The 111,680-nt window shown below is 61.3% G+C and carries 110 protein-coding genes and 3 pseudogenes (2 of these 113 running past the window's edge); 60 read left to right on the top strand and 53 right to left on the bottom strand.

Translation table 11 applies throughout. From position 1 onward, the window contains the following. From PSH66_RS29275 to PSH66_RS29255, 5 genes are all read left to right on the top strand, one after another. A protein-coding gene (locus PSH66_RS29275; protein WP_078826588.1) for an ABC transporter ATP-binding protein crosses the window boundary here: on the top strand, positions 1–505 show its 3' portion. The gene continues 200 nt to the left of window position 1, outside the view; the window shows 505 of its 705 coding nt (coding positions 201–705); the start codon falls outside the window, past its left edge; its stop codon occupies positions 503–505. Then, positions 505–1,689 (top strand): FtsX-like permease family protein, encoded by a 1,185-nt coding sequence (locus tag PSH66_RS29270; protein WP_141062854.1) that lies wholly within the window; start codon positions 505–507, stop codon positions 1,687–1,689. Before PSH66_RS29275 ends, PSH66_RS29270 begins: the two co-directional genes overlap by 1 nt. Further along, a complete protein-coding gene (locus tag PSH66_RS29265) occupies positions 1,682–3,394 on the top strand; it encodes an SUMF1/EgtB/PvdO family nonheme iron enzyme (RefSeq protein ID WP_003176934.1) in 1,713 nt (570 codons plus the stop codon). Before PSH66_RS29270 ends, PSH66_RS29265 begins: the two co-directional genes overlap by 8 nt. Before the next feature lie 82 nt (positions 3,395–3,476). Continuing rightward, on the top strand, positions 3,477–4,406 hold the full coding sequence (gene tagQ, locus PSH66_RS29260; protein WP_003176933.1) for a type VI secretion system-associated lipoprotein TagQ: 930 nt from the start codon (positions 3,477–3,479) through the stop codon (positions 4,404–4,406). A 124-nt stretch (positions 4,407–4,530) separates the two neighbouring features. After that, positions 4,531–4,911, top strand: a complete 381-nt coding sequence (locus tag PSH66_RS29255; protein WP_042945972.1) for a hypothetical protein — start codon at positions 4,531–4,533, stop codon at positions 4,909–4,911. Positions 4,912–5,087: 176 nt separating this feature from the next. Here PSH66_RS29255 and PSH66_RS29250 read toward each other — a convergent pair whose 3' ends face one another. The 6 genes from PSH66_RS29250 to exbB form a co-directional block, all read right to left on the bottom strand. Beyond that, positions 5,088–6,488 carry an aminoacyl-tRNA deacylase and HDOD domain-containing protein gene (locus PSH66_RS29250; RefSeq protein ID WP_003176931.1) on the bottom strand — a complete coding sequence of 467 codons (1,401 nt, stop codon included), beginning with the start codon at positions 6,486–6,488 and terminating at the stop codon, positions 5,088–5,090. Positions 6,489–6,565: 77 nt separating this feature from the next. Continuing rightward, a complete protein-coding gene (gene recG, locus PSH66_RS29245; RefSeq protein ID WP_003176930.1) occupies positions 6,566–8,641 on the bottom strand; it encodes an ATP-dependent DNA helicase RecG in 2,076 nt (691 codons plus the stop codon). An 8-nt stretch (positions 8,642–8,649) separates the two neighbouring features. Beyond that, entirely contained in the window at positions 8,650–9,573 is a 924-nt protein-coding gene (locus tag PSH66_RS29240) for a hydrogen peroxide-inducible genes activator (protein ID WP_003176928.1), read from the bottom strand. Positions 9,574–9,720: 147 nt separating this feature from the next. After that, a complete protein-coding gene (locus tag PSH66_RS29235) occupies positions 9,721–10,470 on the bottom strand; it encodes an energy transducer TonB (protein WP_078826583.1) in 750 nt (249 codons plus the stop codon). Beyond that, positions 10,467–10,892 carry a TonB system transport protein ExbD gene (gene exbD, locus PSH66_RS29230; protein ID WP_003176926.1) on the bottom strand — a complete coding sequence of 142 codons (426 nt, stop codon included), beginning with the start codon at positions 10,890–10,892 and terminating at the stop codon, positions 10,467–10,469. The genes PSH66_RS29235 and exbD overlap by 4 nt, the downstream gene beginning before the upstream one ends. Before the next feature lie 6 nt (positions 10,893–10,898). Next, entirely contained in the window at positions 10,899–11,870 is a 972-nt protein-coding gene (exbB, locus tag PSH66_RS29225) for a tonB-system energizer ExbB (RefSeq protein WP_305428097.1), read from the bottom strand. A 189-nt stretch (positions 11,871–12,059) separates the two neighbouring features. Here exbB and PSH66_RS29220 point away from each other — a divergent pair, with 189 nt between their 5' ends. Further along, positions 12,060–12,911 carry an SDR family oxidoreductase gene (locus PSH66_RS29220; RefSeq protein ID WP_003176924.1) on the top strand — a complete coding sequence of 284 codons (852 nt, stop codon included), beginning with the start codon at positions 12,060–12,062 and terminating at the stop codon, positions 12,909–12,911. 78 nt (positions 12,912–12,989) lie between these two features. Here the strand turns inward: PSH66_RS29220 and PSH66_RS29215 are convergent, their stop codons facing one another. The 6 genes from PSH66_RS29215 to PSH66_RS29190 all read right to left on the bottom strand — a co-directional run bounded on the left by PSH66_RS29215 (position 12,990) and on the right by PSH66_RS29190 (position 18,302). Then, on the bottom strand, positions 12,990–13,733 hold the full coding sequence (locus PSH66_RS29215; protein WP_003176923.1) for a hypothetical protein: 744 nt from the start codon (positions 13,731–13,733) through the stop codon (positions 12,990–12,992). A gap of 56 nt (positions 13,734–13,789) precedes the next feature. Beyond that, a complete protein-coding gene (locus PSH66_RS29210; RefSeq protein ID WP_003176922.1) occupies positions 13,790–14,170 on the bottom strand; it encodes a RidA family protein in 381 nt (126 codons plus the stop codon). A gap of 40 nt (positions 14,171–14,210) precedes the next feature. Continuing rightward, entirely contained in the window at positions 14,211–16,316 is a 2,106-nt protein-coding gene (gene spoT / locus PSH66_RS29205; protein ID WP_003176921.1) for a bifunctional GTP diphosphokinase/guanosine-3',5'-bis pyrophosphate 3'-pyrophosphohydrolase, read from the bottom strand. A 60-nt stretch (positions 16,317–16,376) separates the two neighbouring features. Next, a complete protein-coding gene (rpoZ, locus tag PSH66_RS29200) occupies positions 16,377–16,640 on the bottom strand; it encodes a DNA-directed RNA polymerase subunit omega (RefSeq protein ID WP_003176920.1) in 264 nt (87 codons plus the stop codon). A 167-nt stretch (positions 16,641–16,807) separates the two neighbouring features. Further along, positions 16,808–17,428, bottom strand: a complete 621-nt coding sequence (gene gmk, locus PSH66_RS29195; RefSeq protein WP_003176919.1) for a guanylate kinase — start codon at positions 17,426–17,428, stop codon at positions 16,808–16,810. A 10-nt stretch (positions 17,429–17,438) separates the two neighbouring features. Continuing rightward, the gene (locus PSH66_RS29190) at positions 17,439–18,302 is read right to left on the bottom strand and encodes a YicC/YloC family endoribonuclease (RefSeq protein WP_305428096.1); all 864 of its coding nucleotides are present in this window, start codon (positions 18,300–18,302) and stop codon (positions 17,439–17,441) included. Between the two features lie 197 nt (positions 18,303–18,499). On the opposite strand from PSH66_RS29190, the gene rph reads away from it, so the two are divergent. Both rph and PSH66_RS29180 read left to right on the top strand, forming a co-directional pair. Beyond that, positions 18,500–19,222 carry a ribonuclease PH gene (gene rph, locus PSH66_RS29185; RefSeq protein ID WP_003176917.1) on the top strand — a complete coding sequence of 241 codons (723 nt, stop codon included), beginning with the start codon at positions 18,500–18,502 and terminating at the stop codon, positions 19,220–19,222. Between the two features lie 22 nt (positions 19,223–19,244). Next, positions 19,245–19,613: a DUF4870 domain-containing protein gene (locus PSH66_RS29180; RefSeq protein ID WP_003176916.1), complete on the top strand. Its 369-nt coding sequence runs from the start codon at positions 19,245–19,247 to the stop codon at positions 19,611–19,613. Between the two features lie 58 nt (positions 19,614–19,671). Here the strand turns inward: PSH66_RS29180 and PSH66_RS29175 are convergent, their stop codons facing one another. Beyond that, positions 19,672–20,451 carry an exodeoxyribonuclease III gene (locus PSH66_RS29175; RefSeq protein ID WP_003176915.1) on the bottom strand — a complete coding sequence of 260 codons (780 nt, stop codon included), beginning with the start codon at positions 20,449–20,451 and terminating at the stop codon, positions 19,672–19,674. 82 nt (positions 20,452–20,533) lie between these two features. On the opposite strand from PSH66_RS29175, the gene pyrE reads away from it, so the two are divergent. Further along, entirely contained in the window at positions 20,534–21,178 is a 645-nt protein-coding gene (gene pyrE / locus PSH66_RS29170; protein WP_021492595.1) for an orotate phosphoribosyltransferase, read from the top strand. A gap of 148 nt (positions 21,179–21,326) precedes the next feature. On the opposite strand, the gene argB is transcribed toward pyrE, so the two are convergent. The 5 genes and pseudogenes from argB to coaBC form a co-directional block, all read right to left on the bottom strand. Beyond that, positions 21,327–22,232: an acetylglutamate kinase gene (argB, locus tag PSH66_RS29165; RefSeq protein ID WP_003176913.1), complete on the bottom strand. Its 906-nt coding sequence runs from the start codon at positions 22,230–22,232 to the stop codon at positions 21,327–21,329. Between the two features lie 18 nt (positions 22,233–22,250). After that, positions 22,251–23,654 (bottom strand): annotated as a pseudogene (locus tag PSH66_RS29160) (phosphomannomutase/phosphoglucomutase); the annotation flags it as partial. Further along, the gene (locus PSH66_RS29155) at positions 23,645–23,845 is read right to left on the bottom strand and encodes a hypothetical protein (RefSeq protein WP_042945475.1); all 201 of its coding nucleotides are present in this window, start codon (positions 23,843–23,845) and stop codon (positions 23,645–23,647) included. The pseudogene PSH66_RS29160 and the gene PSH66_RS29155, both read right to left, overlap by 10 nt. A 66-nt stretch (positions 23,846–23,911) precedes the next feature. Further along, complete coding sequence (dut, locus tag PSH66_RS29150) at positions 23,912–24,367, bottom strand: dUTP diphosphatase (protein ID WP_003176911.1); 456 nt, start codon at positions 24,365–24,367, stop codon at positions 23,912–23,914. Between the two features lie 5 nt (positions 24,368–24,372). Then, positions 24,373–25,581: a bifunctional phosphopantothenoylcysteine decarboxylase/phosphopantothenate--cysteine ligase CoaBC gene (gene coaBC / locus PSH66_RS29145; protein WP_003176910.1), complete on the bottom strand. Its 1,209-nt coding sequence runs from the start codon at positions 25,579–25,581 to the stop codon at positions 24,373–24,375. A 143-nt stretch (positions 25,582–25,724) separates the two neighbouring features. Here coaBC and radC point away from each other — a divergent pair, with 143 nt between their 5' ends. After that, positions 25,725–26,399, top strand: coding sequence for a DNA repair protein RadC (radC, locus tag PSH66_RS29140; protein WP_078826577.1), 675 nt, complete (start codon positions 25,725–25,727; stop codon positions 26,397–26,399). A 28-nt stretch (positions 26,400–26,427) separates the two neighbouring features. Here radC and PSH66_RS29135 read toward each other — a convergent pair whose 3' ends face one another. Continuing rightward, positions 26,428–28,020, bottom strand: coding sequence for an ABC transporter substrate-binding protein (locus PSH66_RS29135; RefSeq protein ID WP_305428095.1), 1,593 nt, complete (start codon positions 28,018–28,020; stop codon positions 26,428–26,430). A gap of 458 nt (positions 28,021–28,478) precedes the next feature. Between PSH66_RS29135 and rpmB the strand changes: the two genes are divergently transcribed. Together rpmB and rpmG are read left to right on the top strand one after the other, a co-directional pair. Continuing rightward, a complete protein-coding gene (gene rpmB / locus PSH66_RS29130) occupies positions 28,479–28,712 on the top strand; it encodes a 50S ribosomal protein L28 (RefSeq protein WP_003176907.1) in 234 nt (77 codons plus the stop codon). Between the two features lie 11 nt (positions 28,713–28,723). Continuing rightward, positions 28,724–28,879, top strand: a complete 156-nt coding sequence (rpmG, locus tag PSH66_RS29125) for a 50S ribosomal protein L33 (RefSeq protein WP_003176906.1) — start codon at positions 28,724–28,726, stop codon at positions 28,877–28,879. Positions 28,880–28,948: 69 nt separating this feature from the next. Here rpmG and PSH66_RS29120 read toward each other — a convergent pair whose 3' ends face one another. Then, positions 28,949–29,311 carry a cupin domain-containing protein gene (locus PSH66_RS29120; protein WP_141062859.1) on the bottom strand — a complete coding sequence of 121 codons (363 nt, stop codon included), beginning with the start codon at positions 29,309–29,311 and terminating at the stop codon, positions 28,949–28,951. Positions 29,312–29,540: 229 nt separating this feature from the next. On the opposite strand from PSH66_RS29120, the gene PSH66_RS29115 reads away from it, so the two are divergent. Together PSH66_RS29115 and PSH66_RS29110 are read left to right on the top strand one after the other, a co-directional pair. Then, a complete protein-coding gene (locus PSH66_RS29115) occupies positions 29,541–31,034 on the top strand; it encodes an aldehyde dehydrogenase (RefSeq protein ID WP_003176903.1) in 1,494 nt (497 codons plus the stop codon). 85 nt (positions 31,035–31,119) lie between these two features. Continuing rightward, on the top strand, positions 31,120–32,262 hold the full coding sequence (locus PSH66_RS29110; protein WP_141062861.1) for an MFS transporter: 1,143 nt from the start codon (positions 31,120–31,122) through the stop codon (positions 32,260–32,262). Here PSH66_RS29110 and PSH66_RS29105 read toward each other — a convergent pair. Together PSH66_RS29105 and PSH66_RS29100 are read right to left on the bottom strand one after the other, a co-directional pair. Continuing rightward, positions 32,259–33,827, bottom strand: a complete 1,569-nt coding sequence (locus PSH66_RS29105; RefSeq protein ID WP_141062862.1) for a phospholipase D family protein — start codon at positions 33,825–33,827, stop codon at positions 32,259–32,261. The genes PSH66_RS29110 and PSH66_RS29105 overlap by 4 nt on opposite strands. A 62-nt stretch (positions 33,828–33,889) precedes the next feature. Beyond that, entirely contained in the window at positions 33,890–35,314 is a 1,425-nt protein-coding gene (locus PSH66_RS29100; protein ID WP_003176900.1) for a PLP-dependent aminotransferase family protein, read from the bottom strand. Between the two features lie 167 nt (positions 35,315–35,481). Here PSH66_RS29100 and PSH66_RS29095 point away from each other — a divergent pair, with 167 nt between their 5' ends. Beyond that, complete coding sequence (locus PSH66_RS29095) at positions 35,482–35,706, top strand: DUF1127 domain-containing protein (RefSeq protein ID WP_003176899.1); 225 nt, start codon at positions 35,482–35,484, stop codon at positions 35,704–35,706. Here PSH66_RS29095 and PSH66_RS29090 read toward each other — a convergent pair whose 3' ends face one another. Continuing rightward, a complete protein-coding gene (locus PSH66_RS29090; RefSeq protein ID WP_141062863.1) occupies positions 35,707–36,999 on the bottom strand; it encodes an FAD-binding oxidoreductase in 1,293 nt (430 codons plus the stop codon). It lies immediately after the preceding gene. Between the two features lie 115 nt (positions 37,000–37,114). Between PSH66_RS29090 and PSH66_RS29085 the strand changes: the two genes are divergently transcribed. Then, positions 37,115–37,468, top strand: a complete 354-nt coding sequence (locus PSH66_RS29085) for a YkgJ family cysteine cluster protein (protein WP_003176897.1) — start codon at positions 37,115–37,117, stop codon at positions 37,466–37,468. A gap of 41 nt (positions 37,469–37,509) precedes the next feature. On the opposite strand, the gene PSH66_RS29080 is transcribed toward PSH66_RS29085, so the two are convergent. Further along, positions 37,510–37,998, bottom strand: a complete 489-nt coding sequence (locus tag PSH66_RS29080) for an Lrp/AsnC ligand binding domain-containing protein (RefSeq protein ID WP_003176896.1) — start codon at positions 37,996–37,998, stop codon at positions 37,510–37,512. Between the two features lie 155 nt (positions 37,999–38,153). Between PSH66_RS29080 and dadA the strand changes: the two genes are divergently transcribed. From dadA to PSH66_RS29050, 6 genes are all read left to right on the top strand, one after another. Then, complete coding sequence (dadA, locus tag PSH66_RS29075) at positions 38,154–39,455, top strand: D-amino acid dehydrogenase (RefSeq protein WP_141062864.1); 1,302 nt, start codon at positions 38,154–38,156, stop codon at positions 39,453–39,455. Further along, the gene (locus PSH66_RS29070; RefSeq protein WP_042945471.1) at positions 39,427–39,780 is read left to right on the top strand and encodes a RidA family protein; all 354 of its coding nucleotides are present in this window, start codon (positions 39,427–39,429) and stop codon (positions 39,778–39,780) included. The genes dadA and PSH66_RS29070 overlap by 29 nt, the downstream gene beginning before the upstream one ends. A 75-nt stretch (positions 39,781–39,855) precedes the next feature. After that, positions 39,856–40,929 carry an alanine racemase gene (alr, locus tag PSH66_RS29065; protein WP_305428094.1) on the top strand — a complete coding sequence of 358 codons (1,074 nt, stop codon included), beginning with the start codon at positions 39,856–39,858 and terminating at the stop codon, positions 40,927–40,929. A 116-nt stretch (positions 40,930–41,045) separates the two neighbouring features. Next, the gene (locus PSH66_RS29060; RefSeq protein WP_003176893.1) at positions 41,046–41,594 is read left to right on the top strand and encodes a cupin domain-containing protein; all 549 of its coding nucleotides are present in this window, start codon (positions 41,046–41,048) and stop codon (positions 41,592–41,594) included. 182 nt (positions 41,595–41,776) lie between these two features. Then, positions 41,777–42,187, top strand: a complete 411-nt coding sequence (locus PSH66_RS29055; RefSeq protein WP_042945469.1) for a cytochrome c5 family protein — start codon at positions 41,777–41,779, stop codon at positions 42,185–42,187. A 137-nt stretch (positions 42,188–42,324) separates the two neighbouring features. Continuing rightward, positions 42,325–44,247, top strand: coding sequence for an acetyl-CoA hydrolase/transferase C-terminal domain-containing protein (locus PSH66_RS29050; RefSeq protein ID WP_305428093.1), 1,923 nt, complete (start codon positions 42,325–42,327; stop codon positions 44,245–44,247). A gap of 79 nt (positions 44,248–44,326) precedes the next feature. On the opposite strand, the gene PSH66_RS29045 is transcribed toward PSH66_RS29050, so the two are convergent. Together PSH66_RS29045 and rep are read right to left on the bottom strand one after the other, a co-directional pair. Beyond that, positions 44,327–44,896 (bottom strand): xanthine phosphoribosyltransferase, encoded by a 570-nt coding sequence (locus tag PSH66_RS29045; protein ID WP_003176890.1) that lies wholly within the window; start codon positions 44,894–44,896, stop codon positions 44,327–44,329. Positions 44,897–44,954: 58 nt separating this feature from the next. Then, on the bottom strand, positions 44,955–46,964 hold the full coding sequence (rep, locus tag PSH66_RS29040; protein WP_003176889.1) for a DNA helicase Rep: 2,010 nt from the start codon (positions 46,962–46,964) through the stop codon (positions 44,955–44,957). 255 nt (positions 46,965–47,219) lie between these two features. On the opposite strand from rep, the gene PSH66_RS29035 reads away from it, so the two are divergent. Continuing rightward, positions 47,220–48,884 carry a bifunctional diguanylate cyclase/phosphodiesterase gene (locus PSH66_RS29035; protein ID WP_078826564.1) on the top strand — a complete coding sequence of 555 codons (1,665 nt, stop codon included), beginning with the start codon at positions 47,220–47,222 and terminating at the stop codon, positions 48,882–48,884. Positions 48,885–48,952: 68 nt separating this feature from the next. On the opposite strand, the pseudogene PSH66_RS29030 reads toward PSH66_RS29035, so the two are convergent. Then, positions 48,953–50,357: pseudogene (locus PSH66_RS29030) on the bottom strand (NorM family multidrug efflux MATE transporter). A 152-nt stretch (positions 50,358–50,509) separates the two neighbouring features. Here PSH66_RS29030 and PSH66_RS29025 point away from each other — a divergent pair. Beyond that, the gene (locus PSH66_RS29025; RefSeq protein WP_003176886.1) at positions 50,510–51,430 is read left to right on the top strand and encodes a LysR substrate-binding domain-containing protein; all 921 of its coding nucleotides are present in this window, start codon (positions 50,510–50,512) and stop codon (positions 51,428–51,430) included. Between the two features lie 179 nt (positions 51,431–51,609). Further along, positions 51,610–53,586, top strand: coding sequence for a methyl-accepting chemotaxis protein (locus PSH66_RS29020; protein ID WP_003176885.1), 1,977 nt, complete (start codon positions 51,610–51,612; stop codon positions 53,584–53,586). A 73-nt stretch (positions 53,587–53,659) separates the two neighbouring features. Here the strand turns inward: PSH66_RS29020 and PSH66_RS29015 are convergent, their stop codons facing one another. Next, the gene (locus PSH66_RS29015) at positions 53,660–55,156 is read right to left on the bottom strand and encodes a YifB family Mg chelatase-like AAA ATPase (RefSeq protein ID WP_305428092.1); all 1,497 of its coding nucleotides are present in this window, start codon (positions 55,154–55,156) and stop codon (positions 53,660–53,662) included. 121 nt (positions 55,157–55,277) lie between these two features. Further along, entirely contained in the window at positions 55,278–55,538 is a 261-nt protein-coding gene (locus tag PSH66_RS29010) for an accessory factor UbiK family protein (RefSeq protein ID WP_141062866.1), read from the bottom strand. A gap of 421 nt (positions 55,539–55,959) precedes the next feature. Between PSH66_RS29010 and glnK the strand changes: the two genes are divergently transcribed. The 4 genes from glnK (at position 55,960) to sutA (ending at position 58,739) form a co-directional block, all read left to right on the top strand. Then, positions 55,960–56,298 (top strand): P-II family nitrogen regulator, encoded by a 339-nt coding sequence (glnK, locus tag PSH66_RS29005; protein ID WP_002555808.1) that lies wholly within the window; start codon positions 55,960–55,962, stop codon positions 56,296–56,298. A 34-nt stretch (positions 56,299–56,332) separates the two neighbouring features. Then, complete coding sequence (locus PSH66_RS29000; protein WP_003176880.1) at positions 56,333–57,670, top strand: ammonium transporter; 1,338 nt, start codon at positions 56,333–56,335, stop codon at positions 57,668–57,670. A 211-nt stretch (positions 57,671–57,881) separates the two neighbouring features. After that, positions 57,882–58,307 (top strand): secondary thiamine-phosphate synthase enzyme YjbQ, encoded by a 426-nt coding sequence (locus PSH66_RS28995; protein ID WP_003176879.1) that lies wholly within the window; start codon positions 57,882–57,884, stop codon positions 58,305–58,307. A 102-nt stretch (positions 58,308–58,409) separates the two neighbouring features. Further along, the gene (gene sutA / locus PSH66_RS28990) at positions 58,410–58,739 is read left to right on the top strand and encodes a transcriptional regulator SutA (protein WP_305428091.1); all 330 of its coding nucleotides are present in this window, start codon (positions 58,410–58,412) and stop codon (positions 58,737–58,739) included. A gap of 89 nt (positions 58,740–58,828) precedes the next feature. Here the strand turns inward: sutA and PSH66_RS28985 are convergent, their stop codons facing one another. From PSH66_RS28985 to PSH66_RS28960, 6 genes are read right to left on the bottom strand one after another with little or no spacing between them, the layout of a single operon-like run. Continuing rightward, a complete protein-coding gene (locus tag PSH66_RS28985; RefSeq protein ID WP_003176876.1) occupies positions 58,829–59,524 on the bottom strand; it encodes an HAD family hydrolase in 696 nt (231 codons plus the stop codon). After that, positions 59,521–60,420 carry a tyrosine recombinase XerC gene (xerC, locus tag PSH66_RS28980; protein WP_305428090.1) on the bottom strand — a complete coding sequence of 300 codons (900 nt, stop codon included), beginning with the start codon at positions 60,418–60,420 and terminating at the stop codon, positions 59,521–59,523. The genes PSH66_RS28985 and xerC overlap by 4 nt, the downstream gene beginning before the upstream one ends. 2 nt (positions 60,421–60,422) lie before the next feature. After that, positions 60,423–61,139: a DUF484 family protein gene (locus PSH66_RS28975; protein WP_003176874.1), complete on the bottom strand. Its 717-nt coding sequence runs from the start codon at positions 61,137–61,139 to the stop codon at positions 60,423–60,425. 13 nt (positions 61,140–61,152) lie between these two features. Then, positions 61,153–61,983 carry a diaminopimelate epimerase gene (gene dapF, locus PSH66_RS28970; RefSeq protein WP_003176872.1) on the bottom strand — a complete coding sequence of 277 codons (831 nt, stop codon included), beginning with the start codon at positions 61,981–61,983 and terminating at the stop codon, positions 61,153–61,155. 3 nt (positions 61,984–61,986) lie between these two features. Then, a complete protein-coding gene (lysA, locus tag PSH66_RS28965; RefSeq protein WP_003176871.1) occupies positions 61,987–63,234 on the bottom strand; it encodes a diaminopimelate decarboxylase in 1,248 nt (415 codons plus the stop codon). A 9-nt stretch (positions 63,235–63,243) separates the two neighbouring features. After that, positions 63,244–63,414 (bottom strand): lipoprotein, encoded by a 171-nt coding sequence (locus PSH66_RS28960; RefSeq protein WP_003176870.1) that lies wholly within the window; start codon positions 63,412–63,414, stop codon positions 63,244–63,246. 238 nt (positions 63,415–63,652) lie between these two features. On the opposite strand from PSH66_RS28960, the gene cyaY reads away from it, so the two are divergent. From cyaY to rnk, 3 genes are all read left to right on the top strand, one after another. Beyond that, positions 63,653–63,985, top strand: coding sequence for an iron donor protein CyaY (cyaY, locus tag PSH66_RS28955; protein WP_141062868.1), 333 nt, complete (start codon positions 63,653–63,655; stop codon positions 63,983–63,985). 2 nt (positions 63,986–63,987) lie between these two features. Then, complete coding sequence (locus PSH66_RS28950) at positions 63,988–64,206, top strand: DUF1289 domain-containing protein (RefSeq protein WP_003176868.1); 219 nt, start codon at positions 63,988–63,990, stop codon at positions 64,204–64,206. Between the two features lie 131 nt (positions 64,207–64,337). Continuing rightward, the gene (gene rnk / locus PSH66_RS28945; protein WP_305428089.1) at positions 64,338–64,748 is read left to right on the top strand and encodes a nucleoside diphosphate kinase regulator; all 411 of its coding nucleotides are present in this window, start codon (positions 64,338–64,340) and stop codon (positions 64,746–64,748) included. On the opposite strand, the gene PSH66_RS28940 is transcribed toward rnk, so the two are convergent. The 3 genes from PSH66_RS28940 to PSH66_RS28930 all read right to left on the bottom strand — a co-directional run bounded on the left by PSH66_RS28940 (position 64,745) and on the right by PSH66_RS28930 (position 68,385). After that, the gene (locus tag PSH66_RS28940; protein WP_305428088.1) at positions 64,745–67,585 is read right to left on the bottom strand and encodes a class I adenylate cyclase; all 2,841 of its coding nucleotides are present in this window, start codon (positions 67,583–67,585) and stop codon (positions 64,745–64,747) included. The genes rnk and PSH66_RS28940 overlap by 4 nt on opposite strands. 168 nt (positions 67,586–67,753) lie before the next feature. Then, positions 67,754–68,005, bottom strand: a complete 252-nt coding sequence (locus PSH66_RS28935) for a TIGR02647 family protein (RefSeq protein WP_003176865.1) — start codon at positions 68,003–68,005, stop codon at positions 67,754–67,756. A 95-nt stretch (positions 68,006–68,100) separates the two neighbouring features. After that, positions 68,101–68,385, bottom strand: a complete 285-nt coding sequence (locus PSH66_RS28930) for a hypothetical protein (protein WP_003176864.1) — start codon at positions 68,383–68,385, stop codon at positions 68,101–68,103. Positions 68,386–68,510: 125 nt separating this feature from the next. Between PSH66_RS28930 and PSH66_RS28925 the strand changes: the two genes are divergently transcribed. Further along, positions 68,511–69,170 carry a glutathione S-transferase family protein gene (locus PSH66_RS28925; RefSeq protein WP_003176863.1) on the top strand — a complete coding sequence of 220 codons (660 nt, stop codon included), beginning with the start codon at positions 68,511–68,513 and terminating at the stop codon, positions 69,168–69,170. 52 nt (positions 69,171–69,222) lie between these two features. Here the strand turns inward: PSH66_RS28925 and argH are convergent, their stop codons facing one another. Beyond that, the gene (gene argH, locus PSH66_RS28920; protein WP_003176862.1) at positions 69,223–70,617 is read right to left on the bottom strand and encodes an argininosuccinate lyase; all 1,395 of its coding nucleotides are present in this window, start codon (positions 70,615–70,617) and stop codon (positions 69,223–69,225) included. A 390-nt stretch (positions 70,618–71,007) separates the two neighbouring features. On the opposite strand from argH, the pseudogene PSH66_RS30290 reads away from it, so the two are divergent. The 8 genes and pseudogenes from PSH66_RS30290 to PSH66_RS28885 form a co-directional block, all read left to right on the top strand. Next, positions 71,008–71,124, top strand: a pseudogene (locus tag PSH66_RS30290) (sensor histidine kinase); the annotation flags it as partial. Beyond that, positions 71,121–71,867: a LytTR family DNA-binding domain-containing protein gene (locus PSH66_RS28915; protein ID WP_003176861.1), complete on the top strand. Its 747-nt coding sequence runs from the start codon at positions 71,121–71,123 to the stop codon at positions 71,865–71,867. The pseudogene PSH66_RS30290 and the gene PSH66_RS28915, both read left to right, overlap by 4 nt. A gap of 138 nt (positions 71,868–72,005) precedes the next feature. Continuing rightward, positions 72,006–72,947 carry a hydroxymethylbilane synthase gene (gene hemC, locus PSH66_RS28910; RefSeq protein WP_305428087.1) on the top strand — a complete coding sequence of 314 codons (942 nt, stop codon included), beginning with the start codon at positions 72,006–72,008 and terminating at the stop codon, positions 72,945–72,947. Beyond that, positions 72,944–73,702, top strand: a complete 759-nt coding sequence (locus PSH66_RS28905; protein ID WP_141062871.1) for a uroporphyrinogen-III synthase — start codon at positions 72,944–72,946, stop codon at positions 73,700–73,702. The genes hemC and PSH66_RS28905 overlap by 4 nt, the downstream gene beginning before the upstream one ends. A gap of 18 nt (positions 73,703–73,720) precedes the next feature. Beyond that, a complete protein-coding gene (locus tag PSH66_RS28900) occupies positions 73,721–74,836 on the top strand; it encodes a uroporphyrinogen-III C-methyltransferase (protein WP_003176858.1) in 1,116 nt (371 codons plus the stop codon). Positions 74,837–74,841: 5 nt separating this feature from the next. Beyond that, positions 74,842–76,083 carry a heme biosynthesis protein HemY gene (locus PSH66_RS28895; protein WP_003176857.1) on the top strand — a complete coding sequence of 414 codons (1,242 nt, stop codon included), beginning with the start codon at positions 74,842–74,844 and terminating at the stop codon, positions 76,081–76,083. A gap of 235 nt (positions 76,084–76,318) precedes the next feature. Continuing rightward, positions 76,319–76,840, top strand: a complete 522-nt coding sequence (locus PSH66_RS28890; protein WP_305428085.1) for a disulfide bond formation protein B — start codon at positions 76,319–76,321, stop codon at positions 76,838–76,840. Between the two features lie 209 nt (positions 76,841–77,049). Continuing rightward, positions 77,050–77,508 carry an Rsd/AlgQ family anti-sigma factor gene (locus PSH66_RS28885; protein WP_003176855.1) on the top strand — a complete coding sequence of 153 codons (459 nt, stop codon included), beginning with the start codon at positions 77,050–77,052 and terminating at the stop codon, positions 77,506–77,508. A 53-nt stretch (positions 77,509–77,561) separates the two neighbouring features. Here PSH66_RS28885 and PSH66_RS28880 read toward each other — a convergent pair whose 3' ends face one another. Beyond that, on the bottom strand, positions 77,562–78,239 hold the full coding sequence (locus tag PSH66_RS28880) for an FKBP-type peptidyl-prolyl cis-trans isomerase (RefSeq protein WP_003176854.1): 678 nt from the start codon (positions 78,237–78,239) through the stop codon (positions 77,562–77,564). A 192-nt stretch (positions 78,240–78,431) separates the two neighbouring features. Here PSH66_RS28880 and PSH66_RS28875 point away from each other — a divergent pair, with 192 nt between their 5' ends. Further along, positions 78,432–79,517 (top strand): AlgP family protein, encoded by a 1,086-nt coding sequence (locus PSH66_RS28875; protein WP_141062872.1) that lies wholly within the window; start codon positions 78,432–78,434, stop codon positions 79,515–79,517. Here the strand turns inward: PSH66_RS28875 and PSH66_RS28870 are convergent. After that, entirely contained in the window at positions 79,514–79,975 is a 462-nt protein-coding gene (locus tag PSH66_RS28870) for a TIGR02444 family protein (protein ID WP_141062873.1), read from the bottom strand. The genes PSH66_RS28875 and PSH66_RS28870 overlap by 4 nt on opposite strands. Positions 79,976–80,025: 50 nt before the next feature. On the opposite strand from PSH66_RS28870, the gene PSH66_RS28865 reads away from it, so the two are divergent. The 3 genes from PSH66_RS28865 to PSH66_RS28855 all read left to right on the top strand — a co-directional run bounded on the left by PSH66_RS28865 (position 80,026) and on the right by PSH66_RS28855 (position 83,230). Further along, positions 80,026–81,936 carry an ATP-binding cassette domain-containing protein gene (locus PSH66_RS28865; RefSeq protein ID WP_305428084.1) on the top strand — a complete coding sequence of 637 codons (1,911 nt, stop codon included), beginning with the start codon at positions 80,026–80,028 and terminating at the stop codon, positions 81,934–81,936. Beyond that, complete coding sequence (locus PSH66_RS28860) at positions 81,936–82,508, top strand: mechanosensitive ion channel family protein (protein ID WP_003176850.1); 573 nt, start codon at positions 81,936–81,938, stop codon at positions 82,506–82,508. The genes PSH66_RS28865 and PSH66_RS28860 overlap by 1 nt, the downstream gene beginning before the upstream one ends. Positions 82,509–82,597: 89 nt before the next feature. Next, on the top strand, positions 82,598–83,230 hold the full coding sequence (locus PSH66_RS28855) for a LysE family transporter (RefSeq protein ID WP_003176849.1): 633 nt from the start codon (positions 82,598–82,600) through the stop codon (positions 83,228–83,230). A gap of 161 nt (positions 83,231–83,391) precedes the next feature. On the opposite strand, the gene PSH66_RS28850 is transcribed toward PSH66_RS28855, so the two are convergent. The 4 genes from PSH66_RS28850 to PSH66_RS28835 are packed head-to-tail and all read right to left on the bottom strand — an operon-like array spanning position 83,392 to position 86,538. After that, complete coding sequence (locus PSH66_RS28850) at positions 83,392–84,132, bottom strand: hypothetical protein (RefSeq protein WP_003176848.1); 741 nt, start codon at positions 84,130–84,132, stop codon at positions 83,392–83,394. Positions 84,133–84,135: 3 nt separating this feature from the next. Continuing rightward, a complete protein-coding gene (gene lpoB, locus PSH66_RS28845; RefSeq protein WP_003176847.1) occupies positions 84,136–84,723 on the bottom strand; it encodes a penicillin-binding protein activator LpoB in 588 nt (195 codons plus the stop codon). 35 nt (positions 84,724–84,758) lie between these two features. After that, positions 84,759–85,130 (bottom strand): YcfL family protein, encoded by a 372-nt coding sequence (locus tag PSH66_RS28840; protein ID WP_003176846.1) that lies wholly within the window; start codon positions 85,128–85,130, stop codon positions 84,759–84,761. Between the two features lie 10 nt (positions 85,131–85,140). Next, positions 85,141–86,538: a COG3014 family protein gene (locus PSH66_RS28835; protein WP_003176845.1), complete on the bottom strand. Its 1,398-nt coding sequence runs from the start codon at positions 86,536–86,538 to the stop codon at positions 85,141–85,143. Between the two features lie 267 nt (positions 86,539–86,805). On the opposite strand from PSH66_RS28835, the gene PSH66_RS28830 reads away from it, so the two are divergent. Continuing rightward, on the top strand, positions 86,806–88,701 hold the full coding sequence (locus PSH66_RS28830) for an FTR1 family protein (RefSeq protein WP_141062875.1): 1,896 nt from the start codon (positions 86,806–86,808) through the stop codon (positions 88,699–88,701). Position 88,702: 1 nt separating this feature from the next. Then, the gene (locus PSH66_RS28825) at positions 88,703–89,158 is read left to right on the top strand and encodes a YaiI/YqxD family protein (protein WP_003176843.1); all 456 of its coding nucleotides are present in this window, start codon (positions 88,703–88,705) and stop codon (positions 89,156–89,158) included. A gap of 133 nt (positions 89,159–89,291) precedes the next feature. Here the strand turns inward: PSH66_RS28825 and elbB are convergent, their stop codons facing one another. Beyond that, on the bottom strand, positions 89,292–89,957 hold the full coding sequence (elbB, locus tag PSH66_RS28820; protein ID WP_003176842.1) for an isoprenoid biosynthesis glyoxalase ElbB: 666 nt from the start codon (positions 89,955–89,957) through the stop codon (positions 89,292–89,294). A 116-nt stretch (positions 89,958–90,073) separates the two neighbouring features. Between elbB and PSH66_RS28815 the strand changes: the two genes are divergently transcribed. After that, a complete protein-coding gene (locus tag PSH66_RS28815) occupies positions 90,074–91,309 on the top strand; it encodes a sterol desaturase family protein (RefSeq protein ID WP_305428082.1) in 1,236 nt (411 codons plus the stop codon). On the opposite strand, the gene PSH66_RS28810 is transcribed toward PSH66_RS28815, so the two are convergent. Next, the gene (locus tag PSH66_RS28810; RefSeq protein ID WP_042945460.1) at positions 91,290–91,925 is read right to left on the bottom strand and encodes a DedA family protein; all 636 of its coding nucleotides are present in this window, start codon (positions 91,923–91,925) and stop codon (positions 91,290–91,292) included. The two genes, PSH66_RS28815 and PSH66_RS28810, sit on opposite strands and share 20 nt — an antisense overlap. Before the next feature lie 207 nt (positions 91,926–92,132). On the opposite strand from PSH66_RS28810, the gene hemB reads away from it, so the two are divergent. Next, complete coding sequence (gene hemB / locus PSH66_RS28805; protein WP_078735160.1) at positions 92,133–93,146, top strand: porphobilinogen synthase; 1,014 nt, start codon at positions 92,133–92,135, stop codon at positions 93,144–93,146. Positions 93,147–93,164: 18 nt separating this feature from the next. Continuing rightward, on the top strand, positions 93,165–95,387 hold the full coding sequence (gene ppk1, locus PSH66_RS28800) for a polyphosphate kinase 1 (RefSeq protein WP_305428081.1): 2,223 nt from the start codon (positions 93,165–93,167) through the stop codon (positions 95,385–95,387). A 226-nt stretch (positions 95,388–95,613) separates the two neighbouring features. On the opposite strand, the gene ppx is transcribed toward ppk1, so the two are convergent. Further along, positions 95,614–97,116, bottom strand: coding sequence for an exopolyphosphatase (ppx, locus tag PSH66_RS28795; RefSeq protein ID WP_003176836.1), 1,503 nt, complete (start codon positions 97,114–97,116; stop codon positions 95,614–95,616). 446 nt (positions 97,117–97,562) lie between these two features. Between ppx and PSH66_RS28790 the strand changes: the two genes are divergently transcribed. The 4 genes from PSH66_RS28790 (at position 97,563) to PSH66_RS28775 (ending at position 102,068) form a co-directional block, all read left to right on the top strand. After that, a complete protein-coding gene (locus tag PSH66_RS28790; protein ID WP_305428080.1) occupies positions 97,563–98,216 on the top strand; it encodes a DUF1120 domain-containing protein in 654 nt (217 codons plus the stop codon). A 130-nt stretch (positions 98,217–98,346) separates the two neighbouring features. Continuing rightward, a complete protein-coding gene (locus PSH66_RS28785) occupies positions 98,347–99,036 on the top strand; it encodes a fimbria/pilus chaperone family protein (RefSeq protein ID WP_318278503.1) in 690 nt (229 codons plus the stop codon). Positions 99,037–99,043: 7 nt separating this feature from the next. Beyond that, on the top strand, positions 99,044–101,545 hold the full coding sequence (locus tag PSH66_RS28780) for a fimbria/pilus outer membrane usher protein (protein ID WP_305428079.1): 2,502 nt from the start codon (positions 99,044–99,046) through the stop codon (positions 101,543–101,545). Beyond that, positions 101,535–102,068 carry a hypothetical protein gene (locus PSH66_RS28775; protein ID WP_141062876.1) on the top strand — a complete coding sequence of 178 codons (534 nt, stop codon included), beginning with the start codon at positions 101,535–101,537 and terminating at the stop codon, positions 102,066–102,068. The genes PSH66_RS28780 and PSH66_RS28775 overlap by 11 nt, the downstream gene beginning before the upstream one ends. Here the strand turns inward: PSH66_RS28775 and PSH66_RS28770 are convergent. The 4 genes from PSH66_RS28770 to PSH66_RS28755 are packed head-to-tail and all read right to left on the bottom strand — an operon-like array spanning position 102,040 to position 104,882. Further along, positions 102,040–102,777, bottom strand: coding sequence for an amino acid ABC transporter ATP-binding protein (locus PSH66_RS28770; protein WP_003176831.1), 738 nt, complete (start codon positions 102,775–102,777; stop codon positions 102,040–102,042). The two genes, PSH66_RS28775 and PSH66_RS28770, sit on opposite strands and share 29 nt — an antisense overlap. After that, positions 102,764–103,414 (bottom strand): amino acid ABC transporter permease, encoded by a 651-nt coding sequence (locus tag PSH66_RS28765; RefSeq protein ID WP_305428078.1) that lies wholly within the window; start codon positions 103,412–103,414, stop codon positions 102,764–102,766. The genes PSH66_RS28770 and PSH66_RS28765 overlap by 14 nt, the downstream gene beginning before the upstream one ends. Beyond that, a complete protein-coding gene (locus PSH66_RS28760; RefSeq protein WP_003176829.1) occupies positions 103,411–104,079 on the bottom strand; it encodes an amino acid ABC transporter permease in 669 nt (222 codons plus the stop codon). Before PSH66_RS28760 ends, PSH66_RS28765 begins: the two co-directional genes overlap by 4 nt. Before the next feature lie 17 nt (positions 104,080–104,096). Continuing rightward, the gene (locus tag PSH66_RS28755; RefSeq protein WP_003176828.1) at positions 104,097–104,882 is read right to left on the bottom strand and encodes a transporter substrate-binding domain-containing protein; all 786 of its coding nucleotides are present in this window, start codon (positions 104,880–104,882) and stop codon (positions 104,097–104,099) included. 255 nt (positions 104,883–105,137) lie between these two features. On the opposite strand from PSH66_RS28755, the gene PSH66_RS28750 reads away from it, so the two are divergent. The 5 genes from PSH66_RS28750 to PSH66_RS28730 all read left to right on the top strand — a co-directional run bounded on the left by PSH66_RS28750 (position 105,138) and on the right by PSH66_RS28730 (position 110,374). Beyond that, positions 105,138–105,833: a FadR/GntR family transcriptional regulator gene (locus PSH66_RS28750; protein ID WP_305428076.1), complete on the top strand. Its 696-nt coding sequence runs from the start codon at positions 105,138–105,140 to the stop codon at positions 105,831–105,833. Positions 105,834–105,954: 121 nt separating this feature from the next. Beyond that, positions 105,955–106,284 carry a thioredoxin TrxA gene (trxA, locus tag PSH66_RS28745; protein ID WP_015886460.1) on the top strand — a complete coding sequence of 110 codons (330 nt, stop codon included), beginning with the start codon at positions 105,955–105,957 and terminating at the stop codon, positions 106,282–106,284. 234 nt (positions 106,285–106,518) lie between these two features. Then, on the top strand, positions 106,519–107,778 hold the full coding sequence (gene rho, locus PSH66_RS28740; RefSeq protein ID WP_003176825.1) for a transcription termination factor Rho: 1,260 nt from the start codon (positions 106,519–106,521) through the stop codon (positions 107,776–107,778). 161 nt (positions 107,779–107,939) lie between these two features. Further along, positions 107,940–109,406, top strand: coding sequence for a 4-hydroxy-3-polyprenylbenzoate decarboxylase (gene ubiD, locus PSH66_RS28735; RefSeq protein WP_003176824.1), 1,467 nt, complete (start codon positions 107,940–107,942; stop codon positions 109,404–109,406). Further along, the gene (locus PSH66_RS28730) at positions 109,406–110,374 is read left to right on the top strand and encodes a CDP-6-deoxy-delta-3,4-glucoseen reductase (RefSeq protein WP_305428075.1); all 969 of its coding nucleotides are present in this window, start codon (positions 109,406–109,408) and stop codon (positions 110,372–110,374) included. Before ubiD ends, PSH66_RS28730 begins: the two co-directional genes overlap by 1 nt. A gap of 182 nt (positions 110,375–110,556) precedes the next feature. Here PSH66_RS28730 and PSH66_RS28725 read toward each other — a convergent pair whose 3' ends face one another. Next, entirely contained in the window at positions 110,557–111,039 is a 483-nt protein-coding gene (locus PSH66_RS28725; protein WP_003176822.1) for a hypothetical protein, read from the bottom strand. Positions 111,040–111,335: 296 nt separating this feature from the next. On the opposite strand from PSH66_RS28725, the gene PSH66_RS28720 reads away from it, so the two are divergent. Further along, positions 111,336–111,680, top strand: the 5' portion of a protein-coding gene (locus PSH66_RS28720) for a gamma-glutamylcyclotransferase (protein WP_003176821.1). The gene runs 309 nt beyond the window's last position; 345 of the gene's 654 nt are visible here — the first part of the coding sequence; the start codon lies at positions 111,336–111,338; the stop codon falls past the right edge of the window.

Raw genomic sequence — 111,680 nt, 5'->3', positions numbered from 1 at the left:
GGACATCGCTGGCTTGTGGCGCGCCGATCAGCAGTCCGTACTCGCCGCATTGCGCCGCCAACACCTGGGCTATGTCCTGCAAACCGGCGGGCTGCTGGGGTTTCTCGATGTGCGCGGCAATATCGCTTTGTCCCGCCAACTGCTGGGCTTGAAGGACGATGGCAGCGTGACGCGTCTGGCCGAACAGCTGGAAATCAGCGACCAGTTGGCCAAGAAACCCTCGGCACTGTCGGTGGGGCAACGCCAGCGCGTGAGCTGCGCGCGTGCCCTGGCCCACGCACCGCAACTGGTGCTGGCGGATGAGCCCACCGCGTCCCTCGACCCGCTGAATGCCGAACGTGTGATGCATGCACTGTTGGCCCAGGCCCGCGAATACCGCGCCGCCTGCGTGATCGCCACCCATGACGAACCCCTGGCCCGCGCCAGTGGCTTGCAGGTGCGGCGCATCAGTTGTCGCCGCGATGCCGACGGCGGCGTTACCGCAACCCTTGGGGAGGCGTGCTGATGCGTATCCCCTTGGTGGCGTCGTTGGCCTGGCAGGATTACCGCAACGATGCGTGGCTGTCGGCCTGTTCGGTGCTGGCGCTGGTGGCGGTGATCGCGCCGTTGCTGGTGTTATTCGGCCTGAAATTTGGACTGGTTAGCAGTTTGACCGAACGTTTGGAGACCGATCCGGCCACCCGTGAAATTATTCCGTTGGGCGGTGGTCGATTCAGCAGCGCATTGATCGAGCAACTGGGCCGGCGCCCTGATGTCGCGTTCGCCATACCGCGTACGCGGCAGATCGCGGCGACGGCGCAGGTCGGTACATTGGCCCTGGAGATGCTGCCGACGGCGCCGGGCGATCCGTTGTTGAGCGGCCTGCCGATGCCCAAGGGGTTGGATCAGATCGTGCTGAGCCACACCGCGGCCGAGAAGTTGGCGGCGCGGCCTGGGGATGTGTTGGACGCGCGGTTTGCCCGTCAGGTGTCGGGCCGTGTCGAAGAGCAGCGTACGCGAGTACGCGTGGTTGCGATCCTGCCGCTGGAAGCCTTTGCCCGGGACGGTCTGTTCGCAGGCCTCGGCCTGCTGGAGGCGGCGGAAGATTACCGCGATGGTCGCGCCGTACCGGCGCTGGGATGGCTGGGTGATGAGGTGGCGGTAGGCGAGCAGCGGGTGTATCCGGCGTTCCGCCTGTACGCGCGTAACCTTACCGATGTAGAAACGCTGCGTGTGTTTTTTGCCGGGCAAAACCTGTTGGTAGCGACCCAGGCGAACACCATCGCTCAGGTGCAGTCGTTAAGCCGCAACCTGTCGATCGTATTTTGGATCATCGCCGGGTTGGCGTTGGCGGGAGCGTTCGCGGCGATCTTCGCCGGAGCCCTGGCCGCCGTGGCGCGCAAGCGTCGAGAATTATCAGTGCTGCGCCTGTTGGGATTTTCCACCGGCGCGCTATTGTTGTTTGTGGTGCTGCAGGCCCTGTACAGCGCAGGGTTGGCCGCCGTGCTCAGCGGCGGGTTGTATGGCCTGGCCGAAGCAGCTTTGAATAAACTATTTGTGCAGGTGCCCGGCGAGCACGCCAGCCACCTGCTGGCGCATCACTACGGCCTGGCCCTGGTTGCAGTCCTCGGCGTCAGTGCCGTGGCGGCGGCCTGTGGTGGTTGGCGAGTGGCGCGTATCCAGGCTTCTGAAGGAATCAGGGATGTATAAGTTACTGGGCGCCTGTGTGGCGCTGAGCCTGGCCTCGTTGGCCTGGGCCGATGAAGCGAGCGATAAGCTGGACAACCCCAAGCCGTTGCCGGACGACGTCAGCCTGCCGCTGCCGTGCGACGGCAATATGGTGTTCCGCTACGCCTACGTATTGGCCCAGGGCACCCTCGATGACCGTGAGATCAGCCTCGGCTATCCCTTTGCCGAAGGCGAGGCGGGCTACCAGCAGTCGTTTATTTCCGGCTATCGCCGCGACTTCATCAACGGCCAATTCACCCTCAAGGACTTGCCGCAGGACTGGAGCAAGGTCATCGCGCCGCTGATGCCGAAGACCGACGCCAAGACCCCGCTCAAGCCTATGTTGTATTTCATCGGCAAGTACGAAGTGACCGCGCGCCAGTACGCTCAGGTGATGGCCCAGGCGCAGTCGCTGGCCAGCGGCGAACCGGCTCCGGCCTGCGAGGCGCCCACCGGCATGGCCGCGCGTTTGCCCAAGGTGAAGCTGTCGCGCTTTGAGGCCGAGCGCTTCTCGGCGGTGTACAGCGCCTGGCTGATGAAATACCACCGTGAGTTGCTGCCGGTGAGCGGGCGCGGGACGTCGGCCGAAGACGGCGGCCTGGGGTTTGTGCGCCTGCCTACCGAGGTGGAATGGGAGTTCGCCGCGCGCGGTGGCCAGGCGGTGAGCCGTCAGGATCTGGAAGGGCGGCTGTTCCCGCGCCGCGTCGAAGGCAGCGAAAGCGATGGCCCGCTGGGCGATTACGCGGTGTTCAACCAGGTCGCCGGCGGTACCGGCCAAGCGGCGCGCCTGATGCCCATCGGCACCAAATTGCCCAACCCGATCGGTCTGTTCGATGTGATCGGCAACGCGGCGGAAATGGTCCAGGAATCCTTCCAACTGGTACACGCCGGGCGTCGCCAGGGCACCTATGGCGGCTTCGTGGTCAAGGGCGGCAACTACCTGGAAGGCGAGGGCACGCTGTTTACCGGCATGCGCCGCGAATACCCGCTGTTCGCCGCCGACGGCACCGAGCAGAGCAACGAGACCACCGGTTTTCGCGTGGCGATTGGCGCGCTGTCGGCGCCGCGTTCGCGTTACAAGGAGCTGTTCGCGCAGTGGCAAAAGGAAGGGCGCCTGGCGTCGTTGACCGACGCCATCGACGACGCCCAGGACCCCACCAAGCGCCTGGACAGCATCATCGCCGCCAGCGTCGACCCCAAGCTGCAAGCCGAGCTGGGGCTGGTCAACGAAGAGCTCAAGCGCAACGTCTCGCTGATCGCCCAACAACGCGAAGAGGCGGCCGGCAACCTGATTCAGTCGGCCGCATTGGTGGCCGAGACCATTAGCAACTACAACATCCGCCTGACCAACCTGCAAAAGAGTCGTCAGCAGGCGGTGGACAATAAAGACGAGGCCAGTGCGGCGCTGTTTGCCACGGCCATCGACAACGGACGCAGCGCCCTCGACGGCGCGGTGGCGATTTACATCGACAACCTGGCCACCGGCACGCGCTACACCGATGCGGTGATCCAGGCACAGTTACAACGAATCAAGGAAGAGTTGGATCGCAAGCCTGTGCTCGGCAAGAGCCTGGTAACGCGCGCGACACTGTTCGTTCGCCATGTCGGCAGCTACCGCAAGCAACAGCGGGCCGACCCGGCGACGATCTTGAAGGAATTGCTCGCAGCGAGCGGTCAGCGGTCTTGACCGTTGGTTGCAGCGAGCTTGGAAGGGACTCAGGCGGCAGGGGCCGTGCTGGGCAAGTCAAACTTAGAAGAGAACACAACTTATGCTTTTTTCCCGTAAGGCGGTTTCCAAGCGTCACCTGCTGCTGATCGCAGCCGGTTTCAGCACCGTGCTGACCGGTTGCGCCACGTCGCCGGCCTCCAAGGTCGCGTCCAGCACCAAGGTCGAGTACTACCCCAACTGCTACGAGCCGGTGCAGCATCTGCGGGCTACCGATTCGAACATGACCAAGTCGGTTGTGACCGGCGCGGCCATCGGTGCTGCCGGCGGTGCCCTGCTGGGCGCCCTGACCGGCGACAAGGAAAAGCGCGGTCGCAACGCCGCGATCGGCGCAGCGGGCGGCGCCCTGGCCGGCGGCGCGGCGGGTTACTACACCGAGCGTCAGAAGCAGATTGCCGATGATAACCAGCGCATTGCCTCCTATGCCGCCGACGTGAACAAAAGCGTCTCCGACATCGACCGCAGCACCGCGTACGCCAAGGCATCGCAGCAGTGCTACCAGAGCGCGTTCACCAAGCTGGTCTCGGATCGCAAAGCCAAGACGGTCAACGACACCGAGGGCCGCAAGCGCCTGGCGGAAATCGTCGCGGGCCTGAAGGAATCCAACGACCTGATCGTTGCGGTCAACGGCAAAGCCGCCGAAGACCTGAACAACTACACCCAGGCCTACGAAAAAGACCTGCAACAAGTGGGTGTGCAACGTGCCGACGTGGTCACCGTGGCCCAGGCCGATGTAACGCCTGTCGTGCCGCCGGCCAATAAGAAGAAAGGCAACGGTACCAAGCCGCCGAAGAAGCCGCCGCTGCCAGCCGTACCGACCGAAGCGGTGTCCACCGAGAAAACCTTCCAGGCCGCCCAGACCAAGCAAGATGAAAGCAAAAAGGTCGCCAGCGCCGGCAAGGCACAGATCGAAGGCACCTGCCGCGATCCAAACCTGGCCGATTGGGCACCGGTACCTTGCCCTAACGTTTAAGTAACATGTTGCTATAAGCGTTAAACGCCAACCGATCTGCGCCTAAAGCGCGAGATCGGTGGCGTTCTGCCTGCAAATCGTTACACTGCTGCGGCCACTTAATAAATACACCGAGGCCGTGTGCATGAAATTTCGTCTTCTGCTGTGGGTGCTTGGCCTGATGATGGGCAAAGCCAGCCGCACCAATCCCGCCTTCCAGCAACAGTTGGGTGACAAAGACCTGGCGTTCCAGTTGCAGACCCTCGACGGCAAGGTTGCCCGTCACTTCATCGTCAAAGACCAGCGCATCACCAGCCGCTCAGGGGTGCACCCGGCGCCGGCGTTTGCCATTGCCTTTAAAGATGCCGCCTACGGCTTCGCCACCATGCAGGCGAAAAACAAGCAACTGGCGTTCATGACGGGGATTCAGGACAAATCGATCCAGATCAAGGGCAACCCGGCGCTGGTGATCTGGTTCCAGGGGTTGACCAAGTATTTGAAGCCGAAGAAAAAGAAGTCGGCCTGACAGAGCACCTGGCCCTGTAGTGAGCGGGCTTGCCCCGCGCTGGGCTGCGAAGCGGCCCCAAAACCAGGCGCTGCGGTGTGCCTGAAATATCCCGGTGGCTGTATTGGGCTGCTACGCGGCCCAGCGCGGGGCAAGCCCGCTCACCACAACAAGCCCCGTCATCCTTAGAGTGCGCGTCAGCCCTGGCTGAACTGCGACGCCAGCTCACGCAACAGCACCTCGGCATCCAACACCTTGCCGACCACTTCCTCAGCCTTTTCCCGGCTCAAACCCAAGCGCTCAAGCAGCTCGTCCGGAATGGTTTCATCCGGCCCGGAGCCGATCCCACGGCTGCGCAACAGGCGCACGGCCAGGCACACCAGGTTCGGGTATTCGGCGTATTGGCCGTCGTAAGTCGGGTCGTGCTGAAAGCGCAGGGCGGTGGACAGTTCGTCCGGCATGTCCCAGTAGCGCATCAGCCAGGCGCCGATCTGTTCGCGGCTGATGCCAAGCAGGTGTTGCTCGACATAGCTGTGGCACAGGTGCGGGTTGACCTCCAGGTGGCGGCAGATCAGCGAGAAGTGCGGCGGGAACACGTGGGCCAGCAGCAGGTAGCCGAAGTTGTGCAGCAGGCCGGCGAGGTAAGTCAGGCCGGCTTCCGGGCGCTGGGCGCGGGGCATGGCGCGGGTCAGGCCTTCGATCACGGCAGCGGTGTAGATCGACTGGTGCCAGTACGGCGTGGCCTGGTGCGGGTTGTCCTTGGGCAGGCTCAAGGTCTTGCCCAGGGCCAGGCCCAGCGCCAGGTTGATCACCAGGTCAAAGCCCAGTACCCGTACGATGGCGTCTTCCACCGAGCGGATCTTGCCTGGCGACGCGTAATACGGCGACGCCGCCCAGCTCACCACTTGGGCGGCCAGGGCCGGGTCGGTTTCGACCACGCCGGTAATGTCGTCGATGGTTGCATTCGGATCGACGCGCAGCTTGATGATCTTTTGCGCGGTATCGGCCAGCGGCGGAATCTCGATGGTCGCTTCCAGGCGCTGCTGGATACGGCGGGCGGTGAATGCCTGCATCGCCTGGGTGATTTCCTCGCGGTCATCATTGGGGCGGTCGAGGTTGGGGCGAATGTTGCTCACCGGCTCGCCGAATTGCGCGGCGCTGGCCTTGGTGAGCATGGTCTTGAAAGCGTCACTGGCGATTTCCAGCAGCAGGCCGGCTTCGCCCGAGTGCACCAGCAGGCTTGGCTCATTGAGCAGGCTGCCTTCGTACAGGCACGGCGAGCTGGTGAGTGCCGGCAGGCCTGGCAGCAGGTTCAGCTCATGCTTGTCCAGCATGCGCCTGACGCGCTCCGGCGGCACGGCGGTGAGGCGGCGGCCGGTGAGTTCGGTGAGGCGGTTGAGGTCGAGCAACTGGTTTTGCGGGAACAGCACCATCAGTGCGCCCACCGCATCTTCCAGCAGCACAGCCTGGACCTTTCGTGCTGGATTCAGGCCCGGATGTTCGGTGACTTCCGTGTAGGGGATGGCGAGTTTTGCGAGCAGAGCCCGAATGACCGGCGGGGCGGTCACTGTGGCTGTGACGAGGGCAACTTCTGACATGGCCTGATCCAAATTCGTACAGTCACCGAAGTATAACCAGCTTGATACACCTGTAGGTCGCTTAAGTGATTCAGTCGTCACACTTGGCCGTATTGCTGCCCGTGGCGCAGCCAGCGATCCAGCAGCGGGCTGACGTGATCCGGCCAGCGCTCCAGCAGGGCCTGCGCCGCATCGCGCACGGCAGGCAACAGGTCGGCGTCGCGCATCAGGTCGGCGACCTTGAATTGCAGCAGGCCGGTCTGGCGGGTGCCGAGCATTTCGCCGGGTCCGCGCAGTTCGAGGTCTTTTTCGGCGATGACAAAACCGTCGTTGGTCTCGCGCATGATGCCCAGGCGCTGGCGGCCGATCTGCGACAGCGGTGGGTGATACAGCAATACGCAGTGGCTGGCGGCGCTGCCCCGGCCTACGCGGCCGCGCAGTTGGTGCAATTGCGCCAGGCCCAGGCGCTCGGGGTTCTCGATGATCATCAGGCTGGCGTTGGGCACGTCCACGCCCACTTCGATGACCGTGGTGGCCACCAGCAGTTGCAGGTTGCCAGCCTTGAATTCAGCCATCACGGCGGCTTTTTCCGCAGGTTTCATGCGGCCGTGAATCAGCCCGACCTTGAGTTCGCCGAGGGCGCTGGTGAGGTCCTCGAAGGTGGTCTCGGCGGCCTGGCAGGTCAGCTCTTCGGACTCTTCGATCAGCGTACACACCCAATAGGCCTGGCGCCCTTCGGCACAGGCACCGCGCACGCGTTCGATCACTTCCACACGCCGAGTATCGGTGACCAGCACGGTGTTGACCGGGGTACGGCCGGGCGGCAGTTCGTCAAGGATCGAGGTGTCGAGGTCAGCGTAGGCGCTCATGGCCAGGGTGCGCGGGATCGGTGTGGCGGTCATGATCAACTGGTGCGGGTTCATGCGCCCGCCCACGCCTTTTTGGCGCAGGGCCAGGCGCTGTTGCACGCCGAAGCGGTGTTGTTCGTCGATGATCACCAGGGCCAGGTTCTTGAACTGCACTTCGTCCTGGAACAATGCGTGAGTGCCCACCACCATGGGCGCGCCGCCGGCGATCTGCTCCAGTGCGGCTGCGCGGGTCTTGCCCTTGAGCTTGCCGGCCAGCCATGCCACTTCCAGGCCCAATGGCTCGAGCCAGCGCTTGAAGGTGATGAAGTGCTGTTCGGCGAGGATTTCGGTAGGTGCCATCAACGCCACCTGGTAACCGGCTTCCAATGCCTGCAAGGCGGCAAGGGCGGCGACCACGGTCTTGCCCGCGCCCACGTCGCCCTGGATCAGCCGCAGCATGGGCTCTTGCTGGCTGAGGTCATAGGCGATTTCGTTGCCTACACGCTGTTGGGCACCGGTGGGCGCAAAGCCGAGGTTGGCCAGGTACTGCGCGGGCAGGCGCGTGGCCTTGGGCATCGCTGGGGCGCGCAGGGAACGCATGCTTTCACGCAGGCGTTGTTGCGACAGTTGATGGGTCAGCAGTTCTTCGAAGGCCAGGCGGTGCTGGGCCCAGTGATGACCCAGGGCCAGTTCGTCGACATCGGCGTCGGCCGGTGGGTTATGCAGGTAGCGAATCGCATCGTCCAGCGGCGCCAGTTGGTAGTCGCGGGCCAGTTCCAGCGGTAGCCAGTCGGGCAGGCTTTGCGGGCCGAGCATCGTCAGGGTCTGCAGGCACAACTGGCGCAGGCGTTGCTGAGTCAGGCCTTCGGTGAGCGGGTAGATCGGCGTGAGGGTGGTGTCTACCGGCGGTGGTTCGTCGCCGGTGATCGCGCGGTATTCGGGGTGGTAGATTTCCAGGCCGGACGCGCCGGGCCGCGCTTCGCCGTAACAACGCACGCGGGTGCCGCGCTTGAGGCTTTCCTTTTGTGCGTTGCTGAAATGGTAGAAGCGCAGGCTCAGGCCGCCGGTGCCGTCCTGCAGGCGCACCACTAGGCTGCGGCGCCTGCCCATTACCACATCGGCGCCGCTGACGGTGCCTTCGACCACCGCATCCTGCCCAGGGCGCAACTGGCCGATAGGCACCACGCGGGTGCGGTCCTGATAACGCAGGGGCAGGTGGAACAGCACGTCCTGTAGGTTTTCCAGGCCGACCTTGGCCAACTTCTCGGCCATGGCTTCACCGACACCCTTGAGTGCCGTCACCGGCACCTTCGACAGCTCAGTCATACGGCGGATCAGCTCGCGGCGGCGGGCGGCTTGGCCACCGAGCACAGGCGGATCGAGTCGGCGAGGATCTCAATGGCTTTTGGCCGCGGGAAGCTGGCACGCCAGGCAATCGCCACAGTGCGGAACGGCACCGGCGGCGTGAGTGGGCGAACTTCGATCACGCCGGGCGCGTAGTGATGGCTGTCCACCGCCGACAACGGCAGGATCGAGATGCCCAGGCCGGAGGCGACCATGTGACGGATGGTTTCCAGGGAGCTGGATTCCACGGTGGTGTGCTTGGCGCCGTCGTTGCCCTTGGTGAGGGTCGGGCAGGCTTCGAGCACCTGGTCGCGGAAGCAGTGGCCTTCGCCGAGCAGCAGCAGGCTCTTGTCGTTGAGCAGGCCGGCGTCGATGGTGGTTTTTTGCGTCCACGGGTGAGAGGCCGGCATCAGCACCTGGAAGGGCTCGTCGTAGAGCTGCAGGGTGAGTACGTCCGCCTCGTTGAACGGCAGGGCGATGATGATCGCGTCCAGCTCGCCGTTGCGCAGTTTGTCGCGCAATACGTGGGTGAAGTTTTCTTCGATATACAGCGGCATCTGCGGCGCGACGCGATGCAGTTGCGGGATCAGGTGCGGGAACAGGTACGGGCCGACGGTGTAGATCGCGCCGACTTTGAGCGGGGCGGTCAGCTGGTTCTTGCCGGCCTGGGCCAACTCGCGAATGCTTTGCGCTTGCTCCAGCACTTTTTGCGCCTGGGCCACAATGCCTTCGCCCACCGGGGTGAGGCGCACGGCGCTTTTGCTGCGCTCGAAAATCAGCACACCGAGTTCGTCTTCAAGCTTTTTCACGCCCACCGACAGTGTCGGCTGACTGACGTGGCAACGCTCCGCCGCGTGGCCGAAGTGTTGTTCTTGGGCGAGGGTCACGATGTAGCGTAATTCTGTAAGAGTCATAGCGAGCGTCCATGAGGTTGCGGGCCAAGCATACCGGCTGCAATCGATAGACGCACGTTATCAGAACTTTGCTGGGGATTGAGCGGGAAATAACTGAGATTTTAGCCGCGCGCAATCAGCGGTGGGAGGGGCAAGCCCCTCCCACACTCAGCGGCGACGCTTCTCGATGTTGTACACGAACGGTGCAACGATCTCGATACTGCCGCCTTTCAACATGTGCGCCGGTGGCTTGGGCAGCGGCTGGGCACGACGGATCATGTCCAGGGTTGCACGGTCCAGGTCGGCGTTGCCGGAACGGCCCACCAGTTCGTAGGACAGCACGTTGCCGTCGGCATCGACTATGAACTTCAGGCGGTTCAAGCCTTCCTTGCCACTCGCCTGAGCGCCTGGCGGGTACTTCTTGTATTTCTGCAAGTGCGCCAGCAGGGCGCCTTCCCAGGACGCTTTGGCCGCGATTTGCTGAGGCGACGGACCGGGAACCGGCTGCGCCGATTTTTCCGCGGGTGCCGGGGTGGGCGGAGCATCGCTCGGCGGCTCCTCGGAGGGTTTCTCCTTGGGCGGCTCGATCTTTTTCTCCACCGGCTTGGGCGGCTGAGGTTTGGGCTTGGGCTTGACCGGCTTGGGCACCTGGATTGTCGGCTTGGGCGCCTCGGCCAGTTTCGGCAAAGGCAACTCTTCTACCGGAGCAGGCGGTTGCGGCGGCGTGACCACTTTCGGCGGAGCCGGTGGCGGTGGTGCAGGCATCGGCGCCAGGTCAATGACCATGGCGGCCGGTGGCAACTGCACCGTGCGCGGCGCCGACCAGTGGAGCGCGATGGCGATCGCGACGGCATGCACGCCCAGCACGACGGCGAGGCTGGTGCCATAACGCGTCAGTTTGTGGCGCGTCGTGATCATTTCTTGGCTGCCGTCTCAAGTCCGACCAGGCCTACCTTGAGGTAGCCGGCTGCCCGCAGGGCATCCATCACGCTCATCAGGTCGCCGTAGTCCACGCCCTTGTCGGCCTGGAAGAAGATCGTCGTGTCTTTCTTGCCCTGGGTCTTGGCGTCGAGCACCGGGCCCAGGCTTTCGGTTTTGACTTCTTCTTCACCCAGGAACAGGCGTTGGTCCGCCTTGACGCTGAGGAAGATCGGCTTCTCCGGGCGCGGCGCAGGCTTGGCGCTGGACGCTGGCAGGTCGACCTTGATGTCCACGGTGGCCAGCGGTGCGGCAACCATGAAGATGATCAGCAGCACCAGCATCACGTCGATAAACGGCGTGACGTTGATTTCGTGGTTCTCGACGAGCTCGTCGTCGCCTTGATTCAAATGCAGGCCCATGGCCGATTACCCCACTTTCACCATGTGCGGTTGCGAGCTGCGCTCGGAAGGCTGGTGATCGAGGTCGCGGCTGACCAGCAGCAGGACTTCTGCCGACGCGTCGGATACCTGGGCCTTGTAGCCGGCAATCGAACGGGCGAAGACGTTGTAGATCACCACCGCAGGAATCGCGGCAACCAGGCCCAGGGCCGTGGCAAGCAGGGCTTCGGCGATGCCTGGGGCAACGACGGCGAGGTTGGTGGTCTGGGTTTTGGCGATGCCGATGAAGCTGTTCATGATGCCCCATACGGTACCGAACAGCCCGACGAACGGCGCGGTGGAACCGATGGTTGCCAGCACGCCGGTGCCGCTGCTCATGTTACGACCGCAGGCCGCAACCAGGCGCTCCAGGCGGAAGCTGACACGTTCCTTGATGCCTTCTTTTTCGCGGGTGTTGGCTGACAGGCGCATTTCTTCAAGTGCGTCGTGCACCAGCAGGTTGGCCAGGGTGCCCTTCTTGGTCGCGGTCTCGCTCGCTTCCTTGAGGGTGGTGGCCTTTTTCAGATGGACGATTTCAGTACGCAGACGACGCTTGGCGCCCAGCAGCTCGAAGCCCTTGGCGATCCAGATGGTCCAAGTGATGATCGAGGCGATGGCCAGGCCGATCATCACGGCTTTCACCACCACGTCAGCGTTCTGGTACATGCCCCATGGCGACAGGTCGTGAGCCATGCCCAGGGTGTTGTCTTCTTCCAGCACTACGCCGGTGTCGTCAGCGACGGCGGGCGCAGCAGGGGTGGCAGCGGCTGGCGCTGCGACGGGGGCGGCGGGCGTTGCGGCATTGTGCTCGGCGGCTGCCGGAGCGGCGGGTGCGGTGGCGTCGGCGAATGCGGCGGTCGGCGCCAGCAGTACGCTGAACAGCAGCGCAGCAATCGCGCGCCAGGCGCGGGACGGGCTGTGAAGCTTGGTTGGCGAAGCGGGGGTTGTATGACGTGTCATGCTGGCCGGACCTGAGAAGAAAAAATGAGTGATCGTCCTACCAGACCCTGAACGGCCGAGGACAAATGGGAGGTCATTATTGCAAGTAATTCTTGTTAACAGAAGTAATACAGTAACTTTATTTGTGCTTTTTCTGGCCGCCAGTCGGCTGTGAGGGCTAATCTAGACCTTTGAAAACGGAGTTTTGTGATGTCTGCGCCTTCTGTTGTGATTGCCGGATGCGGCGATGTGGGTAGTCGGCTGGCTAGCCAATTGCTAGCCTCGGAATGGGAGGTTCATGGCCTGCGCCGCGATATTTCGCGACTGCCCGAGGGCGTCATCGGTATCGCCGGCGACCTGTTCAACAAGGACTGTCCCGACACCTGGCCCATCGGCGGGGTGGATTACCTGGTGTATTGCGCCGCTGCGACGGACCACGATGAAGCCGGTTATCGCGCCGCTTACGTTCAAGGTTTGCAGCATGTGCTGGAGTGGCTGAAGGATTACGGCCAGGAGCCTAAACACCTGCTGTTTGTCTCCAGCAGCAGCGTCTACGGGCAGCAGAATGGGGAGTGGGTCGATGAAACCTCGCAAACCCAGGCCAAGGGCTATTCCGGACAAGTCATGCTCGAAGCCGAACAGGTGGCGCTCAACAGCGGCATACCTGCCAGTATCGTGCGCTTGACCGGCATCTACGGTCCGGGCCGCGAATGGCTGCTGACCCAGGTGCGCCAAGGTTATCGTGTGGCGGTGGACCCACCTTTGTATGGCAACCGCATACACGCCGATGACGCCGCGGGATTGCTGGCGTTTTTGTTGCGTCATGTGGAGCAGGGCGGTTCGCTGGACAAGGTCTATATCGGCGTCGATGACGCGCCAGCGCCGTTGGCTGAGGTGGTGGCGTGGTTGCGTGAGTATCTGGGGGTAACGGAGTGGTCCGAGGACGCCAGTGTGCGGCGTGCGGGCAGCAAGCAGTGCAGTAATGCGCGGAGCAAGGCATTGGGGTGGAAGCCGACCTATCCGACTTACCGGGAAGGCTATGCCGCGATTCTCAAAGGCTGAAACGCGGTCAAAAATGTGGGAAGGAGCAAGTCGAACCGTCGCACCGCCCCTCCCACATTGGGATTTGTGCAGGGCTGGTTATTGCTTTTCAAGCAGCCACTGGCGCGGGCCGGGAGTGAACTGAGGCACTTCATCCGTCTGCGCGGTATTGATCCCCTGGAATATCTCCAGTTGCTTGCCTTTACGCGCAAAGATCCACGGGTTGCCTACGCCGTTGAGCTGCAGCCAGATGCTGTCGTAGCCGCCGCTCATTGAGGCGCAGTCGCCGGCAAGGCATAACGAGTAGCGATCGACGCCCGGCAAGCCTGCGACTTTGCCGTCAGCCTGGAACTGCACGATGGCGCCGTTACCGAAACCGTCAGTGATCTTCCAGTCGCCACCCATGTAGGCGGCATACAAGGCGCGCTCGAAATTGGCGCCCAGTGGCGCGCCTTCCGGTGCCGGGTCCTTGGCGCGGGCAAACAGCTGTTCGGGCTCGTTATCGTTGGCAACCTGCAGCAGTTGTTTGCCTTTACGCTTGAGTTCGGTGGCGGAGCTGCCATAGAAATCCACGCTCCAGGCGCCGGATTTTTCACCGAGCAGCTTGCCTTCCGCGACTTCAAAACCGTTGTAGTAGCGTGCCTGGGAAGCCTTGGTATTCACCTCCCATTCGAGGTTCGGTCCGAAGCTTTGCAGCGCTTCACGCAAAGGGCCGCCCTTGGCTGCCGCATCGATGGCGACCTGGTTGATCCAGGTGCCGCTCACATCCAGGTCGGCAGGGTTGCTGGCGCAGCCGCCGAGCAGCAGGGCGAGCAACGAAGTGGCTACAAGCGCTTTGCGCATCATGAAATCCTTTTAAAACGAAGTCGGCGCAGCCTGTTTGGGCTGCGCCGGGTGTTTTACTCGATGACCAGAATTGCGTCCATCTCAACCTGTGCGCCCTTTGGCAGAGCGGCAACGCCGATGGCGGCGCGGGCTGGGTAAGGTTGTTCGAAGTACTTGCCCATGATCTCGTTGACCTTGGCGAAGTGGCTCAGGTCGGTAAGGAAGATGTTCAGCTTGACGATGTCCTTGAACGAACCGCCGGCGGCTTCGGCCACGGACTTGAGGTTCTCGAAGACCTGCACGGTCTGTGCTTCGAAGCCTTCCACCAGTTCCATGGTCTTCGGGTCCAGCGGGATCTGGCCGGACATGTAGACGGTGTTGCCCGCCTTGATCGCCTGGGAGTAGGTGCCGATGGCGGCCGGGGCCTTGTCGCTGGTGATTACTGTCTTGGTCATGAATGACTCCTTGTAATAAGCGATGACTTAATTTGAAGCGCTAGGCACGCATGCGGGTGATGCGGATCACACCGGTCAAGGCACGCAGTTTCTTGATCACGCGGGCCAGGTGCACACGGTCGTGGACGCTGACCACCAGCTGGACCACGCTGATGCGGCCATCGCGCTCGTCCATGCTGATTTTTTCGATATTGCCGTCGGCCGCGTTGACGCTGCTGGCCAGCAGGGCAATCAGGCCGCGTTGGTGTTCCAGCTCCACGCGCAACTCGACGTTGAATTCGCCGGTGACATCCTTGGCCCAGGAGAGCTGGATGCATTTTTCCGGGTTGTGGCGGATTTCGGTGATATTGCGGCAGTTGTCCAGGTGCACCACCATGCCCTTGCCCGCGGACAGGTGCCCGACGATCGGGTCGCCCGGGATCGGCGTGCAGCATTTGGCGTAGCTGAGCACCAGGCCCTCGGTGCCACGAATCGCCAGTGGGCCTTCCGGGCTTGGCAGCTGTTCGCCTTCGCCCAGCAGGCGGCGAGCGACCACATAGGCCATGCGGTTGCCAAGGCCGATATCTTCCAGCAGGTCTTCGATGGTTTCCTGGCGATACTCGTGAAGCATCGCTTGCACGCGCTCCTGGGGGATCTTGTCCAGCGCGCTGTCGAAGCCGTTGAGTACCTTGTTCAGCAAGCGTTCGCCGAGGCTGATGGACTCGGAGCGGCGCTGCAGTTTCAGTGCGTGGCGGATGTGCGTGCGCGCCTTGCCGGTGACCACGAAATTGAGCCACGCCGGGTTCGGCCGTGCGCCCGGTGCGCTGACGATCTCCACGGTGGAGCCGCTTTGCAGTGGTTCCGACAGCGGGGCCAGGCGCCGGTTGATGCGGCACGCAATGCAGCTGTTGCCGACATCCGTATGCACCGCGTAGGCGAAGTCGACCGCGGTGGAGCCTTTGGGCAGCTCCATGATCCGGCCTTTGGGCGTGAACACGTAGACCTCGTCCGGGAACAGGTCGATCTTCACGCTCTCGATGAATTCCAGGGAGTTGCCGGCACGTTGCTGCATTTCCAGCACGCCTTTGACCCACTGGCGCGCACGGGCATGGGTGCCCTTTGGCTGCTCGTCGCCGCTGGATTTGTACAGCCAATGGGCAGCGATGCCATTGTTGGCCATTTCTTCCATTTCGCGGGTGCGGATCTGGATCTCGATCGGCACGCCGTGCATGCCGAACAGCGTGGTATGCAGCGATTGGTAGCCGTTGGCCTTGGGAATGGCGATGTAGTCCTTGAAGCGGCCCGGCAGGGGTTTGTACAAATTATGTACAGCACCCAGCACGCGGTAGCAGGTATCGACCTTGTCGACGATGATCCGGAACGCATACACGTCCATGATTTCGTTGAAGGCCCGCCGTTTGCCGCGCATCTTCTTGTAGATGCCGTAGATGTGCTTCTGGCGCCCGCTGACCTCGCCCTCGATCTCGTCGATCGCCAGGCAATGGCTCAGCGACTCTTCGATCTTGTTGACGATTTCCTTGCGGTTGCCCCGGGCACGCTTGACCGCCTGGTAGATGCGCGCCGAGCGCATCGGGTGCATGGCCTTGAAACCGAGGTCTTCGAACTCGATTCGAATGGCGTGCATGCCCAACCGGTTGGCGATGGGCGCGTAGATTTCCAGGGTTTCCTTGGCGATGCGCCGGCGTTTCTCGCCCGACAGTACTTCCAGCGTGCGCATGTTGTGCAGCCGGTCGGCGAGCTTGACCAGAATCACCCGGATATCCCGGGCCATGGCCATGGCCATCTTCTGGAAGTTTTCCGCCTGGGCTTCGGCCTTGGTCTCGAAGTTCATCTGGGTCAACTTGCTGACCCCGTCGACCAGTTCGGCCACGGTTTCGCCAAATTGCGAACTGAGCGCTTCCTTGGCGATGCCGGTGTCTTCGATCACGTCATGCAGCATCGCGGCCATCAGGCTCTGATGGTCCATGTGCATGTCGGCCAGAATATTGGCCACCGCAAGAGGATGGGTGACGTACGCCTCACCGCTACGGCGGCGTTGGCCGTCGTGGGCTTGTTCGGCGTAGAAATACGCTCGGCGGACCAGGTTGACCTGGTCGGGGCCGAGGTAGGTCGATAAGCGATCGGCGAGGGCGTCTATGCTCGGCAAGATGTGAACTCCTGCCGAAGGCTGTGACTGCGCGCCGTGCTACGTCGACCAGGCATAGGCTTAGACGGCCTCGTTGGACTCGTCCTCGAACGCTGCGAACAGCGGTTCGTCTTCAACGATTTCAGCGTTGGCGATGAACTCGTAGCTCATCAGGCCTTCGGCGATTTCACGCAGGGCTACAACGGTAGGCTTGTCGTTTTCCCACTGGACCAGGGGCTCTTTGCCGCCGGTGGCCAGTTGACGGGCACGCTTGGTAGAGAGCATGACCAGCTCAAAGCGGTTATCCACGTGTTCTAGGCAGTCTTCAACGGTTACGCGGGCCATGGTATTCCTCGGAGCGAATGCAAGATGCGCGCTGCCCGGTTGGGCGAGCGGACTGAGCAGTTTAAAAAATCACCAGCGTTTAGGGAAGCGCTGATTTTTCGCAGGCCCTCGCCAAACCGCTACAAGCGCCAATGTAAAGCCCTCGCAGCCGTTTTGGGAAGTGCCAATCAACCCAGCAGTTCGGCGAGTAATTTGCCGAAACGCTGCTGTTGGCGCTTTTGCTGGAGCTGATTGGTGCGGAAAATTGCCTTCAGATCATCCAGTGCGTGGGAAAAATCGTCATTGATGATCAGGTAGTCGTAGTCGACGTAGTGGCTCATTTCGCTGACGGCTTCACGCATGCGGCCTTCGATGATCTCGTCACTGTCTTGGCCACGGTTGGTCAGGCGCTGGTGCAAGGCTTCGAGCGAAGGCGGCAGGATGAAGATCGAGCGCGCCTGGGGCATCAACTTGCGCACTTGCTCGGCGCCCTGCCAGTCGATTTCCAGGATCAGGTCGTGGCCTTCGTCCAGCGTCTGCTGCAGGTGGCTTTGCGAAGTGCCATAGAGGTTGCCGAACACTTCGGCGCGCTCCAGGAAGTCACCGTGTTCGATCATCTTGACGAACTCGGTGCGCTCGACGAAGTGATAGTGCACGCCGTTCACCTCACCCGGACGCATGGCGCGGGTGGTGTGGGAGACCGAAATGCGGATCTGGTCATTGGTGTCGGTCAGCGCCTTGACCAAGCTGCTTTTGCCCGCGCCCGAAGGGGCGGAAATGATGTAGAGGGTGCCGGTGCTATGGGTCATGGAGGGTGCCTTACTCAATATTCTGTACTTGTTCGCGCATCTGCTCGATCAACACTTTGAGGTTGACCGCAGCCGTGCTGCTGCGCGGGTCAAATGCCTTGGAGCCGAGTGTATTGGCTTCGCGGTTGAGTTCCTGCATCAGGAAGTCCAGGCGTCGACCGGCGGCGCCGCCGGACTTGAGCACGCGGCGCACTTCAAGAATATGGGTGCTCAAGCGGTCGAGTTCTTCGGCGACGTCGCTCTTCTGTGCCAGCAGGACCATTTCCTGTTCCAGGCGCACCGGGTCGAGGTCGGCCTTCATGTCAGTGAAGCGGTCGAGGACTTTCTGGCGCTGGGTGGCGAGCATCTGCGGCACCAGCTCACGCAGGGTGATCACGTCTTCTTCGATCGCGCTCAGGCGCTCGTTGATCAGGCGTGCCAGTTCGGCGCCTTCGCGCTCGCGGCCGGCCTTGAGTTCCTTCAAGCCCTGGTTGAACAGGGCGAGGGCGTCGGCGTTGAGGGCTTGCGGGTCGGCGGCGTCGGCCACCAGCACGCCGGGCCAGGCCAGCACTTCAAGGGGGTTCAGTGCGGCCGGCTGCTGGATCAGGCTGGCGATGGTTTCGGCGGCGGCGACCAGTTGCGCGGCGCGGTCGCGGTCGACCTGCAGCGGTTTGCCGGTGGTCTCTTCGGTAAAGCGCAGGGTGCACTCCAGCTTGCCGCGGGAGATGCCTTGGCGCAGCGCTTCACGCACGGCGCCCTCAAGGTCGCGGAACGATTCCGGCAGGCGCAGGTGCGGCTCCAGGTAACGGCTGTTGACCGAACGCAGTTCCCAGCTCAGGGTGCCTTGGGCGCCGGCGTTTTCGACGCGGGCGAAGGCGGTCATGCTGTGCACCATGGAGGTACCTCGCGTTGCAGTCCCGCAAACACGGGCTGATGATTAAGAAGGCGCAGGATTGTAGCGCAGTGGGGCGGGCGCGCCCAAGCAATGGGCAATAGTTGACCATTCGTAACGGAATTTTTTAGAAGTGCCCCGAATCGGCTCGCGGCTCTATAATGCTCGGCAGTTTTTCGTCCTCCGTACAGGTATCCCCTATGAAACGTCCAAGTGGTCGCGCTGCCGATCAGCTCCGCTCGATCCGCATCACCCGCAACTACACCAAACACGCCGAGGGATCCGTACTGGTCGAGTTTGGCGATACCAAGGTGATCTGCACCGTCAGCGTCGAAAACGGCGTGCCGCGTTTCCTCAAGGGCCAGGGCCAGGGTTGGTTGACCGCCGAGTACGGCATGCTGCCGCGTGCCACCGGCGAGCGTAACCAGCGAGAAGCCAGCCGTGGCAAGCAGGGCGGCCGTACCCTGGAAATCCAGCGTCTGATCGGTCGTTCCCTGCGCGCTGCCCTGGACATGTCCAAGCTGGGCGACGTGACCCTGTATGTCGACTGCGATGTGATCCAGGCCGACGGCGGCACCCGCACGGCATCGATCACTGGCGCCATGGTGGCCCTGGTCGACGCACTCAAAGTGATCAAGAAACGTGGCGGCCTGAAGGGCGGTGATCCGCTCAAGCAGATGATCGCCGCGGTATCGGTCGGCATGTATCAGGGTGAGCCCGTGCTGGACCTGGATTACCTGGAAGACTCGGCTGCCGAGACCGACCTGAACGTGGTGATGACCAGCACCGGTGGCTTCATCGAAGTGCAGGGCACCGCCGAAGGCGCGCCTTTCCAGCCGGCCGAGCTGAACGCCATGCTGGCCTTGGCCCAGAAAGGCATGACCGAGATCTTCGCCCTGCAGAACGCCGCGCTGGCTGACTGAACCGGCCTCAAGGAGAAACGCCATGAATGACAACCAGATGCCGGTACCCACGCCGTCCTATGAAGTCCGTCAGGGGGCCATGTTGTGTCATCTCGCGGCGTTCCTGGGGTTTGTGTTCCCCTTCGGCAGTGTCGTCGGCCCGCTGATCCTGTGGCAAATGAAAAAAGAAGTGGACCCGTTCATTGATGATCAGGGCAAGGAGGCCCTGAATTTCCAGCTCACCGTGGCCATCGCCTGGATCGTTTGCATCGTGCTGGCCTTCGCGGTAATCGGGTTCTTCCTGATGACTGCGTTGGCAATCGCGAGCGTGGTGCTGACGATCATTGGTGCGATCAAAGCCAACAAGGGGATTGCCTATCGCTATCCCTTGACCTGGCGTCTGGTCAAATAATGAGCGCCCACAAAAAAACCGACAGCGATGTCGGTTTTTTTGTGCCTGGAAAAAGACCTCAGATGGTCAGTGTCCAGTCGTAGTCCACGATCAGCGGCGCGTGCTGCGAGAAGCGCGGCTGGCGCGGCAAGCGTGCACTGCGAACAAACCGGCGCAGACCTGGGGTCAGCAACTGGTAGTCAAAACGCCAACCCAGGTTGAGCATCTCAGCCTGTTCGTTGTCCGGCCACCAGCTGTACTGGTCGCCTTCGCGGCTGACTTCGCGCAGGGCATCCACATAGCCCATGTTGCCGACAATCTCGTCCATCCAGGCCCGTTCCGGTGCCAGGAAGCCCGGAGATTGCTGGCTGTCGCGCCAGTTCTTGATATCCAGCTTCTGTTGCGCCACATACAGCGAGCCACAATAAATGTACTCGCGACGTTTGCGCCGCTGTTTATCCAGGTAACGGGCGAAGTCGTCCATTAGCTTGAACTTCTGGTTCAAATCCTCATCGCCGTTCTGCCCCGAAGGGAGCAGCAAGGTCGCGATGCTGACCTTATCGAAATCGGCTTGCAGGTAGCGCCCGTAGCGGTCGGCTGTCTCGAAGCCGAGGCCGCTGATGACCGCCTTGGGTTGCAACCGCGAATACAAAGCCACGCCACCTTGGGCAGGGACTTCGGCATCGCAGGCATAAAGGAAGTAGCCATCCAGTTGGAAGGCTGGGTCGTCCAGTTCAAAGGCGGAGGCGCGGGTATCCTGCAGGCAGATGACGTCGGCATTCTGGGCTTGCAGCCAACTGAGCAAACCACGCTCGACTGCAGCCTGAATACCATTAACGTTCACACTGATGATCCGCATAAATGGCCCCAAAAATCGCGTGCGTGTATGATACACGCCGTCTACCTAATTAGCTAAATCCGTGGTATCTGAGGCTTTTTTCATGCAGGCGTATCAACGCGATTTCATTCGTTTTGCCATCGATCGCGGCGTTTTGCGCTTCGGTGAGTTCACCCTCAAGTCCGGGCGCACCAGCCCGTACTTCTTCAATGCAGGCTTGTTCAACTCGGGCTCGGCCCTGGCTCAGCTGGGTCGTTTCTACGCGGCAGCCATCGTTGAAAGCGGTATTTCCTTCGACGTGCTGTTCGGCCCGGCCTACAAGGGCATTCCCCTGGCTGCCGCAACGGCCGTGGCCCTGGCGGAACATCATGGGCGGGATTTGCCTTGGTGCTTCAACCGCAAGGAGGCCAAGGCCCACGGTGAAGGCGGCAGCCTGGTCGGCGCCCCCCTGACTGGCGATGTGTTGATCATCGATGATGTCATCACCGCCGGTACTGCGATCCGTGAAGTGATGCAGATCATCGCCTCCCAGGACGGCGCCAAGGCAGCTGGCGTGTTGATCGCGCTGAATCGCCAGGAGCGTGGCAACGGTGAGTTGTCGGCGATCCAGGAAGTGGAGCGCGATTTCGGCATCCCGGTGGTGAGCATCGTGTCGTTGAACCAGGTGTTGCAGTTCCTGGAAGATGACCCGCAGCTCAAGCAGCATTTGCCGGCAGTACGGGCGTACCGCGAGCAGTTCGGCGTCTGACACAGAACCCATTGTGTGAGGGCTTGTGTGGGAGGGGGCAAGTCGAATCGTCGCACCGCCTTCCACATTTGATCTTCGGTGTTTTCAAGGCCTATGCAAAAAGCCCCCGTTCAATTGAATTGAACGGGGGCTTTTTAGTTTTCAGCGGTTAAGGACGCTTGCGGTTACTGATCAGCGTGCCCACACCGGTATCGGTGAAGATTTCCAGCAGAATCGCATTCGGCACCCGACCATCCAGGATCAGTGAGCTGCCAACGCCGCCTTGCACTGCTTCCAGCGCGCAGCGGATCTTGGGCAGCATGCCACCGTAGATGGTGCCATCGGCGATCAGGTCGTCCACTTGTTGGGTCGTCAAGCCGGTGAGTACCTTGCCTTGCTTGTCCATCAGGCCGGCAATGTTGGTCAGCAGCATCAGCTTTTCAGCCTTCAGTGCCTCGGCAACCTTACCCGCCACCAGGTCGGCGTTGATATTGTAGGACTCACCGTTGGCACCCACGCCGATCGGCGCGATCACCGGGATGAAATCGCCCTTGACCAGCAGGTTGAGCAGGTCGGTGTTGATGCCGATCACTTCGCCCACTTGGCCGATGTCGATGATTTCCGGTTGGGTCATCTCCGGTGTCTGACGGGTCACGGTCAGTTTTTTCGCGCGGATCAGCTCCGCATCCTTGCCGGTCAGGCCGATGGCGCTGCCGCCATGACGGTTGATCAGGTTGACGATGTCCTTGTTCACCTGGCCGCCGAGGACCATCTCCACCACGTCCATGGTCTGCGCGTCAGTAACGCGCATGCCATCGATGAAGTGACTCTCGATCGACAAGCGCTTGAGCAGGTCGCCGATTTGCGGGCCGCCACCGTGGACCACCACCGGGTTGATCCCCACGGCTTTCATCAGCACGATGTCGCGGGCAAAGCCGGTTTTCAGCTCGTCGCTTTCCATGGCATTGCCGCCGTACTTGATCACCAGCGTCTTGCCGACGTAGCGTCGAATATAAGGCAGCGCTTCGGACAGGACCTTGGCGGTGTTGGCAGCGGCTTCGCGTTCGAGGGTCATTCAGGGCTCCGGTAAAAATCAGAACGGTAATTGGAGATCAGGGGCAACACGTTTCAACTGGGCGTGGAACACGTCCTTGATGCGCTGCAACTCGGCCTCGGTATCCGCCTCGAAACGCAGGACCAGCACCGGTGTGGTGTTGGACGCGCGAACCAGGCCCCAGCCTTTGGCGTAATCGACTCGCACACCATCAATGGAGGTCAGGTTGGCGCCTTCACCCCATTGCGCATCGTGCAGTGCGTCAATGATGCTGAATTTGCTCTCCTCGGTCACATGGATATTGATCTCTGGCGTAGAAATATCGTTCGGGAAGGTCTGAAACAGCTCCTGCGCCGTGGATTTTTCCTTGCTGAGGATCTCCAGCAGACGAGCGGCGCTGTAAATGCCGTCGTCGAAACCGAACCAGCGCTCCTTGAAGAACACATGGCCGCTCATTTCGCCGGCCAACAGCGCGCCGGTTTCCTTCATTTTCTTTTTGATCAACGAGTGACCGGTCTTCCACATTAGTGGACGGCCGCCATATTCCTTGATCAGCGGCGTGAGACGGCGGGTGCACTTAACGTCGAAGATGATCTCGGCGTTGGCATTGCGCGCCACCACGTCGCGGGCGAACAGCATCAGCAGGCGGTCGGCGAACACGTTCTCGCCGGTATTCGTCACCACGCCCACGCGGTCGCCGTCACCGTCGAAGGCCAGGCCGACGTCGGCGCCGGTTTCCTTGACCTTGGCGATCAGGTCCACCAGGTTCTCAGGCTTGCCCGGATCTGGGTGGTGGTTGGGGAAGTTGCCGTCAACGTCGCAGAACAACGGGACCACTTCGCAATTGAGGGCTTCGAGCAGTTGCGGGGCGATCACCCCGGCCGCACCGTTGCCGCAGTCCACCACCACTTTCAAGCGGCGCGCGAGTTTGACGTCACGGGTGATTTCGTCAGAGTAGCGCTGCAGGATGTCAACTTTGGTGATGCTGCCTTTGCCGCTGGTCAGGTCATTGGTTTTCAGGCGGTTATGCAAGGCCTGGATCTGCTCGTTGGCGAGGGTGTCACCGGCGATGACGATCTTGAAGCCGTTGTAGTCCGACGGGTTATGGCTACCGGTGAGCATCACCCCGGATTTGCCGGCCAGGACGTTGGCGGCGTAGTACAGCGCAGGGGTTGGCACCAGGCCAACGTCGCTGACGTGGCAGCCGCTGTCGGCCAGACCCTGGATCAGTTGTTCCACCAACTCGGGACCGGAAAGGCGACCGTCACGACCCACTGAAACGTTGGGCTCGTCCTGGGCCAGGCTCTGGGCGCCGATGGCGCGGCCAATCCAGTAGGCGGTTTCGGCAGTCAGGGTTTTGGGCACCACGCCACGAATGTCGTAGGCGCGAAAGATGCTGTCGGGGAACGTCGGGGCTACTCGGGCTGCGGTACTCATTGCGGGGGGAACTCCATCTGAAAGGGGGCAAGGCTGGCCTTGATGGGGCTGGCCGGCAGGCTCAAACTGAAGGGTATGACGGTGTTTTCGGCAGAGAGTTCGTGGTGCAAAAATGCCATCGGAGTTTGGGCTTCGTATTTTTTTCTGCGTAACCCATTGATTCGTATTGGGAAATCATGCCGATAAATTCCGCGCATTCTTCTTCCTGAAAGCCGTGCGGTGGTGGCTGGCCGGACCAAAGGTGCCGGCCAGGGTCAGCTTGGTCAGTGACTGCCCGAATGCCCGAAGCCGCCAGCACCGCGTTGGGTCTCGTCGAATTCCTGCACCAGCTCGAAGTGGGCTTGTACGACGGGCACCAGTACCAGTTGGGCGATACGCTCGCCGACCGCGATGTTGAACGCGGTCTGGCCACGGTTCCAGCACGACACCATCAACTCGCCCTGGTAGTCCGAGTCGATCAGCCCCACCAGGTTGCCCAGCACGATGCCATGTTTATGGCCCAGGCCGGAACGCGGCAGGATCAGCGCCGCGAGGCCGGGGTCGCCGACGTAGATCGACAGGCCGGTGGGGATCAGCAGGGTCTGGCCCGGTTCAAGGACGGTGTCTTCCTTGAGCATGGCGCGCAGGTCCAGGCCGGCGGAGCCCGGGGTGGCGTAGGCGGGCAGCGGGAATTCGGTGCCGATGCGGGGGTCGAGGATCTTGGCTTGCAAAGCGTGCATGGAAATTAAACCTGGTTCAGCCGTTGGGCGATAAAAGAGATCAGTTGGCGGGCAATCTTGCCCTTGCTGGTCTGGGCGAAAAGCGTCGCGTGCAGCTCGCGATCGATCACGCTGCAGGCGTTTTCCTCGCTGTTGAAGCCGATGCTCGGATTGGCGACATCATTGGCAACGATCAGGTCGAGGTTTTTGTCTTTCAATTTGCGTGCGGCGTAATCCAGCAAGTGCTCGGTCTCGGCGGCGAAGCCGACACTGAACGGGCGGTCCGGACGCGTGGCGATGGTGGCCAGGATGTCCGGGTTGCGCACCATTTGCAGGAGCAGGCCGTCGCCGCTTGTAGGGTCTTTCTTGAGCTTTTGCGGCGCAACGACTTCCGGGCGGTAGTCCGCTACCGCTGCCGAGGCGATGAATAGATCGCACGGAATCGCCGCTTCGCAGGCCGCCAGCATGTCCCGGGCGCTGACTACGTCGATTCGCGTGACGCGATCGGGTGTCGGCAAATGCACCGGGCCGGTGATCAGGGTGACGCGTGCGCCTGCCTCGACCGCGGCTTCTGCCAAGGCAAAGCCCATTTTTCCTGAGCTATGGTTGGTGATGTAACGCACCGGGTCGATGTTTTCCTGGGTCGGGCCTGCCGTGATCAGCACGTGCTTGCCGGTCAGGGCCAGGTGCTGGAAGCACTCGGCGGCGCACAGCGCCAGGTCGGTGGCTTCGAGCATGCGGCCCAGGCCGACGTCGCCGCAGGCCTGGCTGCCGGAGGCCGGGCCAAATACTTTGAGGCCACGGCTTTGCAGTAATTGAGTATTGGCCTGGGTGGCCGGGTCGCGCCACATGGCCTGGTTCATGGCTGGGGCGATGGCGACGGTGGCGTCGGTGGCCAATACCAGCGTGGTCAGCAGATCATCGGCGATGCCCTGGGCCAGACGGGCGATCAGGTCGGCGGTGGCCGGGGCGATCAGCACCAGGTCGGCCCATTTGGCCAGTTCGATGTGGCCCATGGCCGCTTCGGCCGCCGGGTCCAGCAAGTCCAGATGAACCGGGTGGCCGGACAAGGCCTGCATGGTCAGGGGCGTGATGAACTCACTGCCGCCGCGGGTCATGACCACGCGCACTTCGGCGCCTTGGTCGAGGAGCCTGCGAACCAGCTCTGCGCTCTTGTAGGCGGCAATGCCGCCGCCGACGCCGAGAACGATGCGTTTCCGATACAGACGCTGCATTGGTTTGCCTTTCCAGTTCAGTGAAGCCAGTTCAGTGACGCCTGCGATGCCCCCTCCCCAGGTGAAATCGCAGGCAAAAAAGAGGCCCTACGATAACACAGCGTTTGCTGGGCAGCAGCGGCGCACATGCATAGGGAGATGGGATGAGTATTCGTGATTGGCCGGCGGCGGAGCGGCCGCGAGAAAGGCTTCTGGAGTGGGGCGCGGCGAGCCTGTCGGATGCCGAGTTGCTGGCAATCTTCCTGCGCACGGGGGTGTGCGGCAAGAGTGCCGTGGACCTGGCGCGCCATCTGTTGGCGCAGTTTGGTGGCCTGCGTCCGCTACTGGAGGCCAGTCAGGCTGTGTTCAACCAGCAACTGGGGCTGGGGCCGGCAAAGTTCGCGCAATTGCAGGCGGTGCTGGAAATGTCCCGGCGGCACATGGCCGAGCGCCTGCGCAGTGATTCGGTGCTGGAAAGCCCGCTGGCCGTGCGCGAGTACCTCAAGGCCCTGTTGCGCCATGAGCCTAACGAGATATTCGGCTGTTTGTTCCTCGATTCAAGGCATCGGGTGCTGGGGTTCGAAGCGTTGTCCCAAGGCACCATCGATACCGCCCTGGTTTACCCTCGGCAGGTGGTCAAGCGTGCCCTGGCGTACAACGCAGCGGCGTTGATCCTGTGTCACAACCACCCTTCGGGTGTTGCGCAGCCGAGCGCCGCTGATCGAAAAATGACCAAGACGCTGCAAAAGGCATTGGAAGTAGTGGATGTGCGGGTCTTGGATCACATCATCGTCGGGGATGGTGACCCGTTGTCGATGGCGGAGTATGGGTGGATGTGACCCCGCCCGGTCAGGGCGGGGGCGAGGCTCAAGGTTTGACGCTGACCTTCGAGAAGTCCTGGCGCCCGAATGGGCTCACCTGGTAACCCTCGACATTCTTGCGTACCAGGGCAAACGCGGTCGGGTGTGCCAGGGGCAACCACAGCGCCTGTTGCTGGATCTGGGCCTGGGCCTGCTGATACAGCTTGCTGCGCACGCCTTGTTCGCTGGTGGTCTTGCCGGCGCTGATCAGCTTGTCCAGCGCCGGGTCGCAGTAGCGTGCGAAGTTGGTGCCGGACTTCACGGCCGCGCAGGAAAACTGCGGCGTCAGGAAGTTATCCGGGTCGCCGTTGTCGCCGGCCCAGCCCATGAACAGCAGGTCATGCTCTCCGGCCTTGGCGCGGCGAATCAGCTCGCCCCATTCGATCACGCGGATCTCGGCCTGGATGCCGACCTTGGCCAGGTCTGCCTGCAGCAGTTGTGCGCCCAGGTTCGGGTTGGGGTTCAGCAGGCTGCCGGTGGGGCGTGTCCAGATCGTCGTCTTGAAGCCATCCTTGAGCCCGGCGCGGTCCAGCAATGCCTTGGCCTTGGCGAGGTCCTGTGGATAACCCGGCAATTCCTTGGCGTAGCTCCAGGTGTTGGGTGGATAAGGGCCGCTGGCGGCTTCGGCGGTGCCTTCAAACACCGCCTTGAGATAGCTGGCCTTGTCGAAGGCCAGGTTGATTGCCTGACGTACTTCCGGCTTGTCCAGGGAAGGGTGTTGACTGTTGATGGCCACGAACGCGGTCATGAACGCAGCGGTTTTTTCTACCTTCAGCGCAGGATCTTTCCTGGCCTCGACCACGTCCAGAGGCTTGGGCGACAGGGCAACCTGGCATTCGTCGCGGTGCAGTTTCTGCAGGCGCACGTTCGCGTCCGGGGTAATGGCAAAGATCAAGTTATCCACAACCGGTTTGCCGGCGAAGTAGTCCGGGTTGGCCTTGTAGCGAATCACGGCGTCTTTCTGGAAGCGGCTGAAGATAAACGGCCCGGTGCCGATCGGTTGGCTGTTGAGTTTCTCCGGTGTGCCAGCCTTGAGCAGTTTATCGGCGTACTCGGCCGGATAGATCGAGGCAAAGCCCATGCTCAGGGCGGCGAGGAAGGTGGAGTCAGCGTGGTCCAGGGTAAAGCGCACGGTCAGCGGGTCCAGTGCGTCGATTTTTTTGACCAATGTCGGCAATTGCAGCGACTGGGCGTGGGGGAAACCGCTTTGGGCGATCTTGTGCCACGGGTTGGCCGGGTCGAGCATGCGTTCGAAGCTGAAGCGCACGTCTTCGGCGGTCAGGGTGCGGCTTGGGGTGAAATACTCGGTGCGATGGAATTTCACATTCGGGTGCAGCTTGAAAGTGTAGGTCAGGCCGTCCGGCGACACGTCCCAGCTGTCCGCCAGACTTGGCACCAGCTTGCCGCCGGCTGCGTCGTAGTCCACCAGGCGGTTCATCAGCACATCGGCCGAAGCATTGGTGGTGGTCAGTGAGTTGTACTGCACCACGTCGAACCCTTCGGGGCTGGCCTCGGTGCATACGCTCAAAGTAGTGGCGGCGCAGGCCAGCGGTGCGATAAAGAGAGGGGCGAGCAACAGCGGTAGGGCAGCGAGGCGCATGGTCGGTTTCCTTTGCAGATCGAAGGCCCATCTGCGAGTGCAGTCTGGAAAAGTCCTACCGTAGTGGTCTGATGGATAAATGACTAGCCCATTTTTGCCTGTGCTTTTAGTCAAAATGCTGTTTTGATGGCGCCTCAGATTGTTTCGTCGCGCACTTTGCGGTGCGCGCGTGCGCTGAAAATCATTCTGTGCGACGAGCGGTCGGCTGTGACAGCGGCCCCTCCTGGCAACGGTTCAGGCGTCAACAGGCGAGATTTACTCCGGTAAAAACACACTCGCTGTTGTTGCACCAGGGTCTTTCTGGTATAAAGCAGCGCTCTTTTCTAGGGGCCCGGTTCCTTCGCTTGTAGGTGTAGCCGGTAAGACCCTAAAGAAACGCGGCGCCTGGCGCCAAATGACTGAGAGATTAAGCGGCCAACCCATGCCGGGTTGGGCATGTGGTTTTAGAGGGCTGAGGCATGTCGAGAGTCTGTCAAGTTACCGGTAAGGGTCCGGTGACTGGGAATAACATTTCCCACGCAAATAACAAAACCCGTCGTCGTTTCCTGCCGAACCTGCAGCATCACCGCTTCTGGGTTGAAGAAGAGAAACGTTTTGTTCGCCTGCGTGTATCTGCCAAAGGCATGCGTATCATCGACAAGCGTGGCATCACTGTCGTGCTGGCCGAAATCCGCGCCGCTGGCAAGATCTAAGGAGCTCTATCATGCGTGAATTGATTCGAATGATCTCTAGCGCCGGTACTGGTCACTTCTACACTACCGACAAGAACAAGCGTACTACCCCGGACAAGCTCGAAAAGAAAATGTTCGACCCGCGCGTTCGCAAGCACGTGATCTACAAAGAAGGCAAAATCAAGTAATTGATTTTCTTCCTTGTGAAAAAAAGCCCGTATCTCACGATGCGGGCTTTTTTTTGCGTGCGCGTTTGATCAGGCTTTCTGTTCGAAGACCACATAAATCTTGCGGCACGGCTCCAGTACTTCCCACGTACCGCTGAAGCCCGCCGGAATCACGAAGCGGTCGCCGGCGCGCAGGGTCTTGGCGTTACCCTCGGCGTCACGCAGCACCGACACGCCCTGCACAATCTCGCAATACTCATGCTCGGTGTAGTTGACTTTCCATTGCCCGACTTCACCTTCCCAGACGCCAGCGTTCATCTGGCCGCACGGGCTGTTGTAGTGGTTATAGACGGTCTGTTCGGGATCGCCCTTGAGGATTTTCTCGGCGGCAGGGCGATAGCGTTCGGGGGCGGTGTTGGCTTGGCTGAAGTCGACGATGTCCTGGATGCTCATGTGCGTGTCCCGTCTGGCCTGCGGTTGGAGAGCCCAAAGTCTATGTTTATTAAAATGAACATCGCAAGGGCGTTTACCGCCGTTATGTCAAATATATTGAAACATCCCCGGCCGCTGGTTTAGGGTGGCAGCTGCCTTGCGCCTGACAGATGGCGGGCGGGCAAGCATTCTTTGAGGCTGCCGGGGGACATCGCCTGGCCCTTGTATTCAATAAGAGGAGGACACTCGCATGACCACCCTGACCCGTGCCGACTGGGAACAACGCGCCAAGGATCTGAAGATCGAAGGCCGCGCCTACATCAATGGTGAATACACCGCTGCTGTTTCCGGCGATACCTTCGAATGCATCAGCCCGGTCGATGGCCGCCTGCTGGCCACTGTTGCCAGTTGTGACGCCGACGACGCCCAACGCGCCGTGGAAAACGCCCGCGCCACCTTCAACTCGGGTGTCTGGTCGCGCCTGGCGCCGGCCAAGCGCAAAGCCACCATGATCCGTTTCGCCGCGCTGCTCAAGGCCAATGCCGAAGAGCTGGCGCTGCTCGAAACCCTGGACATGGGCAAGCCGATCAGCGACTCCCTGAACATCGACGTACCCGGCGCGGCGAATGCCCTGAGCTGGAGCGGCGAGGCGATCGACAAGCTCTACGACGAAGTCGCCGCTACCCCGCACGATCAATTGGGCCTGGTGACCCGCGAACCGGTGGGCGTTGTCGGCGCCATCGTGCCGTGGAACTTCCCATTGATGATGGCGTGCTGGAAGCTCGGCCCAGCGCTGTCCACCGGTAACTCGGTGATCCTCAAGCCGTCCGAAAAGTCCCCGCTGACCGCCATCCGCATCGCGGCCCTCGCCGTTGAAGCCGGTATCCCCAAAGGCGTGTTCAACGTACTGCCGGGTTACGGCCACACCGTCGGCAACGCCCTGGCGCTGCACATGGATGTCGACACCCTGGTATTCACCGGCTCCACCAAGATCGCCAAACAACTGTTGATTCGCTCCGGCGAGTCGAACATGAAGCGCGTATGGCTGGAAGCCGGCGGCAAGAGCCCGAATATCGTGTTCGCCGACGCCCCGGACCTGCAAGCCGCCGCCGAATCCGCCGCTGGTGCCATCGCCTTCAACCAGGGCGAAGTCTGCACTGCCGGTTCGCGCCTGTTGGTGGAGCGTTCCATCAAGGATAAATTCCTGCCGCTGGTGATCGAGGCCCTCAAGGGCTGGAAGCCGGGAAATCCGCTGGATCCGGCAACCAATGTCGGCGCACTGGTGGATACCCAGCAGATGAACACAGTGTTGTCGTACATCGAGGCCGGCCACGCCGATGGCGCCAAACTGGTGGCTGGCGGCAAGCGCACCCTGGAAGAAACCGGCGGCACTTATGTCGAGCCGACGATTTTCGACGGTGTGACCAATGCGATGAAGATCGCTCAGGAAGAGATTTTCGGTCCGGTTCTGTCGGTGATTACCTTCGACAGCGCCGAAGAAGCGGTGAAGATCGCCAACGACACAGTGTATGGCTTGGCCGCCGCCGTGTGGACCGCCGATATCTCCAAGGCGCACCTGACCGCCAAGGCCCTGCGCGCCGGCAGCGTGTGGGTCAACCAGTACGATGGCGGCGACATGACCGCGCCGTTTGGTGGCTTCAAACAGTCGGGCAACGGGCGCGACAAGTCACTGCATGCGTTCGACAAATACACCGAGCTGAAATCGACCTGGATCAAGCTTTAAGCAACACCGCAGGCTAAATGTGGGAGGGGCAAGCCCCTCCCACACTGCTTTGTGTAAATCAGAAATTATCCACAGGAGCGTGGCAATGCGGTGGGCGACTTACTTCGCCGTCCTGGCCTCCGTACTCAGCGTCGGCCTGGCATTGGGCGTGAGCATGCCGCTGGTGTCCCTGCGCCTGGAAGGCTGGGGCTATGGCAGTTTCGCCATCGGTGTGATGGCCGCGATGCCGGCCTTCGGCGTATTGCTCGGCGCCAAAGTCTCCAGTCGCCTGGCCTCCTGGCTCGGCACCGCGAACCTGATGCGCCTGTGCCTGTGGGGCGGCGCGGTCTCCATCGGGTTGCTGGCGATTCTGCCCAGTTACCCGATATGGCTGGTGTTGCGCCTGATGATCGGGGTGATCCTGACCATCGTGTTTATCCTCGGCGAAAGTTGGATCAACCAGTTGGTGGTGGAGCAGTGGCGTGGCCGGCTGGTGGCGCTGTATGGCTGCAGTTACGCCTTGAGCCAACTCTCGGGGCCGTTGCTGTTGGGCGTGATCGGTACCGATCATGACTATGGATTCTGGGTCGGCGTGAGCCTGTTGCTGGTGGCCCCGCTAGCATTGCTGGGTCGCTCCGGCGCTCCCACCGCCGAGTCGTTCGGCGTGACCTTCGTCGATCTGTGGCGTTTTTGCGTTAGCTTGCCGGCGATTGCCTGGGCGGTGGCATTGTTCGCCGCGTTCGAAGCGATGATCCTGACGCTGTTGCCGGTGTATTGCCTGCAGCAGGGCTTTACCGCCGAGATCGCCTTGGCGATGGTCAGCACGGTGGTGGTCGGCGATGCGCTGCTGCAATTGCCCATCGGTGCGCTGGCGGACTATCTGCCGCGCCGCACGTTGTTCCTCAGCTGTGCGCTGTTGCTGCTGGTGTCGAGCCTGGCGGTTCCGGTGCTGATGCACACGTTGCTGATCTGGCCGATATGGGTGCTGTTCGGCGCCAGTGCAGGCGGGTTATTCACGTTGTCCCTGATTCTGATCGGCGAACGTTACCGCGACGATGCGCTGGTGCGTGCCAATGCTCACATCGCGCAGCTGTGGGGCATTGGGTGCCTCATCGGCCCATTGGTGGCGGGTGCAGGCAGCCAGTGGATCAGCGGGCATGCGCTGCCGTTACTGATGGCGGCCGGCGCATTGGGGTTGGTGCTGTTGTTGCTGCGCCAAGGAGCGTTTGGCGCAGCGACAACCGCCTAGAGCATGCGCTCCAGGCCCACGCTGGTGGCGAACCACGCATTGAACCGCCGCCACCAACTGCCAGGCTCGCGGGTCAAGGTGTGCAGTTGGCCGTTATCCTCGGTCACCCACACCACATTGCCGTCCTGCAGCTTCGCCTCATAGCTCAACGCCGGCGCCATGCCCTGCAGCGCCAGCTTGCGCACGTGCTCCGCCAGCTCGGGGCTGTCCACCAGCACGCCGACTTCGGTGTTCCACAGCACGGAGCGTGGGTCGAAGTTGAACGAGCCGATAAACGACTTCTGTCGATCAAAGATCATCGCCTTGCTGTGCAGGCTCGAATCCGAGCCGCGGAATGAGCCTCGACGAAACAAGTGCGGCCCACTGCCGGCGCTGGGGTCGCCCGGTTGGCGGCGCAGTTCATAGAGTTTTACCCCGTGTTCCAGCAGCGCCTTGCGATACGGCGCGTAGCCTCCGTGCACGGCCGGCACGTCGGTGGCTTCCAGGGAATTGGTCAGCAGGCTCACCGACACGCCCGCGTCGGCGCGTCCCGTCAGGTACACCAGCCCCGGCTGCCCCGGTACGAAGTACGCCGAGATCATCATCAGCTCATGGCTGACGCCCTCGAGTTCCGGCTCCAATTGAGTGGTCAGCAACAGGTGCGGATCCGGGTCGGCCTTGGCCAGTACCTTGCTCGGCGCGTCCCATAGCGCCTGGTTCCAGGCCCAGATCAGCTCGCGGCGCCAAGTGTCCATGCGCGGTTGGGTCTGGTAGGCGCGCAAGCGGTTGTACAGCGCATGATTCTGCTGTCGCGATTCGGCCAGCGAGGCCTCCAGGCGCACGCGCGCGGCGGCCAGGTCGCCTTTTGAGGGGCGGCTCGAAACAAAGTCATCGATGGGTTTGCTCAGCGCGCTGTTCCAGTACTGATCGAAACTGTGCCCGAGTTGCTCGGCGACGGGCCCGACGCTGAGCATGTCGATATCGGTAAAGTTCAGGTTGGGCTCGGCATCGAAATACTCATCCCCCAGGTTGCGTCCGCCAACGATGGCCGCGCTGTTGTCCGCCAGCCACAGTTTGTTGTGCATGCGTCGGTGTTGCAGCGACAGGTTGAACAGGCGGCCCATGGCCCGCGTCACACCCGTGCTGCGTCCCAGGTGCAGCGGGTTGAACAGGCGAATCTCGATTCTGGGATGGGCGGCGAGGGTGGCGATGATCTGGTCAAGGCCGTCACTGGTGGTGTCGTCCAGCAGGATACGCACCCGTACGCCGCGGTCGGCGGCCTTGAGCAGTTCATCCACCAGCATGCGCGTGCTGATACCGTCGTGCACGATGTAGTACTGCAGGTCGAGGCTGGTCTGGGCGTTGCGGATCAACTCGGCGCGGGCCATGAAGGCTTCGCTGCTGTTGGGCAGCAGGCGAAAGCCCGAGCGTCCTTGGTAGGGTGCGGCCTGAGCCTGGATTGAGCGGCCGAACGAGGACTGTGCGGCTGGCAGGGCATCGCTGGGTATGCGCGGCGTATTCACCGTGGCACAACCTCCCAGAGCCAGGGCTCCCAACAGGCAAAACGGTAAAAGCCGTCGAATCATCAAGGGAGTCGCTTCCAGAGCTGGTCGGTTGTCGACATAGGACGGCTATTTCTCGAGAAAGGTCAGTCCACCGATTCCGCCAGTATTTTGCTCGCGGCGGCGCCGACTTTACGCACGGCTTCTTCGATCTGAGGGGTGGGTTTGGCGCTGTAGTTCATGCGCAGGCAATTGCGGTACTTGCCGGACGCCGAAAAAATGCTCCCCACCGCCACTTGTACGCCTTGTTCGATCAAGGCGCGGTTGAGCTTCAGGGTGTCGAAGCCGTCCGGCAGTTCGATCCACAGCATAAAGCTGCCTTGCGGGCGACTGGCACGCGTGCCCGCCGGGAAATAGCGGCTTACCCAATCGAGCATCAAGTCGCGATTACGCTGGTATTGGGTGCGCATCCGCCGCAAGTGTGGTTCGAAGTGGCCGTTCTTGAGGAATTCGGCGATGGCGATCTGTGGCTGTGTGGCCGTCGAGCCGGTGCTGATGTATTTCATATGCAGCACCCGATCCAGGTAGCGCCCGGGCGCAACCCAGCCAATGCGCAGGCCTGGCGCAAGGGTCTTGGAAAACGAGCTGCACAGCAGCACACGGCCGTCTTCATCGAATGATTTGATGGTGCGCGGGCGCGGGTAGCTGTAGGCCAGTTCGCCATACACATCGTCTTCGATGATTGCCACGTCAAAGCGTTGGGCCAGGGTGAGCAATGCGCGTTTGCGCGCCTCAGGCATGATGTAGCCCAAGGGGTTGTTGCAATTGGGCGTCAGCTGGATGACCTTGATCGGCCACTGTTCCAGGGCCAGCTCCAGGGCTTCGAGGCTGATGCCCGTGATCGGGTCGGTGGGGATTTCCAGCGCTTTCATGCCCAGGCCCTTGAGGGTCTGCATGGCGCCGTGAAAGCTGGGCGAATCGACTGCGACGATATCGCCGGGTTCACAAATGGCGTGGATGCTCGCGGAGAGCGCCTCATGGCAGCCGGTGGTGATCACGATGTCTTCGGCGCTCAGCTGGCAGCCGGAATCCAATGACAGTCGGGCAATTTGCTCGCGCAGTTCCATACAGCCAAGGATATTGTCGTAATACAGCCCCGGCAGATCCTGGCGTCGACTGACCCGGGCCAGGCTGCGCAACAGCGGTTTCAGGGTGGGCGACAATACATCCGGCATGCCGCGACCCAGCTGTATGACGCCTTTGCGCGGCACCGCGCGAATCAACTCCAGCACCTGATCCCACTGGGAAATTTCCACCGGGCGCTGTGCTGGCCGGCCTACCTCCGGTAGGGCTGGCAGCTCACGACCAACGGGCACGAAGTAGCCGGATTTTGGCTTGGGCATGGCCAGGCCGTTATCTTCCAGCAACCGATACGCCTGCTGAACGGTGCTCAAGCTGACCCCGTGCTCTACGCTCAACGCCCGTACGGACGGTAGTCGGTCGCCAGGGCGATAGAAGCCCTGTTCGATGCGAGTGCCCAGCAGTTCGGCGAGATTAACGTAGAGGGTCATGGCGGTCGCTCCCGAGGGACCAGTACAGATCGGGGAAAAATACAGGATTCAGGCGCGCATGGGCAGTATCTGTATTGATTTAATAAAAATGGTTTGAATCTGTAATGGTTTTCGCGACGCGCTCATTGTGTGCACTCAAGGCAACACGCCAATGAGGGGCAGTAAAAATGAACGGCATGAGCGATGTGCGGCTGGCGTTACACCGTCAGGAACGGGTGACAGGGCAGGAACGCGCGATGACCGCGCCGACCCATAGCCGCTGGTGCCTGTTCTGGCGCCACCGGCACACGCGCAAGGCCCTGCTGACGCTGAGCCCTGAGCAATTGCGCGACATCGGCTTGACCGCCGAGCAGGCACGCCAGGAAGGGTTGAAGCCCTTCTGGCGCAGTTGATCAGATCAGCTCTCTGAGGCGGTGCCAGAGCATCCCCAGCGCCAGCAGCGGCGAGCGCAGGTGCTTGCCGCCAGGAAAGGTGATGTGCGGCACGCGGGCGAACAGATCGAAACGCCCCTGTTGCTGGCCGCTGATGGCTTCGGCCAGCAACTTGCCCGCCAGGTGGGTGGCGTTGAGGCCATGGCCGGCGTAGGCCTGGGCGTAATACACGTTGGGTTGGTCGGCCAGGCGGCCGATCTGCGGCAAACGGTTGGCGCCGATACCGATCATGCCGCCCCATTGATAATCGATCTTTACATCGGCCAACTGCGGGAACACACGCAGCATTTTCGGGCGCATATAGGCGCCGATGTCCTGAGGGTCGCGGCCGGAATAGTGGCAGGCGCCGCCAAACAATAGACGACGGTCGGCGGACAGGCGGAAGTAGTCCACCGTGACGCGCTGATCACACACCGCCATGTTCTGCGGCAACAGGTTGGCGGCTTGCGCTTGGCTCAACGGCTCGGTGGCGATGATGTAGCTCCCGGCGGGCAGCACCTTGCCGCTCAGGTGGGGATTGAGGCCGTTGAGGTAGGCATTGCAGGCCAGCACCAGGGTCTTGGCGCGCACATGGCCCTGCGCGGTATGCACCTTGACCTCGGGGCCGTAGTCGATACGCAGCACTTCGGACTGCTCAAACAGCTGTACACCCAATTGCTGCGCGGCGGCCGCTTCACCAAGGGCTAGGTTCAGCGGGTGCAGGTGGCCGGAGCCCATGTCGATCATGCCGCCTACGTAGCGCCCGGAGCCGATTACGCTGCTCATCTCGCTGGCTTGCAGCAGGCGCACTTCATGGCGATAGCCCAGGCTGCGCAATTCTTCGGCATCTTCGGCCAGACCTTGCAGGTCGCGGGGTTTGTTGGCGAGGTCGCAATAGCCCCAGGTCAGGTCGCAGGGGATCTGAAAGCGCTCCACGCGCTGGCGCACGATCTCCACGGCTTCCAGGCCCATCAGCTTCATCTCGCGTACGCCGTCGGTGCCGATGATGTTGGCGAATTGGTCCAGGCCGTGGCCGACCCCGCGAATCAGCTGGCCGCCGTTACGTCCGCTGGCGCCCCAAGCGATTTTTCGCGCCTCCAGCAGGACCACGCTGAAGCCACGCTCGGCCAGCTCCAGGGCGGTATTGAGCCCCGAGAAGCCACCGCCGACCACGCAGACGTCAGCCGCCACTTCACCGGCCAATGCCGGAAAATCGGGTTGCGGCACGCTGCTGGCGGCATAGTAGGACGAGGTATGTCGGGCGCTGGCGGTCATGGAGAAGCTCCCTGTTTGGAAAATTTGACGCAGGATACAGCGGTCGGACGGCGCTGTCTGCGCGGAGCGTTTTACGGCAGAATCCATGTCTATTCGCCGTTCGGTACGTGTTTCGATGAGTTGCAACAGTCAGAAAATCAGCGCATTGCGCCGTCAGATTCCTTCGTTCGAGTGCGTACCCGGTTGCCATGACTGCTGTGGGCCGGTGACCACCTCGCCCGAGGAAATGTCGCGTCTACCGCGCAAGACAGCTGCCGAGCAGGACGCGGCGATGGATGAACTCAATTGCGTACACCTGGGGCCCAACGGCTGCACGGTGTATGACGAGCGCCCGCTGATCTGTCGCTTGTTCGGCACCACCAAGACCTTGCCGTGTCCTAACGGGCGAGGGCCGGTTGAGTTGATCCATCCACGGGTCGAAAAGCAGATCCATGAGTACATGGCGAGTACCCGGCAGGTGCTGGTCTGACGGATGTGCGCGGCCCTTCCCACATTTGACCCACTTGTCAGTCAGTCCGGGATCGGCAGGTTCAGGCTCTCTTTCACTTCTTCCATCACGATATAGCTCTTGGATTCGCGCACATGGGGCAGCTTGAGCAGGATATCGCCGAGCAACTTGCGGTATGAGGCCATCTCGGAAATCCGTGCTTTCACCAGATAGTCGAAGTCCCCGGACACCAAGTGGCACTCCAGCACATGGGGCAGTTTCAGCACGGCGCGGCGAAACTCTTCAAACGTATCGCCGGATTTGTAATCGAGGCTGATCTCGACAAATACCAGCAAACTCCCTTTCAAATGCTGCGGATTGAGCCGCGCGTTGTAGCCCATGATGATCCCTTCACGCTCCAACCGGCGGACCCGCTCGGTACACGGCGTGGTCGATAACCCGACTTTTTCCCCCAGTTCCGTGAACGAAATTCGCCCGTCGGTCTGCAGGATGCGCAGGATGTTACGGTCGATCTTGTCCAGCTCCCGCTTGGTCTGGGTGTTGGTACGCATAGGGGATACGCCTCTGTAAAAAGGGTTTTTGCCGAGAATTGTCGCCAAATATAGGCATTTATATAGTGAAATGCACTGGTGATTGCTTTTTATACTGCGCTCATCATTGCTCGAACAACACACGTCAGCGGTCACGCCGCGATGAGGATATGAAAATGCGCGTTCTGGTCTTGGGTAGCGGTGTCATTGGTGTGACCAGTGCCTACTATTTGGCTCGTGCCGGCTTTGAGGTCGTGGTAGTCGACCGCCAGCCAGCCGCCGCCATGGAAACCAGTTTCGCCAATGCTGGCCAAGTGTCTCCAGGCTATGCCTCGCCCTGGGCTGCGCCGGGCGTGCCGCTCAAGGCCATCAAGTGGTTGCTGCAACGCCATGCGCCGCTGGCGATCAAGGCCACGGCAGATATCGATCAATACCTGTGGATGGCGCAGATGCTGCGCAACTGCACGGCCAGCCGCTATGCGGTAAACAAGGAGCGCATGGTGCGCCTGTCCGAGTACAGCCGCGACTGCCTCGACGAGCTGCGCGCCGAGACCGGCATCTCCTACGAAGGCCGCAGCCTTGGGACTACCCAGCTGTTCCGTACCCAGGCACAGCTCGACGGCGCCGCCAAGGATATCGCCGTGCTGAAAGAGTCCGGCGTGCCGTTCGAACTGCTCGACCGCGCCGGCATTGCTCGTGTCGAGCCGGCCCTGGCCAGCGTCACCGATATCCTCGCCGGTGCCCTGCGTCTGCCTAACGACCAGACCGGCGATTGCCAGATGTTCACCACTCGCCTGGTCGACATGTGCAAGCAGTTGGGCGTGGAGTTCCGCTTCGAACAGGATATCCAGCGCCTCGACCATGCCGGTGATCGTATCAACGGCGTGTGGATCGACGGTAAGCTGGAAACCGCCGACCGTTACGTGCTGGCCCTCGGCAGTTACTCGCCGAAACTGCTCAAGCCGCTGGGGATCAAGGCGCCGGTGTATCCGCTCAAGGGCTACTCGCTGACCGTGCCGATCACCGACCCGGCGATGGCGCCTACGTCGACTATTTTGGACGAGACCTACAAGGTCGCGATCACCCGTTTCGACAACCGCATTCGCGTGGGTGGCATGGCTGAAATCGCCGGTTTTGACCTGTCGCTTAACCCGCGCCGACGCGAAACCCTGGAGATGATCGTCAACGACCTTTATCCTCAGGGCGGCGATTTGGCCGAGGCCACCTTCTGGACCGGCCTGCGTCCGACCACGCCCGACGGTACACCGATTGTGGGTGCAACGCCGTTCAAGAACCTGTTCCTGAACACCGGCCACGGCACCCTCGGTTGGACCATGGCCTGTGGATCCGGTCGCTTGCTGGCCGATCTGATGGCGAAGAGAACCCCACAGATCAGCGCTGCAGGCCTCGATATTTCCCGTTATGGCAACCACCAGGAGTCCGCACAACATGTCAATCCAGCGCCAGCTCACCAATGAGCGCATGAGCCAGATCGTTATCCACAGCGGCACCGTGTATCTGGCGGGACAGGTCGGCGACGACATGAGCGCCGGGATTGAACAGCAGACCCGTGAAACCCTGGCCAACATCGAGCGGTTGCTCGACCTGGCCGGTAGCGACAAGACCAAATTGTTGTCGGTGACGATTTACCTGAAAGACATCGATGCCGATTTTGCCGGCATGAACGCGGTCTGGGACGCATGGCTGCCCAAGGGCGTCGCCCCGGCCCGCGCCACGGTTGAAGCCAAGCTGTGCGAACCGCAAATCCTGGTGGAGCTGTCCGTCGTGGCTGCGCTGCCTTAACACCGTTTCCTCCCGGCGCCGACGTAAACCATCGGCGCCGGTTTTTTTCACTCTGTTGCCTAGAAGCCCGCCGCCATGCGTCCAGCCCGTGCCCTGATCGATCTCCAGGCCCTGCGCCACAATTACCGATTGGCCCGTGACGTCACGGGGGCCAAGGCTCTTGCCGTGATCAAGGCCGACGCCTATGGCCATGGTGCGGTGCGCGTGGCCCAGGCGCTGGAAGCCGAGGCCGATGGGTTCGCCGTGGCCTGCATCGAAGAGGCGTTGGAGCTGCGCGCCGCCGGGATTCGTGCGCCGGTGCTGCTGCTGGAAGGTTTTTTCGAAGCCGACGAGCTGGCGCTGATCATCGAGCACGACTTCTGGTGCGTGGTGCACTCGCTGTGGCAGCTGGAGGCAATCGAACAGGCCGCCTTGAGCAAGCCGCTGACGGTCTGGCTCAAGCTGGACTCGGGCATGCACCGTGTCGGCCTGCATCCCAAGGATTATCAAGAGGCTTACCAGCGCCTGCTGGCCAGCGGTAAAGTCGCGAAGATCGTGTTGATGAGCCATTTCGCCCGCGCCGATGAGCTCGATTGCACCAGCAGCAACGAACAAGTGGCGGTATTTGAAGCGGCACGCCAGGGGCTTGCGGCCGAAGTCAGCCTGCGCAATTCGCCTGCGGTATTGGGCTGGCCGAGTGTGTCCAGTGACTGGGTACGCCCGGGCATCATGCTCTACGGCGCGACCCCATTCGGCGAGGACCAGGCTCTGGCCGCGCGTTTGCAGCCGGTGATGACCCTGGAGTCGAAAGTCATCTGCGTACGTGAATTGCCGGCCGGCGAGCCGGTGGGTTACGGCGCCAGGTTCGTTACACCAAAACCGATGCGCATCGGGGTGGTTGCCATGGGCTACGCCGACGGCTACCCGCGTCACGCGCCGACCGGTACGCCGGTGCTCGTCGCCGGGCAGCGCAGCCAACTGCTGGGGCGTGTGTCGATGGACATGCTCTGCGTCGACCTGACTGACGTGCCACAGGCTGGCCTGGGTTCTACGGTCGAGCTGTGGGGCAAAAACATCCTAGCCAGTGACGTTGCGGTGGCCGCCGACACCATTCCCTATCAGATATTCTGCAACCTGCGCCGCGTGCCAAGGCTCTATATCGGCGCTTGATCGTCGCCTACGAACGCAGCCGTCCGGGATTTAGGCCCAAGTGTTGTAAATACTGAACGCTGTCGCCATGATAACGCTCAATTACAACAAAGCCTGAATTCTAGGAGGCTCCCGCATTGGACGTCGGCGAACGACTGCAATCCATCCGTAAGTTGAAGGGTCTTTCCCAGCGTGAGCTCGCCAAGCGCGCGGGTGTCACCAACAGCACCATTTCGATGATCGAAAAAAACAGTGTCAGCCCCTCGATCAGCTCCTTGCGCAAGGTGCTGGGCGGCATCCCCATGTCCATGGTCGAGTTCTTTTCCGAGGAGATCCTCCAGGAAATACCGACGCAGATCGTCTATAAAGCCAATGAGCTGATCGACATCTCCGACGGCGCGGTGACCATGAAACTGGTGGGTCGGGCGCACCCCAGCCGGGCCATCGCGTTTCTCAACGAGATCTACCCGCCCGGCGCCGACACCGGCGAAGAAATGCTCACCCACGAAGGCGAAGAAACCGGGATTCTGGTGGAGGGCCGCCTGGAGTTGGTGGTCGGTCTTGAAACTTTTGTGCTCGAAGCCGGCGATAGCTACTACTTTGAAAGTACCAAGCCCCATCGTTTTCGCAATCCGTTCGATGTGCCGGCGCGACTAATCAGCGCAGCCACGCCCGCGAACTTTTAAGAACAGAGGCGCCCTGCCAGCGTTGCAGAGGTTCCCGCAGCCGTATTCCGTGCGGTCGAATCTCCCTTTATTTAATAGGGTTGTTTCGGCCGGGCGGGCTAACCGTTATACTTTCGCCGCCTGCGAAACCGTGGCCGCAGGCGTGAATAGCCACCATTGAGGGTGAACGCGTGAACCTAATTATGAAAATGCTGGCTGCACCAGCAACCGTACTGGCCCTATGGGCTGTCAGCGCTCAAGCTGCGACCAATGATGACATTGCCAAGCGCCTGGAGCCTGTGGGCCAGGTTTGCGTCCAGGGCCAGGAATGCAAGGGGATGGAAGTCGCCGTTGCAGCGGGCGGCGGCGGCGCGAAAACGCCGGACGATATCATCGCCAAGCATTGCAATGCATGCCACGGCACCGGCCTGCTCGGCGCACCGAAGATCGGCGACACCGCCGCCTGGAAAGAGCGCGCCGACCACCAGGGCGGTCTCGATGGCATCCTTGCCAAGGCGATCACCGGTATCAACGCCATGCCGCCAAAGGGCACCTGTGCGGATTGCTCGGATGACGACCTCAAAGGCGCTATCAAGAAGATGTCCGGGTTGTAATTAGCCAATCTTCGTCAAAAATGCCGCTTACGAGCGGCTTTTTTGTGGGCGCAATTCAGGTTTTGCGCTGTTCTTTGCAGCAAAGACGCGGCAAGCTCGGTCGAACCCCTATTCATGGAATGTTCGGGAGCAGTCGGATGGTGCAGTTGTGTTCAATCGAGCAAGCAGTTGACGACGTACTGGAGCGCTTGCCGGCGCATATCCACATGGGCATGCCGCTGGGCCTGGGTAAGCCCAACCTGTTCGTCAATGCGCTGTACCGGCGCATCGCCCATTTGCCCGAGCGGGCGCTGACGATCTACACCGCCCTGAGCCTGGGGCGCCCAACCCTGGGCGATGGTTTACAGAAACGCTTTTTGGAACCCTTTATCGAGCGCGTGTTTGGCGATTATCCCGAGCTGGATTTTCTTGCCGCCCTGCATTCGGACAGCCTGCCGAAGAATATCCATGTACGGCAATTCTTCATGCAGCCCGGCAGCCTGCTCCACAGCGCGTCGGCCCAGCAGGATTACGTCAGCAGCAACTACAGCCATGCCGCCCGTGATATCAACGGGGCCGGCCTGAACCTGGTGGCGCAACTGGTGGCCAGCAGCGCCGAACACCCGGACCGCCTGAGCCTGAGCTGCAACCCCGATATTACCCTCGACTTGCTGCCGATGATCGCCAAACGCCGTGCCGCGGGTGAAACCATTTTGATCGTCGGCCAGGTCCATACCGACTTGCCCTACATGCCTGGCGATTCCGAATTGGGCATGGACGCGTTCGACTACCTGATTGACGCCAAAGACAGCTCCACGCTGTTCTCCACGCCGAACATGCCGGTGGGCTACCAGGACCACTTTATCGGCCTGCATGCCAGTACCTTGGTGCGCGACGGCGGCACCTTGCAGATCGGCATTGGCTCCATGGGCGATGCCCTGACCGCCGCCTTGCTCGCGCGCCAGGCAGACAACGAAGCCTACCGCCTGCTGCTGACAGACCTGGATGTGTACCAGTGGGCGCCGTTGATCAGCCGTGAAGGCGGCGTCGACCCTTTTGCCCGTGGCCTCTACGGTTGCAGCGAGATGTTCGTCAACGGCTTGCTGGTACTGGCGGATGCGGGAATCGTACGGCGCAAGGTGTACCCGGATGTGGCGACCCAGGAACAGGCCAATGCCGGCTTGCTGGACGATGCGGCGCAAACCGATGGCGTGTCGATTCATGGCGGGTTCTTTCTGGGACCACGCAGTTTTTACCAGCGCTTGCAGGACATGACCCACACCAAGCGCCTTGAATTCAACATGACCCGCATCAGCTATATCAACGAGCTGTACGGTCAGGAAGAACTCAAGCGTTTGCAGCGCCAGGATGCGCGGTTTATCAACAGCGCGATCATGGTGACGCTGCTCGGCGCGGGCGTTGCCGACCAGTTGGAAGATGGCCGCGTACTCAGCGGCGTGGGCGGGCAATACAACTTTGTCGCCCAGGGCCATGCGCTGGAAGGTGCGCGCGCCATCCTGATTCTGCGCAGCTGGCGTGAGTCGGCGGGGGAGGTCAGTTCCAATATTGTCTGGGACTACGGGCACTGCACCATTCCCCGGCACCTGCGGGATATCGTCATCACCGAATACGGAATTGCCGACTTGCGCGGGCAGACGGATGCCCAGGTCATCGAGGCACTGCTCAATATCGCCGACTCGCGTTTCCAGGACGACTTGATCGAACAGGCACAAAAGGCCGGCAAATTACCCAAGGACTTCCAGCTGGATCCGCGCTTTGCCGACAACACGCCGGAGCGCCTCAAAGGCATTCAGGCGCGGCATAAACGGTTGTTTCCGGAATACCCGTTGGGGAGTGATTTTACTGACGAAGAGCGGGACTTGTTGCGGGCGCTGAACTGGCTCAAGAGCAAGTTCAAGCTGACGGAGATGCTGGAGTTGGGCAAGGCGGCGCTGGATGCACCGGAGCCGGAGGCGTTTCCCAGGCATTTGGAGCGGATGCGGCTGGATAAGCCGGAGGGGCTGAAAGAGGATCTCTATCAGCGCCTGTTGCTCGCGGGCTTACAAGCAACCGCGCACTGAAAACCAACAAATAACTCAATGTGGGAGGGGCGGTGCGACGGTTCGACTTGCCCCCTCCCACATTTCAAGCAGTGTTGACTCAGATAAAGGTGACAACCCCACCCGCCAACGACTTCACCCGCGCCAGCGACTCCACTCGATAACCCTGCGCATCCAGCTCCGCACGGCCACCCTGGAACGATTTCTCGATCACGATCCCCAAGCCCGCAACGGTCGCGCCGGCTTGCTTGATGATCGATATCAGCGCCTGGGACGCCTTGCCGTTGGCCAGAAAGTCATCGATCACCAACACGCGGTCGCTGCTGGTCAAATGACGCGGCGAGATCGCCACGGTGCTCTCGGTCTTCTTGGTGAAGGAATACACCGTCGCCGACAGCAGGTTTTCGGTCAGCGTCAGGGACTGTTGCTTGCGCGCGAAGATAACCGGTACACCCAGGTTCAGGCCGGTCATGATTGCTGGCGCGATGCCTGAGGCTTCGATGGTGACGATCTTGGTGATGCCCGAGTCCTTGAACAGCGCGGCGAATTCGTCGCCGATCAGTTTCATCAGCGCCGGGTCGATCTGGTGGTTCAAAAAGGCGTCGACCTTGAGTACCTGATCGGAAAGCACGATGCCTTCTTCGCGAATTTTCTTGTGCAGTGCTTCCACGGAAAGCTTCCTCTAATGGCGCGTTGTGCGCCGAAAGTAGATTGAAAAGTAGTCGATTCTAGCGCTTTAACATCGCGCGTATGTCAGCCAGGGCGCTGTTGCCGCGAACGGCCTTGACCTCGGTCGGGGTGTCGTCGTTGCCTTCCCAGGCCAGGTCGTCCGGCGGCAGTTCATCGAGGAACCGGCTGGGCGCACAATCAATGATTTCGCCGTATTGCTTGCGCTTGGCGGCAAAGGTGAAAGCCAGGGTCTGACGTGCGCGGGTAATGCCCACGTAGGCCAGGCGCCGTTCCTCTTCGATGGTGTCGGCTTCAATGCTGGAGCGGTGCGGGAGGATTTCTTCTTCCATGCCCATGATGAACACGTAGGGAAATTCCAGGCCCTTGGAGGCATGCAGGGTCATCATCTGTACACCTTCGGCGCCGTCTTCTTCTTCCTGCTGGCGCTCGAGCATATCGCGCAGCACCAGCTTGCCGATGGCGTCCTCGACGGTCATCTCGCCGTCTTCGTCTTTTTCCAGGGTGTTCTTCAGCGCTTCGATCAGGAACCAGACGTTGCTCATGCGGTAATCCGCGGCCTTGTCGCTGGAACTGTTGGTGCGCAGCCAGTTTTCGTAGTCGATGTCCATGACCATGCTGCGCAGTGCGCTGATCGGGTCTTCGCCGGCGCATTGCTCGCGCACTTTGTCCATAAAGCGCTTGAAGCGTGACAGGCGATCGGTGAAGCGTGTGTCCAGGTGTTCGCCCAGGCCGATTTCGTCGGTGGCGGCGTACATGGAGATCTTGCGTTCGGTGGCGTAGTTGCCTAGCTTTTCCAGGGTCGTCGAGCCGATTTCCCGACGCGGGACGTTGATTACCCGCAGGAAGGCGTTGTCGTCATCCGGGTTCACGATCAATCGGAAGTAGGCCATCAGGTCTTTTACTTCCTGGCGTCCGAAAAAGCTGTTGCCGCCCGACAGGCGATACGGCACCTGGTGGTGTTGCAGTTTCAGCTCGATCAGCTTGGCCTGGTAGTTGCCTCGGTACAGGATCGCAAAATCACTGTAGGGCCGGTCGGTGCGCAGGTGCAGGCTGAGGATTTCCACGGCCACGCGCTCGGCTTCGGCGTCTTCGTTGCGGCAGCGGATCACGCGAATCTCATCGCCGTGCCCCATCTCGCTCCACAGCTGTTTTTCAAACTCGTGGGGGTTGTTGGAGATCAGCACGTTGGCGCAGCGCAGGATGCGGCTGGTGGAGCGGTAGTTCTGCTCCAGCATCACCACTTTCAAGGACGGGTAGTCGACCTTGAGCAGCATCAGGTTTTCCGGGCGGGCGCCGCGCCAGGCGTAGATCGACTGGTCGTCGTCGCCCACCACGGTGAATTGATTGCGTGTACCGATCAGCAGCTTCACCAGCAGGTATTGGCTGGCGTTGGTGTCCTGGTATTCGTCCACCAGCAGGTAGCGCACCTTGTTCTGCCACTTTTCAAGGATGTCGGCGTGTTCCTGGAACAACTTGACCGGTTGCAGGATCAGGTCGTCGAAGTCCACCGCGTTGAACGCCTTGAGCGTGCGTTGATAGTGGGTGTAGACGATGGCGGCGGTCTGTTCCTTGGGGTTGCGTGCGTTTTCCAGGGCCTGGGCGGGCAGGATCAGGTCGTTTTTCCAGGCGCCGATCATGTTCTTGATCTCATCAACGCCGTCGTCGCCTGCGTATTCCTTCTGCATGATGTCGGTCATCAGGGCCTTGACGTCGGTCTCGTCGAAGATCGAGAAGCCCGGCTTGTAGCCCAGCCGCGCATGCTCCTTGCGGATGATGTTCAGGCCCAGGTTGTGGAAGGTGCACACGGTGAGGCCACGACCTTCACCCCCCTTGAGCAGGGTGCCGACACGCTCTTTCATCTCGCGCGCGGCCTTGTTGGTAAAGGTCATGGCGACAATGTACTGGGCACGGATGCCGCAGTTCTGGATCAGGTGCGCAATCTTGCGGGTGATCACGCTGGTCTTGCCGGAGCCTGCACCGGCGAGCACCAATAGAGGGCCGCCGACGTAGTTCACGGCTTCTTGCTGCCGGGGGTTGAGTCGGGACATACGGAATTTGAGGAGTCGTTGTTCAAAAGGGCGGGCATTTTAACAGGCTGGCAAGATTCTGCTGCTCTGGATCGACGGTGTGACGTACCACTCGATCTAAATTTGCCGGTTTTGCTACTTTGCCGCAGGATGTATTGGTTTTTAGGACAATTGCTTACAGCCTGCGTATTTGATGGTACCTATCATTGGTGATTATCAGGCCGCACGTCATAATGCCCGCCGCCAACGAAATTTTGCAGAGTCTAGGGAGCTAGCTTGTCTACGCCTGTCGAACCCTTGCGTTTGCTGCTATTGGCCGATGCGCCTGAGTGGGCAGCGTTGTTGCGCGAGTGCCTGGCGCCGATGGGCGATGGGGCTGTGCTGATCAGCGCGCCAAACTGGGACTCGGTGAGTCGTCTGTTCGACGACGACCACAGCGCCGTGCTGTTGACCACGCCCAGCCTGCAACCCGGCCCTGGCCGTTGCAGCCTGCCGTGCGTATTGCTGTTGGAGCAGGAACCGTTGGTATCGCCGCTCGGTGTGAGCGATTGGCTGATCCGTAATGTGCTGGACGCCGAAACCCTGCGCCGCTGCCTGCGCCATGTGCGTGAGCGCGGTGTGCTGGAAACCACCCTGCAGCGCCTGGCCGAACAGGACCCGCTCACCGGCATCGCCAACCGTCAGGGCTTCCAGACTCTGCTGGCGGCGCGGCTGGCCGAAAACGAAGGTCGCGGGCTGGCCCTGGGTCATCTGGACCTCGACAACTTTCGTCATGCCAACGACGCCCTCGGCCATCAGGCCGGCGACCGGTTGATCCTGCAAGTGGTGTCGCGGCTCAAGAGCCAGCTCGAAGCCGGCGATCAACTGGCCCGCCTGGGCAGCGACGAATTCGCCTTGCTGATCGACACGCGCCGTGCGCCCCAGCGCGCTGAATGGATGGCTGAGCGCATCACCGAAGTCATGGCCGAACCTTACTGGGTGGATGGCGAAAGCCTGCTGATCGGCTGCAGCCTCGGCGTGGCCCATGCCCGCGCCCGCGCCGGTGCCGACCCGCTGATGTGGCACGCGCATATCGCCATGCAGCAAGCCAAGAGCACCCAGGGCTGCACCTTTCATATCTTCAACGAACGTATCAACCGTAATGCACGCAGCCTGGCCGACCTGGAAAGCGAACTGCGCCGGGCACTGCGCCGCGATGAACTGGAGCTGCATTACCAGCCGCGCCTGGATTTGGACGACGGGCATATCGTCGGCCTGGAAGCCCTGGTGCGCTGGCGCCATGGCGAGCGCGGCCTGTTGCCCCCCAGCGAATTCGTGCCGCTGGCCGAGCAGAGTGGCCTGATCGTGCCGTTGGGCTACTGGGTGATCTCCCGAGCCCTGCGTGACATGCAAGACCTGCGTGAACGCGGCCTGCCGCCGTTGCATATGGCGGTCAACCTGTCGTTCCGCCAGTTTCAGGACAGCCAGTTGCTCTCCACCCTCAGCCGGCTGATTGCCGAGCGTGGTGTGGAGGCGCAATGGCTGGAGTTCGAGTTGACCGAAACCGCCGTGATGCGCCGCAGTGACCTGGTCAAGCAGACCATGGACGCCCTCGGTCGCCTGGGCGTGCGGTTTTCCCTGGATGACTTCGGTACCGGTTTCTCGTCGTTCGTACACCTCAACAGCCTGCCGATTGCCTTGTTGAAGATCGACAAGAGCTTCGTCGGTGGCATGGAAGAACGCGAAGAGAACCGCAAGCTGGTACACGCCATGATCAATTTGGCCCACAACCTCAACCTGGAAGTGGTGGCCGAGGGGGTCGAAACCCCTGAACAGCTTGCATTGCTAAGGCTGTTCGGCTGCGACCAGGCCCAGGGTTACCTGATCAGCAAGCCGTTGCCGTTGCCTGAGTTGGTGGAATACCTGACGTTTGGCAAGAACCAGCAGGTTTTACTCGGTTGAATTGAGAGCCCAGTCAAACTGTGGAAGGGAGCGAGCCCGCCCACAGTTTTTTTGGCCGAGTAAAACCCTTACTCCGTCTGTGCGACCTGAAACGAACCTTGCGCCTCAGGCTCCAGCCGAATCATGCGCTTCATCTTCGCCTCGAAGGCCCAGGTCAGGCTCACTGCCGCACAGGCCAGACCCAGCGCCAAACCCCACCACACACCGGTTGGACCCCAGCCCAGGGTGAACGCCATCAGCCAGGCCGAAGGCGCGCCAATCAACCAGTAGCAGCCCGCACCGATCAGAAAGGTGGTCTTGGCGTCCTTGAGTCCGCGAATGCAGCCCATGGCGATGGTTTGCACGCCGTCGAACAGCTCGAACCAGGCGGCAACGGCGAGCAGGCTGACGGCCAGGACGATCACGTCATGGAACGCCGGGTTGTGGTGATCGATGAGCAGTCCGATCAGGGGATCGGAAAACAGCCACAGCACCGCGGCGAATCCCAACATCACCGTGGCACCAAAACCAATGCCGACGCGACCGGCCAGGCGCGCCTGCAGCAATTGCCCGGCGCCATAGTGCTGACCGATGCGCATGGTCACCGCGTAGGACATGCCCGCCGCGCACCATGAACGCCACCGAGACGATTTGCAGGGCCACCTGATGCGCCGCCAGTTGCGTACTGCCCATGGTGCCCATGCACAGCGCGGCAAAGGCAAACAGCCCGACTTCCACCGCATAGGTGCCGCCAATCGGCAGGCCCAGGCGCCACAGTTCGCGCAGATACTGGGTGTTGAGGCGCAACAGGCCGATGCCCAGCGGGTAAGCGGCATAAGCGCGGTTGCTGCGGATGTACCACATCAACGTCAATGCCATGCCATTGGCGACGATGGCCGTGACCAGGCCAATACCCATCAAGCCCAGTTTTGGCAGGCCGAACATACCTTCGATCAGCGCGTGGTTGAGCAGGTAATTGAGCACGGTGCCGCCGAGGCTGATCACCATCACCGGGGTGGCCTTGCCAATGGCGCTGGTGAAGCCGCGCAAGGCCATGAAACTCAGGTAGCCGGGCAGGGCGAACGGCAGGATCGTCAGGAACAACCCTGCCGACTGCACGTTGGTTTCGGTCTGGCCGAACATCAGCAGCACGGGCTTGAGGTTCCACAGCAACAACGCTGCCGCCAGGGCCATCAGCCACGCCAGCCATAGCCCGGCCTGGGTCAGGCGGGTGGCGCCTTGGATATCGCCCGCGCCGTGACGGATCGCCACCAGGGTGCCGACGGCGGCAATCACGCCGATGCAGAAGATCGATACGAACGAATAGCTCGCCGCTCCCAGGCCACCACCGGCCAAGGCTTCGGGACTCAGGCGCGCCATCATCAGCGTGTCGGTCAGCACCATCAGCATGTGCGCCAACTGCGAGGCGATCAGCGGCCCTGACAACCGCAGAATGGCCCAGAGTTCGGTACGTGCCGGATGCCGCATGATCATCACACTCAAAAAGTCAGAGGGTTGGGGGAAGGTTGATTCTCGGTGCTCCCAGCCCATTGCACAAAGGGATAAAAGCGATCGTTCACATGATTAAAACTCATGCCTGATTGATTCTGGTAGGGTTTCAACATCCTGCTGTTGGAGCTTTCCTTATGTCTCGTCGTCTTCCTCCTCTTTATGCTTTGCGTGCATTTGAAGCGGCCTCCCGGCACAACTCCTTCACCCGTGCCGCCGAAGAGTTGTCGATTACGCAAAGTGCGGTGAGCCGGCATATCCGTACGCTCGAAGAGTTTTTCGCCTGCCGCCTGTTCCAGCGCAGCGGTCGTACGTTGCAGCTCACAGAAGCGGCGCGCTTGCTGTTGCCCGGTGTGCGCGAGGGCTTTGCCGCGCTGGAACGGGCCTGCCATACCCTGAACGCTGAAGATGACATCCTGCGCATGAAGGCGCCGTCCACCCTGACCATGCGCTGGCTGTTGGCCCGACTCAGCCGCTTCCGGCATTTGCAACCAGGCAACGAAGTGCAATTGACGAGCGCGTGGATGAGCATCGATGAAGTGGACTTCAATCAGGAACCTTTCGATTGCGCGGTGTTGTTGAGTAATGGTCATTTCCCGGCAGATTGGGAGGCCTGTTACCTGTACCCGGAAATGTTGATCCCGGTAGGTGCCCCCAATCTATTGAGCGACGGACCTTGGGATGTCGCACGGCTGGCAACGGCCGAGTTGTTGCATCCCACGCCTGACCGGCGTGACTGGCGCTACTGGCTGGAGCGGATGGGGCTGTCGTCTCAGGTGTCGCTCAAGGGCGGCCAGGTCTTCGATACGCTGGAGTTGGGCATGATCGCTGCGGCGCGCGGTTATGGCGTGTCCATGGGCGATCTGCTGATGGTCGCCGAAGACGTTGCCCAGGACCGGCTGAGCCTGCCATGGCCAACCGCCGTGGCCAGTGGAGAGAGTTACTATCTGGTATGGCCGAAAACCCGTCCCGGTGGGGAACGTCTGCGACGCTTGGCGGAATTTCTGCAAAGTGAGGTGCAGGCCATGGTTTTACCGGCAGTGGAGCGTCTCGATTGAGCCGGTTTTGCATGATCGCGCAACCGTTTGCGTGATGCCCCTGCGATTCACTCAAGTATTGCAAATCGCTGCCGAAGTAGGTGTATCGGAACCATCGTGCATCCACGTTTTCCCCACCAGATAATTTGCCGAGCAGCGCTATGAGATCAGGACGATCCTGGCCTCGGCCAGGAGCTGTCATGTCTCAACCTCGCGCCCGGATCGCCTCCCAGTTAGGTCTCGCATTAGCCGTGATTCTGGCTGTCGCCATTGGCGGCAGTACGGTTTTCGCCCTGCGTTCCCTCGACGCCGCCAACCTCGATACCCGTGAGGAACATCTGGCCAGCGAGGCACGCCTGCTCGCCGATCAGCTCAACACCTTTCATAGCACGTTGCGCGAGAGCACCCAACGCCTGACGGGGCTGTTTGAAAAGCGTTTCAGCGCCGGGTTGAGCGTGCAGACCGATAAGTCGATCACGGTGGCGGGTGTTCAGACCCCGAGCCTGTTGTTGGGTAGCGAAGTGCTCAACAACAACTTCACGGAGGTCGACGAGTTCAAGCAGATGTCGGGCGGCGTGGCGACGGTCTTTGTGCGCAGCGGCGATGACTTTATCCGTGTGAGCACGTCCCTGACCAAGCAGGACGGTAGCCGCGCCATCGGCACCGTGCTGGACCGCCAGGGGCCGGCTTACCAGCGTGTGCTCGGCGGCCAGGCGTATATCGGACGCGCGGTGTTGTTCGACCGCTCGTATATGACCCAATACAGCCCCGTTCGCGATGCCGGCGGTAAAGTGATTGCCGTGCTGTTTATCGGTTTTGACTACACCGATGCCCAGGCCGCTCAGTTCGAAAACCTCAAGCGCTTCCGCATTGGCCAGACCGGTTCCCTGGCGCTGCTCGACGAGCAAAAGCGCTGGCTGGTGCCACCGGCGGGTGTGCAGGCACTGGATCAGGCGGTGCCGGTGATGCTGGACCTGGCCAAGACCCCAGGTAAAGGCCGCTTCTGGAGCGACAGGAACGAAGACTTCTACAGCGTTTCGGTACCTTTTGACGGTGGCCCCTGGGCCGTGGTTGCGAGCATGCCGAAAGCCGAAATCCGCGCGGTTACCTGGGCGGTCGGCATTCGCCTGGTGATCGGCAGTGTGCTGGCGATGCTGCTGGCGGTAGGCGCTACGGTCTGGCTGCTGCGCAGCAAGTTGCAGCCGCTGAGTGACCTGGTACGCCAGGCTGAAGCCTTGGGCGCTGGCGACCTGAGCGCACGTCTCAATGTGTCCAGCCATGACGAAATTGGCCAGCTGGCGCGCAGCTTCAACCAGATGGGTGAGGCGCTGTCGACCATGGTGTCGCATATTCGCAAGGCTGCTGAAGAGGTCAATAGTCGTGCCCAGGCTTTGTCAGGTTTGTCCGGTGGGGCCTATGAAGGCATGGAGCAGCAGTCCGGCGAGATCACCAGCATGGCTGGCGCAGTGGAAGAGTTCAGCGCCACTTCGCTGAATATTGCCGACAACATGGGCGCCACCGAGCGCCTGGCCCAGGAAAACGCTCAACAAACCCGAATCGGGCGCAACTCGATGCAAGAGGCGTCGTCGTCCCTGGAACACATCGCCACCGCCCTGAACAGTACCGCCACCGTGATCAACACCTTGGGTCAACGCTCCCAGGAAATCGGCGGTATCGTCGGGGTGATCACCTCCATTGCCGAACAAACCAACCTGCTGGCGCTCAACGCCGCCATCGAAGCCGCCCGCGCCGGTGAGCAGGGCCGTGGGTTTGCCGTGGTGGCCGACGAAGTGCGTAACCTGGCATCGCGTACCCGCGAAGCCACTGATGAAATCTCCGGCATGATCCAGAGCATCCAGAAGGAAACCGGTAACGCCATCAGCACCATGGAGCACGGCAACGCGCTGATGCAGGAAGGCCTGTCGCGCAATGCCGACGTGGCCTCGGCCCTGGCCCGCATCGACGAGCAAAGCCGCTCGGCCGGTCAGCAGTTCGCGGCGATTACCACGGCGACGCAGGAGCAGAGCAGCACCGCGACCTTGCTCAGCAGCAACTTGCAGAGCATCGCGCTGGCCAACAGCGAGCAGCGTGAAGTGGTATCGAATTTGGCGATTACCGCCAAGGAGCTGGAGACGCTGGCGTCGGGCTTGCGCCATGAAGTAGATCGGTTCCGCTGAGTTCAGGTGCAAGGCTATCGGGAGCAAATTGAATCGTCGCACCGCCCCTTCCGCATCTGGATCTGCGTCAGACTCAAGTGACTGCGGCTGGCCGATATTGCAGGGCCTCTTTCAAGTGGTCACGGGTGATCGCGTCCGCCTGATCCAGATCTGCCAGGGTGCGTGCCACCTTCAGCAATCGGTGCGCCGCGCGCAGTGACAACGTCAGTCGCTCGCAGGCGCTCTCCAGCCAGCCTTCGTCGACTTTCAGCAGTTGGCAGTGCTCACGCAGCCCCGGCAGATCAAGGAACGCATTGGCGCAGCCCTGGCGCTGTTGCTGGCGGTCGCGAGCCCTGGCCACCTGGGCGGAGGCCGTTGCCGTTGTGTCACCGGTTTTCTGGGTTGGGTTCAGCGCGGTCGTTTCTCGCGCAACGGTGAGGTGCAGGTCGATCCGGTCCAGCAACGGCCCGGAGAGCTTGTTCCGATACCGCTGGATCTGCTCCGGCGTGCAGCGACAGCGCCCACTGGGCTCGCCCATATAACCGCAAGGGCAGGGATTCATGGCTGCCACCAGTTGGAAACGCGCCGGGAAACTCACTCGGTCCCTAGCACGGGAAATCACGATGTGTCCTGACTCCAATGGCTCGCGCAATACCTCCAGCACTTTGCGATCGAACTCCGGTAGCTCATCCAGGAACAACACCCCGTGGTGAGCCAGGGTAATTTCCCCTGGCTGCGGTTTCGAGCCGCTGCCCACCAATGCGGGGCCTGATGCTGAATGGTGGGGTTGACGAAACGGCCGGTGCGGCCAATGGCAAAGTGGCGCCAGGCTGACCACAGACTGGATCGCCGCCACCTCCAGGGCCTCCTGTTCGCTCAGCGGCGGTAGCAAACCCGGCAGGCGGCTGGCGAGCAAGGTCTTGCCGGTACCCGGCGGCCCGCTGAACAGCAGGTTGTGCGCACCCGCCGCGGCGATCAGCAATGCACGCTTGGCGGCGAGCTGGCCCTGCACTTCGCTCAGGTCCGGGTAGGGCTTGTTCAGATACAGCAAGCCATCGGATTTGTAGGGCTCTATCGGCACGTGCCCATTCAGGTGCGCCACCACCTGCAACAGGTGATCCACTGCAATGACCTTCAATCCGCAAGCCAGGCAGGCCTCCTCGGCATTTGCCCGTGGCACTATCACGGTGCGTCCGGCCTTGCGCGCCGCCAACGCGGCCGGCAACACGCCTTTCACCGCGCGTACCTCACCGGACAACGCCAATTCCCCTAGGCATTCCACCTCGTCGAGCATCAACGCCGGGACCTGCACACTGGCCGCCAGGATCCCCAGGGCTATCGCCAAATCAAAACGCCCACCGTCCTTGGGCAGGTCGGCGGGCGCGAGGTTGAGGGTGATGCGGCGCGCGGGATATTGCAGCGCGGAGTTGAGGATGGCGCTGCGCACGCGGTCTTTGCTCTCCTTGACGGCGGTTTCGGGCAGGCCCACCAATGTCAGGGACGGCAACCCATTGGCCATGTGTACTTCAACGGTGACGGCGGGGGCTTCGACGCCGACCTGGGCGCGGCTGTGAACAATGGCGAGGGACATGCTCGTTCCTTGAAATGGGCGGCCGCTTCCTGCGGGTTTTTCAAGGGTAGACGAGGTGGGGGAGAGCGAGGCGAAGAGGTTTTACAGAACGTATCCACCGCCCCTCCCACACTGATTGCGTTTATTCAGCGGGTGGCGTCAACCGCGCTTCCAACTCCGCGACTTTCGCTTCCAGGCTCTCCAGCCGCGCACGGGTGCGGGCCAGCACCACCATCTGGCTGTCGAATTCTTCCCGGCTAACCAGGTCGAGCTTGCTGAAACCACTTTGCAGCAATGCCTTGAATTGGCTTTCGATTTCGTTGCGGGGCAGCGAGGTGTCGCCACTGAACAGGCGAGAGGCGTGGCCGCTCAGGGCGTCGAGGAGGTCTTTGGGCGCGAGCATGGGAAATATTCCGGAAAACTGTTGGCCGGCAGTGTATCACGCAGCGTCTATAGTCTTTTTACGGCCTGCGACGCACGCTTTTCGCGCATAAGGCCGGGCGCTGGCGCACTGTTTTCGTGCGCATTGCAGCCGCCAAACAGCCCCGCAGGTGGGGTTAAGCAGGCAACGGACTGATTTCAGTGAGTTTTACGGAGCTGGCAAGGTTTCTGCTTAGACGATCATGACCCATGCACTGATGCAGTCGCTGTGACGAATGCAGTGCGCCGACGGATCAGGGGTACAGGTTTCGTCACCAGTGGTTCGCTGGCGTCGCAACGGCGATTGCTCTTGCGACGATGCGTTACAAAGCCAGGCACTGCGCTTAGACTTGAGACGGGTTTGTTTTCCTGGGGCAAGTCCACCAATTCGGGAGAGAGTTTTCATGAAGCTAGTCACTGCCATCATCAAGCCGTTCAAGTTGGACGATGTACGCGAGTCGTTGTCCGAGATCGGCGTGCAGGGCATTACCGTTACTGAGGTCAAGGGCTTCGGTCGGCAGAAGGGTCACACCGAGCTGTATCGCGGCGCGGAATACGTCGTCGATTTCCTGCCGAAGGTGAAGATTGATGTCGCGATTGACGACAAGGATCTTGACCGGGTTATCGAGGCGATAACCAAGGCCGCCAACACCGGCAAGATCGGTGACGGCAAGATCTTCGTGGTCAATCTGGAACAGGCGATTCGCATCCGTACCGGCGAAACCGATACCGACGCAATCTAAGCCGCCAAACCCCAACGCCCCAGGAGAAAACAATATGACTCTGCGTAAATTCGCAGGGCTCGGAGCCCTGTTGTCCATCGTAATGCCAAGCCTGGCCATGGCGGCAGACGAAGTGGCTGCTCCAGTCCTCAACTCTGGCGACACTGCGTGGATGCTCACGTCCACTGCGCTGGTGCTGTTCATGACCATTCCCGGCCTGGCGCTGTTCTACGGCGGCATGGTGCGTTCCAAAAACATTCTTTCGGTGATGATGCAATGCTTCGCCATCACCGGGTTGATCACCATCCTGTGGTTCGTCTACGGCTACAGCATGGCGTTCGACACCACCGGGATGGAAGCAGGCGTCGTCAACTTCAACTCGTTCGTGGGCGGCCTGTCCAAATTGTTCCTGTCGGGCGTGACCCCGGCCAGTATCACTGGCCCTGCGGCGCTGTTCCCCGAGGCGGTCTTCGTCACCTTTCAGATGACGTTTGCGATCATTACCCCGGCGCTGATCGTCGGTGCCTTCGCCGAACGCATGAAGTTCTCTGCAATGCTGATCTTCATGGGGGTCTGGTTCACCCTGGTCTACGCACCGATTGCCCACATGGTCTGGGGCGGTCCGGGTTCGTTGCTGGGTGACTGGGGCGTGTTGGACTTCGCTGGCGGCACCGTCGTGCACATCAACGCCGGTGTGGCTGGCCTGGTGGCATGCCTGGTGCTCGGCAAGCGTAAAGGCTTTCCGACCACACCCATGGCGCCTCACAACCTGGGTTACACCCTGGTAGGCGCGGCGATGCTGTGGGTCGGCTGGTTCGGCTTCAACGCCGGTTCCGCTGCTGCGGCCAACGGTACGGCCGGTATGGCGATGCTGGTAACCCAGATCGCCACCGCAGCCGCTGCGCTGGGTTGGATGTTCGCCGAGTGGGTCACCCACGGTAAGCCAAGCGCACTGGGCATCGCCTCGGGTGTAGTGGCGGGCCTTGTGGCGATTACGCCGGCAGCCGGTACTGTGGGCCCGATGGGCGCGCTGATCATTGGCCTGGCGGCGGGTGTGGTGTGCTTCTTCTGCGCAACGACCCTCAAACGCAAACTGGGCTATGACGATTCCTTGGACGCCTTCGGTGTTCACGGTATCGGCGGTATCCTGGGCGCCATCCTCACCGGCGTGTTCGCGGCTCCGGCCCTGGGTGGCTTCGGCACCGTGACGGACGTGGCAGCTCAAGTCTGGATCCAGTGCAAAGGCGTCGGCTTCACTGTGATCTACACGGCGATCGTGACCTTCATCATCCTCAAGGTGCTGGACGCGGTCATGGGCCTGCGTGTCACCGAAGAGGAAGAGGCGGTCGGCCTCGACCTGGCACAACACAACGAGCGTGGCTACAACTTGTAAATAAGCGCAAAAAAGATGCCCGGCTTGCCGGGCATTTTTTTGCCTGGCGTTTGTCAGTCTTAACAAGCTGTGTCGGTTTTTACGCAAAGTTTGTGTTGGGACGCGTGCGGCACTTTCAAGCGTGCGAATGTCTTACAGGCATGTAGGCGTATTCGACACTTTGTTTTTTCCCAGAGCGCGCTAGAATGCGCGCCGATGGGCGGAGAACTGTATGTGGCAACAGACCCTGATCACCCTGCGGGCCAAGCCTCGGGGCTTTCACCTGGTAACCGATGAGTTGCTTGCCGGCTTGCCTGAATTGAAGGCGTGTCGTGTGGGCCTGTTGCACCTGTGGTTGCAGCACACTTCGGCCTCGTTGAGCGTCAACGAGAATGCCGACCCGGCGGTTCGCCGTGACTTCGAGCGGTTTTTCAACTCGCTGGTGCCGCAAGGCCGGGCAGGGTTCGAACACAACGACGAAGGTCCGGATGATCTGCCGGCGCATTTCAAGGCCAGTCTCCTGGGGTGCCAGCTGAGTTTGCCGGTGCAGGCCGGCCGCTTGGCGATGGGGACCTGGCAAGGTGTTTATCTGGGCGAACACCGTGATCATGGCGGTGCGCGTAAAGTCCTCGCCACCTTGCACGGTGATGAGGCATAGGCCGCTGGATATCCGGTGGACATTGATTTTTTTCCGGCGAACTCGACAGAGGATAAAGCTGGGCTATAACTAATCTGCTTTTCGCAAGTCATGAGGTAGAACATGAGCGACGATGATCTGGAAAACGACGACCTCGAAGTAGGTGACGACGACACCGAAGAAGGTCTTGAAGTGGCGGCGGAAGACGTTGCGGAAGACGTTGATGAAAGTGTCGGCGATGACGCCGCGCCCAAGGCCAAAGGCAAGGCCAAGGCCGCTGTTTCGGTAGACGAATTGCCGAGCGTTGAAGCCAAGAACAAAGAGCGCGATGCCCTTGCCCGCGCGATGGAAGAGTTTCTTGCCAAAGGCGGCAAAGTGGTCGAGGTCGAGCCCAATGTGGTGGCGGACCCGCCCAAGAAACCGGATAACAAATACGGTAGCCGACCTATCTGAGGTCAGTCACCTGCTTATAAGAAAAGCCCGCCGTCGCTGCGGGCTTTTTCATGGGCGCAATAAGCTATTTTCGCCGCGAGATTGCCATGTCAGTTCCAACCACGAAGTAACGGGGGTAACTCCGTCAGGCTACGAATCTGCGCATCCGGGCGCTTATCCGCATCCCAGGCCTTACCGGTCGGGTTGAACCACACCGCGCGAAGCCCGGCCTGCTGTGCGCCGGCGATGTCATCCCCAGGGTGGTCGCCCACGTGCACCGCAGCGCTTGCGTCCACGCCACCCCGCTGCAACGCTTCTTGAAACAAGCGTGCATCCGGCTTGGCGATGCCGATGTCTTCTGCACGCAAGGCAAAGTGAAAGTAGTCCGCCAGGCCGACACGCTGCACGTCCGCATTGCCGTTGGTGATCACCCCCAGCAGGAAGTGCTGGCGCAGCGCTCGCAACATCGGCTCGGCTTCGGGGAATACGGTGAGCTGGTGACGTGCATGAATGAACGCCTCAAAACACACATCCGCCATCTCGGTGGCTTCAGGCTGCGGATAACCCGCCTCTTCAAAGGCGTGTATCAGTACTCGGTGACGCAGCAGGCTGATGCGGTGTTTCAGCTCGGGGTGACGTTGCAACACCTGCTGGCGCAGGCTGGCGAAATGCTCCAGGGGCAAGTCGCCCACTTTGGCGGCATGGGTCGCCAGCCATTCGCGCATCGACGCTTCAGCGCTGATGATGACCGGCACGTTGTCCCAGAGTGTGTCGTCCAGGTCGAAGGTGATCAGCTTGATACTCATGAGTCGCTGTCCTTGATGCGTTTGGCCCGTGGATGGGCACTGTCGTAAACCGTTGCCAGGTGTTGGAAGTCCAGATGGGTGTAGATCTGCGTGGTCTTGATATCGGCGTGGCCGAGCAGCTCCTGCACGGCGCGCAGGTCCTGGGAGGATTCCAGCAGATGGCTGGCGAAGGAGTGGCGCAGCATATGCGGGTGCAGGTTCTGCCCCAGTTCGCGCTCGCCGGCGGCCTTGACCCGTACCTGAATCGCCCGAGGTCCCAGGCGCCGGCCTTGCTGGCTGATAAATACCGCATCGTCCTGCGGGTTGGCCAGTGCGCGCAGCGGCAACCATAATTGCAGTGCTTCGCGGGCCTTTCTGCCGACGGGCAGCACGCGGGTCTTGCTGCCTTTGCCGAGCACTTGCACCAGGCCGTCCGCCAGGTCCAGTTGATCCAGGTTCAGGCCGGTCAGTTCCGACAGGCGCAGACCCGAGGAATAGAACAGTTCCAGGATCGCCTGGTCGCGATGGGCGAGGAAGTCGTCTTCCACTGCGCCATCGAGCAATTGCAGGGCGCGGTCGGTGTCCAGGGTCTTGGGCAGGCGTCGCTCGCCCTTGGGCGGCGACAGGCCATTGGCCGGGTCGTGGTCGCACAGACCTTCGCGATTGAGATAGTGATAGAGCCCGCGCACCGCCGACAGCAGCCGCGACAGGCTGCGCGAGGATTGACCCTGCTGGTGCAGGCGTGCGATCAGGCTGCGCAGGGCCTGGATATCCAGGGATTTCCAGCTGCTGACCTGCTGTTTTTCGCAATAGGCCAGCACTTTGTTCAAGTCCCGCCGGTAAGCCTCCAGCGTATGGGGCGACACCTGGCGCTCGTTGCGCAGGTGAGCGCAGTAAGCGTCCAGTTGCCGTTCCATGGCTAGCGCACCGCGCGCAGGGCGGTGGTGAAGCGCGGCAACACGCGGCCCAGCACTTCGGCGATATAGGTCAGGAACAGGGTGCCCACCGAGCTCTTGTAGTGTTGCGGGTCACGGCTGGCAATGGCCAGTACGCCGTGCAGGCCCTGATGGCTGAGAGCGACCACGGCGGTGGAGCCGATCTGTTTGCGCTGTTCGGCGCCAAACAGGAAGTCCAGTTCATGCTCACGCAAGGTGCCGCTGATGGTCTTGCCCTCGGACAACAGGCCGCCAATGGCGGTCTGCGCGTCGCCGCCGCTGACCCAGCGACCCACCGGCATCGGGTTGTCGCTGAACAGGATCAGGCTGACAAACGGCACCTGGAAGTCCTGGCGCAGACTGTCTTCCACGGCGATGACCGTTTCTTCCAGGCTGGTGGCGTCCATCAGGGTCAGAATCAGGCGACGGGTTTTTTCAAACAGACGGTCGTTGTCACGGGCAACGTCCATCAGGTGCGAGAGCTTGTGGCGCATTTCAATATTGCGCTCGCGCAGGATCTTCATCTGCCGCTCCACCAGCGACACGGTGTCGCCGCGCTGATGGGGGATACGCAGCGCCGGCAGCAGTTCTTCGTGCTCCACAAAGAAGTCCGGATTGGCCTCAAGGTACGCCGCGACTGCAGCGGCCTCCAGACTTTCACTTGGGGATGCTTGGGCGGGTACTTGAGGCTTATCGGTCATTGGCTTGGCTCACTCATAGACGGACCTGTCCTTCGTATACACGCGAGGCCGGCCCGGTCATCAGCACCGGGTGGCCAGGGCCTGCCCATTCGATGGACAACCGTCCGCCGGGCAGGTCGATCAGCAGTGGCGAATCCATCCACCCCTGGCTGATCGCGGCCACGGCAGCGGCGCAAGCACCGGTGCCGCAGGCCTGGGTTTCGCCGGCGCCGCGTTCCCATACACGCAATTGCGCGCGGGAACGGTCGATTACCTGCATGAAACCCACATTGACCCGCGCCGGAAAGCGCGGGTGGTGTTCTATCTTCGGCCCCAATTCATGCACGGGCGCGTTGTTGATGTCGTTGACCCGCAGTACCGCGTGGGGGTTGCCCATGGACACGGCGGCGATGTCGACCGACTGACCTTCCACGTCCAGCGCGTAACTGGCGGCCTGTTCGCTGGCCTGGAACGGAATATCCGCCGGCACCAGGCGCGGCGCGCCCATGTTGACGCTGATCTGGCCGTCGTTGCGGATGTCCAGTTCGATCACGCCGCTCTTGGTTTCGACGCGAATCTGCCGCTTGGCGGTCAGGCGCTTGTCCAGCACAAAGCGCGCAAAGCAGCGCGCACCGTTGCCGCACTGCTCCACTTCGGAACCGTCGGAGTTGAAGATCCGGTAACGGAAATCCACCTCCGGGTTGGTCGGCGCTTCGACCAGCAGCAATTGGTCAAAACCAACGCCAGTGTGGCGGTCGCCCCACTGTTTGGCGTGTTTGGGCGTGATGTGCGCGTGCTGGCTGACCAGGTCGAGAACCATGAAATCATTGCCCAGCCCGTGCATCTTGGTAAAACGCAGCAGCATGGCTTACTCCGGCAGCAGGCTTTCGCCAGCATACAACTCGGCTACCGTCTCGCGGCGACGCACTTCAAATGCTTGATCACCGTCCACCAGCACCTCGGCGGCACGTCCGCGGGTGTTGTAGTTGGAGCTCATGACAAACCCGTAGGCGCCGGCCGAATGCACGGCCAGCAGGTCGCCTTCTTCCAGGGCCAACTGACGGTCCTTGGCCAGGAAGTCGCCGGTTTCGCAGATCGGGCCGACGATGTCGTAGGCGCGGGCAACGCTTGCGCGAGGCGTCACGGCGGTGACATTCATCCAGGCCTGGTACAGCGCCGGGCGGATCAGGTCGTTCATCGCCGCGTCGACGATGGCGAAATCCTTGTACTCGGTATGCTTGAGGTACTCGACCTGAGTCAGCAGCACACCGGCGTTGGCGACGATATAGCGGCCCGGCTCGAACATTAGCGTCAGGTCACGGCCTTCGATGCGCTCGCGCACGGCCTGGATATAGTCGGCAATCAGCGGCGGTTCTTCGTCGCGATACTGCACGCCCACGCCACCACCGAGGTCGATGTGTTGCAGGTAAATACCACAGTCGCCGAGGCGGTCGGTCAACGCCAGCAGGCGGTCGAGAGCATCAATGAAGGGCGGCAGGGTGGTCAGTTGCGAGCCGATATGGCAGTCGACACCCAGGACTTCCAGGTTTGGCAGCTGCGCGGCGCGGATGTACACGTCCTCGGCGTCGGCAATGGCGATGCCGAACTTGTTCTCTTTGAGACCGGTGGAAATGTACGGGTGGGTGCCCGCATCGACGTCCGGGTTGACGCGCAGGGAGATCGGCGCGCGAACGCCCATCTCGGCGGCCACCACTTGCAGCCGTTCCAGTTCGTCGGTGGACTCGATGTTGAAGCAGTGCACGCCGACTTCGAGGGCGCGACGCATGTCGTCGCGGGTCTTGCCGACGCCGGAGAATACGATCTTGTCAGCCTGGCCGCCGGCGGCCAGCACACGTTCCAGCTCGCCACGGGACACGATGTCGAAACCGGCGCCGAGGCGCGCCAGGACATTGAGGACGCCCAGGTTGGAGTTGGCCTTGACCGCGTAGCACACCAGGTGCGGTATGCCATTCAGCGCGTCGGTGAACGAGCGATACTGCGCTTCGATGTGCGCACGGGAGTACACATAGGTCGGGGTGCCAAAGCGCTGGGCAATCGCGGACAGCGCCACGCCTTCCGCGAACAGCTCGCCGTCCCGGTAGTTAAAAGCGTCCATGGAGTTCCCTTATTCGAAGGTGTCGTGCTTATGCGCTTTGGTTGGCTTTTGCGACGATTGCGCCTGGTCATTCGGGTCTTTGCTGTCGTCGGGTAGATACAGCGGACCTTTTTGACCACAGGCACTAACGAGGCAAGCGACCGCGACGAGCGCAGCAAGGGAAGAGATCAGGCGCTTCATGGCGAAATCCTTGAATATGCATTAATTGCGCCCGAGTATACCGACCACCCGCCAGCTTGCCTATGCGCTGAAATACCCGTCCGGCGGGGGTTTGCCGAGATGGTCGGGAATCGGACTACGGTGGTTGGGGGGATTTCGTACCGCCAATCGCGATGGAATCGGTATCCTTTGCAATCGGCGAAGCTCGCCCGTATCGTGCGGCGCTTGAGCAAAACCAGACACTTTTGAGGTTGCCACAATGAGTTTGACCGAAGCGCGTTTTCACGACCTGGTGGATGCGACACAGCAGTCGCTGGAAGATATTTTCGACGAGAGCGACTTGGATATCGATCTGGAAAGCTCCGCCGGTGTGCTGACCGTCAAGTTCGAAAATGGTACCCAACTGATCTTCAGTCGTCAGGAACCACTGCGTCAGCTGTGGCTGGCAGCGCGTTCCGGCGGTATTCACTTCGACTACGACGAAGAAAGCGGTAAATGGCAGTGCGATAAAAGCGAAGAGCTGTTGGGTGAGATGCTCACACGCCTGGTCCTGCAACAAGCCGGCGTTGAGCTGGACTTCGACGAGATCTGAACGTGACCCAGCCTGCACCCGTACGCCCGCCCAAGCCGCTGTTCAGCAACGTCAGCCCGGCGGTGCCGTCACCTTGTATCAGTTTGTGTCGGCTGGATGAGCAAAAAGTCTGCCTCGGCTGCTTCCGGCATGTCGAAGACATCCGTGAATGGCGCTCCGCCGACGATGCCCGGCGCCGAGTGATCTGCGCCCAGGCCGAGCAGCGCAGGGCACACGCCTGAGGCCGTCTTGTTTATTTGTGACGCTGTGGTAGTGTCCGGGTACGCCTCAACTCATCGAGGCCCGTGAGAACCCCGCCTTTTCCTGGCGGGGTTTTGCTTTTTTGTGCAGAAAAAAGGAGTCTGCCTGAATCATGACCGCACCTTCCATCATCCTCACCCGTCTTGATGTGCAGCGTCTTGAGCAACTGATCGACCGTATGGGCGAGACGCAGCCGGGCGTTACTGCGCTGCAAGCTGAACTCGATCGCGCAGATGCCGTGGTTGGCCACGATGAAGTGCCTGCAACGGTCGTGACCATGAATTCCAGTGTGCATTGCCGTGAGCAAGGCAGTGGCAAGGATTACCACCTCACCCTGGTCTACCCGAAAGACGCCAACGCCGACGAAGGCAAGATCTCGATCCTGGCGCCAGTGGGCAGCGCGTTGCTCGGCCTGCAAGTGGGCCAGCACATCGACTGGCCGGCACCCGGTGGCAAGACCCTCAAGCTTGAGCTGCTCAGCGTTGAAGGCCAGCCTAAAGACGGCGGCGCCTTCGTGCTCTAAATCTGGCTCAACGCCTCATTGAGCGACAGCTCCAGTTCGGCCTTGTAACGCAGGTACAGATTGCTTGGGCTTTGCACATCACCGAGCAGGCCCGACAGGTCGAGGTCGGTGATGTAGCCGCGGTAGCGCTCGGTTTCCCGACGCTGCCCGATGATCTCCCGGGCGACCACGGCAAAGAGCTGGTCGCCAAATTCCAGTTCGGAAAATTCCCGTTGATTGCAGTACAGCGTAATGCCCACCTGGCCGGGCGCCGCCTTGCTGATAATCGCCTGCACGTCGTAAAACGGTCTGTTCGTGGGATTTTGCGGTGCCGGTCGAGTTTCGATGCTGCGTGCGCGATTGCTGCCGGACGGCAACAGTTGGTAATACTGGATCTGTACCGCACCCAGGGGCTCTTGCGGGTCCAGCGGCGACAGTGCGTCACGGCGATAAATGATCGATTGCAGGAAGCGCTGCAACGGCGCCAACAGGCTCTGCTCATCATGAAACGGCAGGCGCTGCTGCCAGAGCGCGTTGAACTCATCGAGCACATACAGCTCGGCGAAACCTTCGTTGACCCGGTAGAACACCTGCACACAATCAGGCATGCCCATGGGCAGCAACAGTGCCAGGTCGTGGTCTTCCAGGGCCATGGTGTCCAAGTGCAGCGGGCTGTAGCTGGCCAACTCTTCGCTGAGGTAGGCGATCAATGCGTCCTGGGTCGCCAGTGACACATGGGTGGCCTGGCCCGGTATCAATTCCATCACGTGATAATGCTGCTGCACTTGCAGCAGATAGCGGTGGTTGGACTGACCCAGCAGCAGGTGCTGCGCGGTGTCGAAGATTTCTTCCACGCGTTGGGCAATAAACTGCGCACGGTTGTGACAGAAGCAGCGCACCCGCAACCGCGGCAGGTGGTCAGACGGCAATTGATTGAGGTAATCGCGCAGGCAGTCGAGCAAGGCGTGCGGGCCGTCGTAACGGCTGACCATCACTTCGTTCCAGCTATTGAGTGTGACCTGGTCCAGGGTCAGTACCAGGTTTTCGCGCACGCCGGCGTAACTCAGAGAGTCGGTGCGCTCGGTGGTCATCAGGATGTTCAGGTCACGGTGGTGCTTGAGCGGGTCGACGCCGACGTTGATCAGCAACAGCACTTCCTCGGGCACCGCCGAGCGCAGCAGGCTGACTTCATCGACGCTGGCCAGGGGCAGGGCGATGGTCTGTTGCAGGCTTCCCAGCAGGTTAAACAGCTCGAATTCGGTCATGTCGCTGGTGCCGGGATGCAGCGCCAGGCGTGTGCTGCTGTCGATCACGCCGTTGCGATGGCACCAGGTCAGCATTTCCAGCAGGTCGCGGCTGCGCTTGATCGGCGCGAAGTGCTCCCACTCCAAGGCGGTGAGGTTGCCGTTGTACAGGCCCCAGTGGTGCTGGCCGGGCTCCTTGCGGTTGGGCGACTGCACCAGGGTCAGGGTGTCTTCGGCCAGGTCCGGAGCGATGCCCGGGTTGAGGAACTCGACTTTGCCGGCCTTGCGTTCAAATGCTGCGTACAGGCGTCGGCCCAGTACGTTGAGGTCGCGCTTGTTGATCAGGCTCACACTCTGTTCGGCGCGGGCGAACTGGGTCAGGAAGCGATAGCTGTAGTTCAGCTCGGTGACCAGGGCGCGGCGTTCGGAGGCGACCTGGCGCACTTTCCATTGACTGCGGCTGTCCAGCAGGGCCAGTTGACGCGGGTCCCAGCCCCATTCCTGGGCCAGTCGTTCCAATAGCAAACGCTGCCAGCTGCTGGTGCGCTGGCCGGCGCTGAGTTTGCGGTTGACCTTCAGGTACAGCGCCCTGCGCACCAGTTCCAGGCGTTCCGGCTCGTTGCGCGCCTTGAGGTATTCCTCGATGCGGCGGTACACCACGATGTACGGGTCCAGCTCATCCAGGTCCATCTGGTTGGCGAACACCGCCCGTTTGAAGCGCAGACTCAGGCAGTGCACGTTCGGGTGTTCGCTGGCGTAGACCTCGGTCAACAGCAGTTTGAGCACCGACTTGTAGGGCGATTCGATGCCCTTGAACAATTGCCACAGCCCGGCGCCAATGAATTCGCCTGCCGGGATATGCGCCAAGTGGCCGAGATCGAGGGTTTCATCGGCGCGGATAAACCGCTTGGAAAGCAGCGTATGGATGAATTCGGCGTACCGGCGTTCTTCGTACACGGGCACCAACCACCAGATCGGCGTGCGTCCGGCCAGCCAGATGGCGGTGCGGTAGAACTCATCCAGCAACAGGTAATGCTGGGTGGTGCCGCAGTCGTCGGAGCTCAGTTGGGTGTCGCGCTCGCCCAGTACAAAGCGCGTCGGCTCGATCAGAAAGAAGTGAGCCTCGGCGCCCATGCTCAGGGCCCAGGCTTCGAGCAATTGGCATTTTTTGCGCAGTTCGGCCAGTTCGTTTTCGCCCAGGTCGGGAGCGTGACACACCCACACGTCCATATCGCTCTGGTCGGCCTGGGCCAGCGTACCGAGGCTGCCCATCAGGAACAGGCCATGGATCGGCCTGGGCTGGTTGCTCGGGCGCGGCTTGTAAGAGAACGAACGGGTCAGGCGCTGGGCTTCGGTGAGGGCCTGGGTGTCGGGTTCGAAGTTGGACAGGCCGGCCGGCGTGCTGCCTGACACATAACCCGGCAACAGCGGGTGATTGACGTGGAAGAACAGCGGCAGCAGCGTCAGCACACTTTGTTGACGCGGCGTCAGCCCCTCGATGGCCCTCGCCATGCGGCCTTCATTGAGGGCCATGAAACGCGCACGCAATTGGGCCAGCACCTTGCGGTCGATGCCTTCGTCCAGGTCGGGGCGGATTTCATGGGTGCGGGTCATGTCGAACTCGGCGGCTCGCAGGGCCCGACGTGGGCGGCCGTGTAGGAGTTTACAGTCAGTGGCGTAGGAGTTTTAGAGAGAAACAGCGTTTGACGTCAGAATTTTCTCACGAACACAGCAACGCCCTCGGAATCCGCACCGGGCGGACTCCATGGGCGGTATTCGGTATCAGGCGGCTTCTTTTTTCGTTGTGTTCAGAATCGTCAGCAGGCTTTGGGTGTGTTGAGCTGCATCCCGACCAAGACTGGTCAGGTATCCACCATCGGGTTGGGTAATCAGTTCTTTGTCAAAAAGACGCTTGGCAGCGGCGATGGCAGTGGCAGCGGCGGTCTGGTGGACTTTCAGACCTTCCTGGGAGCTGTCCAGATTGAAGAGTGCGAGGATTTCCAGTTCGGCAACCAACTCAGGGGTATACGACATAAGGACTCCAGACTTTCTAAAATTTATTAGAGGCTAGCAGGCCATAAGGTGAACGCACTTTGCCGAACTGTCCAGTGTGTTGCAGCGTGTTGGATTTATTGCTTTTCGGGCGGCAACTCCGGCAGGGCACGCAGTGCTGTTTCATACCATTCGGTATTGAAGGCGCGGTCCTCTTCCAGCAGCGCATCGATCTCTACCGCGAGCACATGGGCCATCAGTTGCAAGATATCTTCACGCTCGTAGCCCACCAGGGTCAGTTTGTTGAACGTGGCCTTGGCGGCGGGCGGGTTGTCGCTTTCAATCTGGTTTTCGATCGCTTCGATCAGCGTGGTTTCGGTGAATTCTTCTTCGTCGTTATCGATATCGGTCGGCTCGCTCATGGCAGGCTCCTTAAGGAAAGGGAACCAGTCTACCGCCATTCAGCCAGGTGATGCTGCTGGCAAGGGCGGTCCCGGGGGTCTATAACGCTTGCAGCCAACCCCGCACACGGCCTGGAGGCTTTGCGATGCTCAAGCTTTACGGATTTTCAGTCAGTAACTACTACAACATGGTGAAACTGGCGCTGCTGGAGAAAGGACTGCCGTTCGAAGAAGTGCCTTTTTTTGCCGGACAAACCCCTGAAGCCCTGGCAGTAAGCCCGCGCGGCAAGGTGCCGGTGCTGGGCGTGAAGCAGGGGTTTATCAACGAAACCAGCGTGATCCTCGAATACATCGAGCAGACCCAGCAAGGGCCTGCGCTGCTGCCGGCCGACCCGTTCCAGCGCGCCCAGGTGCTGGCGCTGTGCAGGGAAATCGAGCTGTACATCGAGTTGCCCGCCCGTGCGTGTTTCGGCGAGGCATTTTTTGGCATGCAGGTGCCGGAGGCGATCAAGGAAAAATCCCGGACGGAATTGCTGCTGGGTGTTGGTGCGTTAGGCCGGCACGGCAAGTTCGCACCGTTTGTGGCGGGCGATAGCTTTACGATTGCGGATCTGTATTTCATGTACAGCTTGAACCTGGCCTGCGGTGTGGGCGAGAAGCTGTTCGGGCTGGACCTGTTGGCTGAGTTGCCGAAGGCGAAGGCGTTGCTTGGACGCCTGAATGAAATGCCCAACGCTCAGAAGGTGGAGGCCGACAGGCAGGCGGCGATGCCGGGGTTCATGGCGATGGTTGCGGCCAAAAAGTAATCAAGTGTGGGAGGGGGGCAAGTCGAATCGTCGCACCGCCCTCCCACATTTTTCAGCGGCTGGCGAGCAGCGCCTGGCCGCGCACGACCGCGGCCTTCACCTGGCCCGGTGCCGTGCCGCCCACATGGTTACGGGCATTCACGGAGCCTTCCAGGGTCAGCACGGCAAACACATCCTGCTCGATCTGGTCGCTGAACTGGCGCAGCTCTTCCAGGCTCATTTCCGCCAGGTCCTTGCCGGTATCCACGCCGTATTTCACGGCATGGCCGACGATTTCGTGGCAGTCACGGAACGGTAGGCCACGACGCACCAGGTAGTCCGCCAGGTCAGTCGCCGTGGAGAAACCGCGCAACGCCGCTTCACGCATGATGGCGTGCTTGGGCTTGATCGCCGGGATCATGTCGGCAAAGGCACGCAGCGAGTCGCGCAGGGTATCGGCGGCGTCGAACAGCGGTTCCTTGTCTTCCTGGTTGTCCTTGTTGTAGGCCAGAGGCTGGCCTTTCATCAGGGTCAGCAGGCCCATCAGTGCGCCGAAGACTCGGCCGCTCTTGCCACGTACCAGTTCCGGCACGTCGGGGTTTTTCTTTTGCGGCATGATCGAGCTGCCGGTACAGAAGCGGTCCGGCAGGTCGATGAACTGGAATTGCGCGCTGGTCCACAGCACCAGCTCTTCGGAGAAGCGCGACAGGTGCATCATCGCGATGCTGGCGGCGGCGCAGAATTCGATGGCGAAGTCACGGTCCGACACGCCATCCAGGGAGTTGCCACCGACGGCATCGAAACCCAGCAGTTGTGCGGTGTACTCACGATCGATCGGGTAGGTCGTGCCGGCCAGTGCAGCGCTGCCCAGGGGCATGCGGTTGGCGCGCTTGCGGCAGTCCACCAGGCGCTCGTAATCGCGGCTGAGCATTTCGAACCAGGCCAGCAGGTGGTGGCCGAACGTCACAGGTTGTGCGGTCTGCAGGTGCGTGAAGCCGGGCATGATGGTGTCCGCTTCACGCTCGGCCTGCTCCAGCAGGCCTTGCTGCAGGCGGGTGATTTCGGCCAGGATCAGGTCGATTTCATCGCGCAGCCACAGGCGGATATCGGTGGCCACCTGATCGTTACGACTGCGACCGGTGTGCAGCTTCTTGCCGGTCACACCGATGCGGTCGGTGAGGCGGGCCTCGATATTCATGTGCACGTCTTCCAGGTCGACGCGCCAGTCGAACGTACCGGCTTCGATCTCACCGCGGATGGTGGTCAGGCCGTCGATGATGGCGTCGCGCTCGGCATCGGTCAGCACGCCGACTTTGGCCAGCATCGTGGCGTGGGCGATAGAGCCCATGATGTCATGGCGGTACAGGCGCTGGTCGAAGGTGACGGAGGCGGTGAAGCGGGCGACGAAGGCGTCGACGGGTTCACTGAAGCGGCCGCCCCAGGACTGGTTGGTCTTGTCGGTGCTCATGGGTTCGCTCGTGGTCTGCTTAATAAAGAGGCATGGAAGTGTGTCGGCGATAATAACAGGGTTGCCCGTGGACGCGGTGCTGCGGGTTGGCGGCATTTTTATTTGTGCAAAGGATGGCTAAGTGCCTTGCCGTCGAACGCGTCCGGGACGAGACTGGAGGCAGGGACTAATTGAAACGATATTTGACGATTGAGCAATATCGTCGCAGTGAGCGTCTACAGTTGGACTGATAGTGTGTGAATGCACCAAAGTCAGGTCGTGCGGTCAGAACCTGACTATCCATTGATAAGGGGGGTATTCGGATTGTGCATCAGCAAACCTTACGACGATGCCCGACGGCAGCAGGTCTTGGGCGCTAGTGAACAGGTCCGGGTAAATTTGGGTGCCGCTGTCAGGGCACTTTTTGCCGCTCGCGCTAGTCTTAGCGTGGATCGCTGTGACGCAAGTCACCGCACCTGTCTACGCTATCCTTGTGCGAGACTCACGCAGGAATCCAGCGCAATATGAATGTCCTGATCGTTGATGACGAACCCCAAGCCCGCGAGCGACTGAGCCGTTTGGTCAGTGAACTCGAGGGTTATACAGTCCTTGAACCGAGCGCTACCAACGGCGAGGAGGCATTGACGCTGATCGACAGCCTCAAGCCGGATGTGGTGCTGCTCGATATCCGCATGCCGGGCTTCGATGGTCTGCAGGTTGCCGCCCGCTTGAGTGAGCGCGAATCGCCACCCGCAGTGGTGTTGTGCGCCGCCGAGGACGAATTCGACGCGCAAACGCTTGAAGCCAGCGGCGTCAGTTTTGTGGTCAAGCCGGTGACTGCCGACGCCTTGCTCAAGGCCTTTAAAAAAGCCGAGCGCCCCAACCGCGCCCAGCTTGCCGCCTTGACCCAGCCGGCCGCCCAAAGCGGGAACGGGCCACGTAGCCATATCAGCGCACGTACCCGCAAAGGCATTGAGCTGATTCCGCTGAACCAGGTGGTCTACTTTATCGCGGATCACAAATACGTGACCTTGCGCCACGAGGCCGGTGAAGTACTGCTTGATGAGCCGCTCAAGGCCCTTGAGGATGAGTTTGGCGACCGCTTCGTGCGTATTCACCGCAATGCCCTGGTGGCCCGCGAGCGCATCGAGCGTCTGCAGCGTACGCCTCTGGGGCACTTTCAACTGTTTCTCAAAGGGCTTAACGGCGATGCGCTGATTGTGAGTCGACGACACGTTGCCGGCGTGCGCAAGATGATGCAGCAGCTTTAACCTCAGGCCTGTGACACAGCCTGCAGCCCTTTTCCCGGTGCAAGGTGGCCAGGGAGGCCCCGCACTTGCTGATTCAAATCAAGGCGTATTTGCCTGAGCTGTTATTATCTGCCGTATCTATTCAGTACGGATTGATCCATGTCCTCTCGCGAAATCCGCATCGCCACCCGTAAAAGCGCACTTGCCTTGTGGCAGGCCGAATATGTCAAAGCGCGCCTTGAACTCGCCCATCCGGGCCTCAAGGTGTCCCTGGTGCCCATGGTCAGTCGCGGCGACAAGCTGCTTGATTCGCCGCTGTCGAAGATCGGCGGCAAGGGCCTTTTCGTCAAGGAACTGGAAACCGCACTGCTGGAAAACGAAGCCGACATCGCCGTGCATTCGATGAAAGACGTGCCCATGGACTTCCCGCAGGGTCTGGGGCTGTTTTGTATCTGCGAGCGCGAAGACCCACGCGACGCCTTTGTTTCCAACACCTACACGTCTCTGGATGAATTGCCGCCGGGCAGCATCGTCGGCACGTCGAGCCTGCGTCGCCAGGCCCAGTTGTTGACGCGTCGCCCGGACCTGCAGATCCGCTTTTTGCGCGGTAACGTCAACACCCGCCTGGCCAAGCTGGATGCCGGCGAATATGACGCGATCATTCTCGCTGCCGCCGGTTTGATCCGACTGGGGTTCGAAGACCGCATCACCTCGGCCATCAGCGTCGAAGACAGTTTGCCCGCTGGCGGCCAAGGCGCGGTAGGTATCGAATGCCGCACCGCCGACAGTGAAATCCACGCGTTGCTCAAGCCGCTTGATCATCACGATACCGAGGTGCGCGTCACCGCCGAGCGCGCGTTGAACAAACACCTCAATGGCGGCTGCCAAGTGCCGATCGCCTGTTACGCCGTGCTCGAAGGCGACAACATCTGGTTGCGTGGCTTGGTGGGCGACCCCGACGGTGGCACCCTGTTGACCGCCCAAGCGCGCGGCCCGCAGGCTGAAGCGACGGCCTTGGGCATCCAGGTGGCGGAGGAGCTGCTGGAGAAAGGCGCGGGCGCCATTTTGCAAAAAGTCTACGGCGAGGCAGGTCCGCAGTGACCGACTGGCGAGTGCTGCTGACCCGGCCGGCGCAGGAGTCCAGGGCCCTGGCGGCGTCGTTGTCCGAAGCCGGAATTTTCAGTAGCAGCTTGCCCTTGCTGGACATTGAGCCCTTGCCGGTAACGCCCGAGCAACAAGCGGTGTTTCATGATCTGGGGCGTTATTGCGCGGTCATCGTGGTCAGCAAACCTGCTGCGCGCCTTGCCTTGCAGCAGTTGGATCGGCACTGGCCACGACTGCCCTGGTTCAGCGTGGGCGCGGCGACGGCGCAGGTGCTGGTCGATCATGGCCTGAACGTTCACTTCCCCGAAACCGGCGATGACAGCGAGGCGTTGCTTCAATTACCTGCGTTGCGCGAGGCTGTTGCCCGTCACGATGCCCGGGTGTTGATCCTGCGGGGCGAGGGCGGGCGCGAGCTGCTGGCTGAGCGTTTGCGCGAGAGAGGTGCTAGTGTCGACTACCTGGAGTTGTACCGCCGTTTTCTTCCGGCCTACGACGCTGGGGTACTGATCCGGCGCATCCAGTTGGAACGCTTGAACGGCGTGGTGGTCAGCAGTGGGCAGGGTTTTGTGCACCTGCAGGCCCTGGCCGGAGTTGATTGGCCACAGGTGGCGAAGCTGCCGTTATTCGTGCCCAGCCCGCGTGTCGCCGAGATGGCGCGGGCTGCCGGTGCAGAAAAAGTTGTGGATTGTCGCGGCGCGAGTGCCGCGGCTTTGTTAGTGGCGATAGGGAGCTATCCCGTTCCCACTCTCTGATACGCAAAGGACGGATACGTGAGCGAAACAGCCTTGCCCAAAGATGAAACCCAACCCGCACTTGATGCGCCGGTTGAGTCACCGGTCACCGCGCCGCGCCGTGGCAATGGCCTGGCAGTTGTCGCCCTGCTGTTAGGGGCTGCTGGTGTCGCCGCTGGCGGTTGGGGGATCTGGCAGGTCCGTGCCCTGCAAGCCAGCAGCCAGCAACAGCTGGGCCAGGTGCAGACCCTGGATGACCAGTCCCAAACCCTCAAGCAGAGCCAGCAACAGCTCGCCGCGCGTCTGGCGCAGTTGCCTGGCGCAGACGAGTTGGAAGAACGCCGACGCTTGGTGGCCCAGTTGCAGGGCGATCAGCAGCGGTTGAGCCAGCGCCTGGAAACCGTGCTGGGGGCCAGCCGCCAGGACTGGCGCCTGGCTGAAGCCGAGCACTTGATTCGCCTGGCGAGCTTGCGCCTGTCTGCCTTGCAGGATATCAACAGTGCACAGGCGCTGGTGCAAGGCGCCGATGAGATTCTTCGCGAGCAGAGCGATCCGGGTTCCTATGCCGCCCGTGAACAGTTGGCCAAGAGCCTGGCTTCACTGCGCAGCACCGAACAGCCGGATCGCACCGGGCTGTATCTGCAATTGGCCGCCCTGCGCGATCAGGTGGTGCAACTGGCGGCCATTGCGCCTGAATATCAACTGACCGAGCCTGTGTCCGAGGGACGCCCGACCACCGATACCGATAGCCGCTGGCGTGAGTGGTGGGAACAGATCTCGCGTTACTTCCGCATCGACTTCAACCCCGACGATAACATCCGTCCGTTGCTGGCCGGGCAAGGCCTGAACCAAGTACGCCTGGCCCTCAGCCTGGCCCTGGAACAAGCGCAATGGGCGGCGCTCAATGGCGAGTCGGCGGTGTATAGCCGCTCGTTGGGCGAGGCGCGCAGCGTGTTGCAGGACAATTTCAACCAGGACAACCCACAGAGCAAGGCGATGCTGGCGCGTATCGCCGAGCTTGAGCCCAAAGCCGTCTCGGTGGTCACGCCAGACCTGGCCGCCAGCCTGGCCGCGGTACAGGCGTACCTTGAACGTCGTCATCTGTCTGCCGTCGAAGCCAAGGCTTCGGCTGGCAAGCCGGCGACCCAGGAGTAGAGCCGATGAAGCGTTTCTATATGATCCTGGTGCTGGTGATCGCAATCGCTCTGGCACTTGCTGTGGGCATTTCGAAACACACCGGCTATGTGCTGATTACCTACCCGCATGTGCTGCACTATGAGTCGAGCCTGTGGGCCACCCTGGTGGCGGTGTTTGCCATCGGCCTCGCGATCTACGTGATACGCCTGCTGCTGAGCCTGGTCACTACCTCGGGCGGTGTGGTCAACCCCTGGTCGCGACGTAACCGCAGTCGTCGTGTGCAGATCGCCATCGAGCAGGGCCAGATGGACCTCGCCGAAGGCCGCTGGGCCAGTGCCGAGCGCCACCTGCACCGCGCCGCCGAAGCCGAGCGCCAGCCGTTGTTGTACTACCTCGGCGCCGCGCGGGCGGCGAATGAGCAGGGGCGTTACGAAGAGTCGGACGGTTTGCTGGAACGTGCCCTGGAACGTCAGCCACAGGCCGAGCTTGCGGTTGCCCTGAGCCATGCGCAATTGCAGTTGGACCGTGGCGACACTGACGGTGCGCTGGTCACCCTGCAGGCCATGCACGAGCGCCATCCCCACAACGCCCAGGTATTGCGCCAATTGCAGCGCCTGCATCAGCAGCGAGGCGACTGGTCATCGGTGATCCGCCTGCTGCCGGAACTGCGCAAGGACAAGGTGCTGCCTGCCGGTGAGCTGGCGGAGCTGGAGCGTCGCGCCTGGGGTGAAAACCTGAGCCTGGCGGCCCAGCGCGAAGAGCAGGGCGAAGCCGGTTTGCAATCCCTTGAGCGGGCCTGGCAGCAACTCACCTCCGCTCAGCGCCAGGAACCGCAATTGGTTCTGGCCTATGCCGAACAACTGCGCCAGTTGGGCGCAGACGCCAAGGCCGAGGAGGCGTTGCGCGGTGCGCTCAAGCGCAGCTATGACAGCCACCTGATTCGCCTTTACGGCTTGCTGCGAGGCAGTGATCCGACGCGCCAGTTGAAGTTTGCCGAAGGCTGGCTCAAGGACCATCCGGGCGATGCGAGCCTGTTGCTGACATTGGGCCGCCTGTGCCTGCAAAACAGTCTGTGGGGGAAGGCGCGGGATTATCTGGAAAGCAGCCTGCAGGTTCAGCGCAATCCAGAAGCCTGTGCCGAGCTGGCACGCCTGTTGGCACAGTTGGGTGATACCGAGCGCAGCAACCAGCTGTTCCAGGAGGGTCTGGGGCTGCTGGACAACCGCTTGCTGGCGTCGCCATTGCCGGTCCCCGCGCGAGTCTGATGTAGGAAAGAGGTGGTGGGATGGCTCGGGCGTGTCGCAGAGCCATCCCTTTGATGCCCCATTTAAGGCGGGCAAGCCTCCAGCAGGCAAAGTCCTACCACTAAATGCACAAAATCATCCAGGTTCTGACGGCATATCCCTAGGCTCTCGCGGAATTGTCTGCTCTGGCGCGTATTGAAAGCAGTCAGGCCTTTCCTCTACCGTAACGACCTATCTTTTGCGGTACGGATAAACAATGTCTTTGGCCCCTTTACGCTCCTTGTTTCTCCTGGCGTTCCTGGCTGGTGCGCTGACATTGGGCACGTCTTTTTATCTTGAATACGGCGCGCTGCTGCGTCCCTGTTTCCTGTGCCAAATGCAACGTGTGTTCCTGGCGGTCTTTACCCTGATCAATCTGGTCGCGGCCATTCATAACCCCAGGCGTTTCGGCATCTACCTTTACGGTGGGGCGAGCATGGCTTGCGCGTTGCTCGGCGCGATTACCGCCGTACGCCAAGTGCTGCTGCAAAATGCCGCACTCGATCAACCTGCCGATTGTTGGCCCAGCGTGCACTATATGATTGAAAGCCTGTCGCTGTGGCAGGCATTGCAGGCAACGGTCAAGGGCACTGTTGACTGTGTGGAAATCAACTGGACGCTGTTTGACCTCAGCCTTCCCGAGTGGAGCCTGCTGTTTTTCGTGGGGATGTTGATCCTGGGGATTATGCAGTTCTCACGGCTGTTGATTAGCCGGCATTTGCGCCCGGCAAGGCAGTGAAACCGGCTTGTGGTTTGTAGGACGGGATTAAACACTTGTATGAACTTTCTCTCCTGCGTACCTTGAAGCCATAGTCACGCGGGCATAATCTGGCCCGCATGCGTTATTTGAACCGGTTGTCAGATGCGGCCTTGTCCCGCTGCTGCTTTATCCTTGAAGTGTTGCGCGGGCATCAGGCGGCAGCGCCCCAATAGGGAAGAGAGATCATCATGCTGGAAAGTTGTCAGAATGCTCAGGAACGTTGGGGTGGGGTGCACAAGCTGATCGACAGCTGGTTGAAGGCACGTCATGAACTGGTTCGGGCCTTTGATGCGCTTGGCGCCAAGCCCGAGACATTGGCTGAAGATCGCGAAACGCTGCAGGATTTTTGCGCTGTCTTGGTGGACTACGTGTCGGCTGGCCATTTTGGCGTCTACGAACAACTGACCAAGGAGGCGGAAGCTTTCGATGATCAACGTGGTCTGGACTTGGCCGAGACCCTTTACCCGCGCATCGATGCCATCACCGAGAAACTGCTGGCGTTCACCGATCTGTGTGATGCCGGCAAGTGTGTTGCCGAAAAATTCAAAGAGTTGGGCGCACTGCTTCACGAGCGTTTCGAACTGGAAGATTGCCTGATCGAAGTGCTGCACAACGCTCACAAGGAAGAGTCTGCCGCTCAGGCTTGAACCCTGGTGGCGAGGAAAAAACGGTGCGCATGTCGCACCGTTTTTTTATTGGGTCAGGGGCGAGTACCGAGCAATTCGATCTCGAATACCAATGGCGTATAAGGCGGAATCAGCTCACCCGCACCCTCGGCGCCATAGGCCTGGGCCGATGGAATGACCAGGCGCCATTTCGCTCCCACCGGCATCTGCTGCAACGCGCTGCTCCAGCCGCTGATCACGCTGTCCAGGCGAAACCACTGGGGCTGCGTGCTTTGATCGAACACCGTGCCATCGGGCAATCGACCTACGTATTTCACCTGGACCTGATCGCTGGCTGTCGGCTTGTTACCGGTGCCTGGGGTGAGTTCGGTGAGCAGGATGCCGTCCGCCAATTCGCGCACACCCTTTGACGATTTTTCCTGGGTTAAAAATTGCTGTTCAGCCGCCAGTGCTTTTTCGCTTTGCGCCACCTTCGCATCGGCTTCATTTTGCGCTTCGTGCTCGGCAAGAATCTGCTCGATACGTGCGTTGTCCAGCGCCAGTGGCTTGCCTTGATAGGCTTGCTTGAGTCCGTCGATCAGGGCCTGGATCTGCAGGTCGGGGACTTCCTGGCGCAGCCGTTCACCGAGGCTGGCGCCGAGGCTGTAGGCGAGGTCGTGCTGGTCTTGGGCGGTGGTTTTTGGCGGCGATTGTTCGCTCGCATTGGCCACTGATATCGCCAAGCCAAGCACAAGAAAAAGGTAACGCAACATGGGCATTCTCCCGCCGAAAGTGCGACGGATTATGCCAGTGTGAAGCGGTAAAAAGTGCCGCGTATTTTTGTTATATGAATAAGAATTTTCACAGGGTGCAACGCAACGCAAACGATACTGTCAACATGGCCTAGCGGCGGTAAGAGCAGAGGGCTAGTATGAGCCGCACCCACGTCAGCCAGGAGGTAAACCATGTCGGCCAAACAGAAGCCTGTTAATACCCCGTTGCACTTACTCCAACAACTGTCGGGCAGCCTGCTCGAACATCTGGAAAGCGCCTGTTCCCAAGCGTTGGCCGATGCAGAAAAACTGCTCGCCAAGCTGGAAAAACAGCGCGGTAAAGCGCAAGAAAAGCTGCACAAATCCCGCATTAAACTGCAAGACGCCGCCACTGCCGGCAAGGCCAAGGCACAAGCCAAAGCCAAAGACGCTGTCAAAGAACTTGAGGACTTGCTCGACGCCCTCAAGGATCGCCAAGCTGAAACTCGCGCCTACATTTCCCAACTCAAAAAAGATGCTCAGGAAAGCCTGAAACTGGCCCAGGGCGTTGGCCGTGTAAAAGAAGCTGTAGCGAAAGTGCTGGGCGCGCGTACGCCTGCAAAAGCTGTTGCGGCGAGCGCTGCGAAAAAGCCAGCTGCCAAACCGGCCGCGAAGCCAGTTGCTAAAACTGCTGCCGCCAAACCAGCTGTCAAAGCCGCTGCTGCGAAACCAGCCGCCAAGCCAGCGGCCAAAACCGCCGCTGCGAAACCAGCCGTCAAGCCAGCTGCTAAAACCGCTGCTGCGAAACCAGCCGCCAAGCCAGCGGCCAAAACCGCTGTTGCCAAACCAGCCGCCAAGCCAGCGGCCAAAACCGCCGCTGCGAAACCAGCCGTCAAGCCAGCTGCTAAAACCGCTGCTGCGAAACCAGCCGCCAAGCCAGCGACCAAAACCGCTGCTGCCAAACCAGCCGCCAAGCCAGCGACCAAAACCGCTGCTGCCAAACCAGCCGCGAAGCCAGCGGCCAAAACCGCTGCTGCTAAACCGGCCGTGAAGCCAGCTGCCAAAACCGTCGCTGCCAAATCGGCCGCGAAGCCAGCTGCCAAACCAGCTGCTGCGAAACCAGCCGCCAAGCCAGCCGCTAAACCTGCTGTTGCCAAACCCGCTGTCGCCAAACCAGCTGCTGCAAAGCCAGCACCGGCCAAACCTGCGACCCCGGCGACCGCCACCGCTCCAACCGCATCGGCCAGCAGCACGCCTGCACCGGTAGCGCCAAGCACCACGCCAACCAGCGCTTCCTAAGTGCCGGTGGCCACGATGCGCAGCTGCTGCAGCGCGTCGTGGTCAAGGTTGGCGGCAGCCTCAGCCGCCAGTCCTTCAAGCCACTTCTGATGACCTTCACCTGTCGGCCATGTCTGTGCCAGCCCTTCCAGCCGTGTCAGCAAGACGCGCTCCGCATCCAGCTCCAGGGCTTTGACCCGTTCCCGTAACGCCGCCAGTGGCTTATCCTGCTGCGCCGTGGCGCGCCATTGCATGCGCATCCGCCGCAACGGTTCGACCACTTGTACCTGCCAGGGCCCGGCGATCTGCTTCAGCGCTCTCATGCGTTCGGGGGTCACGGCCACGCCTCGTTGCTCCAGCCAGGCTCCACACAGCATCAGGCACACGTCAGCGCCTTGTTCCTGCAAACGCAGGCAAGCCGCTTCGATACCCGGACGGGCGTAGGTCGAGAGGGCAAAGCTCCACAGGTCAGCGTACATATTCACACCCAAGCCAGCGGCCAACGAAGCTGGTAGACTCCGCCGCCATTATGATCCGACTTCAAAGCCTAACATTACAGCGTGGCCCGCAGCGTCTTCTCGAAGACGCCGAGCTGACCCTGTACGCCGGTCACAAAGCCGGCCTGATCGGTGCCAACGGCGCCGGTAAATCCACGTTGTTTGCCCTGTTGCTGGGTGAGCTGACCCCGGATTCCGGGGACTGCCTGCTGCCGGCCGACTGGCGCATCGCCCATATGCGCCAGGAGATCGACACCCTGGACCGCATTGCGATCGACTACGTGCTCGATGGCGACCTGCGTTTACGCCAGGTGCAGCACGACCTCGCCGAGGCCGAGAAAGCCCAGAACGGCGCCGCCCTGGCGCGCCTGCACTCGGAGCTGGACAGTGCCGACGGCTACACCGCCGACGCCCGCGCCCGCAAGATGCTGGCCGGCCTTGGCTTTACCAACGAGCAGATGGATCGGCCGGTCGCGGATTTCTCCGGTGGCTGGCGCATGCGCCTGAACCTGGCCCAGGCACTGATGTGTCCCTCCGACCTGTTGCTACTCGATGAACCGACCAACCACTTGGACCTCGATGCGATCCTGTGGCTGGAAGACTTCCTCAAGAACTACCAGGGCACCTTGCTGCTGATTTCCCACGACCGGGATTTCCTCGACGCCGTGGTCGACAACATCGCCCACGTCGAACAGAAGAAAATCACGCTCTACCGAGGTGGCTACACCGCGTTCGAGCGCGCGCGTGCCGAGCGCCTGGCCCAACAGCAACAGGCGTTCGAGAAACAGCAGGCGCAGCGTGCGCACATGGAAAGCTACATCGCCCGGTTCAAGGCCCAGGCCACCAAGGCCCGTCAGGCCCAGAGCCGGATCAAGGCGTTGGAGCGCATGGAGGAACTGTCGGCGGCCCACGTCGATTCGCCATTCGACTTCGTGTTCCGTGAGTCGGTGAAGATCTCCAGCCCCTTGCTGGACCTGTCCGATGCTCGCCTGGGCTACGGTGACAAGACCATCCTGGAGAAGGTCAAGCTGCAGCTCACGCCGGGCGCGCGTATCGGCCTGCTGGGCCCCAACGGCGCGGGCAAGTCGACGCTGATCAAAAACCTCTCGGGCGAACTCGAGCCCTTGGCGGGCCACCTGACCCGTGGCGAGAACACGGTGGTGGGCTACTTCGCCCAGCATCAGTTGGACTCCCTGGACGCCAAGGCCAGCCCGTTGCTGCATCTGCAGCGTCTGGCGCCGACCGAACGCGAGCAGACACTGCGCGACTTCCTCGGCGGGTTCGACTTCCGTGGCGCACGTATCGATGAGCCGGTGCTGAACTTCTCCGGCGGCGAAAAAGCCCGCCTGGCCCTGGCCCTTATCGCCTGGGACCGGCCGAACCTGCTGTTGCTCGACGAACCGACCAACCACCTGGACCTGGAAATGCGCCTGGCGTTGACCATGGCCTTGCAGGAATTCAGCGGTGCGGTACTGGTGGTGTCCCACGATCGCCACTTGCTCAAGAGCACCACCGATAACTTCCTGTTGGTGGCTGACGGCAAAGTCGAAGAGTTCGACGGTGACCTGGACGACTACGCCCGCTGGCTGACGGAATACCGTCTGCGCAATGCGCCGGTGAGCAACACCCCGGTCAACCCGGACAAGACCGACAAGAAAGCCCAGCGTCAGGCGGCCGCCGCATTGCGTCAGCAACTGGCGCCGCACAAGCGCGAAGCCGACAAGCTGGAAGCCGAGTTGGGCAAGGTGCACGAGCGCCTGGCCAGGATCGAAGCCAGCCTGGGCGACAGCGCCGTGTACGAGGCGGCCCGCAAGGACGAACTGCGCGACCTGCTGGCCGAACAAGCCAGGCTCAAGGTGCGTGAAGGGCAATTGGAGGAAACCTGGATGGAAGCGCTCGAACTGCTCGAAACCCTGCAAGCGGAGCTGGAGGCGCTGTCCTGATGGAAGCGTTGCAGCTGCCACTGCCGGCGCAATGGATCGAGCCTGTCTGGATCGGCGTGCAAATCCTGCTGATCCTGCTGGCCGGCTACCTTGCCCAGCGCTTCGTCGCCAAAGGCCTGACCCGCCTGGGCGAGCGTTACCCGTTCCCGCCACAACTGCTGATGCCGCTGCGTGGTGGCTTGCGCTGGCTGATCATGGGCAGTGCGCTGATCTTCGTGCTGGGTCGCCTGGGCGTGTCCGCCACCGTGCTGTGGACGGCGCTGTCGGGGTTTGTCGCGGTCGCCGCCGTGGCGTTCTTCGCCATGTGGTCGGTGCTGTCCAACCTGCTGTGTGCCATTCTGATTTTTACCGTTGGGCCGTTTCGCCTCGGTGACATCGTCGAGCTGGTGGATACCGTCGACAAACCCGGCGTAAAAGGCCGGGTCGTGGCGATCAACCTGCTCTATACCACGCTGATCGAAGTGGAAGCGGCGGGCACTGACAGCGCCATCGTGCAGGTGCCTAACAGCCTGTTCTTCCAGCGCTCGGTGCGGCGTTGGCCGGGCACCCATGTGTTTCCGGGCGATCGTTAGTATTCACATCTTGTAAAAATCTATAGCCAGCCCTCGGTCGGCGGAGTTAGCTTAAGGCCACAACAGCAAATTCCCCTCCGAGGTGTGCAATGGCGCTCGATACGTGGCTGGCCTTTTTCCTGGCCAGTTGGATCATCTCCCTTTCCCCTGGTGCCGGCGCCATCGCTTCGATGTCCAGCGGCCTGCAATACGGTTTCCTGCGCGGCTACTGGAACGCCATTGGCCTGCAACTGGGCCTTGCGATGCAGATTGCCGTGGTTGCCTGCGGGCTCGGAGCCATTTTGGCGGCATCGTCCACAGCGTTCTACGCGATCAAATGGTTTGGCGTGGCGTACCTGGTGTACCTGGCCGTCAAGCAATGGCGCGCCTTGCCCATGGACATGACCGATGACGCGACCCCACGCCCTGTCGGCAGGCCGATGGCGATGATGTTCCGCGGTTTTCTGGTCAATGCCAGTAATCCCAAGGCCCTGGTATTCATGCTGGCGGTACTGCCGCAATTCGTGAACCCGCAGGCGCCGCTGCTGACCCAGTACCTGATCCTGGGTGCGACCATGATCAGCGTCGATATGATCGTGATGGCGGGTTACACCGGGCTGGCGTCGAAGGTGTTGCGTCTGTTGCGTACGCCCAAGCAGCAAAAACGCATGAACCGTACGTTTGCCGGGTTGTTCGTGGGGGCTGCGGGGTTTCTCGCCAGCTTGCATCGCGCAACGGCCTGACTGAGGAAACCGAATCAAAATGTGGGAGGGGCGGTGCGACGATTCGACTTGCTCCCGATAGCGGTGTGTCAGTCAGCTTATCTGTAGCTGAACCACCGCAATCGGGAGCAAGTCGCACCGCCCCGCCCACATTGGTTTGGTGTTGCCTGAAGGTCTACCGCTCAGCGCAGAATCTTCGGCGCTTCATCCCTTGGCAGGTTGTTGCGCAACGCCGGCTGGCCAGGCTCTTGATAACCGCCGCCCAACTGTTCCGCCAACTGCCTGGCCACATCCTCACCCAACGCTTTCGACACTTCTTTTACCACCCGTGGCCGATTGAGGCTCACACGTACGTCGCGGCTGTTCACCAGCTTGGTATCCTGGCCTTCACCCATGGCGGTAAACGCCGAGGTGATCTCGAAGGTACGGGTGTTGATCAGGCTGAAATCCGCCACCAGGGTCAGGCCCAGCACCGCCGAGTAGCTGTTGGTGTGGTCCAGGGCGTTGATGTCCTGGGTAAAGTCGATGTCTGACAGCGTGCCGAACAGCACGTAGTCCGCGCCCTTGAAGTTACCGGCCTTGATGCGCTTGATCACGTCATAGACGTCACCCTTGGCATCGGCGGTGTAGGGCGTGCCCTGCACCAGCTGGAACTGGCGGGACTTGAGAATCTCGCCCTTGATATCACCGCTGAACTTACGCAGCTCGGTCTGCTCGATGTAGCTGGTACGGCTTTCGTACTCGCTGTAGCTCGACGCACCGCTGGCGTGGTAGGCGCTTGCCTGGAAGTTGTCGCTGGCCGAGACTTGGTGGATGTATTCCTCGACCCGCGCCTCGTAGGCCAGGTCGGTCACCGCGATCTTCGGCGCGGCCGAGGCGCCAAAGGCGCACAGCAGGCCGATCATACCGATCCATGCACGCATCGCTTAGCGCTCCGTAGTCTTGCGGATTTCTTTTTCGTCCATCCACTCGGCCAGGCCGCTCTCGACGTCGATCAGCTGCAGGCTGAATTTGTAGAACACGTCCTTGTAGTCCGAGCTGCGCTTGACGATGGAACTGATGGAGCCTTCCAGGCGGTACTTGGCCGCGACCATGTTGCCGGTCTTGCTCACGGTGGTCTTCTTGTACAGGCCGCTCTGGTTCTGCAGCTTGAGCTGGTCGACCTGGCTCTGCATGTCGGTGTTGTCGCTGGCGAAGCGGGCGGTGCCGGTCTTCATCAACTGGGTTTTGATCGACGTGGTGATCTCGCGGGTGTCGATGTACTCGCTGGTCTTGTTCTTCACGTCGTACACCTGCACCACCGGACGGCCGTGCAGGATGCCGGACTGGGCCAGGGAGCGGGTCATGCTTTCAGCAATCATCTGCAGGTCGGTGGAGCCGAACTCGTTGGTCACGGTTTCCACAGCCTTGGTGTCGCCGTAGTTGATGTTCTTACTGCCCAGTACCGGCGAGGTATTGGCGCAGCCGCTGGCCAGGACGGCAACCACGGCGAGAATCGAGAAGCGTGCAAACATGGGGAAATCTCTCTGGCGCTTAAGAAGGGAATGGCTCAAGGGGTTTTGACTTCAAGGCGAAAGTCCGCCGCCTGGGGCAAATTGGCGATGGCCGGCAGGAACGTCGCCTGGTTGGCATACAGGTTCAGCACTTTCCAAGTGTCCTCGTCGCCCACCGGAAAGCCGTCGGCACCCAGCCAGGCGAAGCGGTAATACAGCGTCTGATTGCTGCTGGTGATGTTGCTCAACTGCACCTTGGCGGTGAGAAAACCGTTCTCGCGCGCCACGCGAATGGCACCGACGGCGATGCCCTTGAACTTGCCCATCACCACGATCTTGCTCGCGGCGCTGCCGGGCTCTGGCGGTGGCGGGGTGGCGCAGCCGGCAAGCAGGACCAGCGCCAGGGCGCCGAGGATGAAATGACGCATAGCGTGCTCCTTAAGGTTGTTTGAGAGTGGCGATGGCCTGGGGCGTTGTGCCCGGCACCACGTGGGCCGCGAGGCCGCCGGCGAACACCTGGTTACCGACCACGCGCAGGGTGATCACTTGGTAGCGTTGGTCGGCCTTGACCGTCACCAGCGTGCCGCCCAGGGCGTTGGGTAGGCTGACCTGGTGCTCGCCGTGCTTGAGGCGCAGGCGGGTCACTTGGGTCATGTCCGGCAACGTGCGCCAGGTGCGGGTGTCGGCGCCTTCGGTGACGGCCGAGGCAATGCCCAACACCAGGCCCGCCATGGGGTTGGTCTTGTTCAGGTTGTTTTGTGCCACGCCACGGGTCACCGCGCGCACGGTGGTGCGCAGGATGATCCCCGGCATGTCATCGCGCAGGGCGCGGCGCGACATGGCCGTGGTGCTGTTGAGTGCGGTGAGGTTCTGTTGCTGACCGTCGACGCCGATCTGCGTGAAGGTCGCCGTGGACGTATCGGCCTTGATCACCGGGAACGACAGCGGGGTGATCACCAGGTTGCCGTTGATTGGGATCGGCAGGGGCAGGCGGATCGAATCGCGAGCCGGGGCGAGGCCACTCTGCACCACAATCAGCACCTCGGTTTCATTGGCGCCGACCTTGGATTTATCCAGGTCCAGCAAGGCCTTTTCCAGTAGCGGCGTATTCGGGCGCAGCTCGGCGGCCTTGCGGTAGCCCGGGGCAGCCAGGTCTTTTTCGCCCAGGGCTTCGTAGATGAAGCCGGCCAGGTAATGGCTGAACGCACTCTGGTAGCTGTTTTTGAGGCCGACCACTTCCGGAGCGTTCAGGGCTTGCACCGGGTAACCGCTGAGGTCTTTCATCTGGGTGGTAACGCCTTCGCGCTGGGCTTCGTCCTCGCGCTTGAGGTATTCCTTGTCGCGCAGGTCGGCGATCACGGCTTCGCGTTCGTGGGTCTTCTTGATCTCGGTGCGCGCACCGTCAAAGTCATTCAGGGCCAGCAGGTTGAGAGCCATCTGGGTGGTCAGCATGACTTTTTCATAGTCATAGCCTTCGTAGCGACGCACCTTATCGTTGGCCAGGAAACTGCCGAACTGGGCGAGGTACTTTGCACTGTCGAACTTGACCGACTCTTCCCACTTGTAGACTTGCAGGTCGGCGCTGCGCCAGGCGGTCTGGCTGCCGGCGAGGTCGCCCTTGGCCCGCAACAACTCGCCTTTTTCGAAGAAATACAGCAGGTCCTTGTCCTGGCTGGTGTTGTTTTTTTCCAGCAGGGTCAGGGCACCGTCGATGTTGCCGGTGGCCAATTGCTGATTGGTGGCTTGCAGCTCGGTGTCGTAGCTGCGAAACATCGAACAGCCGGAGAGCAACGTGACCGTCGCGAGCGCGAGCGGAGTTAAGGCGCGAAATGCCATGCAGCTTCTTCCCTGAAAGTAGTCAACCGGTGTGGTGATTCCTCATAAAAAATGAGGAACGAAATTCCCTTTCGCACTAACAGGGCGCCGCATTATAAGCGCCATTACTGGCAAAACAATGGCTTTTTGCTGTGATGCCATCATCAGAAGTGCCATCGCCGAATAGAAAAGCCGCGCCTGCGCTAACGCCAAAATCACTTACGCCTTGAGTCAAACCTCATAAGGCCTAACAATGTGTTACTTCGTATTTCCATTTGAGATTCGTTCATGACTGCCCCCCTCCGTTTTCTCGCCTGGCTGGTATTGCCGGCGTTGATGTCGTGCAGCTTCAACCTGATGGCCGCGACTGCCGAGGGCGCAACCCAAGCCCTGCATTTGCTGGATTACATCGGCGCGGACTACCCACCTACAGTGGCGGCGGGCAAGGTGGTTGATGATTCGGAATACCGCGAGCAGGTGGAGTTTCTCGGGGTGTTGCAGGGCTTGGTGGCGGATTTGCCGCAAAGGCCGGAACGCGCCGAGTTGGTCAAGGGTGTCGATGAGTTGCTGGCAGCGGTAACCACGCATCAGGACGGTGTGGCGGTTGCGCGCCAGGCCCGTCAGTTGGGCGCCAAGCTGGCAGTGGCCTATGAAGTCAGCCAGGCTCCGGCCATCACGCCGGACCCGACCCGTGGTGCACCGCTCTACGCCCAGCATTGTTCGGTATGCCACGGCGCCGCCGGCGCGGGAGATGGCCCGGCCGGCGTGGGCCTCACGCCGCCGCCGGCCAACCTGCGCGATGCCGCGCGTCTGGACCGCCTGAGCCTGTATGCGATCTACAACACCTTGGGCCTGGGTATCGAAGGCACTGATATGCCGTCCTTCGCCGACCAACTGGACGACCGCCAACGCTGGGACCTGGCCACCTACATCGCCGGTTTCACCGCCGACCCGGCTGCCGCCAAAAGCGAACAACCCTTCAACCTCGCCGACCTGGCCCGCCAGACCCCCAATGAAGTGCTGGCCGCCGACGGCCCCGTGACAGCCGCGACCTTCCGCGCCCAGCGTGCGCAACCGCCGCAGGTCAAACGTGGCCCCGCACAGTTGCTCGACTACACCGCGACGACGTTGGACAAGAGCCTCGCCGCGTTTCGTAACGGTGACCACGAACAGGCCTATGACCTGTCCGTAGCGGCGTACCTGGAAGGTTTCGAGTTGGTGGAAAGCTCGCTGGACAATGTCGACGCCAACGTGCGCAAGGACACCGAGAAGGCCCTGATGGCCTATCGGCAGTCGTTGCAGGACGGTTTGCCGATCGAGCAGGTGCAGCAGCGTCTGGACATGGCCAAGGGCAAGCTCACCGAGTCCGCCGGTTTGCTGGGCGGCGATGGCTTGAGCTGGTCGTTGAGCTATATCTCGGGCCTGCTGATTTTGCTGCGCGAAGGCCTGGAAGCGATTCTGGTGCTGGCGGCGATCCTTGCCTTTCTGCGTAACACCGGCCAGCAGTCGGCGGTGCGCAGCGTCAACGTGGGTTGGGGGCTGGCGCTGCTGGCCGGTTTGGCCACCTGGGCGTTGGCGGCCTATGTGATTGACGTGAGCGGCGCCCAGCGCGAATTGCTCGAAGGCTGTACCGCGCTGTTCGCCAGTGTCATGGTGCTGTGGCTCGGCGTATGGATGCACGACCGGCGCCACGCGGCCGCCTGGCAGGACTACATCAAGAGCAGCCTGGTCGGCGGCGGTGGGCGCTTTGGGTTTGCGCTGCTGGCGTTCTTCTCGGTGTATCGCGAACTGTTCGAGGTCATCCTGTTCTACGAAACCCTGTGGCTACAGGCCGGCCCGGCCGGGCACAACGCGGTGCTGGCCGGTGGCGCCAGCGCGCTGGTGCTGCTGGTGGGCCTGGCCTGGGTGATCCTGCGCGGTTCGGCGAAGTTGCCGCTGGCGTTGTTCTTCGGCATCAACGCTGCACTGCTGTGTGCGCTGTCGGTGGTGTTTGCCGGGCATGGCGTCAAAGCGTTGCAGGAAGCCGGCATCTTTGGCACGCGGCCGGTGGCGTTCTTTGACTTCGATTGGCTGGGCATTCACGCCGATGCCTATTCGCTGAGTGCGCAGGCCGTGGCGATCCTGGCGATTATGGTGTTGTATGGCCGCAGTCGCATGGCAGAAAAGCGCCGGGTGGTGGCATAGGGTGCGCGTATGGATCGACGCCGACGCCTGCCCTCGGGCAGCCAAGGACCAGGTGGTGAAGTTCGCCCTCAAGCGCCAGTTCGAGGTGGTGCTGGTGGCCGGGCAGAGCCAGATCAAGCCGAGCTTCGCCTGCGTAAAGCTGATCGTGGTGCCCAGCGGCCCGGATGCGGCGGATGATTATCTGGTAGAGCACGCGGTGCCCGGCGAACTGGTGATCTGCAGCGACGTGCCCCTGGCCGACCGGTTGGTGAAGAAGGGCGTCACGGCCCTGGACCCTCGGGGCAAGGAATTCAGCCCCGCGAACATGAGTGAGCGCCTGGCGGTGCGTAACCTGTTCACCGACCTGCGGGAGCAGGGCCAGATGGGCGGTGGTCCACCGCCCCATGGGGAGAAGGATAAACAGGCGTTTGCCAACTCACTGGACCGCATTCTCACCCAATTGATGCGCCGGGCCTGAGGGCCTGATGAAAAGTGTAACGTGGCGAGGGAGCTTGCTCCCGTTGGGCTGCGTAGCAGCCCCAATAAAGCGGGAGCGCTGCGCACTCCAACGGGAGCAAGCTCCCTCGCCACAACAAGCCTGCTCGTCACTATCAGTCATTTTCGTGGGTCAGCTCCAGCACGCGATCCACCAGCTTGTTGATGCCTGACGCGACCTCGCTGATGTTCTTGCCGAGCATATAGGCCGGCGTGCTGACCAGCTTGCGCGCAGTGTCTTCGACGATGTCTTCAACCGTGCATTCCTGGTGCGTGGCACCCATCTTGTCCAATGCGGCGGCGGTGTCGGCATCGTTGCCGATGGTGCAGGTCACGCCCGGGCCGTAGATCTTCGCGGCCAGGGCCGGTGAGATGCAGATCAGCCCCACCGGCTTGCCCGCTTCGGCAAAGGCTTCGGCCAACGCCAATACCTGTGGGTTAACACTGCAGCCCGCGCCCTCCACGGCAAAGCTCGACAGGTTCTTCGCCGCGCCAAACCCGCCGGGCACGATCAGTGCGTCGAAGTCTGTGGCGTCGGCCTCAGCGATGTCCTTCACCTCGCCTCGGGCAATACGCGCCGATTCCACCAGCACGTTGCGCGACTCGGGCATTTCCTCACCGGTCAGGTGGTTGATCACGTGCATTTGCGCAATATCGGGTGCAAAGCACTGGACTTGAGCGCCGCGCTGGTCCAGGCGCAGCAGGGTGATCACGCTTTCGTGGATCTCGGCGCCGTCATACACGCCGCAGCCGGAAAGGATCACTGCAATCTTTTTGCTCATGGGCATTTCTCCTGAGGTCTTGGCGTTAAATGTCTACTAATTTGTAACCTGTTGCCAATGGGATCTCGCGCCGCTGCCCCTACTCTTGATGTAACAAAAATAGACCGGACCACACCATGGACTTCGTGCCTTACGCGGTACCGTTTTTCATTGCCTTGATCGTGGTGGAGCTGCTCGCCGACCGCTGGCGTGGCCAGCGTAACTACCGGGTGGCCGACGCCATCAACAGTCTCAGCACGGGTGTGCTGTCCACCACCACCGGGCTGTTGACCAAAGGCCTGGGGCTGCTCACCTACGCATTCGCCCTCAAGCACCTGGCGGTGATCGAACTGCCGGCCCAGAGCCTCTGGACCTGGGGCTTGGCCTTTGTGCTCTACGACTTCTGCTACTACTGGCTGCACCGCATGGGCCACGAGCGCAACATCCTGTGGGCCGCGCATTCGGTGCATCACCAGAGCGAGGACTACAACCTCAGCACAGCCCTGCGCCAGACCAGCACCGGCTTTTTGCTGAGCTGGATTTTCTACCTGCCCCTGGCCGTACTCGGCGTGCCGCTGGTGGTGTTTATCAGTGTGGCCTCGCTCAACCTGCTGTACCAGTTCTGGGTGCACACTCGCCATGTGCCCAAGCTCGGTTGGTTCGAGTGGTTCTTCGTCACGCCGTCCAACCATAGGGCCCACCATGCACAGAACGCTCTCTACATGGATCGCAACTACGGCGGGGTGTTCATTCTTTGGGACCGGCTGTTCGGCACCTTTCAGGAAGAGGACGACAATGAGCCGGTGATTTTCGGCGTGACCACGCCCTTGGCCAGTTGGAACCCGCTGTGGGCCAATCTGCAGTTTTATGCGCAGTTGTGGCGTGATGCGCGGCGTGCCGAACGTTGGCGGGACAAGCTGCGCATCTGGTTCATGCCCACCGGCTGGCGTCCTGCGGACGTGCAGGCCAGATACCCGTTGGCCAAGCCGGACTTGAGCCAGTTCCGCAAATTCGAGGTGCCGCTCAATCCCCGTCAACAGGCTTACATCGCCCTGCAATTTGCGGTGTACGTGGGGTTTGGCAATTATTTGATGAATGCCGGCGAAGGGCTGCCCATACCCGCATTGGTGCTGGGCTGGAGCACGATGGCGCTGGGGCTGTTTACCCTGGGCGTGGCCCTGGAGAATCGCCCCTGGGCGCTGAAAGCCGAATGGGCGCGCCTGGCGCTGAATGTGCCGCTGGTATGGCTGGCGCCGCTGGTGGGGCTGTGGCCGGCCAGCCAACTCGGTTGGCCGGCTTTGTTGAGCTACAGCGTGCTCAGTGTGTTCGGCCTCTATTGTTGCCGGGGCCGGCTTACTCGACTGGCGACTTAGGTGGCTCGGCATGAGCAGGCTCGGCGGCGAGCCGGGCCTTGGCGTCGGCACAGGCCTGGCGCGCAATCCGCGCATTCTTGAAGCGGCGACGCAGCCACAGGCCAAAGCCCAGCAACAGCAAGGCGCCCAATACCCACAGCTCGTACTTCTTGACGCTGCCGAGCATGCCTTCGAGCACGGCGCCGAAATGGTACGCCGCCGCGCCCAACGCGGCGGCCCAGATCGCGGCGCCGATACCGTTGAGGATCAGGTAGCGCAGCGGTGGGTAGCCGGACAGTCCGATCGCCACCGGCATCACCGTGCGCAACCCGTACACGAAGCGGAAGCTCAGCACCCAGATATCGGGGTGCTTGCGGATATGTTCCAGAGCCTTGTCGCCCATCAATTGCCAGCGCGGTTTGCGCGCCAACAGCTTGCGGCCGTGTTTGCGGCCCATGTAATACCAGAGCTGGTCGCCGGCATAGCTGCCGAAAAAGGCAACGACCACCACCAGGTTGATATCCATGTACCCACGGAAAGCCAGGAAGCCTGCGAGAACCAGAATGGTCTCGCCTTCAAAGAAGGTGCCCAGGAACAGGGCAAAGTAGCCGAAGTCATGCAGGAATTGTTGAAGCATGGTCTGGGTGCTGGCGAAATGAACGCGCAGCCTACGCCTTCGTGAAGGTTCATGAAAGTATCGAGATGTGTCACGAAGTGAACATTTCCTACATATACGACGAATGCGACTACAGGTCGCATCGTTAAGCACAACTGTCATACCTTCGTCATAATGGCCGCTTATAACTGCAACGCTCGCCCGTCAATCCGGGCTCAGGAGTCTGTCGTGAGCTTTACCCCTGCCAATCGCCTGTTCCCCGCCACCCGTCTGCGTCGCAACCGTCGTGATGATTTTTCGCGCCGTCTGGTTCGTGAAAACGTACTGACCACGAACGATCTGATCCTGCCGGTGTTTGTGCTCGACGGTGACAATCGTCGGGAAGCGGTGGCGTCGATGCCGGGGGTGGAGCGCTTGACCATCGATTTGTTGCTTGAAGAGGCGGCAAACTGGGTCGAGCTGGGAATTCCGGCGTTGGCGCTGTTCCCGGTCACGCCGTCGGAACTCAAGTCCCTGGACGCTGCCGAAGCCTGGAACCCGCAGGGTATTGCTCAGCGCGCCACCCGCGCCCTGCGCGAGCGTTTCCCGGAGCTGGGGGTGATCACCGACGTGGCCCTGGACCCGTTCACCACCCACGGCCAGGATGGCATTCTCGACGAAGACGGTTATGTGCAGAACGACATCACCGTCGACGCGCTGGTCAAGCAGGCCTTGTCCCACGCCGCCGCGGGCGCCCAGGTGGTTGCACCGTCGGACATGATGGACGGCCGCATCCAGGCGATTCGCGAGGCACTGGAGCTGGCCGGCCACGTCAATGTGCGGATCATGGCCTATTCGGCCAAGTACGCCAGCGCCTATTACGGGCCGTTCCGCGATGCGGTGGGCTCGGCCCTCAACCTGGGCAAGGCCAACAAAGCCTCGTACCAGATGGACCCGGCCAACAGCCATGAAGCCTTGCACGAAGTGGCGGCCGATCTGGCCGAAGGCGCCGACATGGTGATGGTCAAGCCGGGGATGCCCTACCTCGACATCCTTTGGCGGGTCAAAGATGAATTCAAGGTGCCGACCTTTGTCTACCAGGTCAGCGGCGAATACGCCATGCACATGGCTGCAATACAAAATGGATGGTTGAGTGAAGGGGTGATTCTTGAATCCCTGACGGCCTTTAAACGTGCCGGGGCTGATGGCATCCTGACTTATTTTGCCGCCCGCGCCGCCCAATTGCTTAGAGAGCAACAATAGCCCTCACAGGAACACTCGATGAATACCGAAGGACTCTCCGAAGTTGCCGTAAAAGACGCCCACCCGGTGGTTGAACAAGTCGCCGAGACCCCGCCGGAGCTGGAGCCGGCTCCGCTTGCCGTGGCGGTTGAAGCGCCTGTCCCGGCACCTGTGGTGGCGGTGACCAACCTGGATGACAGCAGCCTGTACATCCATCGCGAGTTGTCACAACTGCAATTCAACATCCGCGTGCTGGAGCAGGCGCTGGATGAATCCTATCCGCTGCTGGAGCGGCTGAAATTCCTGCTGATCTTCTCCAGCAACCTGGATGAGTTCTTCGAGATCCGCGTGGCCGGTCTCAAGAAGCAAATCACTTTCGCCCGTGAGCAGGCCGGCGCCGACGGCCTGCAACCGCATCAGGCCCTGGCGCGCATCAGCGAGCTGGTGCACGGCCATGTGGATCGCCAATACGCGATCCTCAACGACATCCTGCTGCCGGAACTGGAAAAACATCAGGTTCGCTTCATCCGTCGCCGCCACTGGACCACCAAGATCAAGACCTGGGTGCGCCGTTACTTCCGCGACGAGATCGCGCCGATCATCACCCCCATCGGCCTCGACCCGACGCACCCGTTCCCGTTGCTGGTGAACAAGAGTCTCAACTTCATCGTCGAGCTCGAAGGTATCGACGCCTTCGGTCGCGACTCCGGCCTGGCAATCATCCCTGCGCCACGCTTGTTGCCACGGATCATCAAGGTACCGGAAGAGGTAGGGGGGGCTGGCGACAACTATGTATTCCTGTCGTCGATGATCCACGCCCATGCCGATGACCTGTTCCAAGGCATGAAGGTCAAGGGCTGCTACCAGTTCCGCCTGACCCGTAACGCTGACCTGGCGCTGGACTCCGAAGACGTCGAAGACTTGGCCCGTGCCCTGCGCGGTGAGCTGTTTTCGCGGCGCTACGGCGATGCGGTGCGCCTGGAAGTGGCTGACACCTGCCCCAAACACCTGTCGGACTACCTGCTCAAGCAGTTCAACCTGGGCGAGAGCGAGCTGTACCAGGTCAATGGCCCGGTGAACCTGACGCGACTGTTCAGCATCACCGGGCTGGACAGCCACCCGGAGCTGCAATACACGCCGTTCACTCCGCAGATCCCGAAACTGCTGCAAAACAGCGAGAACATTTTCAGCGTGGTGAGCAAGCAGGACATCCTCCTGCTGCACCCGTTCGAGTCCTTCACCCCGGTGGTCGACCTGCTGCGCCAGGCCGCCAAGGACCCGCATGTGCTGGCCGTGCGCCAGACCTTGTACCGCTCCGGCGCCAACTCGGAAATCGTCGATGCGCTGGTGGATGCCGCGCGTAACGGCAAGGAAGTCACTGCGGTGATCGAGCTGCGTGCGCGGTTCGACGAAGAGTCCAACCTGCAACTGGCCAGCCGCCTGCAAGCGGCCGGTGCGGTAGTGATCTACGGCGTGGTCGGCTTCAAGACCCACGCCAAGATGATGCTGATCCTGCGCCGTGAAGCCGGTGAGATCGTGCGTTACGCGCATTTGGGCACCGGTAACTATCACGCCGGCAACGCCAAGCTCTACACCGACTACAGTCTGCTGACCTCCGACGACGCCTTGTGTGAAGACGTCGGCAAGTTGTTCAGCCAGTTGATCGGCATGGGCAAGACGTTGCGCATGAAGAAACTGCTGCACGCGCCGTTCACCCTCAAGAAGGGCATGCTCGACATGATTGCCCGCGAGACGCAGTTTGCCCTTGAGGGCAAGCCGGCGCACATCATCGCCAAGTTCAACTCGCTGACCGATCCGAAGATCATCCGCGCGCTTTACAAGGCCAGCCAGTCCGGCGTACGCATCGACCTGGTGGTGCGTGGCATGTGCTGCCTGCGTCCGGGCATCGTTGGCGTCTCGCACAATATCCATGTGCGTTCGATCATCGGCCGCTTCCTGGAACACACCCGGGTGTTCTACTTCCTCAACGGCGGCGAAGAGCAGATGTTCCTCTCCAGTGCCGACTGGATGGAACGCAACCTCGATAAGCGCGTGGAGACGTGCTTCCCGGTGGAAGGCAAGAAGCTGATCATGCGGGTCAAGAAAGAGCTGGAAAGTTACCTCACCGATAACACCCACAGCTGGAGCCTGCAGTCGGACGGCCGCTACGTGCGCAACACGCCGACCGGCAACCAGAACCCACGCAGCGCGCAGGCGACGTTGCTGGAGAGGCTGGGTAGCCCGATTCTGTCGGTGAGCTAAAGCCAACAAAAGCTTAATGTGGTGCAGGTTTGTGTGGTGAGCGGGCTTGTCGAATCGTCGCACCGCCCGCGCTGGGTGGCGAAGCCGCCCCCAATAAAAACGCCGCATTCTGTCAGTCAGAATGCGGCGTTTGCTTTTAGGGCCGCTTCGCAGCCCGGCGCGGGGCAAGCCCGCTCACCACAGCAAGCGCCCTCCCACATTTTTTTGCGGTGTTCTTTAGATCGGATCAGCGCACGTTCAGGCTGAACCCCACCCGCGTCAGCCACTCCGCTTCCTGGGCAAAATCCGCCTGGGTCAACTGGTTTTCATCCAGCCAGCCCTTGGGGAACATCACTTCCAGGCTGTCGCCATCGGCGCGTAGTTTGACCTGGGGCATTTCCTGGGTGCCACGGATGTGGTGGAACAGGATCGCAAAGCGCATCAGCACGCACAGGCGAATCAGCTTGATGCCTTCATCGCCGAATTCAGCGAATTTATCCTTGGGGATGTTGCGACGGTGCCCGCGCACCAGCAGCGCGAGCATTTGCTGGTCTTCCCGGGAGAAGCCGGCCAGGTCGGAGTGCTCGATCAGGTAGGCGCCGTGCTTGTGGTAATGGTAGTGGGCGATGTCCAGGCCCACCTCATGCACTTTGGCCGCCCAGCCCAGCAGTTCGCGCCACACGCCGTCTTGCAGGTCCCAGTCCGCGGCCACCTGGTCGAAGGCGTGCAGGGCTTTGCGCTCCACGCGCAATGCCTGTTCCATATCGACGTGATAACGCTCCATCAGCGAGCTGAGGGTGCGTTCACGCACGTCTTCGTGGTGATGGCGGCCGAGCAGGTCATAGAGCACACCCTCACGCAGCGCGCCGTCGCAGTGATCCATGCGTTGCAGTTCAAGGGCATCGAAGATCGCTTCGAGAATCGCCAGGCCGGCCGGGAAGATGGTGCGACGGTCTGGCTTGATGCCGTCGAAGTCGATTTTCTCGGCATCACCCAGCTTGAACAGTTTGCGCTTGAGCCACGCCAAGCCTTCGGCATTGACCTCGCCAGTGCCATGGCCGCCGGCCTTGAGGGCCAGGCCGATGGCGCGGATGGTGCCGGACGAGCCGATGGCTTCATCCCAGGTCAGGCGATGCAGGGCATGCTCGATGCTCATGATCTCCAGCCGCGCCGCCGTGTAGGCTTGGGCGTAGCGCGCCGGGGTGATCTTGCCGTCCTTGAAGTAGCGTTGGGTATAACTGACGCAGCCCATTTGCAGGCTTTCACGCAGCAGCGGTTCGAAGCGCTGGCCGATGATGAACTCGGTGCTGCCGCCGCCGATGTCGGCGACCAGGCGTTTGCCGGGGGTATCGGCCAGGGTGTGGGATACGCCGAGGTAGATCAGGCGCGCTTCTTCACGGCCGGAGATGACTTCTACCGGGTGGCCGAGGATCTCCTCGGCGCGGCGGATGAATTCACCACGGTTGCGCGCTTCGCGCAGCGCGTTGGTGCCGACGATACGCACGGCGCCCAAGGGCATGCCATTGATCAGTTGGGCAAAACGCTTCAGGCAATCGAGCCCGCGCTGCATGGACTCTTCGTTGAGCTGGCGCTCGTCATTGATCCCGGCAGCCAGTTGTACTTTCTCGCCGAGCCGCTCAAGGATGCGGATCTCACCGTTCTGGGCCTTGGCCACGACCATGTGAAAGCTGTTGGAGCCCAGGTCGATGGCGGCGATCAGGGACAGATTCTTGGCTTGGGATTGCGGCATGGTTTGGGGGTCTCGGTCGATAACCTGTCCATCGTGCCACGATCGACCGCTGGAGCCAACGCGTAGTGCTTCGGGAATTTCTCCGAGATCGTCTGTGGGAAGTCGCTGTAGCCGATGCTGCTTGTACTGGCGGGGTTGTGTGGAAGGTGCTCGTGTCCTTGTCAGAAGTTTTAACTGCGTACGGTTGTATGTGTTTTTTTGATTTCGCCTACAACTTAGGTGCTGGTGTTCCACGGGTTATTTTATCTTGGCTTACTGTCACGGTCGGCTCGGGCGACAGTTCGCGTCTATTGCTCCCACAGTTATTAAGGTGCTGTCTTATTTTTTAGCCAATGCCCAAGAGACAGACTGTCACTCGGCAATTGTGCCGTGGTGTTATTTATTTGTGGTTTGTATTTCCAGGACAAAAATAAATACGCCTGACTCCTTACAGTGACAGGTCGAATATGAAGAAAATTGTTGGATTGACGCTTGGTATCGCTTGCCTGGCTACGGCCCTGAGTGCCCATGCCTCCAGCGCCGAGTTGATCGTCAGGGGCACGATCAAGCCGGCCGCCTGCAACCTCAGCATGAGCGGTGGCGGCATCATCAACTACGGTGACATTCCCTCGGGCCAACTCTCTGCGACGGCGTTCAACCCGCTCGCGGAAAGGACCGCGCCCCTGAGCATTAATTGCGGCACCACGCCTGCCAAGTTCGGGCTCAAATTCGTCGACCTGCAAGCCGCCAGCAAGGTGCCGGGCATCCTCAGCGCACTGGGCTCTGGCTATACCGAAGCGCACAACTATGGCTTGGGCATAGCGTCCGGGCGCAAGACCGGCGGCTTTGCGGTTACCCTCAGGGATCTGCGCTCGTCGACCACCCCGCTGTATCCCATCCTGCGTGTCGGCGCCGGGGCCTGGCAAAGCAGTGATGGCAAGGTCGCTCAATCGCCCACCCAGTATTCGTGGCGCTATACCACCGCCCTTACGCCCGTTTCCATCCCTCAACTGACCGGAACCATCGCGGTGAGGGCGGTGATCAACAGGGGCCGTGACCTGGACCTGAGTCGCGACATTATCCTTGATGGGCGCGCCACACTTGAGTTGAGTTACATCTAAACGACGGTCATACAGCCGGACGGGAACCATAGCGTTCTCGTCGGCTGTTTTCATATAAGCGCTTGGCTATCAATCTTCAACTTCAAAGTCGTGGGGCAACTGAGTGCTTAGTCTTTCAGTGATCAATCGTGTGCGGTTGTTATGCGTAAGTTTATGTTTGTGTTTCACCTGTGCCGTGGTGGCGGACGGTATGTTGCCGGAAACCACGGTGGTGCTGCTTTATGAAGAACAGGGCGAAGCCACCCTGACTATCAAGAATACCGATGCGGTGCCTGCGTTATTGCATTCGGTCGTGGAAAACGTCCCGGAGGACCTGGAGCCGCTGCTGGTCGTGACGCCGCCGATTACGCGGGTAGAGGCGGGAGAAACCCAGCTGGTGCGTTTTATCAGCACCTTGAAAGCGCCGCTCAAGACCCAACGGCTCAAGCGCGTGACGTTCGAAGGTATCCCCCAGGCGCGCGCCGCAGGCGGTGCGACCATCGGTATCACCCTGCGGCAGAATTTGCCGTTGATCCTGCACCCTCGGGGTCTGCCCGTGCATCACACGCCTTGGGAGCTGCTGAAGTGGCGACGTATGGGTGACCGTCTTACCGTGCATAACGACAGCGCCTATGTGGTGCGCCTCACACCGCAGGTGCAATTGCTGCCGCAACACGTCCAGGCGACTCTTCCGCGCGCGTATGTGCTGCCAGGGGACACGTTGACGGTGGCGGTGCAAGGGGCGCTGACGGGGTTGACAGCCGTCGAGTTCCAGCCGGCCACGGCCTATGGGTTTTCAGTGGAGAGCTATCGCGCATTGGTCACTGTCGATGGGGACTGATCATCCCATGAGCAGCTTGTCGAGCCAACGACGCGTGATGGCTTCATGGCCTTGTCGACCTACGCTGCTGGTGGGGTTTGCAACCCTGTGGGGCCTGCCTGCCGTCGCGCCTGCATTGGAGCTGGGAGAAGGTTTCGACCTGGCGGCGCTGACCACCCACGGCATTGATCCCAAGGTCTCCGACTACTTTCGTACGGCCGCGCGTTTTCGCGAAGGTATCCAGGTCGTGGGGCTGCGGGTCAATGGAAACCCGCTCGGTCTGGTGGATGCACGGTTCGACTCACGCGGGCAATTGTGTTTTACCTCGGGGTTACTGGAAAAAGCCGGGCTGGTAAAGCCCGCCGGCAGCGCCCGTGAAGGCGTCGCGGCGGATGAGGCCTGCCATGATTTCCTGCGGGCTTTCCCGACCACCATGATCAGGCTGCGGCCTGGCAGCGATGAGGTGGCGCTGGTGGTGCCGACCCAATCACTGCGGGAACCGCAATGGGAGGCCGGACAATTTTCCCGGGGTGGCGCAGCGGCGTTGTTCAACTATGACGTGCACGGGTTCGACAGCCGTGCGCAGAGTGGGCACAGCCGGTTCCTATCGGCCTATACCGAGGCGGGCTTCAACCTCGGTGACTGGATTGTGCGCAGCCGGCAATTTTACGTGACCGATGATGGCGCCACCCGTACCGAACACCTCTATGCCTACGCCCAGCGCGATCTTGCGGCGCTGCACTCGACTTTCCAGGTCGGTCAGCTTTCCAGCAACGATCCATTGTTTGGCGGCATTGCGCTGTCCGGTGTGCAGTTTTTTCCTGATGGTCAATCGCGTGTGCCGGCGGGTAGCAACCAGGCCGTGGTCGAGGGCCTCGCCCAGAGCCAATCACGGATCGAGGTGCGCCAGTCCGGCGTGTTGATCCACAGCACGCTGGTGCCCGAAGGTCCTTTCAGGCTGACCGGATTACCCTTGCTCAACGGCACCGGTGACCTGGCCGTCAGCATGATCGACGTGCGCGGCGCCAGGCGCAGCTTTGTGGTGCCGGCGGCATCGTTTGCGGGCGCGGCGCCGGTCACGCCCGGATATTACTTTTCCCTTGGCAAGGCGCGTGAGGATATACCTGGGGAGGTCGCATCGCCGATGGTCGCCATGGGGAGCGGTACGTGGGGGCTGGGGCGGGACTCATCAGTGGGCTTTGGTTTGTTGAACGCCGATGACTATGTGGCAGCGGGTGGCACCCTCGGCAGCGTATTTTTCCAGCGCCTTTCCATGGGGGCACGCCATAATCTGTCCCGCGACAGCCGTAACGCTGTGTCGGGGGCGCGCACCAGCCTCACCCTGAGCAGCCCGGTCTACGCCAATACCGACCTGAACCTCAGCGCAACGACCCAGACCCGAGGCTACCGCGAAGTGCTTGATGCCGGCCGGTCGACCCACTCCGATGAACTGGGCTCGCGCTTCAAGAACCAATACACCGCAGGCATGAGTTGGGTCGACCCTGCGCTGGGGGCGTTCTCCCTGGGTTATACCCGCAGTTCCCAATTTGACGGGCAAACGGCCGAACACCTGTTTGCGTCGTGGAACCGCTCGTTCAGGTACGCCGATGTCACGTTGATCGCTGACTCGCAGGTCGGAGGAACTCAGGCGCGCCGTGACGCCAGGGATGACGGCCGCCGGCGCGATGCGGCGTCGGGCAATGACCTGTCCGTGCGGCTTCAGGTCAGCGTGCCCCTGGGGGGCGATCGTCGTGTGCGCAGCTCTATCAGCCGTCGTGGGGGGCAATCCCGTGCAGGCAGCGCGCTCAGTGAGCGGGTCAATGAGTCTGTGGCGTACGAGGTGGGTGTCGAGCGCGATATCAGTGCCCGGGAGCAATCGATAAATGGCCAGTTGGACCTGATGCCGCGTTATACCCGCATCGGCATGGGGGTGAACCGTGATCCGCTGGGTACGACCTATACGGGACAGTTGCAAGGCGGCGTCGTGGCTCACCAGGGCGGGTTGACCTTTTCGCCTCATACCGTGCAGGACACCTTCGGCATCGTCTCGGTGGGCGACATCGGTTCCGCGCGAATCGATACCCCGCAAGGCCCGGTGTGGACCGACTTCAGCGGCCAGGCCGTCATCCCAGGCTTGCCGGCGTACACCAACAGCCGCATCGAAGTGCAAACCCGGTCGCTGCCCAAGCGCGTCGACCTGAAGAATGGCACCCAGGTGCTCGCCGCGGGCCGTGGGTCGGTCAATACCGTGGCATTCGAGGTGGTGAAAGTGCGTCGAGTGTTGATCTCCGCCAGGGATGAGCAGGGCCGGCCGCTGCCTCAGGGCGCCTCGGTGTTTGGCAAAAACAACCGCTTCCTGACCAGTGTGGTGGGGGAGGGCATGATTTTTCTGAACGACATGGATGACACGCAAGACCTGCGGGTTTCCTTGCCCGATTCGGCTTTTTGCCGGCCAAGCGTTGTCCTTGAGGATCAGCCTGACCATGACAAGTTCTATGAGACAGCAACGGCGGTGTGCCATGGCCGCTAAGCTTAGACGCATGGTTTTCGTGCTGGTCTGCGCGGCGCTGCCGGCCCAGGGTGTCCAGGCTGAAAATTGCCGGTTGTCGCTGAGTCAACCGCGCGTCGACTATGGCGTCATTCGCAGTGAGGCTTCGGGGCGGGGCGCCAGCGTGGTGCTCGGTACACGCACCTTGAGCCTGAGCGTGCTGTGCGTTGAGCCTTCGGCAATGGCGCTGCGGTTTGTCGGTGCCGTCGATGGGCAGGGTTTTCGGTTCGGCCCTCAGGGACGTTTCCGTGTGAGCCTCAAGCATGCCCAGGTGGATGGGCGTGCCGTCGAATGGGAGACGGCGCACCTGCCCGGTGAACGCAGCGTCGGCCTGCTGTTGCCGGGCCAGGTCCTGGTGGCCCGAGTGGCCGGGACGCGCCTGACGGCTCAGGTCGATATTGACACCGACCTGCTTGCAGATGCCCTGCAGGTACGCAGTCAAACGGAGCTGCAGGGGCAGGGCCGTTTCGAGCTGGTCAGTCCGGCTGTTCCACGGAGCCGATGAAGTTGGCGAGCTCCGGGGTTTGCGGGTTGGCGAACAGCACCTTGGGGTCGCCCACTTCATGCACCTTGCCCTGGTGCATGAACACCAGCTTGTCGCCGACTTCACGGGCGAAGCGCATCTCATGGGTCACCATGATCAGGGTCATGCCGTCCTTGGCCAGTTGGCGCACCACGCTGAGCACTTCATTGACCAGTTCCGGATCGAGGGCCGAGGTGATTTCGTCGCACAGCAGCACCTTGGGCGACATGGCCAGGGCGCGAGCGATGGCGACCCTTTGTTGCTGGCCTCCGGACAATCGATCGGGGAAGGCGTCGAATTTCTCGCCCAGCCCAACGCGTTCCAGCATCTGCCTGGCCAATTGGGCGGCCTTGGCCTTGGGCACTTTCTGCACAACCTGCGGCGCGAGCATGACGTTTTCGCCCACGGTCAGGTGCGGGAACAGGTTGAACTGCTGGAACACCATGCCGACTTTCTGCCGCAAAGTGCGCAGGTCGGCGCGGGCGGCGTCGAGGTACTCGCCGTCGACTTCGATCACGCCATCGTTGATCGACTCCAGGCCATTGAGGGTACGCAGCAAGGTGGACTTGCCCGAGCCGCTGCGGCCGATGATCGCCACCACCTGGCCTTCTTCAACCGTCAGGTCGATGCCTTTGAGTACGTGATGATCGCCGTAGTACTTATGCAGGGCGGTAATTCTAAGCAGAGGCATGCAGTCTCCTTTCCAGGTAGCGCGCACTGAGGGACAAGGGATAACAAAGCAGGAAGTAACCGAGGGCCACCAGGCCATAGACCATGAAGGGCTCGAAGGTCGCGTTGGCGAGCATGCCGCCGGTTTTGGTCAGCTCGGTGAAGCCGATGATCGAGGTCACGGCGGTGCCTTTGACCACTTGCACCGAGAACCCCACCGTTGGCGCGACGGCAATGCGCAGCGCCTGGGGCAGGATCACATAGCGCAACTGCTCAAGCGGGTTAAGGGCCAGGCTGGCGGACGCTTCCCACTGTCCGTGGGCGATGGAGTCGACACAGCCGCGCCAGATTTCGGCGAGATAGGCGCTGGTAAACAGCGTCAGGGCTATCGCTGCCGCCAGCCAGGGCGAAATATCCACTCCCAGCAAGGCGACGCCGAAAAACACCAGGAATAATTGCATCAACAGCGGTGTGCCCTGAAACAGTTCGATATAAGTGCGCGCAACGTTGCGCGCGAAGGCTTTGCGGCTGATGCGCATGGTCATCACCAGCAGGCCGATCAGGCCGCCACCGATAAACGCCACCACCGACAACAACAAGGTCCATTGCAGGCCGGTGAGCAGGTTGCGCACGATGTCCCAGAAGGAAAAATCACTCATCGGCTGTTCCTCATCACAAAGCGGCGGCCGATCCAGTTGAGCAACTGGCGAATCATCAACGCCATGCACAGGTACACCAGGGTGGTCAGGGCATAGGTTTCAAACGCGCGGAAGTTGCGCGACTGGATAAAATTGGCGGCAAAGCTCAGCTCCTCGGTGGCGATCTGCGAGCACACCGCCGAACCGAGCATCACGATGATGATCTGGCTGCTCAGGGCCGGCCACACCTTGCCCAGCGCCGGCAGCAGCACCACATGGCGAAACGCTTCGAAGCGTGTCATTGCCAGCGCGGCGGCGGCTTCCAGTTGCCCGCGCGGGATGGCCTGGATGCCGGCGCGGATGATTTCGGTGGAGTAGGCGCCCAGGTTGATCACCATCGCCAATACGGCGGCTTGCCACTCGGTGATCTTCAGCCCCAGGGACGGCAGGCCGAAGAAGATGAAAAACAGCTGCACCAGAAACGGCGTGTTGCGGATCAACTCGACATACACGCCGAAGAACCAGGCGAACGGCTGGATCTTCCACGCCCGCACCACCGCACCGACGGTGCCTACGGCCACCCCCAGGATCGCGCCGATGGCCGTCAGCTCAAGGGTGAACAACGCACCGCGCAGTAGCAGGTCGGTATTGGCCAGCACCGGCACAAAGTCAAATTGATACGCCATGAGTCAACTCCGTCCTGTCAAAGATCCTTGGGCAGCGGCTCTTTCAGCCATTGCATCGCGTTCTTTTCCAGGCTGCCATCGGCCTTGGCCGCGACCAGGATCTGGTTGACCTTCTCCAGCAATGCCGGCTCGTTTTTGTTCACGCCCACGTACACCGGAGAGTCCTTGAGCTTCACCTTCAGCGCCGGTACGCGTTTAGGGTTGCGCTCACTGATCGCGACCATCACCACGTTGCCGCTGGCGATCAGGTCGACCTGGCCGGCCAGGTAGGCGGCGATGGTCGAGTTGTTGTCTTCGAAGCGCTTGATGGTGGCTTCCTTGGGCGCCACGGCGGTCAACTCGATGTCTTCGATGGCGCCACGGGTCACGCTGATGGTCTTGCCCTTGAGGTCGTCAGTGCTGCTGATGGCGGCGTCAGGCGGGCCGAACACGGCCAGGTAGAAGGGGGCGTAGGCCTTGGAAAAATCGATGACTTTTTCCCGCTCCGGGTTCTTGCCCAGGCTGGAGATCACCAGGTCGACCTTGCCGGTGGTAAGGAACGGGATGCGGTTGGTGCTGTTGACAGGGGTAAGCTCCAGTTTGACCTTCAGCTGGTCGGCCAGCAGCTTGGCCGTGTCGATGTCCAGGCCACGGGGTTTCATGTCGGGGCCGACCGAGCCGAACGGCGGGAAGTCCTGGGGCACGGCGACCTTGAGGGTGCCGCGGGCAACGATATCGTCCAGACCGTTGGCCTGGGCGGGAGCCTGGCTCAACATCAGGCTGGCGAACAGGGCGGTAAGCAGGGCGCTGTAGCGCTTGGTCATGGCAACTCTCCGAGAAGGGCGAAGGAATTTCTGGATTTGCTCAGTGCACAGCCCATGCCAGCCCCTTCGCGATCCTCTGCAGGGCCGGGATTTGTTGGGGTGCGCTGGTCTTACTGGTCTGAACAGTGCCTGCGCTTTTCGCACCCTTTTCGAGCGCTGGCAAAACCCCGCGAGCCCCTTTGGGGCGTGGCTTGCCGCCAGCCGCGAATAGCTTTACAACTAGCCGCTCAGTTGTCTGGAACCTCGAGTTTTTTTATGAATTCCATCGCCCAAGCCGTACCGGAGGCGGCCCTGCAGGCCATCCGTAAACTGATCAAGGAGCAGGGCTTCGGGCCGGGCGATGCGCTGCCGTCCCAGCGCGACCTGGCCCTGCAGTTGGGCGTGAGTCGGGCGTCATTGCGCGAGGCGTTGTCGTCTCTCAGTGCCTTGGGGGTGGTCAGCGTGCAGCCGGGCAAAGGCGTGTTCGTGCAGGCTGCGGATGAATCGCCGGGGTTTGCCTGGCCTTTCGCGGCCCAGGCCACGCCACTGGATATTTTTCAGTTGCGCTACGCTCTGGAGGGTTTTGCGGCGGGGCTGGCGGCGGTGACGCTGACCCTCGATGAGCTGGATGGTCTGCAAGACAATGTCGAGGCCATGCGCAAGGTGCTCAAGGCCGGTGACTTTGACGCAGCGGCACGGCTGGACTTCGAATTCCACCAGTGCATCCTGCTGGCCAGTGGCAATCAAGCGATGGTGAGCATACTGAGTGCCAGCGCGGAGGTGTTTCTGGAGAGTCAGAAACTACCGTTCATCCGGCCGGAGCGGGCCATGGAAACCTGGCAGGAACATCGTAAAATTCTGCGCGCCCTGGCTCGACGCGCCAGTGCGGCGGCGCAGAAAACCATGCAGGAACATGTGCGTAATGCAGCGTTGCGCACGGGTATTGCTTTTGTGACTCCGGTGTCGTCCTGAGTCGGGCCATACCCAAACTCATGCACCGCCATAGCAAGACTCAATCAGAGGCGGCTTCCTGAACGCGGGAAGGGCGGCTATGATGGGCAACGTTTTTTTTGCTTACAATCCGGAGACATCCATGAGCAACGATCTTATCAAGCACGTCACCGACGCGACCTTTGAGGCCGAAGTACTCAAGGCTGCCGGCCCGGTGCTGGTTGACTACTGGGCTGAATGGTGCGGCCCTTGCAAAATGATCGCTCCGGTCCTGGACGACATTGCAACCACCTACGAAGGCAAGCTGACCATTGCCAAGCTGAACATCGACGACAACCAGGAAACCCCGGCCAAGCACGGCGTGCGTGGTATTCCTACGCTGATGCTGTTCAAGAACGGCAATGTCGAAGCCACCAAAGTCGGCGCGCTGTCGAAGTCCCAGCTGCAAGCTTTCCTCGACGCCAACATCTAAGCGTCGTCCAAAAGGCCCTGCGAATCGCGGGGCTTTTTCGTAAAACAGGGCTGGACGCTCCGAAACTCAGGTGGTACATTCGGCCCCGCACTGGTTTCTCCACTGCCCCCTGCAAGCCGTCGCCGACGCATTCCTTTTCGATTAGTACGCGATCCTGTCGCCTTCTCTGCGGCGCGGCCTCATTAAGCCAAAAGCTTAATTTCCCCCCTCCATAAATGATTACGTCATTCCTATATGAATCTGACTGAACTCAAGCAAAAGCCGATTACCGACCTGCTCCAACTGGCCGAAGAAATGGGCATAGAAAATATGGCCCGTTCGCGCAAGCAGGACGTGATTTTCTCCCTGCTCAAGAAGCACGCGAAAAGCGGCGAGGAAATCTCCGGTGATGGCGTGCTGGAGATTCTCCAGGACGGCTTCGGCTTTCTCCGCTCCGCAGACGCTTCCTATCTCGCCGGCCCAGACGATATCTATGTCTCGCCAAGCCAGATCCGTCGCTTCAACTTGCGCACCGGTGACACCATCGTTGGCAAGATTCGCCCTCCGAAGGAAGGCGAGCGTTATTTTGCCCTGCTCAAGGTCGACACGATCAACTTCGATCGTCCCGAGAACGCGAAAAACAAGATTCTCTTCGAGAACCTGACCCCGCTGTTCCCGACCGTGCGCATGAAGATGGAAGCCGGTAACGGTTCCACCGAAGACCTGACCGGCCGTGTGATTGACCTGTGCGCCCCGATCGGTAAAGGCCAGCGTGGCCTGATCGTCGCACCGCCGAAAGCCGGTAAGACCATCATGCTGCAGAACATTGCAGCGAACATCGCGCGTAACAACCCTGAAGTTCACCTGATCGTGCTACTGATCGATGAGCGTCCGGAAGAAGTGACCGAAATGCAGCGCACCGTGCGCGGCGAAGTGGTTGCCTCGACGTTCGATGAGCCGCCAACCCGCCACGTGCAGGTTGCCGAAATGGTGATCGAGAAGGCCAAGCGCCTGGTCGAACACAAGAAGGACGTGGTGATCCTGCTCGATTCCATCACCCGTCTGGCCCGTGCCTACAACACCGTGATCCCGAGCTCCGGCAAGGTACTGACCGGTGGTGTCGATGCCCACGCCCTGGAGAAACCGAAACGTTTCTTCGGCGCCGCGCGTAACATCGAAGAAGGCGGCTCGCTGACCATTATCGCCACCGCGCTGGTTGAAACCGGCTCGAAGATGGACGAAGTGATCTACGAAGAGTTCAAGGGTACCGGCAACATGGAACTGCCTCTGGACCGTCGTATCGCGGAAAAACGCGTGTTCCCGGCGATCAACATCAACCGTTCCGGTACGCGCCGAGAAGAGTTGCTGACCGCCGACGACGAACTGCAGCGCATGTGGATCCTGCGCAAGCTGCTGCACCCGATGGACGAAGTCGCCGCCATCGAGTTCCTGATCGACAAGCTGAAAACCACCAAGACCAACGACGAGTTCTTCTTGTCGATGAAGCGCAAGTAATACTGCGTTTCAGGTCCGAAAGAATGGCGCCCCCAGGGGCGCCATTTTTTTTGCGATCTGGGGTTTTAACGACACCTGGCCGGCAATTGCGCCGCCGATAGGGCTGCCAGCCGCCCTCAGAGCAGGTAGGATGTACGCCTATTTTACGGGTGGCATGGTTAATGAAATTCAAGGATCTTCGGGATTTCGTGCAGCAACTTGAGCAGCGCGGAGAGTTGAAACGTATCCAGATGCCGATTTCCCCGGTGCTGGAAATGACTGAGATTTGCGACCGTACCCTGCGCAACAAGGGCCCGGCGCTGCTGTTCGAGAACCCGACCGGCTTTGACATTCCGGTGCTCGGCAACTTGTTCGGCACGCCCGAGCGCGTGGCCTTTGGCATGGGCGCCGAGTCGGTCAGCGAACTGCGCGAGATCGGCAAGCTGCTGGCCTTCCTCAAGGAGCCCGAGCCGCCCAAGGGGCTGAAGGACGCCTGGTCCAAGCTGCCGATCTTCCGCAAGATCATTGCCATGGCCCCCAAGGTGGTCAAGGACGCGGTGTGCCAGGAAGTGGTCATCGAAGGCGACGACGTCGACCTGGCCATGCTCCCGGTGCAGACCTGCTGGCCCGGCGATGTCGGCCCACTGATCACCTGGGGCCTGACCGTCACCAAGGGTCCGAACAAGGACCGCCAGAACCTGGGTATCTACCGCCAGCAAGTGATCGGCCGCAACAAGGTGATCATGCGCTGGCTGAGCCATCGTGGCGGCGCCCTCGACTTCCGGGAGTGGTGCGAAAAGCACCCCGGCAAACCGTTCCCGGTCTCCGTTGCCCTGGGCGCTGACCCGGCGACCATCCTCGGCGCCGTGACGCCGGTGCCCGACAGCCTGTCCGAATACGCTTTCGCCGGCCTGTTGCGCGGTAACCGTACCGAGCTGGTGAAGTGCCGTGGCAACGACCTGCAAGTACCGGCCACTGCGGAAATTATCCTCGAAGGTGTGATTCACCCGGGCGAAATGGCCGATGAAGGCCCCTACGGCGATCACACCGGCTACTACAACGAAGTCGACAGCTTCCCGGTGTTCACCGTCGAGCGCATCACCCACCGCATCAAACCGATCTACCACAGCACCTATACCGGCCGTCCGCCGGATGAGCCGGCCATTCTCGGCGTGGCGCTCAACGAAGTGTTCGTGCCGATCCTGCAGAAGCAATTCCCGGAAATCACCGACTTCTACCTGCCGCCTGAAGGCTGCTCGTATCGCATGGCCATCGTGACGATGAAGAAGTCGTACCCCGGCCATGCCAAGCGGGTAATGCTCGGTGTGTGGTCGTTTTTGCGACAGTTCATGTACACCAAGTTCGTTATTGTCACTGACGACGACATCAATGCCCGTGACTGGAACGACGTGATCTGGGCCATCACCACGCGCATGGACCCCAAGCGCGACACGGTGATGATCGACAACACGCCGATCGACTACCTCGACTTCGCGTCGCCGGTATCGGGCTTGGGTTCGAAGATGGGCCTGGACGCCACCCACAAATGGCCGGGTGAAACTACCCGCGAGTGGGGCCGGGTGATCGTCAAGGATGAAGCCGTGACCGCGCGCGTCGATGCGATCTGGAAAGAATTGGGAATAGATTGATGCGTGTAACCCTGCAACCTTCCGGCGCTGTGCTGGAGCTGGCTCTTGGCGAGCGAATCCTCGAAGGTGCGCGCCGCCTGGGCTACGAGTGCCCGCAGGCTTGTCGCAACGGTGTATGCCACGTGTGCGCGGCGCTGCTGGTGGAAGGCCGTGTGCAACAAGCCGGCGAAGTGCGTGACCACGGTGAGTTCTACACCTGCATCGCCGAGCCGCTGGAAGATTGCATCGTGCTGTGGGATGGCGTGTTGGCGCCGGGAGAATTGCCGTTGCGCAAGTTGTCGTGCCAATTGAGTGAGTGCGTGGAGGTCGGTGGCGATGTGTGGCGCGTGCGCCTGCGGGCTCCTGCCGGCAAGGCCGTGCGCTACCACGCCGGGCAGTACCTGATGATCGAACGGGAAAACGGCGAGAAGTCGGCGTTTTCCCTGGCCTCGGCACCCCATGCCGGGCGCGAGCTGGAACTGCATGTACTGGCTCGCGAAGACAGTGCGCGCAACTTGCTGGAGCAGCTGCAACGTAACCGGATGGCCCGTATCGAGATGCCATTTGGCGATACTCACCTGGCCGAGCTGCCGGACGGCCCGCTGGTGTTGATCGCGGCCGGCACGGGTATGGCGCAGATGCACAGTCTGATCGAACATTGCCGCGCCTCCGGCTTCAAACACCCGGTGCATCTGTACTGGGGCGTGCGTCGCCCGGAAGATTTCTATCAGATCGAACACTGGGAACAATGGCAGCGACTGCCCAACCTGTTCCTGCACAAAGTGGTCAGCGACTTGTGCGGCTGGGAAGGACGCTGTGGCTTATTGCATGAAGCGGTGTGTGAAGACATTACCGACCTCAAGGGTGTGCATGTCTATGCCAGCGGTTCACCGGCGATGATCTACGGCACCCTGGATGCGCTGGTCGACGCCGGCATGGATGCGCACCAGATGCGTGCCGACGTATTCGCCTACGCCCCGCGTCAATGACTGCCGGCTGTTGTAGTGAGCGGGCTTGCCCCGCGCGGGGCGGCGAAGCAGCCCAATAAAGCCACTGGACTCTTTCAGGTACACCGCGCAGCCTGGTTTGGGGCCGCTTCGCGCCCCGGCGCGGGGCCAGCCCGCTCAACACAACAAAACCGCTCACCACAACAAGCCTGCTCGGTGCCCGTTTAGAAACGCACGCCAGTTGTCACCATCGCCGCATTGAACCCCAGCAGCACCAATTCCGCTGCCACCGGCCCGTAATGGGTGCCCATCGACGGAATGATCACCGGCGCCACGCCGAAACGGTTCAATGGGATTTTGTCGCGGTACTTGCCGCGATAGCCCTGGATCGCTCCGCCGGTCAGCTTCAGGTACACCGGATAGTCCGTCATGTCATAGCGCTTGCCTGCATAGGCGTAGTACGAGCGCTGGCTGAACGAATTGCGAAATGTCGCTGCGCCGTATACGAACCCCGAGGCTTGATTGCGCTCCAGGCCGATCAGGTCCTGGTTATTGTTGTGGTCCGGGTCCGGCGCGAAGTGCCGCGTGTAGACGCTGGTCTGTGCGTACCAGAAGCCCTTGTCATCGTTGTCGACGCGCGTTTCGCCAGCCAGTGCGGTCGTGGCCTGGGCCAGGAATAACAGGCCAGGCAGTCGAAAATTTTTCATGGGTGCGACCTCGATAGTCGTTGTGATGGGCGGCTAGGTGGGTCGTGATGTGCGCGCTATTTTGACGGCTTGGCGCGTTCCCAGGCTGAACCGGGGCTGAAGGTAGCGGAATTGGCAGTCGCAATCCTGACGAATGACCGTTGGGCTTATATCCGTACTTATGCGGTTACGGTATTTATTGTCTTGGGTAAATGTCCTTAAGCTATACCCGCGACGGGCAGCTTATTGCCACCCCAGGGTATTGGGTTAAAGTTGTTTACACCAAGTAACACATAGGAGGCACAGCGCTTTTCGCCATGACCGCTATAGAATCCGATCTTCTGCAGTTGGCTTACCCTCCGCGGCTCGATCTGGGGCCGCAACTCACTCACGAACAATTAATGAGTTCGATGCAGGCCACCATGGGGCGGCACAAGGGTGGGCCGGTCTGGCTATTTGCGTACGGCTCGCTGATCTGGCGCCCTGAGTGTTCGTCGACCGAGCGGGTGCGGGCACGGGTGCATGGTTATCACCGTGGCCTGTATCTGTGGTCTCACGAACATCGGGGGACGCCGGAATTACCAGGGCTGGTATTCGGCCTGGATCGGGGCGGCTCTTGCAGCGGTTTTGCCTACCGCTTGCCGGAAGACCAACTCGAAGCC

The sequence above is a fragment of the Pseudomonas sp. FP597 genome, from assembly GCF_030687435.1.
Lineage (GTDB): Bacteria > Pseudomonadota > Gammaproteobacteria > Pseudomonadales > Pseudomonadaceae > Aquipseudomonas > Aquipseudomonas lactucae.
The sequence above is the reverse complement of the archived record's forward strand: the minus strand, read 5'-3'. Positions and strand labels throughout refer to the sequence as shown.

Coding starts and splice junctions, on each gene's coding strand:
- PSH66_RS28790 (WP_305428080.1), top strand. CDS start 97,563: ATGAAGAAAATTGTTGGATTGACGCTTGGTATCGCTTGCCTGGCTACG.
- PSH66_RS29055 (WP_042945469.1), top strand. CDS start 41,777: ATGAAAATGCTGGCTGCACCAGCAACCGTACTGGCCCTATGGGCTGTC.
- rph (WP_003176917.1), top strand. CDS start 18,500: ATGAAACGTCCAAGTGGTCGCGCTGCCGATCAGCTCCGCTCGATCCGC.
- PSH66_RS29235 (WP_078826583.1), bottom strand. CDS start 10,470: ATGATCACGACGCGCCACAAACTGACGCGTTATGGCACCAGCCTCGCC.
- PSH66_RS29270 (WP_141062854.1), top strand. CDS start 505: ATGCGTATCCCCTTGGTGGCGTCGTTGGCCTGGCAGGATTACCGCAAC.
- trxA (WP_015886460.1), top strand. CDS start 105,955: ATGAGCAACGATCTTATCAAGCACGTCACCGACGCGACCTTTGAGGCC.
- PSH66_RS29070 (WP_042945471.1), top strand. CDS start 39,427: ATGTCAATCCAGCGCCAGCTCACCAATGAGCGCATGAGCCAGATCGTT.
- rpoZ (WP_003176920.1), bottom strand. CDS start 16,640: ATGGCCCGCGTAACCGTTGAAGACTGCCTAGAACACGTGGATAACCGC.
- PSH66_RS29215 (WP_003176923.1), bottom strand. CDS start 13,733: ATGCGCAAAGCGCTTGTAGCCACTTCGTTGCTCGCCCTGCTGCTCGGC.
- glnK (WP_002555808.1), top strand. CDS start 55,960: ATGAAGCTAGTCACTGCCATCATCAAGCCGTTCAAGTTGGACGATGTA.
- rho (WP_003176825.1), top strand. CDS start 106,519: ATGAATCTGACTGAACTCAAGCAAAAGCCGATTACCGACCTGCTCCAA.
- PSH66_RS28985 (WP_003176876.1), bottom strand. CDS start 59,524: ATGAGTATCAAGCTGATCACCTTCGACCTGGACGACACACTCTGGGAC.
- PSH66_RS28995 (WP_003176879.1), top strand. CDS start 57,882: ATGTGGCAACAGACCCTGATCACCCTGCGGGCCAAGCCTCGGGGCTTT.
- PSH66_RS29085 (WP_003176897.1), top strand. CDS start 37,115: ATGAGTTGCAACAGTCAGAAAATCAGCGCATTGCGCCGTCAGATTCCT.
- PSH66_RS28780 (WP_305428079.1), top strand. CDS start 99,044: ATGAGCAGCTTGTCGAGCCAACGACGCGTGATGGCTTCATGGCCTTGT.
- PSH66_RS28815 (WP_305428082.1), top strand. CDS start 90,074: ATGGACTTCGTGCCTTACGCGGTACCGTTTTTCATTGCCTTGATCGTG.
- PSH66_RS29220 (WP_003176924.1), top strand. CDS start 12,060: ATGTCTGCGCCTTCTGTTGTGATTGCCGGATGCGGCGATGTGGGTAGT.
- dapF (WP_003176872.1), bottom strand. CDS start 61,983: ATGCTGCTGCGTTTTACCAAGATGCACGGGCTGGGCAATGATTTCATG.
- tagQ (WP_003176933.1), top strand. CDS start 3,477: ATGCTTTTTTCCCGTAAGGCGGTTTCCAAGCGTCACCTGCTGCTGATC.
- PSH66_RS28865 (WP_305428084.1), top strand. CDS start 80,026: ATGATCCGACTTCAAAGCCTAACATTACAGCGTGGCCCGCAGCGTCTT.
- PSH66_RS28755 (WP_003176828.1), bottom strand. CDS start 104,882: ATGACCAAGCGCTACAGCGCCCTGCTTACCGCCCTGTTCGCCAGCCTG.
- PSH66_RS28830 (WP_141062875.1), top strand. CDS start 86,806: ATGACTGCCCCCCTCCGTTTTCTCGCCTGGCTGGTATTGCCGGCGTTG.
- lysA (WP_003176871.1), bottom strand. CDS start 63,234: ATGGACGCTTTTAACTACCGGGACGGCGAGCTGTTCGCGGAAGGCGTG.
- PSH66_RS29100 (WP_003176900.1), bottom strand. CDS start 35,314: ATGACCCTCTACGTTAATCTCGCCGAACTGCTGGGCACTCGCATCGAA.
- PSH66_RS29240 (WP_003176928.1), bottom strand. CDS start 9,573: ATGACTCTTACAGAATTACGCTACATCGTGACCCTCGCCCAAGAACAA.
- PSH66_RS29000 (WP_003176880.1), top strand. CDS start 56,333: ATGACTCTGCGTAAATTCGCAGGGCTCGGAGCCCTGTTGTCCATCGTA.
- PSH66_RS28935 (WP_003176865.1), bottom strand. CDS start 68,005: ATGTCGTATACCCCTGAGTTGGTTGCCGAACTGGAAATCCTCGCACTC.
- PSH66_RS29155 (WP_042945475.1), bottom strand. CDS start 23,845: ATGCGCGGAATTTATCGGCATGATTTCCCAATACGAATCAATGGGTTA.
- PSH66_RS29050 (WP_305428093.1), top strand. CDS start 42,325: ATGGTGCAGTTGTGTTCAATCGAGCAAGCAGTTGACGACGTACTGGAG.
- PSH66_RS28960 (WP_003176870.1), bottom strand. CDS start 63,414: ATGAAGCGCCTGATCTCTTCCCTTGCTGCGCTCGTCGCGGTCGCTTGC.
- PSH66_RS28835 (WP_003176845.1), bottom strand. CDS start 86,538: ATGGCATTTCGCGCCTTAACTCCGCTCGCGCTCGCGACGGTCACGTTG.
- PSH66_RS29175 (WP_003176915.1), bottom strand. CDS start 20,451: ATGCGGATCATCAGTGTGAACGTTAATGGTATTCAGGCTGCAGTCGAG.
- PSH66_RS28930 (WP_003176864.1), bottom strand. CDS start 68,385: ATGAGCGAGCCGACCGATATCGATAACGACGAAGAAGAATTCACCGAA.
- radC (WP_078826577.1), top strand. CDS start 25,725: ATGAGTATTCGTGATTGGCCGGCGGCGGAGCGGCCGCGAGAAAGGCTT.
- PSH66_RS29025 (WP_003176886.1), top strand. CDS start 50,510: ATGTCTCGTCGTCTTCCTCCTCTTTATGCTTTGCGTGCATTTGAAGCG.
- PSH66_RS28875 (WP_141062872.1), top strand. CDS start 78,432: ATGTCGGCCAAACAGAAGCCTGTTAATACCCCGTTGCACTTACTCCAA.
- PSH66_RS29090 (WP_141062863.1), bottom strand. CDS start 36,999: ATGACCGCCAGCGCCCGACATACCTCGTCCTACTATGCCGCCAGCAGC.
- dut (WP_003176911.1), bottom strand. CDS start 24,367: ATGCACGCTTTGCAAGCCAAGATCCTCGACCCCCGCATCGGCACCGAA.
- PSH66_RS28860 (WP_003176850.1), top strand. CDS start 81,936: ATGGAAGCGTTGCAGCTGCCACTGCCGGCGCAATGGATCGAGCCTGTC.
- PSH66_RS29010 (WP_141062866.1), bottom strand. CDS start 55,538: ATGCTCGCGCCCAAAGACCTCCTCGACGCCCTGAGCGGCCACGCCTCT.
- cyaY (WP_141062868.1), top strand. CDS start 63,653: ATGAGTTTGACCGAAGCGCGTTTTCACGACCTGGTGGATGCGACACAG.
- pyrE (WP_021492595.1), top strand. CDS start 20,534: ATGCAGGCGTATCAACGCGATTTCATTCGTTTTGCCATCGATCGCGGC.
- PSH66_RS28850 (WP_003176848.1), bottom strand. CDS start 84,132: ATGCGTGCATGGATCGGTATGATCGGCCTGCTGTGCGCCTTTGGCGCC.
- rep (WP_003176889.1), bottom strand. CDS start 46,964: ATGTCCCGACTCAACCCCCGGCAGCAAGAAGCCGTGAACTACGTCGGC.
- PSH66_RS29190 (WP_305428096.1), bottom strand. CDS start 18,302: ATGGTGCACAGCATGACCGCCTTCGCCCGCGTCGAAAACGCCGGCGCC.
- PSH66_RS29255 (WP_042945972.1), top strand. CDS start 4,531: ATGAAATTTCGTCTTCTGCTGTGGGTGCTTGGCCTGATGATGGGCAAA.
- PSH66_RS28770 (WP_003176831.1), bottom strand. CDS start 102,777: ATGCCTCTGCTTAGAATTACCGCCCTGCATAAGTACTACGGCGATCAT.
- PSH66_RS28975 (WP_003176874.1), bottom strand. CDS start 61,139: ATGACCGATAAGCCTCAAGTACCCGCCCAAGCATCCCCAAGTGAAAGT.
- PSH66_RS29265 (WP_003176934.1), top strand. CDS start 1,682: ATGTATAAGTTACTGGGCGCCTGTGTGGCGCTGAGCCTGGCCTCGTTG.
- exbB (WP_305428097.1), bottom strand. CDS start 11,870: ATGACACGTCATACAACCCCCGCTTCGCCAACCAAGCTTCACAGCCCG.
- PSH66_RS28890 (WP_305428085.1), top strand. CDS start 76,319: ATGTCTTTGGCCCCTTTACGCTCCTTGTTTCTCCTGGCGTTCCTGGCT.
- exbD (WP_003176926.1), bottom strand. CDS start 10,892: ATGGGCCTGCATTTGAATCAAGGCGACGACGAGCTCGTCGAGAACCAC.
- elbB (WP_003176842.1), bottom strand. CDS start 89,957: ATGAGCAAAAAGATTGCAGTGATCCTTTCCGGCTGCGGCGTGTATGAC.
- PSH66_RS28925 (WP_003176863.1), top strand. CDS start 68,511: ATGCTCAAGCTTTACGGATTTTCAGTCAGTAACTACTACAACATGGTG.
- PSH66_RS29015 (WP_305428092.1), bottom strand. CDS start 55,156: ATGTCCCTCGCCATTGTTCACAGCCGCGCCCAGGTCGGCGTCGAAGCC.
- xerC (WP_305428090.1), bottom strand. CDS start 60,420: ATGGAACGGCAACTGGACGCTTACTGCGCTCACCTGCGCAACGAGCGC.
- PSH66_RS28840 (WP_003176846.1), bottom strand. CDS start 85,130: ATGCGTCATTTCATCCTCGGCGCCCTGGCGCTGGTCCTGCTTGCCGGC.
- PSH66_RS28725 (WP_003176822.1), bottom strand. CDS start 111,039: ATGAAAAATTTTCGACTGCCTGGCCTGTTATTCCTGGCCCAGGCCACG.
- rnk (WP_305428089.1), top strand. CDS start 64,338: ATGACCGCACCTTCCATCATCCTCACCCGTCTTGATGTGCAGCGTCTT.
- ppk1 (WP_305428081.1), top strand. CDS start 93,165: ATGAATACCGAAGGACTCTCCGAAGTTGCCGTAAAAGACGCCCACCCG.
- lpoB (WP_003176847.1), bottom strand. CDS start 84,723: ATGTTTGCACGCTTCTCGATTCTCGCCGTGGTTGCCGTCCTGGCCAGC.
- argH (WP_003176862.1), bottom strand. CDS start 70,617: ATGAGCACCGACAAGACCAACCAGTCCTGGGGCGGCCGCTTCAGTGAA.
- coaBC (WP_003176910.1), bottom strand. CDS start 25,581: ATGCAGCGTCTGTATCGGAAACGCATCGTTCTCGGCGTCGGCGGCGGC.
- PSH66_RS29115 (WP_003176903.1), top strand. CDS start 29,541: ATGACCACCCTGACCCGTGCCGACTGGGAACAACGCGCCAAGGATCTG.
- alr (WP_305428094.1), top strand. CDS start 39,856: ATGCGTCCAGCCCGTGCCCTGATCGATCTCCAGGCCCTGCGCCACAAT.
- PSH66_RS29110 (WP_141062861.1), top strand. CDS start 31,120: ATGCGGTGGGCGACTTACTTCGCCGTCCTGGCCTCCGTACTCAGCGTC.
- rpmB (WP_003176907.1), top strand. CDS start 28,479: ATGTCGAGAGTCTGTCAAGTTACCGGTAAGGGTCCGGTGACTGGGAAT.
- PSH66_RS28870 (WP_141062873.1), bottom strand. CDS start 79,975: ATGTACGCTGACCTGTGGAGCTTTGCCCTCTCGACCTACGCCCGTCCG.
- rpmG (WP_003176906.1), top strand. CDS start 28,724: ATGCGTGAATTGATTCGAATGATCTCTAGCGCCGGTACTGGTCACTTC.
- PSH66_RS29210 (WP_003176922.1), bottom strand. CDS start 14,170: ATGACCAAGACAGTAATCACCAGCGACAAGGCCCCGGCCGCCATCGGC.
- PSH66_RS29105 (WP_141062862.1), bottom strand. CDS start 33,827: ATGATTCGACGGCTTTTACCGTTTTGCCTGTTGGGAGCCCTGGCTCTG.
- PSH66_RS28765 (WP_305428078.1), bottom strand. CDS start 103,414: ATGAGTGATTTTTCCTTCTGGGACATCGTGCGCAACCTGCTCACCGGC.
- PSH66_RS28810 (WP_042945460.1), bottom strand. CDS start 91,925: ATGCTTCAACAATTCCTGCATGACTTCGGCTACTTTGCCCTGTTCCTG.
- hemC (WP_305428087.1), top strand. CDS start 72,006: ATGTCCTCTCGCGAAATCCGCATCGCCACCCGTAAAAGCGCACTTGCC.
- PSH66_RS29095 (WP_003176899.1), top strand. CDS start 35,482: ATGAACGGCATGAGCGATGTGCGGCTGGCGTTACACCGTCAGGAACGG.
- PSH66_RS29250 (WP_003176931.1), bottom strand. CDS start 6,488: ATGTCAGAAGTTGCCCTCGTCACAGCCACAGTGACCGCCCCGCCGGTC.
- PSH66_RS28730 (WP_305428075.1), top strand. CDS start 109,406: ATGCGTGTAACCCTGCAACCTTCCGGCGCTGTGCTGGAGCTGGCTCTT.
- argB (WP_003176913.1), bottom strand. CDS start 22,232: ATGACCCTCGAACGCGAAGCCGCTGCCAACACCGCCAAGGTCCTGTCC.
- PSH66_RS28915 (WP_003176861.1), top strand. CDS start 71,121: ATGAATGTCCTGATCGTTGATGACGAACCCCAAGCCCGCGAGCGACTG.
- PSH66_RS29080 (WP_003176896.1), bottom strand. CDS start 37,998: ATGCGTACCAACACCCAGACCAAGCGGGAGCTGGACAAGATCGACCGT.
- PSH66_RS29120 (WP_141062859.1), bottom strand. CDS start 29,311: ATGAGCATCCAGGACATCGTCGACTTCAGCCAAGCCAACACCGCCCCC.
- PSH66_RS28880 (WP_003176854.1), bottom strand. CDS start 78,239: ATGTTGCGTTACCTTTTTCTTGTGCTTGGCTTGGCGATATCAGTGGCC.
- PSH66_RS28895 (WP_003176857.1), top strand. CDS start 74,842: ATGAAGCGTTTCTATATGATCCTGGTGCTGGTGATCGCAATCGCTCTG.
- recG (WP_003176930.1), bottom strand. CDS start 8,641: ATGACTGAGCTGTCGAAGGTGCCGGTGACGGCACTCAAGGGTGTCGGT.
- PSH66_RS29180 (WP_003176916.1), top strand. CDS start 19,245: ATGAATGACAACCAGATGCCGGTACCCACGCCGTCCTATGAAGTCCGT.
- PSH66_RS28855 (WP_003176849.1), top strand. CDS start 82,598: ATGGCGCTCGATACGTGGCTGGCCTTTTTCCTGGCCAGTTGGATCATC.
- PSH66_RS28775 (WP_141062876.1), top strand. CDS start 101,535: ATGGCCGCTAAGCTTAGACGCATGGTTTTCGTGCTGGTCTGCGCGGCG.
- sutA (WP_305428091.1), top strand. CDS start 58,410: ATGAGCGACGATGATCTGGAAAACGACGACCTCGAAGTAGGTGACGAC.
- ubiD (WP_003176824.1), top strand. CDS start 107,940: ATGAAATTCAAGGATCTTCGGGATTTCGTGCAGCAACTTGAGCAGCGC.
- PSH66_RS28750 (WP_305428076.1), top strand. CDS start 105,138: ATGAATTCCATCGCCCAAGCCGTACCGGAGGCGGCCCTGCAGGCCATC.
- dadA (WP_141062864.1), top strand. CDS start 38,154: ATGCGCGTTCTGGTCTTGGGTAGCGGTGTCATTGGTGTGACCAGTGCC.
- ppx (WP_003176836.1), bottom strand. CDS start 97,116: ATGCCGCAATCCCAAGCCAAGAATCTGTCCCTGATCGCCGCCATCGAC.
- PSH66_RS29020 (WP_003176885.1), top strand. CDS start 51,610: ATGTCTCAACCTCGCGCCCGGATCGCCTCCCAGTTAGGTCTCGCATTA.
- PSH66_RS28940 (WP_305428088.1), bottom strand. CDS start 67,585: ATGACCCGCACCCATGAAATCCGCCCCGACCTGGACGAAGGCATCGAC.
- PSH66_RS29135 (WP_305428095.1), bottom strand. CDS start 28,020: ATGCGCCTCGCTGCCCTACCGCTGTTGCTCGCCCCTCTCTTTATCGCA.
- PSH66_RS28760 (WP_003176829.1), bottom strand. CDS start 104,079: ATGGCGTATCAATTTGACTTTGTGCCGGTGCTGGCCAATACCGACCTG.
- gmk (WP_003176919.1), bottom strand. CDS start 17,428: ATGACCCATAGCACCGGCACCCTCTACATCATTTCCGCCCCTTCGGGC.
- PSH66_RS28885 (WP_003176855.1), top strand. CDS start 77,050: ATGCTGGAAAGTTGTCAGAATGCTCAGGAACGTTGGGGTGGGGTGCAC.